Origin of the sequence: Furfurilactobacillus rossiae DSM 15814 (genome assembly GCF_000428925.1) — a bacterium.
Taxonomy (GTDB): domain Bacteria; phylum Bacillota; class Bacilli; order Lactobacillales; family Lactobacillaceae; genus Furfurilactobacillus; species Furfurilactobacillus rossiae.
In genome coordinates this window covers 1-115343 of sequence record NZ_AUAW01000007.1, presented here as the reverse complement: position 1 = coordinate 115343, position 115343 = coordinate 1, and the positions used below count along the sequence as shown (strand labels likewise).

General features: G+C 45.5%; 102 protein-coding genes, 1 rRNA gene and 1 pseudogene (1 of these 104 running past the window's edge). 90 read left to right on the top strand and 14 right to left on the bottom strand.

The window, feature by feature from the left end:
* From trxA to G400_RS0106275, 19 genes and pseudogenes are all read left to right on the top strand, one after another.
* Positions 1–236, top strand: partial view of a thioredoxin gene (gene trxA, locus G400_RS0106370; protein ID WP_017260584.1) — the 3' portion only. The gene continues 82 nt to the left of window position 1, outside the view; 236 of the gene's 318 nt are visible here — the last part of the coding sequence; its start codon lies off the left edge, out of view; it ends in the stop codon at positions 234–236.
* Positions 237–286: 50 nt separating this feature from the next.
* The gene (locus G400_RS0106365; RefSeq protein ID WP_017260583.1) at positions 287–949 is read left to right on the top strand and encodes a nitroreductase; all 663 of its coding nucleotides are present in this window, start codon (positions 287–289) and stop codon (positions 947–949) included.
* Positions 950–1037: 88 nt separating this feature from the next.
* Positions 1038–1331 (top strand): metal-sensing transcriptional repressor, encoded by a 294-nt coding sequence (locus G400_RS0106360; protein ID WP_017260582.1) that lies wholly within the window; start codon positions 1038–1040, stop codon positions 1329–1331.
* Between the two features lie 782 nt (positions 1332–2113).
* Positions 2114–2599 (top strand): ASCH domain-containing protein, encoded by a 486-nt coding sequence (locus tag G400_RS14620; RefSeq protein WP_017260580.1) that lies wholly within the window; start codon positions 2114–2116, stop codon positions 2597–2599.
* Positions 2596–3153 carry a GNAT family N-acetyltransferase gene (locus G400_RS0106345; protein WP_017260579.1) on the top strand — a complete coding sequence of 186 codons (558 nt, stop codon included), beginning with the start codon at positions 2596–2598 and terminating at the stop codon, positions 3151–3153. The genes G400_RS14620 and G400_RS0106345 overlap by 4 nt, the downstream gene beginning before the upstream one ends.
* Positions 3150–3707 (top strand): GNAT family N-acetyltransferase, encoded by a 558-nt coding sequence (locus G400_RS0106340; protein WP_017260578.1) that lies wholly within the window; start codon positions 3150–3152, stop codon positions 3705–3707. The genes G400_RS0106345 and G400_RS0106340 overlap by 4 nt, the downstream gene beginning before the upstream one ends.
* Before the next feature lie 36 nt (positions 3708–3743).
* Entirely contained in the window at positions 3744–4451 is a 708-nt protein-coding gene (locus tag G400_RS0106335; RefSeq protein WP_017260577.1) for an AzlC family ABC transporter permease, read from the top strand.
* Positions 4438–4764, top strand: a complete 327-nt coding sequence (locus G400_RS0106330) for an AzlD domain-containing protein (protein ID WP_017260576.1) — start codon at positions 4438–4440, stop codon at positions 4762–4764. Before G400_RS0106335 ends, G400_RS0106330 begins: the two co-directional genes overlap by 14 nt.
* A gap of 93 nt (positions 4765–4857) precedes the next feature.
* Complete coding sequence (locus G400_RS16550; RefSeq protein WP_017260575.1) at positions 4858–4983, top strand: hypothetical protein; 126 nt, start codon at positions 4858–4860, stop codon at positions 4981–4983.
* A 93-nt stretch (positions 4984–5076) separates the two neighbouring features.
* On the top strand, positions 5077–6366 hold the full coding sequence (locus G400_RS0106320; protein WP_017260574.1) for a hypothetical protein: 1290 nt from the start codon (positions 5077–5079) through the stop codon (positions 6364–6366).
* A gap of 286 nt (positions 6367–6652) precedes the next feature.
* A pseudogene (locus G400_RS0106315) lies at positions 6653–7372 on the top strand (DUF1003 domain-containing protein); the annotation flags it as partial.
* Positions 7373–7691: 319 nt separating this feature from the next.
* Positions 7692–8015, top strand: coding sequence for a DMT family transporter (locus tag G400_RS0106310; RefSeq protein WP_017260572.1), 324 nt, complete (start codon positions 7692–7694; stop codon positions 8013–8015).
* A 91-nt stretch (positions 8016–8106) separates the two neighbouring features.
* Complete coding sequence (locus G400_RS0106305) at positions 8107–8550, top strand: MerR family transcriptional regulator (protein ID WP_017260571.1); 444 nt, start codon at positions 8107–8109, stop codon at positions 8548–8550.
* A gap of 467 nt (positions 8551–9017) precedes the next feature.
* Positions 9018–9356: a carboxymuconolactone decarboxylase family protein gene (locus tag G400_RS0106300; protein ID WP_017260570.1), complete on the top strand. Its 339-nt coding sequence runs from the start codon at positions 9018–9020 to the stop codon at positions 9354–9356.
* The gene (locus G400_RS0106295) at positions 9356–9772 is read left to right on the top strand and encodes a cupin domain-containing protein (protein WP_017260569.1); all 417 of its coding nucleotides are present in this window, start codon (positions 9356–9358) and stop codon (positions 9770–9772) included. Before G400_RS0106300 ends, G400_RS0106295 begins: the two co-directional genes overlap by 1 nt.
* Before the next feature lie 25 nt (positions 9773–9797).
* The gene (locus G400_RS0106290) at positions 9798–10541 is read left to right on the top strand and encodes an SDR family oxidoreductase (RefSeq protein WP_017260568.1); all 744 of its coding nucleotides are present in this window, start codon (positions 9798–9800) and stop codon (positions 10539–10541) included.
* A 533-nt stretch (positions 10542–11074) separates the two neighbouring features.
* Positions 11075–11695 carry a hydrolase gene (locus G400_RS0106285; RefSeq protein WP_017260567.1) on the top strand — a complete coding sequence of 207 codons (621 nt, stop codon included), beginning with the start codon at positions 11075–11077 and terminating at the stop codon, positions 11693–11695.
* Positions 11696–11748: 53 nt separating this feature from the next.
* Positions 11749–12108 (top strand): hypothetical protein, encoded by a 360-nt coding sequence (locus G400_RS0106280; protein ID WP_017260566.1) that lies wholly within the window; start codon positions 11749–11751, stop codon positions 12106–12108.
* A 94-nt stretch (positions 12109–12202) separates the two neighbouring features.
* Positions 12203–13315, top strand: a complete 1113-nt coding sequence (locus G400_RS0106275) for a glycerol dehydrogenase (RefSeq protein WP_017260565.1) — start codon at positions 12203–12205, stop codon at positions 13313–13315.
* Between the two features lie 98 nt (positions 13316–13413).
* Here G400_RS0106275 and G400_RS0106270 read toward each other — a convergent pair whose 3' ends face one another.
* Positions 13414–15186 (bottom strand): ABC transporter ATP-binding protein, encoded by a 1773-nt coding sequence (locus tag G400_RS0106270; protein WP_017260564.1) that lies wholly within the window; start codon positions 15184–15186, stop codon positions 13414–13416.
* A gap of 520 nt (positions 15187–15706) precedes the next feature.
* A complete protein-coding gene (locus tag G400_RS0106265) occupies positions 15707–16135 on the bottom strand; it encodes a GNAT family N-acetyltransferase (protein WP_017260563.1) in 429 nt (142 codons plus the stop codon).
* Between the two features lie 200 nt (positions 16136–16335).
* Here G400_RS0106265 and G400_RS0106260 point away from each other — a divergent pair, with 200 nt between their 5' ends.
* The 12 genes from G400_RS0106260 to G400_RS0106200 all read left to right on the top strand — a co-directional run bounded on the left by G400_RS0106260 (position 16336) and on the right by G400_RS0106200 (position 35328).
* Positions 16336–16671, top strand: a complete 336-nt coding sequence (locus tag G400_RS0106260) for a toxin-antitoxin system HicB family antitoxin (RefSeq protein ID WP_017260562.1) — start codon at positions 16336–16338, stop codon at positions 16669–16671.
* Positions 16672–16776: 105 nt separating this feature from the next.
* On the top strand, positions 16777–17595 hold the full coding sequence (locus G400_RS0106255; RefSeq protein WP_017260561.1) for an SPFH domain-containing protein: 819 nt from the start codon (positions 16777–16779) through the stop codon (positions 17593–17595).
* 242 nt (positions 17596–17837) lie between these two features.
* Positions 17838–18437 carry a sugar O-acetyltransferase gene (locus G400_RS0106250; protein ID WP_042655252.1) on the top strand — a complete coding sequence of 200 codons (600 nt, stop codon included), beginning with the start codon at positions 17838–17840 and terminating at the stop codon, positions 18435–18437.
* A gap of 244 nt (positions 18438–18681) precedes the next feature.
* On the top strand, positions 18682–20262 hold the full coding sequence (locus G400_RS0106245) for a BCCT family transporter (RefSeq protein WP_263640338.1): 1581 nt from the start codon (positions 18682–18684) through the stop codon (positions 20260–20262).
* Between the two features lie 496 nt (positions 20263–20758).
* The gene (locus tag G400_RS0106235; protein ID WP_017260557.1) at positions 20759–22207 is read left to right on the top strand and encodes a helix-turn-helix domain-containing protein; all 1449 of its coding nucleotides are present in this window, start codon (positions 20759–20761) and stop codon (positions 22205–22207) included.
* 323 nt (positions 22208–22530) lie between these two features.
* The gene (locus tag G400_RS0106230; RefSeq protein ID WP_017260556.1) at positions 22531–23682 is read left to right on the top strand and encodes a WxL domain-containing protein; all 1152 of its coding nucleotides are present in this window, start codon (positions 22531–22533) and stop codon (positions 23680–23682) included.
* Positions 23683–23792: 110 nt separating this feature from the next.
* Positions 23793–25232 carry a helix-turn-helix domain-containing protein gene (locus G400_RS0106225; RefSeq protein WP_017260555.1) on the top strand — a complete coding sequence of 480 codons (1440 nt, stop codon included), beginning with the start codon at positions 23793–23795 and terminating at the stop codon, positions 25230–25232.
* Between the two features lie 315 nt (positions 25233–25547).
* A complete protein-coding gene (locus tag G400_RS0106220) occupies positions 25548–27140 on the top strand; it encodes a hypothetical protein (protein WP_017260554.1) in 1593 nt (530 codons plus the stop codon).
* A 48-nt stretch (positions 27141–27188) separates the two neighbouring features.
* Entirely contained in the window at positions 27189–27986 is a 798-nt protein-coding gene (locus G400_RS14615; protein ID WP_017260553.1) for a WxL domain-containing protein, read from the top strand.
* Positions 27987–28020: 34 nt separating this feature from the next.
* Positions 28021–29055, top strand: coding sequence for a DUF916 and DUF3324 domain-containing protein (locus G400_RS0106210; RefSeq protein WP_017260552.1), 1035 nt, complete (start codon positions 28021–28023; stop codon positions 29053–29055).
* 136 nt (positions 29056–29191) lie between these two features.
* The gene (locus G400_RS0106205; protein WP_017260551.1) at positions 29192–29413 is read left to right on the top strand and encodes a hypothetical protein; all 222 of its coding nucleotides are present in this window, start codon (positions 29192–29194) and stop codon (positions 29411–29413) included.
* A gap of 440 nt (positions 29414–29853) precedes the next feature.
* The gene (locus tag G400_RS0106200; RefSeq protein ID WP_017260550.1) at positions 29854–35328 is read left to right on the top strand and encodes a KxYKxGKxW signal peptide domain-containing protein; all 5475 of its coding nucleotides are present in this window, start codon (positions 29854–29856) and stop codon (positions 35326–35328) included.
* Positions 35329–35425: 97 nt separating this feature from the next.
* Here G400_RS0106200 and G400_RS0106195 read toward each other — a convergent pair whose 3' ends face one another.
* Positions 35426–35644 (bottom strand): hypothetical protein, encoded by a 219-nt coding sequence (locus G400_RS0106195; protein ID WP_017260549.1) that lies wholly within the window; start codon positions 35642–35644, stop codon positions 35426–35428.
* A 191-nt stretch (positions 35645–35835) separates the two neighbouring features.
* A complete protein-coding gene (locus tag G400_RS0106190) occupies positions 35836–36411 on the bottom strand; it encodes a nucleotidyltransferase family protein (protein WP_017260548.1) in 576 nt (191 codons plus the stop codon).
* A gap of 121 nt (positions 36412–36532) precedes the next feature.
* Between G400_RS0106190 and G400_RS0106185 the strand changes: the two genes are divergently transcribed.
* The 10 genes from G400_RS0106185 (at position 36533) to G400_RS0106140 (ending at position 47989) form a co-directional block, all read left to right on the top strand.
* Entirely contained in the window at positions 36533–37315 is a 783-nt protein-coding gene (locus G400_RS0106185) for a DUF4931 domain-containing protein (RefSeq protein ID WP_017260547.1), read from the top strand.
* On the top strand, positions 37293–38003 hold the full coding sequence (locus G400_RS15690; RefSeq protein ID WP_017260546.1) for a hypothetical protein: 711 nt from the start codon (positions 37293–37295) through the stop codon (positions 38001–38003). The genes G400_RS0106185 and G400_RS15690 overlap by 23 nt, the downstream gene beginning before the upstream one ends.
* A 43-nt stretch (positions 38004–38046) precedes the next feature.
* Entirely contained in the window at positions 38047–38541 is a 495-nt protein-coding gene (locus G400_RS0106175) for a hypothetical protein (protein WP_017260545.1), read from the top strand.
* A gap of 879 nt (positions 38542–39420) precedes the next feature.
* The gene (gene tyrS, locus G400_RS0106170; protein WP_017260544.1) at positions 39421–40674 is read left to right on the top strand and encodes a tyrosine--tRNA ligase; all 1254 of its coding nucleotides are present in this window, start codon (positions 39421–39423) and stop codon (positions 40672–40674) included.
* 204 nt (positions 40675–40878) lie between these two features.
* Positions 40879–42411: an ABC transporter permease/substrate-binding protein gene (locus G400_RS0106165; RefSeq protein WP_017260543.1), complete on the top strand. Its 1533-nt coding sequence runs from the start codon at positions 40879–40881 to the stop codon at positions 42409–42411.
* Positions 42411–43436 (top strand): ABC transporter ATP-binding protein, encoded by a 1026-nt coding sequence (locus tag G400_RS0106160; RefSeq protein WP_017260542.1) that lies wholly within the window; start codon positions 42411–42413, stop codon positions 43434–43436. Before G400_RS0106165 ends, G400_RS0106160 begins: the two co-directional genes overlap by 1 nt.
* 201 nt (positions 43437–43637) lie before the next feature.
* Positions 43638–43907 carry a hypothetical protein gene (locus G400_RS0106155; protein WP_017260541.1) on the top strand — a complete coding sequence of 90 codons (270 nt, stop codon included), beginning with the start codon at positions 43638–43640 and terminating at the stop codon, positions 43905–43907.
* A 755-nt stretch (positions 43908–44662) separates the two neighbouring features.
* Positions 44663–45325, top strand: a complete 663-nt coding sequence (locus G400_RS0106150; protein WP_152323494.1) for a TetR/AcrR family transcriptional regulator — start codon at positions 44663–44665, stop codon at positions 45323–45325.
* A 129-nt stretch (positions 45326–45454) separates the two neighbouring features.
* Positions 45455–46792, top strand: coding sequence for a dihydrolipoyl dehydrogenase family protein (locus G400_RS0106145; protein ID WP_455550747.1), 1338 nt, complete (start codon positions 45455–45457; stop codon positions 46790–46792).
* Positions 46793–46810: 18 nt separating this feature from the next.
* Entirely contained in the window at positions 46811–47989 is a 1179-nt protein-coding gene (locus G400_RS0106140; protein WP_017260538.1) for a cation:proton antiporter, read from the top strand.
* 565 nt (positions 47990–48554) lie between these two features.
* Here G400_RS0106140 and G400_RS0106135 read toward each other — a convergent pair.
* Together G400_RS0106135 and helD are read right to left on the bottom strand one after the other, a co-directional pair.
* A complete protein-coding gene (locus tag G400_RS0106135; RefSeq protein WP_017260537.1) occupies positions 48555–49028 on the bottom strand; it encodes an Rrf2 family transcriptional regulator in 474 nt (157 codons plus the stop codon).
* Positions 49029–49077: 49 nt separating this feature from the next.
* Positions 49078–51423, bottom strand: coding sequence for an RNA polymerase recycling motor HelD (gene helD / locus G400_RS0106130; RefSeq protein WP_017260536.1), 2346 nt, complete (start codon positions 51421–51423; stop codon positions 49078–49080).
* Between the two features lie 957 nt (positions 51424–52380).
* On the opposite strand from helD, the gene trpS reads away from it, so the two are divergent.
* From trpS to G400_RS0106060, 14 genes are all read left to right on the top strand, one after another.
* Positions 52381–53415: a tryptophan--tRNA ligase gene (gene trpS / locus G400_RS0106125; protein ID WP_017260535.1), complete on the top strand. Its 1035-nt coding sequence runs from the start codon at positions 52381–52383 to the stop codon at positions 53413–53415.
* A 64-nt stretch (positions 53416–53479) separates the two neighbouring features.
* Entirely contained in the window at positions 53480–54415 is a 936-nt protein-coding gene (locus G400_RS0106120; RefSeq protein ID WP_017260534.1) for a Ppx/GppA family phosphatase, read from the top strand.
* Positions 54416–54419: 4 nt separating this feature from the next.
* On the top strand, positions 54420–55700 hold the full coding sequence (locus tag G400_RS0106115) for a hydroxymethylglutaryl-CoA reductase, degradative (RefSeq protein ID WP_017260533.1): 1281 nt from the start codon (positions 54420–54422) through the stop codon (positions 55698–55700).
* A gap of 617 nt (positions 55701–56317) precedes the next feature.
* A complete protein-coding gene (locus tag G400_RS0106110; protein ID WP_017260532.1) occupies positions 56318–57286 on the top strand; it encodes a hypothetical protein in 969 nt (322 codons plus the stop codon).
* Positions 57287–57320: 34 nt separating this feature from the next.
* On the top strand, positions 57321–58028 hold the full coding sequence (locus G400_RS0106105; protein ID WP_017260531.1) for an NAD-dependent protein deacylase: 708 nt from the start codon (positions 57321–57323) through the stop codon (positions 58026–58028).
* 82 nt (positions 58029–58110) lie between these two features.
* Positions 58111–58431: a hypothetical protein gene (locus G400_RS0106100; protein WP_017260530.1), complete on the top strand. Its 321-nt coding sequence runs from the start codon at positions 58111–58113 to the stop codon at positions 58429–58431.
* Between the two features lie 106 nt (positions 58432–58537).
* Positions 58538–59386, top strand: a complete 849-nt coding sequence (locus tag G400_RS0106095; RefSeq protein WP_017260529.1) for a DUF72 domain-containing protein — start codon at positions 58538–58540, stop codon at positions 59384–59386.
* Between the two features lie 120 nt (positions 59387–59506).
* Positions 59507–61546: a methionine--tRNA ligase gene (gene metG, locus G400_RS0106090; RefSeq protein ID WP_026017014.1), complete on the top strand. Its 2040-nt coding sequence runs from the start codon at positions 59507–59509 to the stop codon at positions 61544–61546.
* Positions 61547–61571: 25 nt separating this feature from the next.
* A complete protein-coding gene (locus G400_RS0106085; RefSeq protein ID WP_017260527.1) occupies positions 61572–62351 on the top strand; it encodes a TatD family hydrolase in 780 nt (259 codons plus the stop codon).
* A complete protein-coding gene (gene rnmV, locus G400_RS0106080; protein WP_017260526.1) occupies positions 62351–62902 on the top strand; it encodes a ribonuclease M5 in 552 nt (183 codons plus the stop codon). The genes G400_RS0106085 and rnmV overlap by 1 nt, the downstream gene beginning before the upstream one ends.
* A 63-nt stretch (positions 62903–62965) precedes the next feature.
* Positions 62966–63868, top strand: coding sequence for a 16S rRNA (adenine(1518)-N(6)/adenine(1519)-N(6))-dimethyltransferase RsmA (gene rsmA / locus G400_RS0106075; protein ID WP_017260525.1), 903 nt, complete (start codon positions 62966–62968; stop codon positions 63866–63868).
* A gap of 90 nt (positions 63869–63958) precedes the next feature.
* Positions 63959–64198: a Veg family protein gene (locus G400_RS0106070; RefSeq protein ID WP_017260524.1), complete on the top strand. Its 240-nt coding sequence runs from the start codon at positions 63959–63961 to the stop codon at positions 64196–64198.
* Positions 64199–64933: 735 nt separating this feature from the next.
* On the top strand, positions 64934–65851 hold the full coding sequence (gene ispE, locus G400_RS0106065; protein ID WP_081495773.1) for a 4-(cytidine 5'-diphospho)-2-C-methyl-D-erythritol kinase: 918 nt from the start codon (positions 64934–64936) through the stop codon (positions 65849–65851).
* Positions 65852–65888: 37 nt separating this feature from the next.
* Positions 65889–66821 (top strand): alpha/beta hydrolase, encoded by a 933-nt coding sequence (locus tag G400_RS0106060; protein ID WP_017260522.1) that lies wholly within the window; start codon positions 65889–65891, stop codon positions 66819–66821.
* A gap of 212 nt (positions 66822–67033) precedes the next feature.
* Here the strand turns inward: G400_RS0106060 and abc-f are convergent, their stop codons facing one another.
* Positions 67034–68497, bottom strand: coding sequence for a ribosomal protection-like ABC-F family protein (gene abc-f / locus G400_RS14605; RefSeq protein WP_017260521.1), 1464 nt, complete (start codon positions 68495–68497; stop codon positions 67034–67036).
* A 665-nt stretch (positions 68498–69162) separates the two neighbouring features.
* On the opposite strand from abc-f, the gene G400_RS0106050 reads away from it, so the two are divergent.
* The 8 genes from G400_RS0106050 (at position 69163) to G400_RS0106015 (ending at position 76745) form a co-directional block, all read left to right on the top strand.
* A complete protein-coding gene (locus tag G400_RS0106050) occupies positions 69163–70017 on the top strand; it encodes a metal ABC transporter solute-binding protein, Zn/Mn family (protein WP_017260520.1) in 855 nt (284 codons plus the stop codon).
* The gene (locus G400_RS0106045; RefSeq protein WP_017260519.1) at positions 70007–70759 is read left to right on the top strand and encodes a metal ABC transporter ATP-binding protein; all 753 of its coding nucleotides are present in this window, start codon (positions 70007–70009) and stop codon (positions 70757–70759) included. Before G400_RS0106050 ends, G400_RS0106045 begins: the two co-directional genes overlap by 11 nt.
* Positions 70752–71549, top strand: coding sequence for a metal ABC transporter permease (locus G400_RS0106040; protein ID WP_017260518.1), 798 nt, complete (start codon positions 70752–70754; stop codon positions 71547–71549). Before G400_RS0106045 ends, G400_RS0106040 begins: the two co-directional genes overlap by 8 nt.
* 142 nt (positions 71550–71691) lie before the next feature.
* Positions 71692–72528 (top strand): pur operon repressor, encoded by an 837-nt coding sequence (gene purR / locus G400_RS0106035; protein ID WP_017260517.1) that lies wholly within the window; start codon positions 71692–71694, stop codon positions 72526–72528.
* 12 nt (positions 72529–72540) lie between these two features.
* On the top strand, positions 72541–73923 hold the full coding sequence (gene glmU / locus G400_RS0106030) for a bifunctional UDP-N-acetylglucosamine diphosphorylase/glucosamine-1-phosphate N-acetyltransferase GlmU (protein WP_026017010.1): 1383 nt from the start codon (positions 72541–72543) through the stop codon (positions 73921–73923).
* A 91-nt stretch (positions 73924–74014) separates the two neighbouring features.
* Complete coding sequence (locus tag G400_RS0106025; protein ID WP_017260515.1) at positions 74015–75001, top strand: ribose-phosphate diphosphokinase; 987 nt, start codon at positions 74015–74017, stop codon at positions 74999–75001.
* 348 nt (positions 75002–75349) lie between these two features.
* The gene (locus tag G400_RS0106020) at positions 75350–76276 is read left to right on the top strand and encodes a hypothetical protein (protein WP_017260514.1); all 927 of its coding nucleotides are present in this window, start codon (positions 75350–75352) and stop codon (positions 76274–76276) included.
* 100 nt (positions 76277–76376) lie between these two features.
* Positions 76377–76745, top strand: coding sequence for a DUF3899 domain-containing protein (locus G400_RS0106015; RefSeq protein ID WP_017260513.1), 369 nt, complete (start codon positions 76377–76379; stop codon positions 76743–76745).
* Between the two features lie 543 nt (positions 76746–77288).
* Here G400_RS0106015 and yidA read toward each other — a convergent pair.
* From yidA to G400_RS0106000, 3 genes are read right to left on the bottom strand one after another with little or no spacing between them, the layout of a single operon-like run.
* Positions 77289–78098, bottom strand: coding sequence for a sugar-phosphatase (gene yidA / locus G400_RS0106010; protein ID WP_017260512.1), 810 nt, complete (start codon positions 78096–78098; stop codon positions 77289–77291).
* On the bottom strand, positions 78088–79461 hold the full coding sequence (locus tag G400_RS0106005; RefSeq protein ID WP_017260511.1) for an HD domain-containing protein: 1374 nt from the start codon (positions 79459–79461) through the stop codon (positions 78088–78090). Before G400_RS0106005 ends, yidA begins: the two co-directional genes overlap by 11 nt.
* A gap of 57 nt (positions 79462–79518) precedes the next feature.
* Positions 79519–80343 carry a lipoate--protein ligase family protein gene (locus G400_RS0106000; RefSeq protein ID WP_017260510.1) on the bottom strand — a complete coding sequence of 275 codons (825 nt, stop codon included), beginning with the start codon at positions 80341–80343 and terminating at the stop codon, positions 79519–79521.
* 303 nt (positions 80344–80646) lie between these two features.
* Here G400_RS0106000 and G400_RS0105995 point away from each other — a divergent pair, with 303 nt between their 5' ends.
* The 6 genes from G400_RS0105995 (at position 80647) to G400_RS0105965 (ending at position 87256) form a co-directional block, all read left to right on the top strand.
* Positions 80647–81078: a DUF1934 domain-containing protein gene (locus G400_RS0105995; RefSeq protein WP_026017008.1), complete on the top strand. Its 432-nt coding sequence runs from the start codon at positions 80647–80649 to the stop codon at positions 81076–81078.
* Positions 81079–81122: 44 nt separating this feature from the next.
* Complete coding sequence (gene rpoE, locus G400_RS0105990; protein ID WP_017260508.1) at positions 81123–81719, top strand: DNA-directed RNA polymerase subunit delta; 597 nt, start codon at positions 81123–81125, stop codon at positions 81717–81719.
* 210 nt (positions 81720–81929) lie between these two features.
* Positions 81930–83543 carry a CTP synthase gene (locus G400_RS0105985; RefSeq protein ID WP_017260507.1) on the top strand — a complete coding sequence of 538 codons (1614 nt, stop codon included), beginning with the start codon at positions 81930–81932 and terminating at the stop codon, positions 83541–83543.
* Positions 83544–83929: 386 nt separating this feature from the next.
* Entirely contained in the window at positions 83930–85213 is a 1284-nt protein-coding gene (locus G400_RS0105980; RefSeq protein WP_017260506.1) for a UDP-N-acetylglucosamine 1-carboxyvinyltransferase, read from the top strand.
* Positions 85214–85464: 251 nt separating this feature from the next.
* On the top strand, positions 85465–85710 hold the full coding sequence (locus G400_RS0105970; protein WP_017260504.1) for a type B 50S ribosomal protein L31: 246 nt from the start codon (positions 85465–85467) through the stop codon (positions 85708–85710).
* Between the two features lie 136 nt (positions 85711–85846).
* A complete protein-coding gene (locus G400_RS0105965) occupies positions 85847–87256 on the top strand; it encodes a DHA2 family efflux MFS transporter permease subunit (protein ID WP_017260503.1) in 1410 nt (469 codons plus the stop codon).
* A gap of 98 nt (positions 87257–87354) precedes the next feature.
* Here the strand turns inward: G400_RS0105965 and G400_RS0105960 are convergent, their stop codons facing one another.
* Positions 87355–88578: a multidrug efflux MFS transporter gene (locus G400_RS0105960; protein ID WP_017260502.1), complete on the bottom strand. Its 1224-nt coding sequence runs from the start codon at positions 88576–88578 to the stop codon at positions 87355–87357.
* A gap of 163 nt (positions 88579–88741) precedes the next feature.
* Here G400_RS0105960 and G400_RS0105955 point away from each other — a divergent pair, with 163 nt between their 5' ends.
* A complete protein-coding gene (locus G400_RS0105955; RefSeq protein ID WP_017260501.1) occupies positions 88742–89464 on the top strand; it encodes a class A sortase in 723 nt (240 codons plus the stop codon).
* A 407-nt stretch (positions 89465–89871) separates the two neighbouring features.
* Here the strand turns inward: G400_RS0105955 and G400_RS0105950 are convergent, their stop codons facing one another.
* Positions 89872–90339, bottom strand: a complete 468-nt coding sequence (locus tag G400_RS0105950; RefSeq protein ID WP_017260500.1) for a low molecular weight protein-tyrosine-phosphatase — start codon at positions 90337–90339, stop codon at positions 89872–89874.
* 263 nt (positions 90340–90602) lie between these two features.
* On the opposite strand from G400_RS0105950, the gene G400_RS0105945 reads away from it, so the two are divergent.
* The 7 genes from G400_RS0105945 (at position 90603) to G400_RS0105915 (ending at position 96593) form a co-directional block, all read left to right on the top strand.
* The gene (locus G400_RS0105945) at positions 90603–92000 is read left to right on the top strand and encodes a UDP-N-acetylmuramoyl-tripeptide--D-alanyl-D-alanine ligase (protein ID WP_017260499.1); all 1398 of its coding nucleotides are present in this window, start codon (positions 90603–90605) and stop codon (positions 91998–92000) included.
* 229 nt (positions 92001–92229) lie between these two features.
* Positions 92230–93789: a DEAD/DEAH box helicase gene (locus G400_RS0105940; protein ID WP_017260498.1), complete on the top strand. Its 1560-nt coding sequence runs from the start codon at positions 92230–92232 to the stop codon at positions 93787–93789.
* 200 nt (positions 93790–93989) lie between these two features.
* Positions 93990–94358, top strand: a complete 369-nt coding sequence (gene acpS, locus G400_RS0105935) for a holo-ACP synthase (RefSeq protein ID WP_017260497.1) — start codon at positions 93990–93992, stop codon at positions 94356–94358.
* A 1-nt stretch (position 94359) separates the two neighbouring features.
* Complete coding sequence (gene alr / locus G400_RS0105930; RefSeq protein ID WP_017260496.1) at positions 94360–95514, top strand: alanine racemase; 1155 nt, start codon at positions 94360–94362, stop codon at positions 95512–95514.
* Between the two features lie 115 nt (positions 95515–95629).
* A complete protein-coding gene (locus G400_RS0105925) occupies positions 95630–95884 on the top strand; it encodes a hypothetical protein (RefSeq protein WP_017260495.1) in 255 nt (84 codons plus the stop codon).
* A gap of 68 nt (positions 95885–95952) precedes the next feature.
* Positions 95953–96315, top strand: a complete 363-nt coding sequence (locus G400_RS0105920; protein ID WP_017260494.1) for a type II toxin-antitoxin system PemK/MazF family toxin — start codon at positions 95953–95955, stop codon at positions 96313–96315.
* Positions 96316–96350: 35 nt separating this feature from the next.
* On the top strand, positions 96351–96593 hold the full coding sequence (locus G400_RS0105915) for a hypothetical protein (protein ID WP_017260493.1): 243 nt from the start codon (positions 96351–96353) through the stop codon (positions 96591–96593).
* A gap of 522 nt (positions 96594–97115) precedes the next feature.
* Here the strand turns inward: G400_RS0105915 and cbpA are convergent.
* Both cbpA and G400_RS0105905 read right to left on the bottom strand, forming a co-directional pair.
* Positions 97116–97754 (bottom strand): cyclic di-AMP binding protein CbpA, encoded by a 639-nt coding sequence (cbpA, locus tag G400_RS0105910; protein WP_017260492.1) that lies wholly within the window; start codon positions 97752–97754, stop codon positions 97116–97118.
* A 198-nt stretch (positions 97755–97952) separates the two neighbouring features.
* A complete protein-coding gene (locus G400_RS0105905) occupies positions 97953–98915 on the bottom strand; it encodes an L-lactate dehydrogenase (protein ID WP_017260491.1) in 963 nt (320 codons plus the stop codon).
* Positions 98916–99207: 292 nt separating this feature from the next.
* On the opposite strand from G400_RS0105905, the gene pth reads away from it, so the two are divergent.
* The 13 genes from pth to G400_RS0105840 all read left to right on the top strand — a co-directional run.
* Complete coding sequence (gene pth / locus G400_RS0105900; protein ID WP_017260490.1) at positions 99208–99765, top strand: aminoacyl-tRNA hydrolase; 558 nt, start codon at positions 99208–99210, stop codon at positions 99763–99765.
* Between the two features lie 29 nt (positions 99766–99794).
* The gene (mfd, locus tag G400_RS0105895) at positions 99795–103334 is read left to right on the top strand and encodes a transcription-repair coupling factor (RefSeq protein WP_017260489.1); all 3540 of its coding nucleotides are present in this window, start codon (positions 99795–99797) and stop codon (positions 103332–103334) included.
* A 2-nt stretch (positions 103335–103336) separates the two neighbouring features.
* On the top strand, positions 103337–104956 hold the full coding sequence (locus G400_RS0105890) for a putative polysaccharide biosynthesis protein (RefSeq protein ID WP_017260488.1): 1620 nt from the start codon (positions 103337–103339) through the stop codon (positions 104954–104956).
* Between the two features lie 52 nt (positions 104957–105008).
* Positions 105009–105284: an RNA-binding S4 domain-containing protein gene (locus tag G400_RS0105885; protein ID WP_017260487.1), complete on the top strand. Its 276-nt coding sequence runs from the start codon at positions 105009–105011 to the stop codon at positions 105282–105284.
* Between the two features lie 155 nt (positions 105285–105439).
* Positions 105440–105823, top strand: coding sequence for an FtsB family cell division protein (locus G400_RS0105880; protein ID WP_017260486.1), 384 nt, complete (start codon positions 105440–105442; stop codon positions 105821–105823).
* Positions 105824–105931: 108 nt separating this feature from the next.
* Positions 105932–106450 (top strand): S1 domain-containing RNA-binding protein, encoded by a 519-nt coding sequence (locus G400_RS0105875; protein ID WP_017260485.1) that lies wholly within the window; start codon positions 105932–105934, stop codon positions 106448–106450.
* Between the two features lie 231 nt (positions 106451–106681).
* Positions 106682–108067 (top strand): tRNA lysidine(34) synthetase TilS, encoded by a 1386-nt coding sequence (tilS, locus tag G400_RS14600; RefSeq protein WP_017260484.1) that lies wholly within the window; start codon positions 106682–106684, stop codon positions 108065–108067.
* The gene (hpt, locus tag G400_RS0105865) at positions 108060–108605 is read left to right on the top strand and encodes a hypoxanthine phosphoribosyltransferase (protein ID WP_017260483.1); all 546 of its coding nucleotides are present in this window, start codon (positions 108060–108062) and stop codon (positions 108603–108605) included. Before tilS ends, hpt begins: the two co-directional genes overlap by 8 nt.
* A 216-nt stretch (positions 108606–108821) precedes the next feature.
* Complete coding sequence (ftsH, locus tag G400_RS0105860) at positions 108822–110945, top strand: ATP-dependent zinc metalloprotease FtsH (protein ID WP_017260482.1); 2124 nt, start codon at positions 108822–108824, stop codon at positions 110943–110945.
* A gap of 140 nt (positions 110946–111085) precedes the next feature.
* A complete protein-coding gene (gene hslO / locus G400_RS0105855) occupies positions 111086–111970 on the top strand; it encodes an Hsp33 family molecular chaperone HslO (protein WP_017260481.1) in 885 nt (294 codons plus the stop codon).
* A gap of 12 nt (positions 111971–111982) precedes the next feature.
* Entirely contained in the window at positions 111983–112996 is a 1014-nt protein-coding gene (gene dusB / locus G400_RS0105850) for a tRNA dihydrouridine synthase DusB (RefSeq protein ID WP_017260480.1), read from the top strand.
* A gap of 77 nt (positions 112997–113073) precedes the next feature.
* Complete coding sequence (gene lysS / locus G400_RS0105845) at positions 113074–114561, top strand: lysine--tRNA ligase (RefSeq protein ID WP_178914918.1); 1488 nt, start codon at positions 113074–113076, stop codon at positions 114559–114561.
* Positions 114562–115172: 611 nt separating this feature from the next.
* Positions 115173–115343: ribosomal RNA gene (locus G400_RS0105840) — 16S ribosomal RNA — on the top strand; the annotation flags it as partial.

The following is a 115343-nucleotide window of genomic DNA, read 5'->3' as shown; positions in this document are numbered from 1 at the left end:
GCCCACCTTGTCAGATGTTGAAGCCAGTAATCAATAATCTGGCGGAACAATATGACGGCAAAGTGAAATTTACATCGATGGATGTTGACGAAAATCAGCAGGTTCCAGCCGCGTTTGGTATTCAAGGAATTCCTACGCTAGTTGTTAAGAAGGATGGCAAAGTTATCGCTCAGTTGGTCGGTTTCCGGCCAGAGCCACTGCTGAAAGCGCAGTTAGAAAAGTATTTGGCAGAATAATAACGAGTAATATAATTCGCTAATTTAAAGGTGACAAAGGAGTTTTAAAAATGGAAACACGTTCAGCAATCTATGGTCGTCACTCAGTTCGGGATTTTAGTGATCGGCCCATTGATTTAGCCACCGTTAAGGCAATTATTAAGGATGCCAGTCAGGCACCTTCGTGGGCTAACTCTCAGCCGTGGTCAGTTTACGTTGCGACTGGCGATACACTGGCCCAAATTCGTGCGGTTAATCAACAACGCGTACTGACCGGTCAGAATGGCACGCCTGACCTGGCAATTGCTCACCGAGAGCAATGGTCATCACGTAGTCAGCAAGCAATGGCCGATTGGAACGAAACAATGACAGAAACAATTGCGGACACGTCAACGGATGTTGAAGAGCAGACGACACAAGCAGCTGCTAACTTATTCAATGCGCCTGTGGTTGTGTATTTTACTGTTCAGAAAAACGCCACGGGGTATTCATTGTTTGACACGGGGTCGTTTGCGCAAACGTTGATGCTCAGTGCCACGGATCGTGGTGTGGACAGTATGCCAGCGTATGCGTTGATTGCATATCCTGATGTGTTACGGTCTGCATTAAGTATTCCAAGTGATCAAGAAATTGTCATGGGTGTCGCTTTAGGACACGCCAAAGTAGATGATAAAATTAATACGGTTGCGCCAGGACGGTTAGCGTTGGCTGATTTTGTTCACATTGCAGAGTAGCCGGTTTCATTGACCGGGAACCTTTTGATTAGCAAACATTATCCCTGCTGGGGTATAATAAACGAAATTAATTTGGAGGTTTTTGCTCATGATGAATGTGCCAGACGTGGCCCAAAAGACGGTGTCCAGCAAGCAAATTACCAATCGTTTAAAGCGTTCGCGTGGCCAAATGGACGGCGTGTTGCGCATGATGGATGAAGGCCGTGAATGTCAGGATATTTTGGTTCAGCTCGCTGCTGTTCGTTCCAGTGTGGATAAGGCGATGAAATTAGTGGTTGCTGAAAACATCCGCCAAACGGTTGAAAAGATGGGCGTTGCCGCTGATAGTGAGGAAGCTGCTTCACTGCAGAAGTCATTGGATCTGATGATGAAGACGCGTTAAAACAGAGATGAATATATTGTGCCTTAAGCCATTTCGTCAATGAAATGGCTTTTTTGCTGCCTTTAGAAATAAAAAACAACTTGCTTAGAAACTAATGAGAATGCTAAACTGTTTATAATTTAAGAGTGATGCCGAAGCTCGGGAAGGTCCGAGCAATAACGTAAAGGTGGTAGCGTGCAAGCGCACTTTGCTTGTAGGATGACAGCTTTGGGTTATGCACAGGACCTTGAGCGACAGGTGCACGTTTTAGAAGAGTGATGCCTTACTTCGGGTGAATCCGAGCAATAAGAAACAAGGTGAATGATTCGGTGGTTTTCCGAATGCTTTGGCTTGTAGCTTATGCACAGGATTTAGAAGTAAGGTGCACGTTTAGAATGATGCCGAAGCTCGAGAAGGTCCGAGAAATTTTCGGTAAATTATGTGAGGGAGGACATTGCAATGTCTGCATTAACGTTTGCTAATTGGTTCGCCAATGCATTTACAATTTCGTATGTATCTGCGTTTAAGGGGACCAGTGTGCACTTTTTTAAACGTTAACGTAGGACTGAATGTCGTCATGGTGGTTATGCACTCGGCAAGCAGCCGGGTGCTTTTTTTATAGAGTGATGCCAAAGCTCGGTAAAGTTCGAGCAATAACGTAAAGGTGGCAGCGTGCAAGCGCACTTTGCTTGTAGGATGACGGCTTTGGGTTATGCGCAGGCTTTTGGGAGAAGTTCAGTAAGAACCGAGCATCCCTTAAAAAGCATTCACCATATCGACATTCCAACAATGGAGGGCTCCACATGAAGCAAACTAGTACAACAGTGAAAAAATTCTGGCAAGCATACTGTCAGTCAATCGGTCGGCAATTACCACAACCGGATGCATGGTCGTTTGGGATGACAACGTCAATGGCAAACGAATTAGCCGACTTAGTGGTTAAAAGCAAAAAGACGGCGACGACATCCGCTTTTATTGAGGGTGAAGCAGTCACGCAAGTTGGTGACTATGACATCATTTTAAACGGTGACAATCAGCCGGTCGCGATTATTCAGAATGTCGTTTCGGAGATAATGCCGTATCAGCAGGTTTCTGCGGAGCATGCCTATCATGAAGGTGAGGGTGATCGGACATTAGCTTATTGGCGCCGGGTTCACGAAGCGTTCTTTCGTGAAGAAGGTGCTCAAGACCACTATCAGTTTAGTAATCAGTTATTAATGAGCTGTGAAGTGTTTGAACTAAGAGCAACGCAGGCAAGTTTGGCAGACAATCTGGAGGCAAACGAATGATGAGTAATTTTATGAGTGGAAAGTTGGTTCATTTAACCGAATTACGCCAGGGCGATACAGAATTATTCGCTCAAGAACAGTGGACTGATGGCTGGTTCAGACAACTGAGCATGGATATGTCGCGGGTATGGTTGCCAGAGGACTATAAAGAAGATCTGAAGGGTGAACACTGGGGCACTGATGAGTTCGTGTACGTGGTGCGGGCCAACGACACGGAAGCAACGGTTGGTTGGATCTCGCTTGGTGATGTTCAACTGAAGAATCGTGGTGCAGAAGTGGGCATCGCCATCGTGGAAAGTCAGCAGGGCAACGGTTATGGCACAGATGCGTTGCGGATTGTTTTGAAGTTTGCGTTTGACGAGTTGAACATGCACCGGGTTCATTTAGAAGTCAATGGTAATAACGCCGGGGCCATCCACATTTATGAACGGGTGGGCTTTAAACGTGAAGGGGTCAATGTTGGCGCATTATATCAAGATGGTCAACGAATTGACCGGTACAGTTACGGAATTTTGCAAACGGAATGGCGTGCGCTAACGGAGGCAACGAAATGAAAGATGTATTAAGAGGCAGGCTGGTCAGACTCTCTGAGGCGCAGGAGGGTGATGCAGATTACTTTCAGCAACATCAGTGGGCCGGCGCGTTTGCACGGAGTAGCGAGTGGGATTTGGCCACGGTTAGAACACACGAAAGTTTCGTTAAAATGTTGGCTAACAACGAACCGGATGGCATGATACTGATTGTTCGCAAACAGACCGATGACAGCCCAGTTGGCTGGGTCGAGTTAGACGAGATCCAACTGAAAAATCAGGTGTGTGGACTAGGAATCGGCATCGTTGACCCAGCCGAACGTGGGCACGGTTACGGAACTGACGCGATCAACTGTATGCTGGCCTACGCTTTCTTTGAAATGGGTTTGTATAAAGTTCGTTTGGGTGTGAACAGCAATAACGCGGCGGCCGTGCACACCTATGAACGTGTCGGATTCAAACGTGAAGTTGTGAATCGCGAGGGCCTTTATCAAGATGGCAAGTGGTTTGACCAATATGAATATGGCATTATGGGGTCAGCGTGGATGGCTGCTCACCAAGATTGGCCGGAGTTTTAAGCTTATAAATGAACGTAAAGGAATGTGATTAGCTTCATGACAGATGAGCTCGATATAAGAACAGCAATTAAGGATACGTTGCCAACTGTGTTTGGTTATATTGGCATTGGCTTAGCATTTGGCGTTGTTAGCCAGTCCGTGGGCCTGAGTGTGCTCATGGTAGTGTTGATGTCCGCCATTACATATGCTGGATCCGCCCAATTTATCATGGTTAGCATGCTGGTATCCCACAATCCAGTGGTGTCAATCATGGTTGCCGTCTTTTTGGTGAATGCGCGGATGATCTTAATGAGTACGGTAGTGGCTCCTTATTTTAAGAAAGACAGCATGTGGCGCAATATTTTCATTGGCGCGTTATTGACCGATGAAAGTTTCGCGTTGAGCATGAATAAGGTGAACTATACGGACCACAAAATGTCATTTGAGTGGTTTAATACTGCTAATTTAATTGCGTACTTTACATGGATGATTGCGTCAGGTGTCGGCGCGTTGCTGGGACAATTGGTTGCCCATCCAGAGCGACTCGGTCTTGATTTCGCATTAGTCGCCATGTTTATCGGGTTACTGTATTTGCAAGTTATCGCGGATCGTTCGTTGGCGAAGTCACTGCAACTGATCGTGATTCTGGCAGAAGCAGTCATTATTTATCTAGGGCTTATTTTCATTCCGGGAAATCTGTTACTTGTTGTGGGCACGCTGTTGGGCTGTGCGACGGGGGTGGTTATCAAACATGCTTTCTACTAGTTATGTACTTTTAACCATTGTCGGCTGTGGCATTGTGACCTTATTATCACGAACGTTGCCCTTTGTGCTCTTAAAAAATCATAGCTTGCCGCCGCTAGTGGTCGAATTATTGAGTTTTGTGCCCATCACGATTATGACTGCGCTGTGGGTGACAAATTTATTTACGCAACATCTGGGGCATTTACCGAGTGTGAACTATGAAAACTTGTTTGCATCGATTCCCACTGTAATTACGGCGGCTATCACTAAAATCCTGCTGTGGATTGTGCTTGTCGGAGTTGTGTCGTTAGCAATACTAAGAGCGGTCATGTAAACGGATTCAAAATGTTTGCGCAAAACATTAGGTGTTTGGTGCAAAGCATGATATACTCATACAAAATTACTGACAAAGCGAGGGTGATTATTTATGGAAACCTTGTTAGCAATTGGATTATTAGCTGTTACAACTGTTGGGTTAGTTGTTTGTGATGTGAAGCTTGCACGCCGCATGTCAAACAATGACACAACCGTTAAAGAAACAACCGAATTATAACCAATTATGATAAGTTTTAGAGCGCTCATTTCAAATTGGGATGAGCGTTTTTCTGTGTTTAAAATAGCGATTTTTTGAAAAGGAAGTGTCCGTGTGGGAGTTTGGCAGGTAATATGGTTAATTGTTTTAATGATTGTGGTGCTGAGCGTAGTCGCAGTGGCTACTGTCATTTGGCTAGTCAAACATCGCTTAGTTCGCTGGCACCAAACGGCGGATAAAATGGCGACACCGACTCAAATTGCCGGTGCACAACGCTTTTATGTTCGGACGATTTATCGCCGGCAACACATAATGTACCTTCGGCGGATCATGATTGGACTATTTGTACTGGCCGGTTTCATGACATTGTGGGCTTTATGTGAGCAGTTCAACCTGTATACGACGTTTCCAAACGGCCGGGCGGCAATGAACTGGTTTCTCAGTGACCACACGTCGACACGAAACGTGGCCTTAGTCTTGATGTTTTTTAGTGTCTTAGGCGCATCATTACTGCGCTTTTTGCTACTGAAACGAGTAGACGAAGTGCAAGTTGAAGAGGCAAACGAATCGGCTCATGATATCTACGCAATTCCTGCGGTCATGCGGCGCCAGTTGTTTGGTCTGCGTCGTTTGTTACTTAGTGGATTGCTAATTATTTCACTCTGGCTGGGTCTAGGCGCCGTCACGAAGGCAATTCCGCGTGCGACTAGTCCGTTTGAAACGAGTCATTCAATTGCACAACCGATCGAAACAAATTCAGCATCTAGTGGATCAAGCAGTGATGGGACAAGATATGACGACTCATCCGATAATTCTTCATCAACCTCGTCAAGTTCAGCAGCTAATAACACTGCAGAAAGTTCAAATAACAACGATGCTGGGGATGATGACTTGCCAATGCCATCCACACCAATTGCGGATGTGGTAAAGGCCAAGCCTGCCGACAACGCCACGATGACGCAATTATCGGAGGCAGATCAAGCCAGTCTGACCTTTATGGCGTATTGGGCTATGGAAGGGCAGGATCCGGAAACTTTATTTGCCACCAAGAATAGCACTGGCGGTGCCACATTTTATTATCATTGGATTGCTAACAATGGTCATCCAATCATTATGTTTAACAGTTATAGTCCAGTGGCTAAAGCCATGAATGACATGTTTATTGCCAATATTGTGGGCAACGATGTTAGTTTTTATTCATTACATGACGAGACCGCTCAAACCAGCAAATTGGCTAACATCATGGGGTTGACGATGACAAACGGATACGCAATCCCAAGTCAAAATAAATTAGATCAGCGTTCATATGACCTGCGGAAAATGGCAACTGTTTACTATCAGCAAACGGGTTATCGGGCTGTTCATGACACCTTGAAGCTAGGCTATGACATGACTGTAAAATAGTAAAAGTTAGGGAACTATAACATAATTATCGCAATTAATTAAAAAACGCTCAGAAATGGGTAGGTTCGCTTGAACTTTTTTGACTGTGTCCTTTATAATGAATTTGTAGCGATAACTCAGTTCAACTTAGGAAAGGCAGGTGGGTTTTATGTCAGACGCAGATTATCATATATGTTCAACAAGTGATGACGGTCCCGCGTGTTTGCAATTCATAATTGGATATTTAACCCATGCTGTGAACTTTGCCGCACGTGAAATTTAGCATTTACTGAGGTGTTTTAGTCTAATGCAAGAATTTAACGGCACGGTTTACTGTCTCGTTGATCATAAGGAATATGATCTCGTTGACGGTGTTTTCCTAGGAGATTTGGATGGTCCGTTGAGGGCGTTGATTCGTCTCGACTTTCCAAAGGCGACAAACCAAGATTTTATCTGTAGTGAGCATTTGGTCCACTACCGTTTATTAAAGATGGATCAGATGATTGCGAAGGATTACCGCCAGAATCATAAGCTGAACCAAAAGCTTACGCGGGTACTTCAAAAAGATACCTATCAGGTGGTTGATGTCCGTCAGCAATTGGAACACTCACTAACAGTTGGTCAGCGGGTTGCGGATGCTGTTGCCCACTTCGGGGGTAGCTGGCCTTTTATTATTTCCTTTGTTCTCATTATGTTATTGTGGATTACTGTTAATTCATTACATCTATTTGGTGTGCATTTCGATCCTTATCCTTTTATTCTTTTAAATTTGTTCTTGAGTATGGTTGCTGCAATTCAGGCACCACTCATTATGATGAGTCAAAACCGGTCAGCCGAGTATGACCGGATGGAGTCGGCTAACGATTATCACGTTAACCAAAAATCGGAAGAGGAAATTCGGGTACTGCACTCCAAGGTTGACCACATGATTCAACAGGATCAACCGAACATGTTACAGATTCAAAAGATTCAAACAGAGATGTTGGGTTCGATCGAATCGCAGGTTAATGAACTACGGCGGTTGCAAACTTACTTTGATGATCACATCAATGATCAAGAAGGTAAGCAACCGAAACAACAGAAATCGTCTCAACCGGCACGTCGGCAGACGGATTCGCCACAATCAGTCATGCATAATGAACAGAGTCACAAACAATCAGATAACGGTTCACTTCATGTGAATAAATAACGTGATGATTGGGAAGACAAAACCACAAATGATTAATGCTTAAATCGGACCAAAAATTTATCAGAAGGCCACCCTCGTTGCGGGTGGCTTTTTGCTTTACATAGGCTTTTTTTAGCGACATGATGAAGACCGAGAGAAATTTTATGGGGTGGTCACAATGGGGTATGTATATCTGGCTTTAGCCATTGTTGGTGAATTGATTGGCACGAATTTATTGAAGGCATCTTCTGGATTTACATTAGTATGGCCCAGTTTAGGAGCTTTAATTGCATATGGTACCTGCTTTTACTTTCTCGCAGTGTGCATGAAAACAGTCAATCTCAATATTGCTTACGCTTTGTGGGCCGGCATCGGCGTTGTGTTGTCAACGTTAGTGGCCGTTTTGTTCTGGAAGGAACCTGTCAATTTGGCCAATGTGATTGGGATTGGCTTCATTCTAGTTGGCGTCGTGATTTTGAACTTGTTTGGTGCCAACGGCTAATGGTTTTGACACAATAGTGGACAAGACTGTGGACTATGAGTTAAAGTCAGCTTTAACTAGTGTGAATCTCAGCCTCTAGGAGGGAAAGTTAATGGCGACAAAGACAGTTGCAACAGAAAAGCGCTATCGAATCGGTGAATTTGCAGCTAAAACCGGGTTGTCGGGTCCAACGCTTCGTTATTATGAAAAGGAAGGTTTGGTCAAACCACATCGGTCGGACAACGGGTTACGTTATTATACGGATGCAGATGCTAGCTGGATCAAATTCTTGTTGCATTTAAAGGGAACGGGAATGACTATCGAACAGTTGAAACAGTATGTGGCTTGGCGCGCCGAAGGTGATGCGACGATTACTAAACGGTTGCAATTATTGAAGAATGTGCGGCGTGGTTTCCTTCAGAAGTTTGAGGAATTACAGCACAGTATGACAATTTTAAACGACAAGATAGATTGGTATCAGGGAAAAGTTGACGGGCATATTAGCGATAGCGAAGGTTTTGCCAACTATCTTGCCAGTTTGAATCACGAAGAATAAATGATAGCGGTGAATGCCGCTTGCGGTTGTCCCAATTGACACGCTTGCCGTGGGGTCACTTCATAACAGCCTCCTGAGGTTCGGAGTCTTTCACCTCGTCGCAAAGCCTCGTGGGAAACCGATTTTTTTCGACCGTCCGTATTGTAAATCCGGCAAGATGCATTCCGGATTAACAATACTTTCACGGTTCGGTATCAATGGGGACGCCCTCCAGCTAATATAGTCGGGACTTCATAATCAACGGAACAACGATTAATTCGGGTGATACCGCAACGAGTGTTTCAGGCAGTGTAGACATTTTGAATTTCTATAATTTTGATTTAAAGCGACTTAGCAGGTTATGTACCTGTTAGGCCGCTCTTTTTTTATTTTTATAAAATTTAGGGCTTTACTTAAAGTGTACTTTAAGTGTTTTAATGAATTCAATCGCGTTAATCATTATGTTTTTAATCGAGGAGGAACTTAACATGGCTAAAAAACAAACTGCAGGTCGCAAACAGTTGGGTGATTTTGCCCCACAATTTGCTGCTTTAAATGATGATGTTTTATTTGGCGAGGTCTGGTCCAAAGAAGACGCTTTATCTGCTCATGACCGTTCCTTAATTACGATTGCTAGCATTATTTCGGCCGGCAATACAGAACAATTGGAAGCTCATTTACGAATTGGCAAACAAAACGGCATTACAAAAGATGAGATTGTTGCTGAAATTACCCACCTCGCCTTTTACGCGGGGTGGCCTAAGGCATGGTCGGCATTTAACCGCGCTAAGGAAATTTGGTCAGATGAAGAGGAGACACATAAGTAATGGCAAACGAAAAATTTGATACACAAAATGTTTTTGGCCAAGGTGATAAAAACGACGCCTATGCACAGTATTTTATCGGTCAAAGCTATTTAAAAAATTTGGTTAGTGCAGACGATAATGTCAATGTGAATGTTGGCAATGTGACATTTGAACCAGGATGCCGCAATGATTGGCATATTCATCACAATGGTTATCAGATTTTACTTGTTACCGGTGGTGAAGGTTGGTATCAGGAGGATGGCAAACCAGCACAACTACTGCACCCTGGCGATGTGGTTACCATTCACGATGGTGTTAAGCATTGGCACGGTGCGACAAAAGACAGCTGGTTTAGTCATGTCGCAATCACCACGGGGACGTCTGAATGGTTGGAACCGATCAGTGACGCAGCGTATGATGCATTGTCAAAAGATTAGTTAGTCAGTTTAAAGGAGAATTCGAGTGACAGTTAAAAATAAAGTTGTTGTTATTACAGGTGCTTCATCTGGGATTGGTGAAGCAACCGCTAAGCTTTTGGCCAAAAATGGTGCAAAAGTTGTTCTTGGTGCTCGTCGTAAAGACCGTTTGGAAAAACTCGTTGCTGATATCAAAGCCGATGGCGGGCAAGCAGCGTATCAAACGGTTGATGTGCGGGATGCCGAACAGGTAGCAGCGTTAGTCGCATATGCTAAAACCACGTTTGGTGGTGTTGATGTCATTTTCAATAATGCCGGAATTATGCCAACGTCGCCCATCAGTGCCTTGCACACGCAAGAATGGAATGACATGGTCGACATTAACATCAAAGGCGTGCTGAATGGTGTTGCCGCTGTAATGCCAGACTTTGTAGCAAATAAAAGCGGTCACATCATTACGACCTCATCCGTTGCCGGATTGAAGAGTTTCCCTGGATCTGGTGTGTATGGTGCAACTAAGTTTGCTGTTCGAAACTTAATGGAAGTGATTCGGACGGAAAGTGCTAGTGAAGGCACCAACATTCGCACGACAACCTTGTACCCAGCGGCGATTAATACGGAGTTGTTGAACACGATTTCCGATAAAGCGGCACGCAAGGGGATGGACGCTTTATACGATGCCGTGGGGATTAACCCTGATGCCATCGCCCGGGTTGTGAACTTCGCCATTGACCAGCCAGAAGACGTTAACGTCAACGAATTTACGATATATCCAACGAAGCAGGCGTAGAGCGTGAACACCGCCGGGTAAAGTTGAGCAACAACGTAAAATGAATATCGTGCAAGCGATTTGTGCTTGTGCGATATTCATTTTTTGTTGTGCGCAGACTTTAGGTGGTGTGAGCGCGTTTGCGACAATGTAAAAGGACAAGAAGGTTATGCACAGACTTCTGGGCGGCAGGATCGCGTTTTCGCTATGTAAAAGTAAAAAGCGCCAATAACGAACAGACTTTAGGTGGTGTGAGCGCGTTTGCGACAATATAAAAGGACAAGAAGGTTATGCACAGACTTCTGGGCGGCAGGATCGCGTTTTCGCTATAAAGAAGGGTCCACAAAATTCAGTTTGCCACTCATTTCCACCGCTCAACGCCGCATTTTGACCATTTCCAGACCTATTTAATTAAGTTAGCCAACTTGCCAAAGCAACCAAGCAGTTATGTTCGCTGATCCGCATTAAATGGCTTATTTTTTAAATCAGTTAGTAGTTATAATTTTAGGCTACTGATCGATTGCAAACATAGGAATGAAAGGAAGAATGTCGATATGACAAGCATGGCAAAGCGTTCTGCAACTGACGATGAATTACTTAATCCAGAAAACAGTGTTTTTGCGTTGATTGATTTTCAGCCAACGCAAATTAATTCAGTCAATTCGATGGCTCGCGCTCAGCTGATTCGTAATATTGTTGCGACACAATCGTTGATTAACGCCTTCAAAATTCCAACAATCTTGTCCACTGTTAACGTTAAAACCGGACGCAACCAAGATACAATTCCGCAATTGAAGGCATTGCTATCAAACGTGCCCAGTTATGACCGAACGTCAATTAACGCTTGGGAAGATGTGGATTTTAACCGGGCAATTAAGGCAACGGGCAAACATCAGATAATTATCGCGGCACTGTGGACAGAAGCGTGTTTGACCTTTCCAGTATTGGACGCACTAAAGGAAGGCTATGATGTGTTTCCAGTTGTTGATGCGGTTGGTGGAACATCAACTGTGGCTCATGAAACGGCAATTGCTCGGATGACTGCCAAGGGTGCTCAACCCGTGACAATTGCCCAATTAGCCTGTGAACTGCAACGTGACTGGAACCGACCAGATACGGTTCCGGGATTTACGCAAAGTCTGGTTGATATTGGTGCATTTTTAAAATTAAGTTAGTGATGGTTTAGTTAGAGTGGTGAAAATCACTCATAGTAAGGAGAGCGACAAACATGGTAGATGTTCAGGATTCAGCCAATCGTTTAATGGCGACGGCGAACGATCATTTTACTTATATTCAGGCAGGCCACGATTTCATTCGGGCGTGGGCTATTCAGTTCGAACTGGCTTACACCGACTACAGAACGATTGATTTGGCACTACAATTTGATGGGACTGACAGTGACAAACTGAGGAGGGACTTTGTTAGCGCTTATCAGGCCGTTTACCGATTCGAATATCCGTTTGCGGTCGGCGGTTTGAAACAATTCGACGAGCAGTGTGAAAACCAAATGCCAGATTATGAAGTCGCGGTTAATCAGCTTGATGAGGTGCTAGAGAAGGTTCGACAGGTCGACAATCCAGTCGCTTAGGTCATTTGGGAGTTTGTTTTAGACAAAGTTGCAGGGCTCAACAGATTAAGTGTATTCTGATTTTGTAAGTAAATCGCAAAGGAGTATACACATTATGATGAGTGTTTTTGGTAGTCCTGCAACGTATGTTCAGGGCAAAAATGTGTTATTTGATAGTGCTTCATACATTACCCGTTTGGGCCGCAAAGCGTTGTTATTGGCCGGCTCGACGGCGTACAAAATTGCCGGTCAGAAATATGTTGATTACCTGAAAGACAATGACGTCAACGTGGAATATGTACCGTTTAACGGTGAATCGTCAGTTGGCGAAATTGACCGAGTAACCGAAATTGGCAAAGAATTTGGTGCCGACCTAGTTATCGGTCTTGGTGGCGGGAAGGCATTGGACAGCGCTAAGGCAATTGCTGATAATCTCCGCGTTAAAGTTGCCATCTTGCCGACGTTGGCTTCGACCGATGCACCTTGTTCACGACTCTCCGTGTTGTATACCGATGAGGGCACCTTTTCCGCCTACCGGTTTTATGCGCAGAATCCTGATTTAGTGCTCGTCGATACCAAAATTATCGCCAATGCACCGGTACGGATGCTGACGTCTGGTATTGCTGATGCACTGGCAACTAATGTCGAAGCACAGGCGGTAGCGCGTGGCGCTGGTAGCACGATGTTGGGTGCCAAACAAACAATGGTCGGTAACGCGATTGCATCCAAGTGTGAGGAAACACTGTTTGCCTATGGCACGCAGGCTGTTGCCTCAGTTGATAATCATGCGGCTTCCAAAGCACTAGAAAAAATCGTTGAGGCCAACACACTGATGAGTGGCGTCGGTTTTGAAAGTGGCGGTTTGGCAGCGGCACACGCCATTCACAATGGTTTGACTGCCTTAAATGGTCCAATTCATGATTTAACTCACGGCGAAAAGGTTGCGTTTGGGACATTAACGCAACTTTATCTCGAAGGTGCCAATCAGGAACGGTTTGATAAATTCTTGAAGTTTGACCTTGAATTGGGTCTGCCAACCACGTTTGCCGATTTGAAGATTCCAGATGTCAGTGACGAGGAATTGATGCAGGTTGGTCAACTCTCTACGGCACCAAACGATACCATGGTGCAGATGCCATTTACCGTTGAAGCGGCCGATGTTGTCGAGGCGATGAAGGGTGTCGACGCATACAGTCGTTACTATCAGGAACATCACGCTAGCAAATAAAGTTTTATCCAAATAAAAAGACTCAGATAGAATTTCTCATGGCGTTGAGGAATTCTTATCGGAGTCTTTTTTGCTGTCGTTTGACATAACTAACAGAATCAATTGAACTGTGCATTGTAAAGCTTGGCGTAAGGACCGTTTGCTACCAGTAGCTCGGTATGTGTGCCTCGTTCCACCACCTGACCATGATCCATCACGATAATCTGGTCCGCGTTGTGGATGGTTGAAAGTCGGTGGGCGATAACGAGAGAAGTTCGTGATTGCATCAAATTTTCAAGCGCATGTTGAATCGTCTTTTCAGATTCGTTGTCCAAACTGGCTGTGGCTTCGTCCAAAATGACGAGTTGCGCATTTTTCAACAAAGCGCGGGCAATCGACAAACGCTGCTTTTGACCGCCAGACAATTTGACACCACGTTCGCCAATCTGTGTGTCCAGTCCCTGTGGGAGACCATGAACGAAGTCTGCAATGTCGGCCATTTCAATCACTTGCCAAATTTCATCATCGGTGGCATTGCTGCGGCCGTAGCGGACGTTATCGCGAATGCTGCCATCCAGCATGTAGATGTCTTGGGAAACGATGGCAATATTTTCGCGCAGTGACTGTAACTGAATTTGGCTAATAGGACGGCCATCGAATAAAATGTCACCAGCATCAAGGTTGTATAGATGGTCAATCAACTTTGTCAGGGTCGTTTTTCCCGAACCAGAGTGGCCAACAAGCGCCGTCGTTTTGCCAAACGGAATATTGAAACTGACATGACTGACGGCGGCCGGTATCGTACCAGTGCTTGGTCGGTCTGACTCTGGATAGGTAAATGAAACATCTTTCAGTTGCACGCCTGTAGACATTGTTGGGAACGGCACCGCGTTTGGCTGATCGACAATGATTGGCCGCAACGCCATGATGTCCATCACACGACCATAAGAAACTAACGATTGCTGTAGTTGATTCAGGATTTGGGTGAAAGCGCGAATCGGGCCCTGAAGCATGCCAATGTATGCTAAGTAAGCAACAAGTTGTCCCACTGTTAATTGATGATGAATAACAAAGTAAGCACCAAATGCGAGGATGATGGCGGTGCCCAGATAATTCACAAAATCAATGAGCGGTGAAAAGAGGGCTTGGTTTTGCGTCGCCCGAATCATGTCTTGCTTGTTTTGGTTCGCAAACATGCCAAACCGTTGCTCCTCAAATTCTTCATTGGTGTAGCTTTTGATGAGATCGATTTGCGTCAACGTATTCTGCATTTGATTCGACATCTGCGCTTGTGAAGCACGGGCAGCCCGAAACGCGTTGTGGATGCGATTACGAAAAATACGGTAGATCAAAAACATAAAGGGAAAGGTTATTGTGATGGCAATTGCCATTTGCCAATTGAGAATAAAAATATAAATCCAAACGAAAATAAAGGTGATAATGCTGCCAATCATCGACAACATGTTTGCTGAAATTAAGCTTTGCAGATTGTTAATGTCGCTAGTCAAACGCACCATTAGATCACCGGTTTTACTAGATTCAAAAAATTGGGTGTCTAGCTGGAGGGTGGACTGATAAAGTTCGGTACGCAAGTTTGTGATTGCGCCTTGGCTCATGACACCCATGTAATACGTTGATACATACGACAATACCCCAAGGACGATTGCTGTTGCCAATAAGCCGAGAACCACTTTGGTCAGGAGGCCAATGTCATGCTTGGGGATCACGTGGTCAATGATGTATTGCGTGTATTGGGGGATGACGAATTCCAATAATGAAATAACTGTCAGCGCGACGATGTTTAGGATCAACAGCCATTTTCGGTTGAGAACCTGGCCGAAGACGAACCTGAACATGTTGCTGAGTGTGACTTTTTCCGTTGACTGTGCCATGTGGACACCTCCAGAATGATCATCAACTAAAGGCTGTCAGTGTGCCAAACATTGTCTGTGATGGATATTGTTTTAGATATGCCGATTGTATGCCGCTTGCGGTTGTCAACATTGACACGCTCGCCGTGGGACCGGTTCAAACCTCCTGAAAACCGGAGTTTCTCACCTCGCCGCAAAGCCTCGTGAGGAGCCGAGTCTTTGCGCTCGTCCGTGGTGTAAATTCGAATAGTTCTCTCGAATTAACACCACTTTCACGGTTCGGTATCAATGTTGACGCCCTCCAGCTGATGTAGCTTTTTTTGCTTCATCAGCTGGTTCTGTAAGCTACCAGTAAACAGCTAAATGTTACAGAGTGCAGCCGAACAGAGACAGAGTTCGGCGTAGCGGCAGGTGTCACTTCAATAGCAATACTAGAGCCTTTAGTTATGAATAAACTAATCGTAATCAACTGAAACTGCCAACAAATTGCTCCATCCATTTATGATAATTAACAAACGTAACGAGCAACGTACCAAATGCATTAATTTAAGATCTTAAAGAAGCGTTTTTGCGTTTTGTTGCTGATGTAACCAAGGTGCTCATAAAATTGATGGGCATCGATTCGCTTAGTACTTGAATTTAAACGAATGCCAGCATACCCATTCTGTTTGCCTAGTTGTTCAAGATGCTGCATGAGCTCTTGACCGATGCCTTGATGTTGAGTTTCGGGTAACACGGCTAAGCCAAGGATATTTAGTAATGGTGCGAAATAAAGTGTTTGGTAAGCGGTGGCATGTACATAGCCGACAACGTGCTGGTGGTCTTCAGCCACCAACAAAATGTCGTGTTGTTTGAGAACGCGTTTTAAGGCCTGTCCGGTGGTTGCCTTATCAGTTGAATAACCTAAGGCACGTGAATTAAGTGACATTAAGGCGGTAACATCTCCTAAATTTGCTGAACGAATATCCATAGTGAAAGACTCCTTGTAAAAACCGATTTTTTGAAGCCTTTAATATAGGCGTTTCAGTGCCGATCGACTAAGGAGCCTGATAATCTCTAACATTTTGTAACTATTTATAGGTGTATTAGCTTGAACTTTTATTTGAATGGCATTACAATATCACCATGATATCAAATCAATATTGAATCGATATCGAAAGGGGCGAAACGATGGCGGATAAACCGAAGGAAAAACGGTTCTTGCTAAGACTCGACGAAGATTTGTATGACCGTTTGGCCGCAGCGGCTGATCGTGAAAATCGGAGTGTGAATGCCCACATTGTGACCATCCTTGCAGCTAGTGCAAAACAGACCACGTTTGAACATCGTCAAATTATTGGCCAAGCAATTGCGGGTAAACAGTTGAATCAAAAGAATGGGTTAGTAGAGTTGTCGGGGATTTACTATCGCTTTTTGATTGAGAACAACGATCCAGTGGATGCTAAGGCAAGCTACACCGTATTGGAAAGCAATGGCAATATTTTAACGTTAAAAAAGATCACGTAGGTTGCCATTCTTTTCAGGATTACAGCTTTAGATTTTTGAAAATAGTGAGATGTCGAAACTACGACAATACTGACTAAACTCAGCACATTGAAGGGGGAAATTATTATGCTTGGATTTAAAATTGTACCTCAAAATAATCAGGGATTAGTTGAAACGTTGGGCCGTTACCGCCACAGCGTAGAGTCAGGACTGCATTTTTACCTACCTTTTTTCCAAAAGATTCGCAACGTCAGCTTGGCGATGGAACCGTTAGCACTGCCTAACTACTCCATTATCACAAAGGATAATGCGGACGTGTCAGCCAGCCTGACGCTTAACTTCCACGTCACTGACGCAGTTAAATACCAATATGAAAACACGGATTCTGTAGAATCGATGGCACAACTCGTGCGTGGTCATTTGCGTGACATTATTGGCCGCATGGATTTGAATGAGGCGCTGGGTTCCACCGCTAAAATCAACCAGGAATTGACACTGGCTATTGGCGATTTAACCAACACTTACGGCATTAACGTCGATCGGATCAACATTGATGAGCTGACACCATCTAAAGCCATTCAAGCCGCGATGGACAAGCAGCTGACTGCTGACCGTGAAAAAGTGGCCGCCATTGCTCAGGCTGAAGGGGAAGCCCGCTCGATTCAATTGACGAATAAGGCTAAAAATGATGCATTAATGGCCACTGCTTCTGCGGAGGCTACTGCCACGCGGACTCGCGCTGATGCTGAACGTTACCGTATTGATACTGTTCAGGCTGGGTTAGCAAACGCCGATGACAAGTACTTCCAGAACCAGTCAATCAACGCCTTTTCACAGTTAGCTAATTCCAACGCCAACACGATTGTGGTGCCAAACGACGGTGCTGATCAGTTCGGCAAATTGCCGATTGTGGGCAAACTGTTAGAAAAAGGTGCGAATAATTAGCTTGAACTGTACAAAGTACGGTCCGATCAATGAGGTTACGCTGGTTAAAAATGGCACTAATTCATAAACAAAAGTCAGCATATTCGATAATCGAAATGTGCTAATTCGAATGAAAAAGTTAGGATTTCAAAACAAATTTAATTGCCTGCTAGCCGCTTACTAATGCGGTTAGACGGGCATTTTTAGATTATCGGCTTTTGCATGAAAGCAGAATTAGTGATAGCGTTATACACATGAAAGCAATGAAAACGCAACGTGAAATCATGATGGCCGGCGAGAATTACAATCAGTTTGATCCCGAACTGATTGCACGCCGGGTCGAAATTCGTCAGCAATTACAGAAGTTAAATGCAGAACCTGACAATGACAAACGTAACCACGGTTTTCAGGATTTGTTGGCAGACAGTGGCCCGCATTTTTTTGTGGAAAGTAACTTCCGTTTTGATTACGGCTGGAACATTCACATTGGGGATCATTTCTACGCCAATTATGACAATACCTTTTTAGATACGTGTCCCATTACCATTGGGAGTCATTGTTATTTTGGTCCGGATGTTGGGCTTTACACCCCAATCCATCCGTTAACGCCTAAAGAGCGGAATGCGGATGTCGAACTTGGTGCGCCGATTACTATTGGTGATAGTGCTTGGTTTGGCGGTCACGTGACCGTGTTGCCAGGTGTTACGCTGGGAAACAATGTGGTCGTTGGTGCCGGATCAGTTGTCACGAAGAGTTTCGGTGACAATGTTGTCATTGCTGGGAACCCAGCAAGAATTATCAAACGTGTGCCTGAGGCTAAATCTTCAGTTGAAGCGGCAGAATTAAACACACAAAAAGTTTAGAGTGATCAATCCTAACAGGTGACTGTGAGGACTGACGTTCATTTGTATATTCGGCGTTAGCCAATTTTTAACGCTGTGCAGGTGGTTCACTTCGGTGTCGGTGCACAGCGTTTTTGTGTGGAAAAGAATTTTAGATTTGTAAAAATAGGCGAGTGTTGTGGTGGGTCACTGCCACACAGCCATAATGCGCTCGCAGGTGCTACAAGTGCCTACTCACGCTCACCCAAAACTTAGGAGGATTATTATTTTAAAGCGTCAGAATGTCGATCGAGCTGTCTTTGTACCAACCATGATTCTGTTTGGAATCGTGTCCCTGGTGTTAATCATTGGTGGCTCAGCCGTTCAGCAAACGATGAACGCGGTCTTGTCATTTCTCACGACGAAAACAGAATGGTTATACGTCCTGATTTACGTTATTAACTTCATTTTCTTTATGGCGTTAGTGATGTCTAAATACGGGCGAATCAAGTTGGGTAAGCCTGGTGTTAAGGCTGACTACAACGGCTTCCAATGGGGGAGCATGGTGTTTGCAACAGGGATTGACGCCAGCATTTTAATGTTGAGTGCTACCGACCCGTTACAGTACCTGCAACACCCCGCATTTGGTGCCAAACCATTCTCATCTGCAGCTTATGTTTACGCAAACGTTGTTGGTGAATTTAACTGGGGTCCCATGGCCTGGATGATTTTCGCCACTGCTACCATTGCGATTGCCTACACGATGCACGTTAAGGGCAAGCATGTTCAACGTTTGAGTGCTGCGATTCCGTTGTTACAGGGACCAGGCCGGACACGTCACGTCTTGCGTCAACTGATCGACTTTCTGGTTGTCTTTGGGATTATGGGTGGGATTGGCTCATCCATTGGGATGGAAATTCCTGTCATCGCCAAAGTTTTGAGCACCATCACCGGTGTGCCAGATAACATTTATTTGAAATTAGCTTTATTCGTTGTTTTATTCATTTTATTTGCGCTGACAGTTTACGCAGGTTTGAATAAAGGGATTAAGAAGTTATCTGCTTGGCATATTTACCTGGCAATTGGATTCTTAGTTATCGTTTTACTGGTCGGACCAACCATGAAGTTGATCGGCGGTGAGGGACAAACGTTGGCCCTGATGGTTCAACACTTTACCGCAATGTCATTTAACAAAGCTAATCCTGGTGTTAACAGTTTTGCACAACACCAAACCATGTTTTACTGGGGCTGGTGGTTGTCTTACATGCCTGTTATGGGTTTGTTTATCGCGCGGATTTCTCGCGGTAAAACCATCCGTCAGGTCATCGTCGGCATGTTAACGTATGGTGTCGGTGGTTGTTTAAGCTTCTACGCAGTCTTAGGTGGCTACGCATTATGGTTACAACAAACCGGCACAGTTAACTTAGTTCACATCTTGAACACGCAAGGTCAAGCATCAGTATTGGCAGCGTTGATTCAAACGTTACCGATGAAGATGATTATGTTAGTAATGTTCTGTCTTTCATGTTTTGTCTTCTTGGCAACGACCATTTCATCTTCCGCCTTTATCGTGTCTTCGTTCACCAGTTTGAAACTTTCTGGTACTGAACAGCCAACACGTTGGAACCGGATGGCTTGGGTGATTATCTTCATCGTCTTCTCACTGGGAATTGTGCTAGTGGGTGGTTTTGAAACCGTGCAAGCTATTTGTACGATTGCGGGATTCCCGTTGATCTTTGTGGCATTACTATTGCTGCATTCCATTTATCAGTCCGTCATGACGGATCCTTCCGTTCAACGTGCAAACTTGGTTGCACCGGCCAATGAGCGGCGTGAATGGATGCGTCAACGTTTATCTGAACAATAATATTGATATTTTCCTAGTCACTTACCTACATTAATGTTGGTGAGTGACTTTTTATTTAAGAGCAATGCTCCCCGCTTACGGTTGCCCGCTTTTGAACCCTCCTGTGGGACCGGTTCAAGCCTCCGTAAACCGGAGTCTTTCACCTCGTCACCGAGCCTCATGAACCCCTGAGTCTCGTCGACCGTCCTAGGTTGTAAATTCGGATAAACCACCGAATTAACAACCTTTTCACAGTCGGGTTCAACGCGGACGCCCTTCGGCTCACATCCAATTAGCTCATTTTTAGTAAAAATAGATAAGTTCATCAATCAGCTTTTTCCAAAAAGCTTTCGTAACCATTTTGTAGGGACAAATTCTTTAAAAGGAGAAAACCGGTTAGTTGAGTTGACGAACAGGAAAGCTTTAAGAAAGTGCTCCACTATTGATGACGGTAGCTACTTGTTTCCGTTTGAAAACGCCTGGCTGTGATAAGCTGGGCGCACTTGGAGGGAGCAGGATGTATAAAGAAGATTTACTGAACAAACGTGATCGACTGGCGTACCGGATTATTTTGGATGTTTACCTGCAGAATGGGGTGACCACGTTGGCAGGCATCAGTCAGCGACTTCAGATACCACTGTCCAGCGTCAAACGTTATTTGGCGGACTTAGTACATAATCTGTCGCCGTGGACGAGTAGCCAAAAAGTTCGTTTTGAGGTTAATGGTACTAAAGTGATTTTCCAGTTATTGGGAGCAGTCACAATTGATGACTTGCTTGTTAAACAGCAACTGCAGACGGCTGATAACGTGGTATTACTCAAGTTTTTATATCAACACGGACTGCGTTTCCGAGCGCCTCAATTGATGAACGTTATGCATGTGAGTGAGGCATCACTGTATCGTAAGTTAAAAACGCTTAACGCGTTGCTGGCGCCTTTTGATTTGCACGTAACAAACGGGCAACTAGTTGGTGACTTAAATCAGTTGCATTTTTTCTACTTTAATTTCTGGCGAACAATTGGTGAACGCCTCCCTGTTAGCAACGATTTCGACGTAATGAAGCAGTGGCTTATTAATGAAGGTTTTCGTTTAGATGACCACATGGTTGATCGACTTCAAGACTGGTTAGCCATCATGCAACAAAGTGTGACCAATCAGTGGTCATATCGACGTGAAGCTTCATTAAATAGTCAGCGATTGATGCGGCAAACACCAATCTTTGAACGTTTGCAAAGAGAGTCTGAATGGTCAATAGCAAAACGGCAGGCAATATTATTGTTCATCTTGTTACACAGTGAGTTTATGTTTACAGACCAGATGTGGCAGTCGCTATTTTTATCTAAAGAGACGGCAATCGCCAGGTTAGTGCGATTGGTAATTACCTGTAAACAGGCATTACGTGAAGCGTGGTCGGGCGTGCCATTGCCGGAAATGCTCACAGGGCAGCGACTTGCCGGTATTTTCATTGTTCCAATGGTGACTGTTGGTGACGTGCAAATCTTTGATGACATTAGCTTCCATTATTTCACGAGAGCCTTTTTCCGAAATACGGACCGGCAAGCTTTTGACTGTGTACAGTACCAATTGACACACACGGCAAGTTCTTGGATCAATCAATTTGCGCGACGTCATTGGCCGTATATTGAACGTCGTTTGTGGCCTTATCTAGTGATTCAATCACGGCGAGTGGCACTTCATGTTGGTCTGGCACTAGGATTTTCAACGACGGTGACACAGTTTGCCAAACGGGCGTTAATGGATGTCCTGACACAAACGTTGGCCGTAACAATCAGTGATTATCAGGTTGGGACAGCATTCGATTTCATTGTTGTAAACAATCGGACTGCTTCGATAATTTCGGAGCTAACCGACACGCCAACTGAAAAGATTACGGAGTTGGGCACGGAACGGGATTATCAGCGAATCGCGCATCGGTTAAGAACTTTATTAGAAAAACGTGATTGACCGATAGCGGCCTCGTGAGTCGAAATGTTTGCTCAATTAGTGAACGATGTTATGGACGATAACGATCGATTAAAATGCCATTTATCCCGGTATAACAGTGTTTACTGACATTAAATCACTAATGGAAGACAGACCTTTGTGGCCTGTTTTTTGACTGAAAGACTGACCGAGAAGAGACTGATGATCGCCGGAAAAATACGCTTTTTCACTCATTAATGGCCATTTTAAGAACCAAAAATGAGCGCTAAAAAGAACGCCTTTCCGATAAAATAAACAACGTGAATAACGTTTGCCGAAGTTTCGCGTTAGGAGGAGAGGGTAGCATGACCAGTAAGAAATGGCGGCTGGCGATAGCGTTAGCAAGCTTTATCACCGGTTTAACGTTGCTGGCCAATCCAGGTCTAGCGGCACCGGTTGCCGATTCTCAGAGAAGTGATCAACAGCCCAGCATGCAACAAATGCAAGTCTCACAATCTGCAATTGGATCACGTTTGCCCGCTAGCGTCATCAGCCAGACGTCCAGCGAGGACTCGGTAGCGAGCAGCTCGGCTCTTGACGGTCGAAGTATGTCGACAGCTAATCAGGACCGATCAGCTGTCAATGACAAAAAGGTGGCAGCGAGTCGTGCTGTTGCGAGCACTGGACTGCCGATTTCGTTTGATATGAAGCCGGTGTCCCGCAATCCAATTACGTTTAACGGCAATGATGTCACGGTGCCGATGCTCATAGATATTCCTAGAACCGGGACGGTTAACTTTTATGTAATGTTCTGGTGGGGAATCAACCAGTGGGTGGGGCGGCAAACGTTTACCAAGACGGGCGAGCAGCAGCCAGTTAATTTTGTTATCCCCGAAAACGTCATTCCGCGTGATAACTCGGTTCATACAGTATCTTTATTTGCGACGGATGAATCTGGTCACCAAACTGGGTTAATTAATTTAATTCTGTTATCAAACGTTTCCGGCGAGCAGAATGGTGCGCTGAAAGTGGTGGCACCTGGCAATGTCAATTTTAATCAGGGCCAGGATAAATTGACCATTGAGGAGGCATGGGGCCATCAATTACCAGCCACGATTGAAGGGCCACAAGGGATGAATCAAAACGGCGTTGGCGACAATCGTTTGGCGGTGCTGGATACGTATGCAAAAAAGCAAAAATGGACGTTGACCGCAATGGCGACGCAACCATTAACTGGACCGGATCGTGAGCCACTGACAAATGCATTGTTCTATGCGCGTAATGGCCAGCATCAACCGATTGAAGGTACTTCAGCATTGGTGGCGACGAGCAATGACTACACTAGCGAAGCCGTTAATGATGCCAACAATGTGGCGCGTGGTCGGCAAACCAACATTTCGGGACACTGGGGTCGTAATAACGGTCTTTTTCTGGAAGTGCCATATGGCATTGGCGGTGGCGAGACATATAGCACCACCATTACATGGACATTGACAGCCGGCGTGCCGAATCAATAACCCCCATTTTTAGCCTAGACACACTCGCGCATTCGTGTGGGTGTGTCTTTTATGTTGTATGGACTGGTATTGAGCTGATGTGAATTGATTGAGTTAAGGAAGTGAACAAGATGGATCGAACTGAATTATTGAATCAGGGTGACCGTCAGGCTTATCGAATCCTTGAGAGCATTTATTTAGCAGATGGTCAGACAAATCGAGCGGCTCTCATGAAAACGCTAGGTTTGTCACCGGCGACATTGAGCCGCCACTTACAAAAGATTGTGGATACTCTCCAACCATCGATTGACGAAGGCGCCCTGACCTTAACGTTTGATCAGACACAGGTATCGTTTGCAATGCAGGGCAAGGTGACGCTAGATGGACTGATGTTTGATGAGCAGGTGTTGCGGGCGGATACGTATCAGATTTATTTATATCTCTATCAGCATGAATTTCATTTTCAAACTTGGCAGTTGGCCAATACACTACATTTAAGTGAGAAAACGACAGCACGAAAAGTAGCTAAAGCCAATGCCTTGATTAAGGAGTTTGGCTTGAGCATTTATCGCGGTGAACTAAGGGGCTCATTGTTTCAGGTCACTTGGTTCTATTACAAGTTGTTTCGTGAGCTTCATGTCAAACAATTGGGAACGGCGAATCACGATCTGTTGATCAGGCGACTGGCAAATAGCGGCCTTGAGATAGATGAATCAATGACCGATCGATTGACTCAATGGTTAGCTGTTATGGATCATGTCCACGTCAGTTTTGCCCAGTTTAGTAGCCAAGTGTCCGCGTTGGATGAACAACTTACCAATGGGATAAAATTGAAGGCGGTGGTTGATCGGACTGCGTTACAAATGACGGAGAGCGAACGGGAAAACTTAACGCTGTTCCTAATCCTTCATAGTGGGACGGTGATTGCAGATACGCAGTTAGACGACTGGATTGGGATAACCAGACCGGAAAATCGCGACTTATATGATAACTTACGGCGAATCCAACTGCATTTTGCTCACGTCAAAGATATTCAGCAAATTGTTCATATTAGTGTGGCGCAATTATTTAGCTTATTAGTGGTCCCAATGATTGGGATTGGCAGTATTGATCATTTTGATGACTTGAGTTTTGAGCATGCGTTGACGGTGAATATGCCTTGCAGCGGTGCGGCCGCGATGGCGCGTTTAAAAACGACCCTACTTGGTACAACGACGGGAACAGTTCACCAAATCATTGATGATCACTGGCGTTATTTGTCGCAGTATTTATTGCCATTTTATGCGTTGCTGACTTCGACTACCCGACCGACGCGGCATATCGGGTTGGCTCTCGGCACGAGTCGGGAATTGACGACGTTGTTTGCCAAACGACTGATGAGTGTGCTGGAACCGGTTGTTCATGTTTCCTGGGAACTGTACGATGAGCACAATCATTATGACCTGATTGTTGTTAACGAGCAGAACCGACAGTCGATTCAAGAAGGACAAGCATGCTATGAAATCTCCGCGTTAGGAAATGAAGGCGATCTAAAAGCCATTCTGGAACAAATGGTGGCAACAGCAAGTTAACTGCAATCGGCTAGCTAGTGTTCAACGAGATGAGTGACTAATCTAAAATGTTTCAATTCCCATATACGGGAATTGAAACATTTTTTGTCTGTGAAATTCTGCCTGAGGGTGTGACATAGGTTTATTTGAAAAGAACAATGGTCGTTGTCAAACCGTCTTGTGTCACAGTTTACTGCCCCTAGCGATAATAAGTTTGTTAGCTGACTAAAATTAAATTGCCCATTTTTGAAATCGTGTTGATCAAACTTGACGGTTTGTTAATGGCGTTAACCAGTACAATTTAGTCATTCAGTAATCGAGAAGGGAGTGAGAGAGATGATACGTTGGCGCCGCTTCAGTTTGGTAAGCATATTGTTCGTTATCATCGCACTATTCATTAGTCCTAACCACCAGATTAGTGCCGCCAGCGGACCGGTCGTGACTTTTACCACGCAAGTTCAAAATGATCCGAACAAGCTTCAGTTCACTACGGAGAACGACAGTGACCAAGAGGCAACGGTAACACTGATGTTGCCGGCTCAACTGGTCGCGGACGCGACTGGTCAAGGCAGCCCCAAAATTGCTTGGAATGCACAGAAGACACAAGCAACATTGCGGCTGGCTGCTCACCAAACACAACGCTGGGTGGTTCCTGTTGATTCTCAGATAGCGGGGACAGGAATCGTTCAGATAGTGGATGAACAACACCATCAACTAGACCTGCAAACAGTGACGGTATCCCCACCACAGAGTGCTAGCGATTTGATTTCCAGCGATAGTCAGAGCAGCAGTAGTTTACAGTCAAATGCCGGTAATAGTAATAACGTTGATCGTTCGAGTGTTCAGACAGATGCCACTGGTTCAAAGGCGGCATCAGATAGTAGCCAACAGGCTGGAACAAGTGTGCCCAGTGGCCAACCAGGTCAGAAACAACGTGACTCAGCACAAGATAAAGTTAACCAGTCGAGTAGCAAAGTTGCTGAATCGGCCTCGACGGTATCTCAAACGGAATCGTCCGCCAGTGCTTCTGAGAAAACGATAACGTCTGGTCGGCAGGCCAAGCCATCCCCAACAGAGCGTGCGGGTACGAGCACGACTGCGCCGGTGATTGATTATGGCGATCCAATCAGTGGGAACTACATTAATTACACGGGTGGCTCATTGTCATTGCCGGTTTACCTAACTGCGCCTAAAGCAGGCCGTTACTTAGTTTATTTGGAATTGTGGTCGAACCGGTATCAGGCATTCGCTGAAATTACGGTGACAGGGGCCACGAATCGACAAAAATTCACTGTAACGATTCCGGCAGAGTACATGCCACAATACAGTGATCAAATTTCCGGTTTTAATTTATATGCTAGCGACGAAAGCAATAACTTTAGTGACCCGCTCCATTACGTGTTGACACTGGACGTACCAGACCGGCCGGCTGACGGATTGACCGTCACAGCACCTAATGCGATCACGTTTAACCCGACAGACGAGCCAATTGATGCTGAAACGATCTGGAATCAGAAACTGCCTGCCCGAATTATACCTACAGACAGCGATGCGCTTGGCGCGAATACCCTGAGTGTGATTGACGGTCGTGAAGATACGCAACCATGGACGTTAACCGTTTCAGCGGATCAGTCACAACAATTGACGGGATCAGACCACGATGTGTTACAAGATGCGATGCATTATCTGCACAACGGACGAGATTTACCGATTAATAACAACCAGGTATTGGTGACCACGCAGGGTGAGTATCCCAGCGAGTCCATTCATGATGTGGATTATCACCTATATACAACGGTTACGAATGTTTCTCGAAATTGGAACGCCAACACCGGCCTGTTTTTGGAAGCCGCAATTGGCACCGGGGGAGGTGAGGCCTATTCAGGAAGTTTGACATGGCACGTAACAGATGGTGTCGCAAATAATTAAATTACTTGAACCAAATAAAAATCATTAATGAAAAGAAGGAGCATTAATATGTCATTATCAACAAAAATTAAACTCTTTTCCGCTCTTGGCCTGGCTGTAGCTGGTCTTGGCATGTCAGTGCCGACCGTTGCGATGGCCGCACAAACATCAACAGCGACGACGCACGCAACCGTGGCGTTCACACAGGATGATCAAACACCTGAAACGCCTGTTGATCCAGAAAATCCGTCTAAGCCCGGGGATGGTAACAATCCGGGGACTGGTAATACTGGTCCTTTGACGCTGGACTATGTTTCAAACTTTGATTTTGGTGCGCATAAAATCTCACCATCAAAGCAAACATATATTGCGTCGATGGATAATGCCAATAAGACGGCTAACTTTGCTCAGGTGACGGACAAACGTGCCGGTGATCCAAAGGGTTGGACCCTCAAAGTGACTGAAAAAGGTCAATTACAGAGCGCCAAAGCCCAGAAGGCGCTGACGGGCGCGCAAATTAGTCTGACTGACTCACGTGCCGGCAGTGGACTTGGATTGCCAGCTAACCAAGTGAATGTTACTGACCAAACATTGACGCCCGACAATCAGGCCGTTGTGATGAATGCACTCGCTGGCAGTGGTTATGGTCTCTGGACTGACGCCTGGGGGAGTAAGACAAATCCGGGAGTTAAGCTGACCGTCCCAACCGGTGCCTACCCTGAAGAAGACACTTATACAACAAGCTTGAATTGGTCACTGGAAGATATTCCAACTAATGGCGGTGGCAATCAAAACCCAAATTCCCCAACCCCGACGACGGTTCCGGGTGGGGCTCAGGGGGCAGTTAATGCCGACCAAGGTGACTAGTAACGGTGTAGGTTAATATTTAGGAGTGAATGAAATGACGCAAAAGAGAATCGATATTCGCTGGCGATGGCTGTTAGGCCTGTTCGTCGCGGTAACGACCCTGTTGTTCGGCATTCACGCTTCGGCAGACGGGCTGGCCTTTTCGGTACAGCCCGTTTTACCGACTCAACAGGTAAATCAAAAAGTGACATACTTTGATCTCAAAATGAACCCCAGCGAAAAAACAACGTTGATCGTCAACGTTCATAATAATAAGAAAACGCCCCTCCACTTAAGTGCTGGATTGGCGCAGGCGACCACGAATTTAAACGGCGTTGTGGAGTATGGGCAAAACAAACAGCAGTTGGATAAGCGGGTGCCAGCCAAGTTTGCCAAGGTGGTGGCGTTACCAAAGAAACCGATTACGATTGATCCTAACGGGGATGGTCAAGTTCGGATGCAGGTGACCATGCCAAAACAGCGTTTTAATGGCCAACTGGCTGGTGGTCTGACACTGAGCGATGCCGATGCAAATGCTAACACAGCATCACCAAACAAACGGCAGGCAGTGGCCATTCAAAACCAGTATCAGTTCGTCGTGGCGATTGTGCTACGCAACAACATCGCCAAAGTGACGCCCAAACTGTCATTAGGGACTGTTAAGCCGGGGCAAGTAAATGCGCGCAATGTTGTGAATGGTGCGATTCATAATGAAACGGCAACCTTTATTAATCAGCTAAAGGTAACCGGTGAGGTGAGCAGAGTTGGCAGTAAAACGGCTCTTTATACCACTAAACAAGTGGGCTATCAGCTATCTCCCAATGCCATCATGCAATTTCCTGTATGGCTGAAAGACCGATCTTTAAGCGCAGGTCACTACAAGTTGACGGTGACGGCCGTTTCACAAAAACGACGATGGCAGTTTAGCAAAACGTTCAAGGTGACTGGCCAAAAGGCCCAGCAGTTGAATCAATCTTCCGTGGAAGTGAAGCCAGATAATACCTGGCGAAACATTGCCATCGGTGCAGGTAGTGGTGCTACTATATTGGCCGGATTACTGGCCTGGGCCGTTATTCGGCGGCGTCACTAATAGGTTGTCGTTAGTCACTTTACGAATTAACCCAGCAATAACAAAGAATTAATAATTTAATTTTAGTGAAAGCGTTCACACACTCGCCCTTATTTGTTACACTATTGGTACATTAAGAGATGGGGAGTGACGCGTCATGATAACGAATGTAGAAGATTTTTTACCAGTACTAAAAGGAGTACTCAGAGGATCATTTAGTGATGATCGAGAGCTGGTTGGTGGCGTTGTATCCCGTTTGCAAGATTCTGACACCGTTCACTATGGCGTGACTCGTTGGCGAGCCAAAGATACACAAGACCATGAGTTTACTTTTAAGAAAAATGAAGACGGAACGTTTACGTATTTGTACAAACATTAAACAAATTAGACAGATGGTAACAGGGCGTGTGCCAATGGATTTTTCCATAGTGGTACGCCCTTTTTTTGTGCTTTGGCGTGTTTAAACAGAATTGTTAGTAACTAAATGTTAAGGAAATGTTAAGAATATAATTGACAAAAACGAATGTCAATTTGCTGGATATTTTACTGACTAAAATTTGTTAATCGGTAAAGCATTCCAAAATCGCAACAAAAGCCATTATATAGACGTTTATTAAGGACGTTAATTAATTAAATTGTGCGCAACTGTAATTTGCCCAAATCCGCTAGCAAACGGGGCAAACACAATCGCTTTACAATAATATTCTGGAGTGATTATAATCGATAGATAGATATAACTGAATTACAATTTAAGACTTAAAAAATTTTGTATATTAGGTTGTTAAGGTAGTCAAAAAAGAGTGGGAGGTTGTTGCTAAAATGACTGAAAATCGCCTAGGTCGTATTCCCGACACACAGAAGCAACATTATAAAATGTATAAGGCTGGTAAGCAGTGGCTTTTTGCTGGCTTAACTTTGCTGACCTTTGGGCTAGTCGAGGCAATGACTCAGGATGATGTACATGCCGATCAGACACCGGCGACTGTTCAAACCCAAGCTGGTTCTGCGACTGCAGCTAATACTTTGTCAGCTGGCTCTGCCGTGCTTTCAACTGCCGGTAACCAAGCGAAGACAACCAGTCAGGCAAGCGCTCAAAGTGAACAAAGTGGCAGTCAAACATCGGCAGCAACCTCTGCTTCCTCAGAGACTGTCAAAAGTGACACAACGGCTAGTCAATCGAGTAAAACGACCGACTCAGAATTGACTTCCCGGGCCACGCTTAGCAACGTTTCCAGTGAGAGCGTCCCTGCATCTGCACCAGCGCAAACTCCTGGGACGGTGACAAATACGTTGATTAACCCTGCCACATTAGGCTCTCGGGCAACGTTAAGTGATGCCACCAGTGCGGCTTCTACAGCTAGCTCAACCGTTAGCCCAAAGCCTGCTAGTGCTGCCAGTCAAACAGAAACAACGTCTGTTAAAACCAATGCGGTAGCACCAACAACGACTGCCAGCGCAACTGGTAAAACAGTCGCTGCATCGACAGAAACTAAGCAAACCACGGTAGCCGCCGCAACCAGTGATCAAACGAGTACGGCGTCACAAAGTTTGACAGTGGTCAGCGTTGCTGCCGCAACAACTAATGAAGAATTAAATACAATTAAGGCGTCTTTGGCCGCTACAAGTCAACCAGCTGAAATTGTTCGGATGGACGCGACGACAGGCACAACCGCGGGTACTACTGGGACAACTCCCGACACTACAGGTACAACAGGTACCACCAATGCAACAACTGCGACACCATCTAGTGAATACACGGCGGCTGCAAATGCGGCGGCTACAGCTGCCAGTAATGCGGCTACGACTGCCAACGATAATTTGACAACGGCTAATGCTACACTAGCCGACATTCAAGCGGCAGCGGCAACCGATGTTAATCAGAATAATATGACAGGATTGTTGGCATCCGCCACCGCAGCTCAGACAGCAGCAAAAACTGCAGCAGATGATGCTGCCGCCGCTTTTAAGTCAGCTCAAGACTTAGCAGCTTCAGCGGCTTCAGCAGAAGTAGCAGGTAATGATACTTCTGCCCAGGGTTTTGCTAACCAAGCACAGGCGCAACAAACTGCCGCAGAAGCAGCTCAGGCTAAAACTGCCGCTCAGTTATCAACATTGAATACTTTAAAGACACAGGCGAGTCAGAAGGCAGTTGATGATAATTATGCTGCTACAGGTGCGTACGCGGCAGCTGCCAAGAATGCGGCTACTCAACAAAACACCGCTCAGACCAACCTTACAGATGTCGCGCAGAGTGCTGGCAATTTAAGTGGTAAAGATTTACAAAATGGCAGTGTTACAGCGGCTAATAATTCAATTCAAGCTGAGGTTGCAACAGCTGCGACAGATAGTACCAACGCTGCTGCAGCGGCTACCAGCGCAGCATTGGCTGAAACTTTCGCTAATCTCGCTAGTGGACTTGGAGATGCCACTGGTTTGGCAAAGTGGGCAGGTGTAGCCTCAACAGAGGCCGCAAAAGCTACAGCATTGGCAGATAAAACAGCATTAGCCCTGGCAAATGCGAAACAAGGTTTGAGCAACATTCAGAGCTGGGTTGATGCCGACAGTACGGCTGCTCAAATTGCAGCCAACAGTGCGGCTGGTGAGGCGAACAATGCAGCCGGCGAAATTCCAAAGGTTACAGCCGCTAACACACAAACTCAAAGCAATGTTTCTATGACTGAAGGAATTGCGAATACAGATGTGCATAATAGTGACGTTGTAGCCGATAAGAATGCTGCTACTGCTAACGGTGCCCAGGCCAGCAACCTTATTTCACAAGCCCAAGCAGCGAGTGAGGCCGCTTCAAAGTACGCCAGTCAAGCCGCTAGTGCTGCGGTACTGTATGATCAAGCTGCTGCCAAAGGTTTTGCGGATCAGGCAGCTGCGCAAAACAAGCTTGCCTTAGGGTATACCAGTCAGGCTAATTCATTAGCCAGTGCTACCACGTCAGCGTATGCCAATGTAAAGAGTGTTGTTACTTCTGACAGTACTGCGGCCAAGCAGGCAGCTGATTCTGTCATTAATACGCATCAATACGCATCTGGTGCGGTAAATACAATTAGTGACCAAGCAACGGCTGTTAACGATTACGTTTCACAAACGAATGCATTGATTAGCGCTGAACCTGCTCTGGCATCTAATGCAGCAATTATTAAGGCGCTCAGTCAAATGAACAGTGCTCAGGTGAAGGCAAATGCTCAGTATTCACAGGCACAACAACAGTACTCAGACATTTACCCATACATGATAAATAACGCAGTTTCCGCGGCGGCAGAAAATGATGCCACCTCGGCATACTATTTTGGTCATGATGGTGGAACGGTACTCAACTCTATGTTTACCGAATTTTTGTCGAATGCAAATGCAATGGAATCATTAGCTAATTCTGTCACTGGACTGGTGTCCAATCAAGCTATTATTGACAGTACGGCCGCATCACAACAGGTGAGTTCTGTCGCGATTGCCAACCAAGATATTAGCAATCGTGTCTCATCAATGTCTTCGAATGTCAATAGTATTCATTCATATGCTAGTGACGGAGGGTCATTGGCCGCTACTGACCTTAAAAATAGTGCTGTCCAAAATTACAACAAAAAGATGAATGACTATTCACAGACTGCTTCCGAAGTTGCTAATGGTATGGTTAGCGCTGAGTCAACTGTTAAAAAATTGGAATCTGCAGCGTCTAATGCTGCACTTAGTAACGATAAAGTAGGCGCGGCAAGTTATGCTAATAAAGCCTTACTACTAGCTAGCAATGTGACAGTGATGCAGAACACACTAGATAATATTCGTGACCAAGCTTCATCTGCATACACGTCAATTTCAAATGCGGTTAAAACGGACTCAATTGCGGCGGCAAATTACGCTGCGTCTGCGGCTAGTGCGTATAGTGCCGTCAACAGTGTTGCCAACACTGTTGATCCGACAGCGAGTGCAAATGCTAATTCTGCGGCTCAAAGTAGTTTAGCAAATCTAGGTGCTTCTGACACGAGGAATGATAAAGTTCAGGCAAGTATGAAGAGTTTGCAGTCGTTGCAAGCGTCATTAGCGATTGCAAATTCAACGATGCAAAGTTTAAATGCGGCAGCTTCGAACTACTCTGCCGCCGCAAGTAACGCGGCATTAAGCAATGATGTAAGTTTGGCCAGTTCGTATGCAGCGAGCGCAGAGGATATGCAATCTTCGGCGAGCTCTGTTGCTACAAGTGTTGCCAACCTTGCTTCGAGTGTTGCCGCTGGTTTGGCGGCCTTAACTGCGACAGTGAAGGCGGATAGTGAAGCTGCCGCCGCTTCGGCTAAAACCGCCAGCAACGCTGCAGACAACGCATCAGGGTATAACAAGACGGCTTCCGATGCATCTAAGACTGCCAGTGATGCGAATACGTCAGCGCAGAATGCGGCATCCACTGATAAATCTGATACAACTGTTCAAAACTGGGCGACATCAGCAGCTGCTGCACAGTCAACGGCTGCTTCAGCGGCGGCAGTGGCTAGTGGCGCAAGTTACTATGCCAGTGAAGCAATTTCGGATGCTGCGTTGAATGACGCTAAGGGAGCTTCGGAAGCTGCCGCCTCTGCAGTTTCAGCTGAAAAAGTTGCTTCTAAAGCAGCAAGTACTGCTGCGTCTGCTGAAAAGGTTTTGCAGGATTTGAACGGTTCAATTGCCGCTAAAGTAAAAGCCGATTCTTTGGCGGCTTCCGAAGCCGCTGCAAGTGCCAGCGCTGCCGCTTCCACTGCCAATTCCAACGCGAGTGCCACGAATTCGTCAACGACGAGTGCAAGTAACGCTGCTACTAGTGCAACAAGCGCTGCTAAAACAGATTTGACGAACAGTGCAGTTCAGTCAATGGACAAGCAGAACCAGGATTCATTGGCAGCATTAAGCACTCAGAACTCCACGGCATTATCTGCTGCGTCAATTGCTAAGAGCTATGCGGATGCTGCTTCAACGGCAGCAACCACAAATGACAGTGTGACTGCAGCATCTGACAAGGCATCGGCCGAAAGTGCTGAAAAAGTTGCTGCTAATGCCACAGCTTCTGCAAACACTTTATTGGGACAGGTTAACCAAACGAACTCTGCCATCAACAAAGCAGTTAGCATCGATTCCACGGCTGCTAGTTCATACGGTAGTACTGCTACCAGCGCAGCTACGTCTGCTGATCAGGCTAAGAGTGCTGTTACCAGCGCAACTCAGTCGACACAGCAAAGTGCGACGGTAGCTGCCAGTCAGGCGGCAACGGATCAACAAAATAGCACCGTTCAATCACTTGCCAATGAAGCTAATTCATTGATGAACCAGTTGAACAGTACTGAATCGGCTGCTACTTCTGCAAATCTGTTGGCCAGTGCCGCTGAGTCTAGCGCGCTAAGTGCTGCTAAACTGAATGACCCGAAGACGGCTAGTCAGTTTGCCTCAGAAGCTCAAAGTGCACAATCAGTGCTTGCTGGTTTGAGTGCAGCTGCGGCTCGGTTCAGGAGCCGGGTTGATGCAACGTTTGAAGATATTAACAAGGCAGTCAACAAGGACCACCATGATGCAAGTGTTGCAGCCAGTGAGGCCGCTTCTGCCGCATCGAAGGCCGCTAGTGAAGCATCTGCTGCTCAAAGCGATGCTGAACGGTTAGCAAGTTTAGCTAACCAGGCACACAGTCAGGGTCAGTCATCACTTGAAAACAGGGCCCAGTCCTTAGTTGACCAAGCTAATAGTGCTGCTAGTGCAGCTGACTCATTAGCCAAACAGGCTGCTGAAAATGAGGAACTAGCTAAGCAAGCGCTGGCTGCTAATGATCCGGCACTCGCTAAGAAGTATGCTGACGCTGCTAGCCAAGCATTGGAACAGTCCAACAAGCTACGTGAGTTTGCGGACAGTCTGATTGCTCAGGCTGCTGACATTGAGGCTCAGTTAAAGGCATTGCTGCCACCGAAGACAGCTGGTGATCCAACTGGGAACGATGGTAGTTCAGATCCAGCTACAATGGGTGGTTCTTCATCCACAAATGGTGGTTTGAGTAACGGTCAGTCGTCGGTCAACGGTGGCACGAGTAATGGTCAAGCATCAACTACTGGTACTGGTGTGGCTACAACTGGAGCCAACGGTGCACGTGGTTACAATGGTCAGCTGACTAATGGTAACCAGACGTCATCACCTGATGATCCACAGTATGTTGGGCGGCACTTACCAGATACCAACGAAGCGAGTGAACTTGAAGCGCTGTTAGGTATTCTTGGTTTAACAACGTTGATCGGTTGGTTTGGTCTTCGTCGTAAGCACGATTCACTGAAACACTAAAATAGTATTACCGAACATCAAAAGACCCATCATCGTTGGCGTGTAACGCATTGTTGCAGCTACGATGATGGGTCTTTTAGTGTGTAGTGTGGCCGTGCTAATCGTGCCGAATTTCCCACTGACTGGTCTTAAAGGTGCACGGTTCCTGCCGTGTTCGGGTGAGCACAAACGCAACGGCACCAAGTTGCTGCCGTGCATTTGGCACATAGTATTGGGGGAGATGCGTTTGTTGATCAGCATCTATCAGGGCAATGGATTCACAGTCATTGATAATCTTTTTAACTTTTGTTTGACGATTAACGAGTACGAGTTGCATGTGAAATCACCTCACGTTCACTGTAAGCATAGAACGACACGCCATGAAACGGCATCAAAGCCTGTTTCGAAACGCAAACTTTGCCCGTTTTTAGACGTTTGGTTGGTAAACCTGTTAAACGAGCTCGATTATCGTCAATGTAGCATGGTTACAAACGGAGATAAAATAAAGTGCTTGCTATTGTTGTTTTCCTAGTGGGTTGAAATGACAAGTTGGGACCATTTTTGCTGCCACTGCTTTTCTGCCATTCGTTGTTTGAAAATCGCCAGGTGAGCGGCGTCTTGTTGATATGCTGGGACAGGACGGCAGACAAAGCTTAGCAAGTCCGCCACGCCGTGTGGTGCAATCAAACGAAGCTGACTTGAGTCATCTAGGTAGGCACCGACACAGGTAGGCGTTTCAACAAAATGACCGATTGCATCTGTGACTGAAGTGAATGGTGGCATGTCGGTGAAGTTGTGAGTGTTCATGTACACCTCATTTTTAACTTGCCACTCGTATTGGGGCAACTGTTTTGTCAATTGGGCCTGAATTGTAAAGTTATCTTCATAGGGGCGTTTGGGATCGAAAAAGACGACGTCGATATCAGATGACAGTTGAACGGGTTGATGGCTCAGCACCTGCCACACCGTGTTACGGATACTTCCGGCAGCCAGCGCACCTTGCTTCAGATGTTGATCGGTAATGGCGTGTAGAATGACCATCAATTCTGGAGTACATTGAATAATATTTAAGACTTGTTGAGCTTGTTCATTTTTATTTTTCATCATCTCAGTGTAGCATGTTTGAACGGTTATGCCGAAATGCCAAACTGGAGTAATACTGGATGAGGCGATCCGCGGTATAATTACTGGAAAATACACTGTTAGGTTGATGCGGAGGAAACACATGACACAGGAACAACTTTCGTTTATCACACATGTTGCCCAGGGAAAACCAGAAAACATTGTTCATCAGAATGCGGCGTGCCCATTTTGTGATGTTGCACATCTGACCAACATTTTGGATCAGGAAACGGATCGGATATGGCTCGTGAACAAGTTTCGGGTGTTAGCTGATACGCTGCAGACAATCATCATCGAATCCAGCAATCATCGGGGCGATTGGTCAAACTACGATCCGCAGACAGCCGCCGCAATTATGAATTTCTCGTTACGTAAATGGTCAGAAATGCAACAAGATCCACAGTACAAATCCGTAATCATGTACAAAAACTATGGACCACACTCTGGCGGGTCGTTGGCCCATCCCCACATGCAGATTATTGGCCTCGATAAAGTGGATGGTTACGCTCACGTAACGCCAGCTAATCTTGCCGGTGAACCATTTTTGAACTTGGGCGACGCTGAACTAGCTGTCGCCAACGAACCGTTGTTAGGGTTCCTCGAATTTAACGTGCGGATTCCTGGGATAAAGGCCGCTGCGGATTTGGCTAAAGCGGTACGTGTACTGACTCACTATATTCTGACGGATTACTTTCATGGCCGTTGTGATAGTTATAACTTGTTTTTCTATAACGTTCAGGATGGTGCGATTATTTGTAAAGTAGTGCCGCGCTTTAATGCCTCACCACTGAGCGTGGGGTATTTGGTGCCACAGGTTTTTCAGGAAGATCGTATTGCTGCAATTGGTCAGGAGGTAACAGCACATGCCCGCACCTATCTTGGATGATTATGCAGTGACGATGCTACAACACGATTATCAAGCAAATCTGCCGGACACATTTATGGGTGACTTTGATTTGTCGCCAGCGGACAGTGAGTGGTTACTGACAGATAAATTTGCCTTGCTATGTGGCGTCATTGTCGATCAATCTGTGCCTGCAAACCGAGCTTGGCAACTGCCCAAACGGTTGCGAGAACGGATCGGTAAACAGAATTGGACGGCCGCATGGTTTGCTACCCATCAATCCGAATTATTGACGGCGATTGAAACAAAGCCAGCATTACACCGCTTTCCAAAAACCATGGCGCAGAACCTAACCAGTTTGGCTCAAACCTTGAATAGTGAGGCGAACGGCGACGCTGAACAATTTATTTCAACCGCTAGTTATGAAGAGCTGGAGGCCCGTTTGTCACCCATTCATGGCATGGGGCCTAAAAAGGTGAATGCATTAGCACTGATTATCGTGCTAGACTTAAGGCAGTCACTAACGGGGATGGATAAAAGCAAGGCACTTTTTGACGTCCATTTAGCGCGTATTTTGAGCGATTATTTGCACCGACCAGCGACGGCTGCGATTGCCAATGTCGTTTGTCAACAGATAGATCCGGCAATGCCGGCCCGCGCAGCCACTTATTTATGGCGGTTGGATCGTCAACACAGAACGTTGGCTTCGATCATTATGCAGTCCCGCTAGTAAAAAAGGACGATAAACGAAATTTATTACTGGAGGCACTAACATGAAAGTTACACATCGTAATTTAGTCACAGAACCAGCTCGTCAATTATTTGGACTCCCATACAAGAAGCAGGAACATGGTTCATACAATTATGCCTGGTTAGACTGGGAAACAACCGATAAGTTCAAACAACTCGAAACTATCAACAAACCCTTAGATCCTGCCAAAATCGGCCTATTAGTTATTGATGGTGATGAAACAACTTACTGGATCGGCAAATGGTTCCGTAAGGGTCAGAAGGTGCCAGAAGGATTTCAAGCCATTGCAGTACCAGAAAGTTCTGCTGCTGTTGCGTGGGTTAACGGTAATCCGGACACCGGTGACTTGTTTGGTCAACGGGCAATGGAGACGGCGCACCAAGAACTCGTGACCCGTCACATGATGACGGAGGACGACTGGACTAACTTGAAGTACGTTTATGAACGTTACGATCCACAACGTTTCCAGCCTGAAGAGAATCCGACGACACTGGACTATATTTTCTATGTGAAATAGGTTTCGCATAGTCTTAACTGCCGCTTATGGTTGTTAGCATTGGAACACCGCCGTGGGACCGGTTCAAGCCTCCGTAAACCGGAGTCTTTGCGCCTGTCCGTGGTGTAAATTCGAGAAAACCATTCGAATTAACACTACATTCGCGGCTTGGTTCCAATGCTGATGCCCTGCAGCTCTGTTTATTTCGTTGCTAAAACAAAAGTGAGTTCCGATTCTGGCCAGCTATCACACGGATTGTTGTGTTTGCCCGCAGTCTAATGATTACTGGATAATGTGTATTTAATTTGGTACCTAGAGTTTGTTTGTTATTGCGTGAATGTAGCTGGCGGGCGCTGATATTGAAACGGAGTTGTGAAAGTGGCGTTAACCCAGTGGGCTTGCTGGGTTTAGGCCACGGACGAGCTTGAAGACTCGGGTTTGGAGGCTTCAAGTCGAGGTCGAAGACCGCAACGCGGGCTAAGACCGGTCTACACAACGGAGTTTCAATATCAGCAACCAGAAGCGGAAGCATCAACAATCCAGGTCAAACTTTTGAAATCCATGGTTGACATCAACGTCAATCAGTCAGTACAATGACAACAATATTTGATAACGAAAACGTGGCCGTTAGTGTTGAAACTGACAACCAAGTAGTGCCTTCAATCCCTCCCCAGAGAGCCGGTGGTCGTGTGAACCGGCGATATTGAAGCCATGAAGTACAGCGTTTGTGATCGTTATCTCGGCGCGCCCCGGTATCGGTGAAGAGTGATTGCAGTAATGCAATAACTTGGGTGGTACCGCGGAATAAATTCGTCCCTTGTCAACTTGGCTAATGTTAGCCAGTGACGGGGACTTTTTTTGTGCCTTAAAAAACTGAAAAAATGAGAAGGAGAATGCAAAATGAATATTATTGATGAACTAAAGTGGCGTGGTGCGATTAACCAAACCAGTGATGAAGAAGGCTTACGTGAATTAACTGACAAGAAGTCAATCGGTTTGTACTGTGGGATTGACCCAACTGGCGATTCGATGCATATCGGACATTTGATTCCGTTTATGATTTTGAAACGGTTCCAATTGGCTGGTCATAAACCAGTGATCGTTATCGGTGGGGCGACTGGTTCAATTGGTGACCCATCCGGTAAGAAATCTGAGCGGGTTCTACAAACAATGGATCAAGTGCACCACAACCAAGAGGCCTTGCGTGGTCAAATGGTTAAGCTATTTGGTGAGGATCAGTTCCGGTTAGTGAATAACTACGATTGGCTGTCCAAACTGTCATTGTTGGATTTCCTGCGCGATTACGGTAAGTTATTCAATGTTAAGACAATGCTCAACAAAGAAGTTGTGGCTTCCCGTTTGGAAGTCGGGATTTCCTTTACCGAATTTACTTACCAAATCCTGCAATCCATTGATTACTTAACTTTGTACCGTGAACAAGATGTACAGTTGCAAATCGGTGGTGGTGACCAATGGGGCAACATCACGGCTGGTTTGGACTTGATTCGTCGTGTGGAAGGACCAGAAACACCAGTCTTTGCACTAACGATTCCACTGTTGCTGAAGGCTGACGGCACGAAGTTTGGTAAGTCTGAAGGCGGCAACGTTTGGCTTGATCCTGAAAAAACAACGCCTTACGAATTTTACCAATTCTGGTTAAACCAGGACGACAATGATGTTGTGAAATTCCTGGAGTACTTCACGTTCTTGGATGAAGACGAAATTAATGATCTGGCTGAACAAGTGAAGAAGGAACCTTGGAAGCGGGCGGCACAACGTCGTTTGGCTGAAGAAGTGACTAAGTTTGTCCACGGTGACGCAGCTCTGAAGCAGGCCGAAAAGATTACACAAGCACTATTCTCAGGCGATGTGAAGGAATTAAGCGCTGACGAGATCGAACAGGGATTCAAGGCTTTCCCAAGCGTTGAAACGACTGGCGCAACTCAAAATATTGTCGACTTTTTGGCAGATAGCGGCATTGAAAAATCGCGGCGGCAAGCTCGTGAAGATGTGACAAATGGCGCCATTACTATTAACGGTGACAAACAAACATCTGTTGATGCCGACGTAGATCCAAAGGCAATGTTCGACGGCAAGTTTGTTATCGTACGTCGTGGTAAGAAGCGCTATTTCCTTGCTCGCGTAAGTGATTAAAAACAAATCGTCAATCTCACAAGCCTTTTGTTTGGGTCTTGAAAATAAGTAAGTTTATAATTAAGCACGCTATAAATAGTGTGCTTTTTTCTTATTGTTTGACAAACGTATGTTCGACTTGTAAAGTAAATATTGCGTTTATCAGAACGAGCTGTGAAGTTTTAAAGCACAGAATTTCACATCGGAAAACGAGGACTTATACTTATGGATGCTTTTTTTCAAACGCTGGTTGATCGGCGGTCGGCACTGTTAACTGCGTTGTGGCAACACATTGAGATTTCACTGGTGTCACTGCTGATTGCGATGGCCATTGCCATTCCATTGGCCATCTGGGCAACGCATCACAAACGATTTGCGGCATTTATGTTGCAAATTGCCGGTGTGTTGCAAACCATCCCGTCACTAGCCTTATTGGGATTATTGATTCCCATTGTTGGGATTGGTACCGTCCCAGCGGTCATTGCGTTGGTCATTTACGCGTTGCTCCCGATTTTTCAGAATACATACATCGGGATTGATGACATTGATCCTTCTATTGAAGAGGCTGCTGATGCATTTGGCATGGGGCAAACGCGCAAACTATTTAAGGTTGAATTGCCAATTGCTGCTCCGGTGATTATTTCCGGGGTTCGTCAAGCGTTAGTCATGATTATCGGGACTGCAACGTTAGCTGCCTTGATTGGTGCAGGTGGTTTAGGGACCTTTATCCTATTAGGGATTGACCGCAATGATACCGCGCTGACGTTAATTGGAGCCATTAGTTCGGCGTTGTTGGCGATTATTTTGAGCTGGCTCATTAATCGTTTGCAACACATGCGTCCACGCTATCTAATTGGTGGACTGGTTGTCTTGCTGCTCGGTATCGGTGGTGTCGGTGTTGCTAACGCCGTTCGTCAACCAGCCGACAACATTACGATTGCTGGTAAGCTGGGCTCTGAACCAGACATTTTAATTAATATGTATAAAGACTTGATTGAACAGGACAACAAACATGTTCATGTCACGTTAAAGCCCAATTTCGGGAAAACGAGCTTTCTATTTAACGCCTTGAACCACAATCAAATCGATATTTATCCGGAATTTTCGGGCACTATTTTGGAAAGTTTGGTCAAAACGCCACAATCTGATAAGGGATTAACGGCCAATCAAACGTATCAATTGGCACAAAAGGACATGCAACAACAATTTAAGCTCAGTTATTTGAAGCCTATGTCCTACAATAATACGTTTGCCTTAGCTATTCGTGAACAGGATGCAAAAGCTTGGAATGTTCACACAATTAGTGACTTGCAGACGGTAGAAAATAAATTAAAGCCGGGGATGACGCTTGAATTCATTGATCGCCCAGATGGCCTGCCAGGTGTAAATAAGACATATGGTTTGAATTTGAAGGCTCAGTCCATGGAGCCCAAATTGCGTTACGAAGCCATTCATAATGGCAACATCAATGTTGTTGACGCTTACTCGACGGATAGCGAATTACGACAGTATCATCTGACAACGTTGAAGGATAACAAACATTTCTTCCCGTCCTATCAGGGTGCGCCGTTAATGAAAACTTCCTTAGCCAAGAAGTATCCAGGCGTTGTAAAGAGTTTGAACAAGCTCGCTGGTCATATTTCTGAAAAAGATATGCAGGAAATGAACTATGAAGTTAATGTCGAAAAGAAGTCCGCAAAAACGGTGGCGCGACAATACTTGGTTAGCCACCACTTGCTGAAGGGAGATGCTAAATAATGGCAACTACGGTTGATGAAAACAGCATCAATGAGCTGAAAGACGGCGAACCTATCATTCGGTTTGAACATGTTCAGCAGTCTTTTAACGATAATGTTGTGATTCCAGACTTGAATTTAACCATCAACGCTGGCGAACTATTTGTCCTTGTTGGCACTTCTGGTAGTGGGAAAACGACGACTTTGAAAATGGTCAATCAGCTACAGCCGCAGAGTGGTGGCAAGATTTTTATCAAGGATGAAAACATTACAGACATCGGATTGCAGGAGTTACGGTGGAACATTGGTTACGTGTTACAACAAATTGCGTTGTTCCCAACCATGACTGTCGCTCAAAATATTGCGGTCATTCCCGAAATGAAAGGTGTCAAACGTGAGGAGATTGACGCCACGATTGATCGATTGCTGAATCAAGTCGGTTTAGACCCGAAAAAATATCGGGACCGGATGCCTAGCGAATTATCCGGTGGTGAGCAACAACGGATTGGCATTTGTCGGGCGATTGCATCTGAACCGCCAGTTGTCTTGATGGATGAACCGTTCTCAGCATTGGATCCTATTTCACGGACGCAATTGCAGGATCTGGTATTGGATCTTCATGCAAAGCGGCACGACACGATTATCTTTGTGACCCACGATATGGATGAAGCCCTTAAACTAGGTGACCGCATTGCGGTGATGAGTGAGGGAAAAATCTTGCAAGTGGACACGCCGACTAACATCGCGCAGCATCCGGCCAACCAATTTGTCGAGGCTTTCTTCTCTCAGAGTGTCGCGCACAATGTGTATGACGTGTACGTAGGTAAGATGGTCATGATGGGCTTTTCAGTAGCAACGTTGCCTGACGGGCACACAGCGCCAATTGACATCTCATCTGATAAAACGTTGGGTGAAGCATTTGACGATTTAGCCCACTGCGAGTATTTACGCGTAGTAGATGGTGACCGTCAATTAGGGTTCATCAATGCGCAAAACATCGTCAATTATCTGAGTCAGCGTAAACGTGATGAGGATGAAAATAATTAAATAACTAGTTTGAAATGAAGCGACTTCATGTGTGTCAATTGCCGGTGGCAAGCGCATAGAGAGTCGCTTTTTGAATGTGAAAAATAAATGCAAAAATATCTTTCAAAACGGTTGTATCCGGATTGAAAGGTGCTACAATGATGTTGTTAAGAAAGGCGAGTAATCACTCGCTCGACAATTAAAATCAAAGAAGGGATTATCATGTTTGCAACATCATTTTGGATTTTAGCTGTTTGGTTCGTCATTAACTGCATCTGGACATTCTTTGCAACAAGCAATCAGTCATTGATGAAGACATTTGCCTGGATCAATGTCGTCGCGGTTGTCTGGGGGTTCTGGGCTTATTATGGCGCAGCCAGTGTGGCAAGCTTGTCCGGTTGGTTTGCAGCTGTTAACTGGTTGGCGGTTATCTTGGCCATTGTTCAATTCTACTTTGGCTATCGATCCGTTCACTCAGCTAAGCAAGCATAGGTGTTTCACGATTGATTTTTAATGGGTTTATCTAACTGAATAAAAGACAGATGACACGTTTGCGGCGTGTCATTTTTTGTAACAATTCGACAAATTCTCTTAAGTGATGAAAGACCGTTGCGCCGATAAGAGACGCCGTTCCGTGGGGACCGGTTTCAAACCGCAAAGGACGCGGTTTTCGACCTCGATTCTGAGCCACAAACCGTCTCAGAAGTCGTCCCACAACACTAAATGGCCAACTTCATGCCATTAAGTGTTGTCGACACGGAACTCTGTCTCTTACCGTCTCCGCTAGGCATGTTTTTTTGTGCTTGGGTATGTTCAGTAGATAACGAGACAATATTGCAAATTAGCTACATCAGTTGTGAACTTTTTTTCTTAGCAATTGAGGCACAAATGTCATGAATCAAAATTTTGTGTCTTTTAGTCTATAGTGCGATTGTTATTCAGTGTCTTTGAGGTATGAGCGGGAGGGCGCCCGTGTTGAAATCGACGGTGATAGTGTTGTTAATTCGGTGGGTTTGCGAATTTACAACACGGGACGGTCTGGAAGACACGGTTTAGGTGGCTTCCAGGCGAGGCGAAAGACCGTGAACTGCGGGCTTGAGCCGGTCCCACAGGCGATTTCAAAAACGGGCAACCGGGAGCGGCAGATTTCCGTTCACAATGAATTGCAAATACAAAATGACATTTTCGGAGCTCATGAGGTCTGCTATGATAGCAGTAGTGAATTTGGGAAAGTGATGGAAGAAATAATGGCAGATAAAAAAATCCTTGATGAATTTCCTGATTTAGTGAACGCAAATAAAAACTTAACGCAGAAGCAAAAGGATGTCCTGATTGTTAGCATCCAATTATTCGCAAAACAGGGCTACGCTAACACGAGTACGCGTCAAATTGCTGAGGCGGCACATCAGTCTGAGGGTACAATGTTCAAACACTTTAAGTCCAAGGCTAACATTTTACGCGAGGCCTTGGATCCAATTGTGCGTGAGGTTGTGCCGGATTTGTTAAACGAATTGGCTAGTGAAGCTATTCGTGAACAAACGGACAATATCCACGACTTTTTCGTTTTCTTTGTCCGCAACCGAATGAAGTTTGCCTCAGACAACGAAGATGCATTGAAAGTATTCCTCAGCGAAATTTTATACAATGCAGATCTACGCGAACAGTACTTATCTATCGCACCAGAACGTTTTTTGAACTCGTTTAAAACGATTATCAAAGCGGCTCAGGATCGGGGACAACTCGTCGACTGGCCGTTCCGAATTATTTTCCGTTATTTGTTGTCTATTTTAGGGAGTTACTTCTTTGACCGCTATATCTTATTTCCGGAGCGAGACTGGGATGATGCGATCGAAGAAAAGTATATGGTCAGTGAACTGGACAAAACCTTGGCCGTTCATCCGGACGATTAGGTTAATTCACACAACGTTGGTATGAGGTTGTTTTGGCCCACAATTAGAATTAAGACAGAGCATAATACTTTAGTCTCGACGTAAAAATCGGTACACTTTGGTTGCGAATGTTTGAAAGACTGGAGGTAGATTATGACACACGTTGAAACATTAATTATTGGTGGTGGCCCTGGTGGCTTAGCTTTGGCCTACGCTCTTAAAGGGGCTGGTCAAACGGTCGCAGTTGCCGAAGAAAATCTTTGGGGCGGTACATGTCCCAATCGTGGTTGCGACCCGAAAAAGATTTTATTGGCTGCTGTTGAGGCGAAACGTAATGCTGAACACATGGATGGACAGGGCTTGAATGGCGAGCCAACCATTAACTGGTCAGATCTCATGCGAAATAAGTTTGCTTATACGGATGGTATTCCCAGCGGGACGTTAGCCGGTCTAAAGCAGTCCGCCATTACGGCACTCACGGGCCATGCACAGTTTACTGACGATGGTCACGTGATGGTTGGTAGTGAAGAAGTTGTGGCAGATAAAGTCGTGTTAGCAACGGGAGAACGGCCACGCCGGTTGGATATCCCTGGCGCACAGCACGTTGGTACGAGTACCGATTTTCTCAATATGCGTGAGTTGCCGCGCCGAATAACGTTTATCGGTGGCGGCTACATTGCGTTTGAACTGGCCGACATTGCCAACGCCGCCGGTGCTGAAGTTTCACTCGTATTGCATAATGACAAACCGTTGCGTGCTTTTCCTACAAACATGGTGACCGATTTAGTCGCTCAGTTAAAGGCTGCTGGCGTTCATATTTATGAGAACGTTGATGTTGCCGAGGTTAACAAAACTGATGCCGAACTAGTGTTGACGGATGGTCATGATTTTCAATTAACGACAGATGCCGTGATTGGTGCAACGGGTCGGATTGCTAACGTTGATACGCTAAATTTGGCAGCTGTTGGGGTAAAAGCAGACGCTCACGGTGTGCAAGTGAATGATCATTTGCAGACTGCTAATCCGGATATTTATGCGCTCGGGGATGTCGTTGCTAAAAAAACGGTGCCCAAGTTAACGCCAGTTGCTGGATATGATGCCCGCTATCTTGCCGGTCAATTGACAGGGCAACAATCGGATGCGCCAATTAGTTATCCGGCCATCCCAACGCTGGTCTTTGGGATGCCTAAGTTAGCTAAAGTTGGCGTGGATGTCACAGCTGCGGCAAATGAGTCGTCATTGACGGTCAAAACGATCGACATGACGCATTGGTACACGTATAACCGAATTCATGACGCAGTTGCTAAAGTCACGGTTGTTTTGAATGACAAACGGCAATTGGTAGGTGCCGCTGTTTTAAGTGGTATTGCAGATGAAATGATTAACTATCTGACATTTTTAATTAACCAACACGCCACGACCAAAACATTTGAGAATCAAATTATGGCTTACCCGTCACCGGCCTCTGACATTGATTACCTCTTGTAAAGTAAAGGAGTACAGTCTATGGCGTTTATTGGAACGCTGATTTTAATACTTGTTGCCACAACGATTGCCGGTCACTTTTCTGCACGGGTCGGCATTCCGGCCGTCATTGGCGAACTCCTCATCGGGATCATTATTGGTCCCGGTGTTTTGAATTGGGTCCATAATAGCAGTGCGTTATCTGTATTTGCTAACATTGGGGTCATCTTACTGATGTTTATGGCTGGGCTTGAAAGTAATCTTGCGCAGTTAAGGAAGGTACTGCGCCCAGCGCTGGCGGTGGCAGTATGTGGTGTCATCTTGCCGGTCGTCTTAATGGGTGGCGTTAGCCTTGCGTTTGGCTATCACTTTACGGAGGCACTGTTTATTGGTGTGGTTTTCTCGGCCACCTCAGTCAGCATTTCCGTAGTGGTCCTACGTGAATTTCACGCATTGGACACACGTGCCGGGGCGACTATCCTTGGCGCAGCGGTCGCTGACGATATTATCGGGGTGCTGTTGCTAAGTTTGATGGTTGCCCTGATTGGGGGCGGCGCAGGTGAACACGGCAACACTAATATGGGACTTCAATTCTTGTTCCAAGTTGGTTTCTTTGTTGCGGCGTACTTGCTCGTCAAATGGATTGCGCCGATGCTGATGCGCATTAGTGAACGCTTATTGATTCCAACCGCCCGTACCGTAACGGCTGTGGTTATCTGTTTGGGAATGGCTTACTTAGCAGAAGTCGTCGGTTTATCCGGTGCAATCGGCGCATTTTTTGCCGGCATTGCGGTGGCCCAAACGCATGTTAAGCAAGTTATTGACGACCACATTGAACCAATCAGCAATGCATTCTTTGTACCGGTATTTTTCGTTAGTATTGGCTTGAACGTGACGTTTGCACACTTCGTTACATCGCTACCGTTTATTGTCTTGATGACAATTTTAGCTGTTGTCACTAAATGGTGGGGCGGCGAGATTGGTGCGCGGTTGACTGGCTTCTCAAAAAGTGGCAGCCGGGTTGTTGGCACGGGGATGGTTGCCCGTGGTGAAATGGCTTTAATTACGGCACAGATTGGCTTTGATGCCCACTTGTTAGCAAACGGACTTTACGTTGACATGATCTTTGTGATCGTCTTTTCAACATTGGCTGCACCGCTATTGTTGCGGTGGGCGTTGAGTAAGGACGATGCAACAGCAGTTTCCACATCAGATAAATAACCGTGTATACGCTGAGAATTTCGCTTACGGTTGTCAACAGTGATACCGAGCCGTGGGACCGGTTCAAGCCTGCAAACCGTAGTCTTTTACCTCGCCAGAGAGCCTCGTGAAACTCTGAGTCTCTCTGACCGTCCGTGCTATAAATTCGAGTAAGCCATTCGAATTAACAGCACTTTCACGGCTCGGTATCACTGTTGACGCCCTTCAGCTGACATAGAAGCTTAGTAGCATGAAGTAATCGTTGATGATTCGACAAAGACTTTTGATTGTTATATGAGTGGAGCTGACTTGAAATAGAGTTCCGTGTCGACACCACTTAATGGCATGGTTTTGGCCATTTAGTGGTGTGGGACGACTTCTGAGACGGTTTGTGGCTCAGAATCGAGGTAGAAAACCGCGTTTTGGGCGGGTTGAGACCGGCCCCAGGGAACGGCGTTTCAAGGCAGTGTAACGAGTACGACGTGGTACTGCTGATGTTGAGGTCAGTGCAACGCACTAAAATTGATATGAATACAAAAGCAGCGCCACTAAACAAAGATTGAAAGTTTAGTGGCGCCGCTTTTGTTTAATTCTGTTTGTTAACTAGATTGATGAAATAACCATGGCCATGCATATCGTTCTTTAGATCGGTCATGGTAAATCGATGGTAGAACTTCCGATAATCGGTATCCGCCAAGGTAAACAAATCCGTGAGGGTCTCGCCAATATTTGCTGAAATATCCGTCGCATCCGTGTCACTTTTGGTTAATCCCTTAGAATCGCCGGTAATAAAACGGGCATAACTGATGGTCGGCGGAATGGTGAGGTCGTACAATTCGCCGACATTCATGTCGGACAGTGGTCGCTGAAGAAGGTAACCACCGTTTTTTCCAACAGATCCTTCAATGTACCCCTGCTTATGCAAGACGGATAGGATGTTACGGATCATCACCGGATTCAGTTGAAGTGACTTGGCGAGCTCAGCACTCGTGATTTTACGTGGCCGGCTTTCGTCCAAGTAAAGCAGGCTATGGACGGCAACGGAAAAGTCTAATTTCATGGGAGACCTCTTTCTGGAACGACAATTTCATCAATAGTTAAAACGGATTTTATAACTCATGTTCAATGGACAGTAATTCGGGAGAAACATGACTAATGACAGGACTTGCTTCACCAATGGTGACTAACGATAAGTGGTGCATCGCCCGTGACGCAATCGTATAAAGAATTCCAATTGCATCGTCGGTTGGGTAATTGCTGATTGAAACATCGTAGGCAATGACGGAATCGAATTCGAGTCCCTTTGCTAAATAAACGGGTAGCACAATAACTCCCTTGGGTAATGTGCGGTCCATATCATTTAACAAGGTGATGGGAAAGTCACGGTGAAGCTCACGGTAGACTTGCTGAGCGGTGGTAACGTCCTTCGTTAAAATTGCGACGGTGCCATACGTATCAAGTTCTGTCTGCACCAGTTCCTTAGTGGCACTGATGGCGTCTTGTTCATTATACCGCAATAAAATCCGCGGCAAGTCGCCGGGGCGGTTGAACGCTTGAATTTGGTCACCATCCGGCAATAATCCTTTGGCAAAATTGGTGATTGGTAGGGTGGAACGATAGCTTCTGCTCAACGTGATTAAGTTTGGCCGTTTGGCATTAAACGCTTGGGCGAGATTATCTAATAGTTCCTGTGGCCGCTGCATGCGGTTGAACAAGGCCTGCTCGCTATCCCCGAGAAGGGTGAACTTAGCTTTTGGAAATGCGTGACGGAAGTAACACATTTGGGTCATTGAATAGTCTTGCATTTCATCAATGAATAAATAGGCGATGCTACGGTTCTGACCGCCGCCGGTAATGAGATCTCGCAAATAAAGCAGTGGCACTGCGTCATCTAAACTGATGCGGTGATATTCGATGTTTGTGTCGAAATCTTGTTCATGCATGTCCCAATGATCGGGGTCAACGTGTGCGGGTGTTACCGTTTGTAGAAAATGATCATATTGGCGGTAAACATCGAGAAAGTAATTATTGAATAGCGCGTCATACACTGGCTCGTAACGTTTGCGAACGATTTCTCGCGACGCAAACGCGACTTCATCATCGAGCTCCTTGAATCGGCCAACCCGTTCACCTAGCAAATCGTGATAGTGCTCGGTATCCAAATTATCGAGCTCTTCGGCAACCCAATCGTCTTTTGCGTCCGTGCGGATTCGCCGTTTGAGCTTTTTAATCAGCCTGTTCTTAGTGGCGAGAATTTTACCAGTCGTGCTCATTGTCTCTGGTTGTTCTGCATAAATGGCAGCAATCGCTTCCTTGGTGAAGAAGAGTGAACCATCAAGGAGGATGTCGTTGAACCGAATGTCCTGGGTTGGCACATGTTTACAATAAGCCGTGACAGCTTTAACAAACGCGGTGCTTTCAAGATAGTCACGGACATCTCGGAACATTGGGTTGGTGTCATCAGCGTCTGATTCATAGCGTTCAAATAATGTTTGTACGTTGAGACCTTGTAAACGTTGGGTGAGAAAATCGTCCAACGTGACCTGACGCATGTTGCGTTCCCCTAAACTTGGAAGCACTTCTGAAATGTAGTGACTGAACAAACGGTTAGGGGAGAATAGAATCATTTGGTCGGCTTGCAGTTCACTTTCACCACCGTTACGGCTGTGATAGAGCAAAAAGGCAATCCGCTGAAGAATGGCAGATGTCTTACCTGATCCGGCTACCCCTTGAACGACCAATAAATCAGAGCGAGTGTCACGAATAATATCGTTTTGCTCTTTTTGAATGGTAGCAACGATGTTTTGCATCACTTCGTCGTTTTGCTGTCCTAAAACAGCCTGCAGCATTTCATCACCAACCGTTTCGTTGGTATCAAACATGTTTTTGATTTCACCATCTTTAATGGTGAACTGGCGTTTCTTCTTCAAATCCGTCGTTTGTTTGCCAGCAGGTGTCGTGTAGGCGACTTTGCCGAGTGTGCCGTTGTAATAGATACTGGAAATGGGCGCCCGCCAATCGTAGACAACAAAGTCCTGAGCTTCGTTGGTGAGCGAAAATGTCCCAATGTATAAAGATTCTGGTTTGGATTCGCCGGCATCCTGAATGTCGATGCGTCCGAAATAAGGTGATTCTTTGAGTTGCTTTAAATTGTCGAGTTGCTGACGAATGGTCGCTTCGTTAGTCACGGCCAGATAAACTAATTGTCGTTGCTGTTGCAGCTGCGCATTGGTTTCCATCGCATCATCGACTTCAAACGTGTTGACTGATGCGTTTTCAGCATAGTTTTTCTGAATGGCGCTAGTTTCGTGGTGTGCCCGTTCGAATTGTTGCTGATTGTCGACCAACTGGCGGTTGATCTCGTCCATGACTTGATCTACACGCTGCTGTTCATGCTGTCGTTCTTCGTTATTCAAATAATTAGCCTCCGTGTGATCAGTGACAAGTCTGTTCATGAAGCCCTGAGACCTCATGTGAATTACTAAAAGTCCGCTTCTGCTTCCGGTTGGCGGTGGTGAAAACCGCTGTGGGACCGGATCAAGCCTCCTGAAAATCGGAGTCTTTCACCTCGCCTTGAAGCCGAAAACCGCGTCTTCAAGCGCGTCCGTGTTGTAAATCCGGCCCAAACCGCCGCACTAACAACACTTTCACAGCAGGTTTTCACCACCACCAACCTCCAGCTACCACTATGTTGCCCTAATACACTGACCCGATGCCTGATCATTGATTTTTGGAATCATAGTGAGCATTTATAACAGTGTGTTGAACTTGGGCAACTGTAACAGTAGTGGAGTCGGTCAGGGACAGAGTTTCGTGAAGGCAATCCTTGGTGGCGGGGTGGGCCACTTAGGATTGCAGGACGAGCTTGAAGACTCGGGTTTGTGAGGCTTCAAGTCGAGGGCTTAGACCGTTCTAGGGGCTAAGTCCGGTCCCATGAAACGGCGTCCCTGACAGACGGAACGCAGACATTTTATCTAGGGTTTGAATTAAATGTCTAAGTGCATCTAAATTTGTTGGTAACTAAACGCAAACCATTTTATGCGCGAAAAAGGTTTGTGTCAATCATGTTGAATTACAGTTTGTGTGGCTGTGAGACTGGGCTTTGACAGGCTTCACGAAAGCCGTTATAATTAATTTATTGACCATGTTTTACCAGCTAATCGTAGAGTAGGTCTAACTACAGCGAGACTGAGATGTTGAGAGCCAGTCATCACGACCGAAGTGGGCAGTTAGCTATCAGGGTCAATCAACTAAATGACATTAATAAAGCGGGATGTCGTGTGCGTTTGCGCGCCACACATCCAAAATAGGTGGCACCGCGGGTAACCGTCCTATGATGACAATACAGTATTTGTGTTGGCGTCAGGGGACGGTTTTTTGTTTCTAACGTTAACACGAAAAAGGAGACCAATATGGCAAATGCAAATGAGAAAAAAATAATTTTAACGGGTGACCGGCCAACGGGTAAGTTGCACATTGGTCACTACGTAGGCTCTTTGAGAAACCGGGTTGCTTTGCAAAATTCTGGTGACTACGAGACGTTTATTATGATTGCTGACATGCAGGCGTTGACAGATAACGCGCGTGATCCAGAAAAGATTCGTAAGAGTTTGACAGAAGTGACGCTGGATTACTTGGCCGTTGGGATCGACCCGAAGAAGTCGACGATTTTAGTTCAGTCGCAAATTCCCGCCCTCAACGAATTGACCATGATCTACTTAAACTTAGTCACCTTAGCCCGTTTGGAACGAAACCCAACCGTCAAGTCAGAAATCAGCCAAAAAGGTTTCGGCCAAAGTATTCCCGCTGGTTTTTTGACGTATCCAGTGAGTCAAACGGCTGATATCACAGCGTTCAAGGCGACAACGGTGCCAGTCGGAGATGACCAAGAACCAATGCTGGAACAGGCGCGGGAACTCGTTCGTTCATTCAATAGTGCTTACAACAAAGATATTTTAGTGGAACCAGAAGGGGTATTCCCGCCAAAGGGCGAAGGCCGGATCCCTGGTTTAGATGGCAACGCGAAGATGAGTAAGTCACTCGGTAACGCGATCTATCTGTCAGATGACGCCGACACGGTCACAAAGAAAGTCATGTCGATGTATACCGATCCTGAACATATTAAAGTGAGTGATCCTGGTCACGTAGAAGGTAACACTGTCTTTACCTACCTCGATATCTTTGACCCAGACAAGGAACATGTTGCTGATTTAAAAGCGCAATACCAAGCTGGTGGTCTCGGTGACGTTAAAATCAAACGTTACTTAAATGAAGTTTTGGAAGCAACGTTAGCACCGATTCGCAAACGGCGTGCTGAATATGCGGCCAACATGGACTACGTTTACAAAGTTCTTGAAGATGGTTCAGCTCATGCCAATGAAGTCGCTAACAAAACGCTTCAAGAAGTTCGCGACGCGATGGGCATCAACTACTTTACACAACGCTAGTCAGCCGTTAGCTAGGCTCGTATAATGGTGACAGCAAGTTTGATGAAGAACGAGGTAACCAAGGATGGAAAATTTAGCGATTGTCGATTTGGGCTCTAATTCTGTCCGAATGGGTGTCACTCAGATTGAAGATGACGGCTCCTTTAAGGAAGTTCGCCGGATTAAAGAAGACACCCGTATTTCCGAGGGCATGGGTGCTGAAAAACGGTTGACTAAAGTGGCAATGGATCGGACTATTGCCGCATTGGTTAACTTTAAAAAAGTTTATGAAAACCTCCCTAATCTGACCGTCCGGGCGATTACTACGGCGGCAGTTCGCCAAGCGGTCAACCAAAAAGAATTCCTTGACCGGGTAAAGCACGAGGTTGGACTGTCCCTTCAAGTGCTGTCGGGGGACGACGAAGCCTATTACGATTTCTTAGGCGCCATCAATGCGTTGCCATTAGATGACTGCCTCATTTTGGATACTGGTGGTGCTAGTTGCGAGCTGATTCATGTCGCTAAACGGCGAGCAAAGAACTTAATTAGCGTGCCATTTGGCGCCGTTAATTTGTCAGAACAATTTCATTTTGGGGACGTCATTACCGCTGGTCATTTATTCTCCGGTCAAGTATTTGTTCGCAAACGCCTACAAGATGTTTGGTGGTTGAACGAGGCGATGCATTTACCAATCGTGTTACTTGGCGGGGCTAACCGAACGTTGGCACGAATCAACCGCAAGGCTCAGAAGATGGCCCGTGTCGAAGACATTCACGGATACCGTTTGAAAACAGAAACGGTGTTCAACACGTTTGACCGCTTGATTTCGAAGAATAACAAACAGCGACAAGCAATCGATGGCCTTGAATATGATCGCGCTGACATTATTGTTGGCGGCATGTTGCCATTGGTTGAATTATTACAATTGTTGGATTCTGACCGGGTCATTTTTTCAGAAAGTGGTGTGCGCGAGGGCATCGTGTCTGAGTATGTCAGCAAGCACCCACGGTATAACGGGTGATCACATGACAGATGATGAGAAACGGGCCATGAAAGAACAGTTTGCTCAATTTCGCCGATTGACGTGGCAGCAACGTCTGACAGTTGCCAGTCAGTTAGGCGACCTAACGACGATTCAACGGCAAATGCTGGCCGATAATGCCAGCGAGGATGATGCCCTGCTGACAGAAAACTACTTGACGAGTTATCATTTGCCAGAAGGATTGGCTGCGACTATTCGCATGAATGGTCATGACTATCTGGTGCCAATGGTAACGGAAGAACCCTCTGTCATTGCGGCCGCTAGTTATGGTGGTAAAATGGCCGCCAGCGGTGACGGCATCGTAACGCGGACGGATACCAACTTACTGATGGGGCAGATTGTCTTTCAAACGGTGACGGTGGCTGAAATTAGTCGTTTTGTGACACCCAATGAAGCAAAATTGCTGTCACTGGCTAATCAAGCGCATCCAAGCATCGTTAAGTACGGTGGCGGTGCTCGCAAACTGCGCGTACGCGCGCTGGGAGAGGGCTTTGTCAGCGTTGATTTGTTTGTCGATACTGGTGAGGCCATGGGTGCCAACATTATGAATAGCATGTTGGAGGCTCTCGGCCATCATTTACAGGATGTCCTTGAACAACATCCGGTGATGAGCATTTTAGCAAACGATGGTCAACAGACTTTGGTCACGGCAGCGGTAAATGTGCCAGTTGCTAATTTAGCAAAGCGTAATGCGGCAGTTGGGCTAACGGTTGCTAAACGGATTGTTGCAGCTAGCCAGATTGCTCAGCTGGATGTCAGTCGGGCAACAACGCACAACAAAGGCATCATGAACGGTGTCGATGCCGTCGTGATGGCGACCGGTAATGACTGGCGGGCCGTTGAAGCCAGTGCGCATGCGTACGCAGCCAGAGACGGTCAGTATCGTGGCTTATCTCGTTGGCAATTGGCGGGTGATCGGTTGGTTGGCGCGCTAACGATGCCGATGCATTTGGGTGTTGTTGGTGGTGCGACGGCGTCATTGCCATTGGCCAAACTGAATCAGCAGATTCTACAAGTCAAGGATGTTGCTACGCTAAACCAACTGACAGTTGCTTTGGGATTGGCCCAAAATCTGGCAGCGTTGCGAGCACTGGTCAGCGAAGGCATCCAACAGGGGCATATGCAACTGCAGTACCGCAACTTAGCAGTCGCAGCAGGTGCGACACCGGAGCAGGTGCCAACGGTGGTCGAAGCGCTCAAAACGCACGCCCATCCATCCGCTACTTTAGCCAAAGCAATCGTCACCAAGCTCAATCAGCAATAACTTTTATTGTCAGTGTTTTAAAGTTTGTTTCCGCTTCCGGTTGGCGACATTGGAACGCCGTCGTGGGACCGGTTCAAGCCTTCTGAAAATCGAAGTCTTTCACCTCGCCGCCGAGCCTCGTGAGAAGCCGAGTCTCCGCGACCGTCCATGCTGTAAATTCGGAACCTCGCCGAATTAACACCATTTTCACGACTTGGTTCCAATGTCGCCGCCCTTCAGCTGATGTAACAGTGTTCAGGCTATGTATATGTATATGTATATGTATACGTTAACTGGCGTTAGATGACAGACAGACGCCGACTTACTGATAGGAAGAACAGTGTGTGGTTTTACTGAGCTGTAACAATGTTCGAAATTTGTTGAGTACAGCTAATGGGCACTTGCAAGCAAGTTGCGCACTGTAGCTGGAGGTTGGCAGCGTTGAAAAAACTGTGAAAGTGATGTTAATGAAGCGGTCTTTGCTGAATTTACATCACGGACAAACTTGCGGGCTCAAACCGGTCCACACAGTGGCTTCAACGCGGACAACCGGAGGCGGAAGCTTAAAGTAACCAATCGTAACTTGGTATTAAATGTGAAATCAATAATGAAGTTTATGCAGAAATAAAGGAGTAAACATGGCAGACATTAAATTAGCGCCAGCGGTCCAAACATTGTTGGACCAAGTCAACGAGTTGTTTCCTGGCACAGTAATGGTCCAGTTCGGTGACAAACACGCCGGCTACGTTCGTGATGATCAGGTTGAACAGCATGTGTTAAAAGACCGTTTGTTGATCTGGGTTGACGATATTACTGCACCCCAGTATTCAGCGGCTCACGAACTGAGTCACTTATTGATGCTGTTGCAAGGCTTTCCTCAGATCGAGTTTAACCTCACGTTTGGTGACGACGAATTGGATGAACAGCTGATGGCCATGTCGACCCAGTTGTTTAATGTCGTGAACCATGTGGTGATTTTTCCAGCCTTGGCGGGTCATGGCTTGATTGACGACAAAGTCAGTGATGAATTTTATAACGGGATTTTTGCGACAATTGATCCTGAACCTGAAACAGGCGCTGAGGATGACGCACAAAATGCGTTACGTTTGCTCGTGTTACTGGATGCGCTCGTGTTTTATGGCGAGGGCATCAGCAAGCATGAAAAAGAATTAAGCACCAACTTCCCGAAGACTTATGCAGCTGCCAAAAAGCTGTGCGATGTGATGATGGCTAAAAAAATCAATACACCATTTGATGTTCGTCGGGCACTGGTTCGTTTGTACAAGGCATTTGATGCACAATTAACCGACTGGGGTTTGCCAGCGTTGAATAGTGCAGCATTTACAACGGTTACAAGTGTGTTGAGTGAACGTCAGTTGCGATTGGAAATGCGTCAGATGTTTGAAATTTTCCATTCTGATTTGAAAGATAAAGAGTCTGGGGAACGGGCTTATGTTGCATTGAATCGTTCTGATCGTCAAAATGCATTTGTGATGACGCCGCCTAAGGAAGACGCGGATAGTTCTTCGTTTTTCAAAGAAGTGTATGATACGCCGGTTAAGGATTTTCTTGAGGCGCATAACATTAGTTATATCGTGCGGGATTAGTTTGACGTGATTGGCAAATGGAGGGTGGTTCGTGATGACAGAGAATTTGCAAACATTGTTCGATCAAGCACAACACATTACGTTTATGACTGGTGCGGGTGTTTCGACTGCTTCAGGTATTCCTGACTACAGGTCTAAGTCCGGGTTGTATTCGGCCAAGTTCAAGGGCTTGCCACCAGAGTATTTGTTGAGTCATGACTGCTTTGTTCAGCAGCCTGAAATGTTCTATGATTTTGTGAAAGAGAATTTGTACTTTCCAGATGCCAAGCCAAACGTCATTCATGAAAAAATTGCAGCCTTGTGTCAATCAGGTCGGGCCTCGTTGATTACACAAAACATTGATAATCTGGACCGAACAGCTGGTAATGATCAGGTTGTTGAGTTCCATGGTAATTTGTATCGCTGTTATTGTAGTAAGGACGGCGAGCAGGTTGATTGGCACGACTATATGAAATCCATGTATCATGACACTGACCACGGAATCATTCGCCCAGACATTGTGTTGTATGGTGAGTCTATCTCGGAGTCTGCACTACAGCGGTCAATGGCCGCTATTGAAGCGGCCGACCTATTAGTGATTGTTGGTACTTCGTTTAAGGTATATCCATTTGCCGGGTTGATTAATTATCGTCAGCCCAATGCTAAGCTGGTTGTGGTAAACAATGAACCAATTCCAGCAGGTAGCGTAACGGCTCAATATTCCGGCGACGCAGAAACGTTTTTTGCCGGTCTAAAAGGTTAAATCAATTGCGTTTTGGGCCGGACTTTCTTACAATTAATGTATTATTAAATGCAGGTGCCATGAAGAAAGTGGGTGACAGAAGATGAATCGTGATGATATTTTTGCCCGGCTTGGGAGTTTACTGTCACAGATGAAGTGGGTCAATCGACTACAACTATTATTTGATTTCTTAATGTTTTACGGTGCTTGGCAAGTGTTCTTTGGCGCCCAACCAGCAATGCTGTTTGGTGTCGCCATGCCACGAACGAATGCCGCAATGGTGACCTTCCTGTTTGCGATGATCAGTTGGTCATTTTCTGCCATTCGCAGCAATTACCGGCGTCAGGGACTGATGCTGATCAGCACATTGAAGGGCAAGACCTTGTCTGAAGAAGAGACCAACGTTATTCGTCAGTTTAAGTAACGCTAACCATATTTAAAGATTACGCAACGGTGCCCATAATGGTGGCACCGTTTTTGTTAGAAATTAGTGCAAAACACGAGGAACTGGCTAAAAGGGGGACAACGAATTGATTACGATTGGATTATCGACATGGACGCGGCATCCACACTTAATTCACGATGAACAGCGTGATGTGCTGTTTTCTGAGTACGCTGGCGTGTTTCCACTGGTTGAATTGGATACGTCTTTTTATGGCGTGCCCAGTGTTAAGACCGTCACCAATTGGCGTAATCAAGCGCCGGATGGCTTTCAGTATATTTTGAAGGCACATCAGGTGATGACACGTCATGATGATGCAAAGTCTGAACAAGTTAGTGATGATGAGCGCTGGCAAACGTTTAATCAATTCCGTCGCGCAGTGGTTCCGTTAGTCAAGGCGGGGATGTTGGCAACGGTGTTATTTCAGTTTCCGCCATACTTTACCCGAAATTTAGACCATATTCGTTACCTACGTGACGTGCGGGTTCACATGGGCGATTTGCCGGTTGCGGTAGAATTCCGTGATCCCAGTTGGTATGAGGGTAGCTTGAGCAAGGACGTGTTTGATTACTTAACCAGTCTTAACATGACTTACGTAATTGCTGACGAACCGAATGATGGCAATCGCGGCGTGCCATTTACACCGGTCGTAACAACGCCAACAGCAGCGTACTTCCGATTTCACGGTCAGAATCGCCGCGGCTGGTTAGATCACCAAGGTGACTGGCGTAAGGATCGAACCAATTATCGGTATTCGGATGATGAGTTGGCTCGTTTAGGTGAAGCTGTTAAAACAGTGAGCCAACAAGTTGACCAAACATATGTGATCTTCAACAATAACGGGCATCGAGACGCCGCCGCTAATGCGGAAAGCCTGCGTGATCAGCTGGGATTAACGTTTAATGGATTGGGTCCGACCCAATTAGATTTATTTTGAGAAATTCTGTTTGATAAACTCCGTAGCCGTGCAAAGTGCTATGGTATACTTATTCAGACTAACGAGGTGTTCGTGATGCCAAACATTGCGGGCTCGCGAACTAAAGGAGAAGATTTGTTCATGGCAGAAAAAAAGCCGACTTACTACATTACTACGCCAATTTATTACCCGTCTGGCAAGTTACATATCGGGAATTCATATACGACCATCGCAGTCGATGCCGAGGCGCGTTACCGGCGGTTAATGGGTAACGACGTCTTCTTCCTGACTGGAACAGATGAGCACGGTCAAAAAATCGAAGAAAAAGCCGAATCTTTGGGTAAACAGCCGAAGGAATATGTCGATGGCATGGCTGCCCAGATTAAAGAACTGTGGAAGTTGCTGGAAATCAGTAACGACAAGTTTATTCGAACAACCGATGATTATCATGAAGCCGCTGTTCAGAAAATTTTTGATCAGTTATTGGCACAAGGCGATATTTACAAGGGTCACTATGAAGGCTGGTATTCTGTGGACGATGAGGAATTCTTTACGGAATCCCAGTTAGCAGAAGTCTTCCGTGATGAAAACGGCAAAGTGACCGGTGGGAAAGCGCCATCTGGTCACGAGGTCGTGTGGACTGATGAAGAATCTTACTTCTTCAAGATGAGTAAGTACGCCGACTGGCTGATGAACTATTACAAAGAACACCCAGATTTCATTATTCCAAACACGCGAATGAATGAAATGGTGAAGAACTTCTTGGAACCTGGCTTGGAAGACCTGTCCGTTTCTCGGACGAGTTACAAGTGGGGTGTGCCAGTTAAAACTGACCCGAAGCACGTGATTTATGTGTGGGTTGATGCACTGTCCAACTATATTACAGCGCTGGGTTACGGGACTGATGACGACAGCAACTTCAAGAAGTACTGGCCAGCTAACGTTCAAATGGTTGGTAAAGAAATTGTCCGTTTCCACACCATTTACTGGCCAATTATTTTGCACGCACTTGGCTTACCATTGCCAAAGCACGTGGTTGGTCACGGCTGGTTGTTGATGAAGAATGGCAAGATGAGTAAGTCAAAGGGAAACGTCATTTACCCAGAGACCCTGGTTCACCGGTACGGACTGGATGCTTTACGGTACTACTTGTTGAAGGCAATGCCGTTTGGTAACGATGGTGTATTCACGCCGGAAGACTTTGTCGATAAGATTAATTATGATCTAGCCAATGATTTGGGGAACTTGCTGAATCGGACTGTTGCCATGGTTAATAAGTATTACGACGGGGTCGTGCCAGCCTTTGAAAGCAATGTCAATGAACCCGACGCCGATTTGGAACAAACGGCTGTAGACACGATTGCCGAATACCACCAGCTGATGGAAAGCCTGCACTTTGCGGATGCTTTGTCAGCGGTTTGGAAGCTCGTTTCACGCACAAATAAATACATTGATGAAACAGAACCATGGACGTTAGCTAAAAAGGCTAATGATGGTGATGACAAACGTTTGGCAGCTGCCATGAGTCATTTAGTGGCCAGCCTGCGGGTGATTGCATTACTGATTCAGCCAATCATGACACACGCACCAAAAGAAATTTTGACGCAGTTGGGGTTGCCAACGGATGCTGATAGTATGCAGATTGAAGGCTTAAAGATGGCCGATCTGCCGGTTAACAGTCAAGTTGTTGCGAAAGGAACCCCAATCTTCCCACGTTTGGATGCACAGGAAGAAGTCGACTTTATCCAATCACAAATGACTAAGACGGATAAGCAAAAAGGCCGTTCTGCAATGGCAGCGGCTGCTGATTCTCAATGGGAACCAGAAAACGTCACCCTGAACTTGACGAAACCTGAAATCAAGTTTGATGAATTTGATAAAACGGAGATTAAGGTTGCCGAAATCAAGTCGGTTAAACCAGTTGAGGGTGCAGATAAGCTGCTACAATTCCGTTTGGACGCTGGCGATCAACAAAATCGGCAGATTCTCTCAGGTATTCACGAATGGTATCCTGATTATGAAAAGTTAACCGGTAAGAAAGTACTGGCCGTGACAAACTTGAAGCCACGTAAGATGCGTGGCCAAATCAGTCAAGGAATGTTGTTGTCGACTGAACGTGACGGAAAAGTGACGCTGGTTATTGTGCCAGACAGCCTGAATAACGGGGATGTTCTGGGATAAATCAATCTCACTAACGGAGATAAAGATGGAAATTTTTGATTCACACACTCATTTAAATGACGACACCTTTTATGAGGAAGCCGCATCATATAATCAACACGCCGCTGCTGCTCATGTTACGCGGATCATGAACGTAGGTTCGGATGCCAAACTGAATGAACGTGGGATTGAACTAGCACATCGTTATTCAAATATGTGGGCCGCAGTTGGTTGGCATCCGGAAGAGGTTGCCACTTATAACAATGCGGTTGAGGAGACCATGATTGGTCAACTGCAGGATAGTCGGGTGATGGCACTCGGCGAAATTGGTTTAGATTATCATGTGGATAATCTCGATGCTGTCGTGGACGACCAAAAGCGCATTTTTGCTCGCCAAGTTGATATTGCTAAATCACTGGGTAAGCCGGTCATTATTCATAATCGTGATGCGTTTGCGGATACGTACGCTATTTTAAAAGCGGCGGATATTCGTGACATCGGTGGGGTGATGCACAGCTTTAACGGTGATCCAGAGTGGCTCAAGCGCTTTTTGGATCTCGGAATGGTCGTGTCTTACTCTGGCGTTGCCAGCTTTAAAAATGCGCATGAGGTTCATGATTCTGTTAAACAAACGCCGTTAGATCGGATGTTAGTGGAAACCGACGCGCCGTACCTGACGCCGGAACCACATCGCGGTGAACAGAACGAACCGGCAAACGTGGCCTTCACGGTACAAGCCATTGCCAAATTGCGTGAGCAGACAGAGCTGGAAATTGCGGATGCGACATTTGCTAACGCGAACCAATTTTTTGGGATTGAAGATTAATGGACAAGTTAAAAGAAGTGTTGGTTGTTGAAGGCAAGGATGATACCAAACGCATTCAGCAGGCTGTAAACGCCGATACGTTTGAAACGAACGGGTCGGCACTTAACAAAACAAAGCTGGCTCAAATTAAACAATTGCAGGCGACGCGTGGCGTTATTGTGTTGACTGATCCCGATTTCAATGGTGAACGATTGCGTAAACTAATTAGTGCTGCGGTCCCTGATGCTAAGCATGCGTTTATTACGCGCAAGCAAGGTGTGCCAGAGAATGCGGGCGGTAGTCTGGGTGTCGAGCACGCAGACCCTGCTGTCATTAAGTCAGCTTTGCAGCATTTGTCTGCCGGTTCGTTAGACGATAAGCCGCTGATCTTTCAGCAGGATTTGTTGGCGGCTGGCCTAGTTGGGCAAGCAGAGTCGCGGCAACGTCGGGAGAAACTCGGTGAAGTGTTGAATTTGGGTTACGTCAATGGCAAGCAACTGCTTAAACGACTTCAACTTTTTCAAGTAAGCCGTGAAGATTTTAAAAAAGCAGTCCAACAATTAGATCAGTAACGTTGATAAATCACGTTGTTGAGTTCATAAGCTAAAAAACATCGAATTGTTCAAGGAGACTAGATGACAGAATCAAAACGGGCTGACCGCCCCGATATTGCTAATCCCGTTCGTACGCGGGCAATTATGAATACGTATGGGATCGCAGTAAAGAAGAGTTTAGGTCAAAACTTCCTGTCAGACGTTAACATTTTGCACAACATTGTGAGTGCAGCTGACATCACAGATGACGATGATGTCATCGAAGTTGGACCTGGGATTGGCGCACTGACAGAGCAATTAGCTCGGTCTGCCAATCGCGTGCTGGCATTTGAAATTGACCAGAATTTAATTCCCGTATTGGCGGAGACGTTAGCACCATATAAAAATGTCGACGTCGTCAATGCTGACATTTTAAAAGTTGATTTGGCAGACGAAATTGCCAAACACTTACCGGATGCCAAAACTGTCAAGGTAGTGGCTAACTTGCCTTATTACATCACGACGCCCATTTTAATGGGACTCGTGAGTGCACCGATCGACTTTGCTGCGATTGTTGTTATGATGCAGAAGGAAGTGGCGGAACGGTTGAGCGCTGAACCTGGAACCAAGGCGTACGGCGCGTTAACGTTAGCGGTTCAATATAAGATGCAAGCACGCCTGGCGTTTACCGTCTCACGGACGGCGTTCATTCCTCAGCCAAACGTGGATTCTGCCATCGTGACGTTGACACCGCGTGAACCGCTAACTGAAAAGCCATTCAGTGATGATGCATTGTTTCGGTTGATTCGTGGTTGTTTTGCTCACCGCCGCAAGAGTCTTTGGAATAATTTACAAAGTATCTTCGGTAAGGCACCAGCTACAAAAGTTGAATTGCAAGCGAGTTTGGACGAAATGGAATTGGCCCAGTCCATTCGTGCCGAAAGGTTATCATTAGAGGGGTTCATCGCGCTAACAAACGTTTTACACACGCACAATCTGTTTTAACTGCTTGGGAGATGTACGGAGTTTCCTCATTGGAACAATTGCAAAAAGTACTTGACCATGATATACTGTTATGCATGTGAGGTGAATTGCATGCCAGTAACATTACAAAGTATCAAGGCTAAACTGGACGCTAAATTGGGTCAAAAGTTGATGGTTGTAGCTCAGGCAGGTCGCAAAAAGGTGACCAAGCGCCGCGGCACACTTAAGGAAACGTATCCGGCTGTTTTTGTGGTTGACCTCGACCAAGAGGAGAACTCATTTGAACGAGTCTCTTACAGTTACACTGATGTGTTAACTAAAAATATTGAAATTGCGTTCGACGAAGAATAATCGTCAGCTTAATTTTACGAATGGAGCTCATTTCCTGTGTGGAAATTGGGGCTTTTTTTGTTTGCGTTAGATTTCACACTACAATTCAGATGTGTGCGGGGTGTCCGGTTGTCAACATTGATACACTCGCCGTGGGACCGGTTCAAGCCTGTAGACCGCAGTCTTTCACCTCGCCGTCGAGCCTCGTGGGAATCCGAGTCTTGACGACCGTCCGTGGTGTAAATTCGAGAGAACCTTTCGAATTAACACCACCTTCACGGCTCGGTATCAATGTTGACGCCCTCCCAGCCAGCGCGCATAAGTAATTGACAATGTAAATTACACAAAGTGGTGCAGTTACAGCTGTGAATAGATTTAAGTTGATAGACGGCATTTCATACTTGGTGAAATGTAAAAGATAACTTCCTTTCCAGAAATAACATCGTGCTCTGATCTATGCAGTGACGTGTACTGACTATTTTGAAATATGAGCTGGAGGCAGTGCGCGTTGAAATCGCCAGTGAAGGTGTTGTTAATTGGGTGGGCTTCCGAATTTACAACACGGGACGATCTGAAAGACACGGGTGTGTGTGGCTTTCAGTCGAGGTGAGAGACTCCGAATTTTGGAGGCTTGAACCGGTCCGCACAGGCGAATTTCAAAAGCAAACGACCGTAAGCGGACGGATACGGTGCCCTCGCTGGATTTTACCGCGAGCTGGTGGCGATTATGGGGGGACTGTAATATACTTACGTTATATATTTCGTGGTAGCGGAGGTGATTTTACGGAGACACTGGAAAAGGCGCCGGCCAAGCTGAATTTGAGCCTCGATACACCCTTTCATCACCATGATGGCAGTGAAGAATGGGATATGGTTTTAACGTCCGTCGATTTGGCGGATTATGTCGCCGTTAAAACACTGGGCCGCAATGGCCGCATTAAAGTCACCACAGATAGTGGCTTTTTACCAAATGACCATCGTAACCTTGCTTACCAGGCTGCTCACTTGTTGGCAACCACGTATGGTCGTAAAGAAGCGATGAATATCCACATTGAAAAGCATATTCCGGTTGCGGCTGGAATGGGCGGTGGCTCATCGGATGCAGCGGCGGTATTGCGGGCACTCAACCGACTCTGGGAGCTCAATTTAGATCAAGCAACTTTGTGCCAATTAGGATTACAGATTGATGCGGATGTACCATATTGTGTTTGTAGTCAAACGGCGCACGTGACGGGGCGCGGTGAGATTATCACGCAATTACCTAAACTACCCCCGATGTGGGTAGTGATTGCTAAACCTAAAATCAGCGTGTCAACACCGTCGATTTTGCGTCGCATCAACTATGACGAGGTTCGGCACGCGGATACGCAGTCACTAGTCGCTGCAATTCAGCGAGGTGACTATGATGAAATTTGTGATTCCGTGGAAAACGTGTTAACGCCGATTACGTCACGGCTTTATCCAACGGTTAATCATCTTAAGGAGCAGATGGTTCGTTTTGGCGCAGATGTGGCCGAAATGAGTGGCACAGGCCCAACGGTGTTTGGCATCTGCCGTAAACAATCACGGGCTCAGCACGTAGCTAACGGTTTGTCAGGTTTTTGTCGGGAAGTCCATGTTGTGCGTCCCGTTAGTTTGCACACTGATTTTGCGCAACCATCGGCATCCGTTTGAAGGTAGCTTAAAGAAGAATCAGGTTTGGAGTGACTGAATGAATAAAAAAACGTTAATCAAACGTACTGCGTTGGCTGTTGCCACGAGTTACATGACTTTGATTGGTGCTGGTTACACAGTTTATTTGCTCGCAACGGGTTGGTCCAACAAGCAAAAGCTAGCCGGTCGACAGGCTTCACTTGAGGCTAACACAGACATTGAAAATGAGGGGTTTAAACACCAAGAACAGGTACCGTGGGCGATTAAAACGGCTGACGGGCTGACCTTACGGGCGACGTTTATGCCAAACGTCAAGGCTACCAATAAAGTTGCTATTTTGGCCCACGGTTTGCATCACTCACGGGAACAAATGATTCCTTACGCCCGGTTGTTCATGGACGCCGGGTACAGTGTGTTAATGCCAGACGCACGTGCACATGGGCGTAGTGATGGTAATGTGATTGGTTTTGGTTGGCTGGATCGAAATGATTACCAGCAGTGGATCGACACGGTTATTGCTAACCAAGGAGAGCAAGTTAACATCGTGTTAATGGGGATTAGTATGGGCGCCACAACGGTAATGGCTACAAGTGGTCAGACGTTGCCGCATAACGTGCGCGCCATTGTTGAAGATAGCGGTTTTCGAAACGTTTTTCAGGAAGGCAAGTTTCGGCTGTGGCATAAGTATCATGTGCCCAGCAGCGTGTTGATGCCAATCGCTGATGATTTCGCCAAACGTCAGGCTGGCTATGCCTTTAAAGATGGTGACATTTTAGCAGAGGTGGCTAAAAATCATTTACCAATCTTGGTGTTTCATGGTGCTAAAGATCAAACGGTGCCAGTTGGGGATGCGTACGAGCTGTATGCCCGGGCAAATGAACCTAAGCAACTGGTTATTGATGACGAGGCTGCGCATATCTCAAGCATTCGAACGCAACCGAGCAAATATCGTCAAACGCTAACGGATTTTTTAAATCGTTATGTGAAATAAAACGTGTGGCTAAAAAGGAGCTGTGATACAAGTTTATTGGGGACGAATAATATGAGCAATATCGCGCTCCAAAGTCCTGAGAATTCCGCTTAACCCAAAACTGACCCATTCCCCAAGTTCGGGAATAGGTCAGTTTTGGGTTAATGCTCGTTCTCAAACCAGACTTGTGTTACAGCTCCTTGTTGGATGGGTGAATGAGCTTGAAAAGACGACTACAAATTACGAAACTGAGCGAGCAATGCCTCATCAGCAGCTTGACGTTGCGCCGCCGTAATCCGTTTGGTAGCCACCTGATTGGGGTCAACTAGACCGTGATTAGAAAGCTTTAAGACGCGAGTCGCGACGTGTGTCACAAATGTTTCATCATGTGAGACAAACAAAACGGTGCCAGGATAGGTGGTTAAAAATTGTTCGAGTGCTGTGAGTGTTGGTAAATCAAGGTAGTTCGTTGGCTCATCAAGGATAAGCACATTGGCGTCGCTGAGCAGAACTTTAACCAGTGAAACCTTAACACGTTGGCCGCCGCTTAGGTTTTGGGCAGGAATATCTAGGGCAGTTGCTTTAAAACCAAATTCAGCCAAGATTGTACGGACAATAGCGTTGTCCTGACGCGTATGTTCAGTCACGTTTTGCCAAATGGTGGCAGTTAGATCCAAGCGGCTCATATTCTGAGCAAAGTAGCCAAATTTGACCGCCGGATTGACGCTAATGGCCTGATTTTGGTTAGCTAAAACGGCGCGAAGCAGTGTCGTTTTACCGACCTGATTTGGTCCGGTGATAGCGACACGGTCACCAGTGTGGAGGACAAAGTTGACATCGTTTGCCAGTGTTCGTTTGCCAGCTTTCAAGGCTAGATGCTGAATGTTGATCGGCGTATGCCGGCCTAAAGTGGCGAACTGTTCCGCTCGTAAGGTAACTGAGGGCTGCTCAGTGGGTTTGGCAACTGGTGTCAAATGTTCAGCGTGATCCTTCATAACACGCGCTGCTTTGGTCATTTTGCCTTGATTACGGCGTAGTGAGCTTTTCATATCCTGGAGCTCGTTACGACTGTGATTGTGGGGGTTAGGCTTTGTTGTTTTGGCAGCCCGTTCAGTGCGTTTGATAGCGGCGACCTCCAGCTTATGCTTCTGCTGCTGGTAATTTCGGAATGCGGCCGCTTGATTATTGCGTTGGGCCGTCTCATTGGCCGTAAAGGCATCATAATTGCCGGCAAACATCGTCAGGGTATGATCAGCGAGCGACCAAGTTGTGGTCGTGACAGCATTGAGCAATGTTCGATCATGCGAAATCAGTAGCAAGGTGCCTTTGAATCGATTGAGCTGGTCAATCAACCACTGCTGGTTTGTCTCGTCTAAATTAGCGCTGGGCTCATCCAGAATTAACCATTCAGGTTGTTGACGTAAAGCTGTCAAAATGGCGTTTTTAACCTGTTCACCACCGCTTTGCGTGGAAATATCGTGCAGTTGATGGACAACAACGGGGGTCGTTTGACGATCAATCGTGCCAGCATCGGGTGTTAGGGCGCCGGTCAGAATATCAATCAGCGTTGTTTTACCAGCACCATTAGCACCGATGAGACCGATGCGGTCACCAGGATTAATGACGAGTTGCTCAATATTAAATAATTGTTGTTGATGCCGTGTTATGGCAATATTTTGTGCTTGGATAACAAACATGAAATCACTCCTTACAAGTTAACTAGATAGGTGTTAAGCGAGAAGAAAATATTTCATTTTATAACCTCCCCAGAACGTGCCAAGGCAGTCCAGACATGCGGGGAAGCGCACAAAAAAAGAGTCCACCCCCGCAACGTGTAACTGCTGGCACTGAATGAATTCATAACCATCTATTGAAATTTCTTCGCAGAGGGCAAACTAGCCCAATTTTGTTAATGTTCTGAGAATTTCGCAGATGAAATTATGAGTTCACTTAGTTCCAAAACAGTTATTAGTTGCGCATCGGCGGATCTCCTTAAAAATTTTAGTATTGATAAATCATTTCGATAATAATGTAACGGTTTTTGAAGTGACTGTCAAGACAGCGGGTAATAAATACTGAATTTGAACCGGAGATCTGACGAAGAGGCGACACAGACACATATTTTCAAAATATGACGTTTCGATTTAATAGATAACAAGAATTTAAGCCGTTTAAGAACAAGTTACGTTGGCACATCTACTAATTGCATTTTGGGGAAACATTCGGTAAACTGTTAAAACGTAATCATTACTTTTTACATATTGATTTCAGAAAGGACGTTCCTTTGCGAAGCCATAAAAGAGTTTTACATATTCTAAGCATTATAGCATTGCTGTTGGTAACAGTGACGGTGAGTATAGCAGTGGATCAACGACGGACTGTTGCTCGAACCACGTCGACCACCAAAATTCGCGTAGTCAGTTCGCTGGATTTCTACGCTCAAGCTGCCAGCGCGGTGCTTGGACAATACGGTCAAGTAACGGCTGTTATTAACAGTCCTAGCGTTGACGCGGAAAGTTTTGAACCAACGACTCACACTGCTAAGCAGGTCGCTAAGGCTGATGTGATCATTGAAAATGGCTTGGGCTATGATGACTGGTTGGGAAAAGTTGTGGCGGCGAATGGTCAGGAGCAGCGCACCATTAATGTCGGTACAGATTTGATGCACCGACGGGTCGGCGAGAATCCGCACATTTGGTACAATCCGCAGGCGATGCCACGCTTAGTTGCACAGATGGTAACCCGCTTTTCGAGTTTACAACCTGAGCATAAAGCGACTTTTAAACGGAATGCCAATCGGTATCTTAAGACACTGGCGCCGTGGAAAAAGACGATTAAACAGTTGAAACGCACAGGTCATCACCAAGCGGTTGCTGTTAGTGAGCCGGTGTTCAATGACACATTGACGGCGGTTAATCTAAAGATTTCAGATAATCACTTTGCGCGCGCTGTTGAAGAGGGAACGGATCCATCACCAGCAGACATTGCCAAACTAACGCGTGATTTTAAACAACACAGGGTTGCCTTGTGGGTTGTGAACACACAAAACTCACAGCCAATTGTGAACTCAATGACCAAACAAGCACGGCGCTACCACATCCCAGTGGTTCAAGTGACAGAAACGTTGCCGTCCAATCAGTCGTACGTACGTTGGATGACAAACGAATTGAACCAAGTCAAAACTGCGTTAGAGGAGGACAATCAGCATGGCAAGTAATGAGACGCATCAAACGATTTATTCCAATGATCAACCTGATAGCCAACTAACCGAAGATACCATTATGACCGTGGATAAATTGGGGATGAAGTTTGGCCAAAAAACGGTGTTTCAAGGACTTACGTTTACGTTAAAGCGTGGCGAATTTCTTAGCGTGCTTGGCGAAAATGGGATTGGTAAAACAACCCTTATTCGAATTTTACTCCAACAGCTACGGCCCACGGCTGGCGAAGTTTCGTTTTTGCCAAGTCGCTCTCAGGTCACGATTGGTTACGTACCGCAATTTAGAAACGTTGATAACGAATACCCACTGACTGTGAGGGATTTTGTTGGTTTGGCGCTACATGATCATTTGACGCCATGGTGGTCAAAACATGAAAAGCAGCGTTTGAACCAAGTATTGCGCGAAACGGATTTGACGCGGATCGCGCACACACCACTTGGTCGTGTTTCTGGTGGCGAACTACAGAAAGCTTATTTGGCCCAGGCTTTGATTCGGCAGCCACAGTTGCTGATTTTGGATGAATCGACTGCCAGTTTGGACAACAACATGAAGTTTGAATTGCTGGACTTGGTTAAACAATATCAGCAGCAAACACAAGCAGCCGTTATCTTCGTGACACATGATTTGCCGCTAACAAAGAAGTATTCGACCAACTTTTTGTTGATGCAACCGGGTCCATATCAGCTGGGGACGATTGACGAATTGAACGAAACGGTACTGGAGGCGGCTCATGCTTAGTTATCCATTTATGCAAAATGCCTTTGCAGCGGGCACATTGATCGCAATTGTTAGTGGTATCGTTGGCGTTTTTGTGGTCGCTCGCAACATGTCTTTCTTAACGCACACGTTATCTGAAATAGGGTTTGCCGGGGCAGCTTTCGGATTGTTTGTTGGTTGGACGCCGCTGGCGGGGATGCTATTGTTTACCAGCGTCAGTTCTGTTGCGGTGGGTCAATTAAGTAGCAAGGCATCCCGTCGCGAAGCTGCCATCACCTCGATTTCGGCGCTAGCGATTGGGTTAGGAATTCTGTTCCTATCGCTCTCAAACCAAAATGCCAGTTCAGCTACAAATATTTTGTTTGGCTCGGTCATTGGGATCAGCCGGACATCGGTACTGCAAGTTGCTATTTTAGCTTTGGCCGTGATTGTGGTAATTATTGCGGTGTACCGGAGTTTGAAGTTCGATTCGTTTGACGCGGTTGGAGCGCGGGTTGCCGGTATTCACGGCACCACATTGGCCATCATCTTTCTTGTTGCGTTAGCATTTTCAGTCAGTGTAGCTGCTCAAATCGTGGGTTCTCTGTTAATCTTTATTTTGCTCACTTTGCCTGCTTCGGCGGCGAAATATTTTGCACACGGCGTTGGTAGCATGATCGGGCTAGCCATTCTGTTTGCTTTGATTGGTGTGTGGCTAGGCTTAGCGCTGAGTTACTGGACGAATTGGCCGGTATCGTTTTTCATTGCTGTCATTGAGGTCCTGTTTTACTTTATTGGCCTGATTTTTAATCGCTTCACAGCACGAAATTAAAGTGGTATGAGAACGGCGTCGGAAACGGCGCTTTTTTTGTGAGAAGCGCCCAGTAATTACGAACATTGTGCTATTATTAACCAAGGAAAGAACGCTTTTTGTCGTTCATTGTGAAATTAAAAATGAGTTGAGGTAGCTAAACGTGAAAGTTAGACGATCAGATCGATTGATTGACATGACGCGCTTCTTACTGGAACGACCACGGACACTAGTTTCGTTGTCCTTTTTTGCGGAGCGTTACGAGTCAGCCAAGTCATCGATTAGTGAAGATTTAACCATTTTGAAACGTACTTTTCAGGAACGCGGGACTGGCCTATTAGAGACCTTGCCCGGTGCTGCTGGTGGGGCCCGTTTCATTCCATATATTTTGAAGGAAGACGCTTCTGAATACATCGATTACTTATGTAAAGAAGTTTCGGATTCCCATCGGGTGATGCCAGGTGGCTATGTCTACTTATCTGATTTATTAGGCAAACCAGAAGTCCTTCGCCAGATCGGTCGTTTGATTGCGACTCAATACATGAACCAAACTATTGATATGGTATTGACGGTTTCTGTGAAGGGGATTCCGATAGCTCAGGCTGTTGCGGAGCAATTGAACGTGCCGTTTGTCATTGCTCGTCAAGACGGTGCCATCACAGATGGTGCTACGGTCAGCGTGAACTATGTATCTGGCTCATCGACGGCCATCGAAAAAATGCAAATTTCCAAACGTGCCCTGCCAGCTGGTTCACGGGTATTGATTGTGGATGACTTTGTTAAGGGTGGCGGCACCATTTCTGGTCTTGCTAGCTTAGTTCGTGAGCTGGACTGTGAGGTTGCCGGCATTACCGTGTTTGGTGAAGGCCGCTTTAACGGCGAACGCCAATCTGAAAACTTCACATCATTACTGCACGTCGAAACATTACAAAGTGAATCGGAACCAATTCGGGCCACACCGGGGAACTATATGCACCGTGTGTTTGGCAATGAAAGGTAGGTAAGTTTTTAAATGAGTTCGAGAAATACCATTATTCTTGCGGCCGGTAAAGGAACCCGCATGAAATCGAAGCTGTACAAGGTTTTACACCGGGTTTGTGGTAAAACAATGGTCGATCACGTGTTGACTCAGGTTGAATCGACAAACATGGACCGGATCGTGACAATTGTTGGCTATGGGGCAGATGATGTTCGCAAACAATTGGGTGATCGCACACAATATGCAATGCAGAAAGAACAATTGGGTACTGGCCATGCCGTGTTACAAACAGAACCGTTACTAGGCGATGTCGATGGTGTCACACTGATTGTTAGTGGTGATACACCGTTATTTCGAGCTGAAACACTTCAAAAACTGTTTGACTACCACGAAGCAAAGGGCGATGTTGGGACGATTCTGACATCGATTGCGCCCAATCCAACTGGTTACGGCCGGATTATCCGAAATGATATTGGGCTTGTAGAAAAAATTGTGGAACAAAAGGACGCTACATCAGAAGAACAGGCTGTTAAGGAAATTAATACCGGTGTGTACGTTTTCGACAACAAAGCCTTATTCAATGCACTTCACCAAGTTAAAAATGACAACGCCCAAGGTGAGTATTACTTAACCGATGTCATCGAAATTTTAAAGGCGGCTGGTCAACGGGTCGGTGCCTACCGGATGAGCGATTTCAGTGAATCAATGGGTGTCAACGACCGTAAAGCTCTGGCGACGGCGACAAAAGTTATGCAACGCCGTATCAATGAGGAACACATGGCAAATGGTGTGACCTTTATCGATCCAGATCATACGTACGTTGATGTGGACGTTAAAATTGGTGCTGACACTATTATTGAGCCTAATGTTCAGTTAAAGGGACACACGGTCATCGGCGAGGATTGCATGATTGGTGCCAACTCAGAAATTCGTAATAGTGTCATTCACGATGGTGTCACAATTACCTCTTCGTTCATTGAAGATAGTGACATGGCTGATGGCTCTGATATTGGACCAATGAGTCACTTGCGGCCAGATGCTCATATTGGTGAAAACGTTCACCTCGGTAACTTTGTTGAGATTAAGAAAGCGACTATTGGTGCACGGACTAAAGTGGGCCACTTGACCTATGTTGGGAATGCTCAATTAGGAACGGATATTAATGTCGGCTGTGGGGTTGTGTTTGTTAACTACGATGGTGTCGGCAAACATGAATCCATTGTGGGTGACCACAGCTTCATTGGTAGCAATTCTAATTTGGTTGCGCCGCTTAACGTCGCGGATCACTCGTTTATTGCCGCTGGTTCAACGATTACAAAGGACGTTGCGCGTCATGACATGGCGATTGCCCGTGAACGTCAAACTAACAAACCGGATTATTGGTCCAAATTACCGCATAAACCGGAAGACAAATAGTGTAGATAGTTGCGTCAATGATCGTTAATGAGTACCATTGAGCTATAACAAACGAGTATGAAAAAATTAAATTATCCTTTGTGGAGGGAACATGTCAACTCAATATTTTGACCCCAAACTGAAGATTTTTGCGCTGAATTCAAACCGACCACTGGCAGAAAAGATTGCTAATGAAGTCGGTGTTGAATTAGGTAAAACTTCTGTGGATCGTTTCAGTGATGGTGAAATTCGCATTAATATCGAAGAAAGTGTGCGTGGGGACAACGTTTATTTGATTCAGTCCACATCAGCACCTGTTAACGATAATTTAATGGAATTGTTGATTATGATTGATGCACTACGTCGTGCCAGTGCTAATACAATCAACTTGGTTGTTCCTTACTACGGCTATGCCCGTCAGGATCGTAAAGCGCGTTCACGTGAACCTATCACCGCTAAACTGGTCGCAGATATGCTTGAAAAAGCTGGTGCGACCCGGCTACTGGCATTAGACCTACACGCTGCTCAAATTCAGGGATTCTTTGATATTCCGGTTGATCACATGATGGCAGCACCATTGTTAGCTGACTATTTCATTACGAATCACATTGCTGAACATGCAGTGGTGGTTTCACCGGATCACGGTGGAGTGACGCGCGCGCGTGCCTTGGCAGAGTTCCTTAAAGCACCAATTGCGATTATTGACAAACGTCGTCCTCGTGCCAACGTGGCTGAGATTATGAACATCATTGGTGATGTCAAGGGTAAGAAATGTATCATGATTGATGACATGATTGATACGGCCGGTACGATTACTTTGGGAGCCAAGGCATTGATGGATGCAGGTGCAGAAGAAGTTTACGCTTGTTGTTCACATGCTGTGTTGTCTGGACCAGCGGTTGACCGTTTGAAAGCATCGCCATTTAAACAAGTGGTTGTGACTGATTCAATTAACTTGCCTGAAGAAAAACATTTCGACAAGTTAGTGCAAGTGTCCATTGCTCCGCTGGTTGGGGATGCAATTCGTCGGATCAATGAAAACAAGGCTGTTAGTCCTTTGTTCCGGACTCGTTTTCACCGGGATGGCCGTAACAACTAGTCTTCGGTTAATTAGCGTTGAGTAAACGAGAACATGTCGTTATAGGTCGGCTTGCTCACTAAAAAAAACGACGTTCGTGGATTTTTCCATGAACGTCGTTTTTGTGTTGGGCGGTAAAAGACGGTGTTCTGGCTCACGATTGCACCTTTTTTTACTAGGAGTTAAATTGGCAGTTATGTGTCAATCTCGTTGTTTCACCGTCCATATCATAAAATGCTGAAGTTATTAAGCTTTTCTTTCGATATGTAACAATAATGACATAATCACGTAATTTTTGTTACAAGTGATATAATTTAAGTATCAAAAGGCACAGGAGATTTGAAACGTGTCAGAGCGGGGGTACATAAAATGAGCATTCAAACATTTAAGAAAATGATGACAGGTAGCGTAATTTTGGTCAGTACGGTTCTGTTGACTGCTTGTGCAAGTACTTCTGCGACGACAGTCAGCGAGGGGCATCATTCAGATAGTGTTCGTAGCAGCCGTAAGAGTGACGTAAAGGTTCCTACACGTACGTCGAATGTCACAATGGTCTCACCTGCTACGACGAGTTCTTCTAGTGATCAGTCTTCATTAGCCGTCACGGGGACAAGTTCATCTGCTTCCGACACTAGTGCTGTTTCTGATTCGAACACAACATCATCTAATGTAAGCGTCGCGTCGACTAGTTCGGCGCAGACTAGTAGCGTTCAAAGCGGTGTAGTGCCAAGTAGTTCTGTTCAAAACAGTTCAGTTCAAAGCAATTCAACACAGAGTAGCTCCGTTAAGGGTAACGCAACTCAAACTAGTTTGAGCAAAGTCGCTTCGGGAACTGTTGCTACGAGCGGTCAACAAGACAGCAGTAGCCAACAGGTTAGTCAAGTTACAGGCAATGTAAATGGGCAGAGTAGCGTTTCTTCAACATCTAAGACAAACAGTGAAACAACACAACAGTCCATTTCAAGCAGTAACAGTTCGACGAAGAGTAGCAGCACAAATGTAACCTCTACGAACGGGATTCTGTCGAACTTTAGAAGTCAGATGGGCTACAACGAGACAAACGGCAGTCGTCAATATACCGTTATTAGCAACGGGAATGGCACTTACCAAATCGACGTTCGAACCCAGGCTCCTGATGCCAACATCAGCAATCTGTCCGGTGTTTACACTTACACACCAGCAAATAAAGAAGTCACCACTGTCTTTTCTGGTGCCGATGCTGGCAACGGTGAGGCTAACACGGTTAACACACCAACAACTGACAACAGTACTTCAGCGACGCAGTCAAACCATTAGTGATTAGCTAAATATAATTTGGACTTTAATACCGCAGACATTTGCGGTATTTTTAGTTACAACAGAATTTATCACAAAGATTAGTTTGGAGACGTAAAAGATGCGACAAAAACAACGACCGGCAATATGGTCAGCGATTGGCTTAATCGTTTGTGCCATTATTGGTGGCATCGCCTGGGCAAGTGGCGTTTCATTAGTTAAACTGTCCGATATATTTTTTATGATTGGGTTGGCGCTAATTGTTATTGGTGTGGTGATGCAATTGAGTCATGCGCATTTGTTTGCCGGATTTCGCAGACGCCGTAAACAAACATATAAGGAAAAGGCGGATAAAGAGCCTGAGCCTAAGATGAACACGCGTGATATTGCCGTTAAAAAGAATGAACCACTTCGATTTTCCGATTGGAATCGGTGGCTCTGGATCGACGGAGCCATTCTCATTATCATCGCCGTTGTAGTCACGCTCTGAGCGGTCCACTTTAGCAATCTTTTTCCAGTTGTCAACAGTGACACGCTCACCGTGGGACCGGTTCAAGCCTCCCAAGTTCGGAGTCTTTCACCTCGCCGCAAAGCCTCGTGAGGAGCCGAGTCTTTACGGACCGTCCGTAACCTAAATTCGAGAAAACCACTCGAATTAACGTTACCTTCACGGCTCGGTATCACTGTTGACGCCTTCCAGATGATATTGTGGCAACGTTTTTGACAGCTTTACCGTGAGCAAAAAAGACTGATTGTGAGAAGAGTGGAGCGGATCAGAAACAGAGTTTCGTGTCGGCAACATTTAGCGGCAGGAATTTGGCCGCTTAGTGTTGCGGGATGACTTATGAGACGTGTTTTTCGGCTCATAATCAAGGTTAAAGACTCCGGGTTTAGGAGGCTGAGACCGGTCCCATGGAACGGCGTTTCTGGTCCGCGGAACGGTACAAAAATAACAAAACGCACTGCATTCCACGTTTATCGAGGAATTACAGTGCGTTTTGTTTTTGAAACAGTTTAAATTAAATTGATCTGATTAATTTAGTGCGTATTTGTTGATTGCGGCGGCGACACCGTCTTCTTTGTTGGTCAGTGTAACAGCCTGGGCAGCTTCCTTAACTTCGTCAATGGCATTGCCCATTGCAACGCCCCAACCGGCAGCCTTGATCATTGAAAGATCATTACCTTGGTCGCCCAAAGCCATAACTTCGTCCATTGAAAAGCCCAAATCGCTGGCTAATCCGGTGATTGCGTTGCCCTTTGAAGCCGCCTTGTTCATGGCTTCAAGGAAGTAGGGTTCACTGCGGACAAAGTAAAAGTCTTGTTTGACATCATCAGGAAGTTTTTCGACCGCGCTACTGATAATCTTTGGATCATCAATAAACATTGCCTTAGATAATGTGATGTCAGTTGGCATTTCTTCAACGGCACGATAACGGATCGGCATTTTTACTAAGAAGGCTTCACCGATAGTGTAAGGGCTGATGTTCTTGTTTGCCGTATAAATGTGAGATTCAGTTTCTACGTGAAAGTGTGTTTCAAGCGTTTCACTTAGAGTTTGTAACTGACGGTACTGATCGTAATTCAACGTGTGGCGAACAAGAATTTTGCCACTGATTGTTTGTGCTAATGCACCGTTGAAAGTAATGACGTATTGGTCATCACCGCTGAGTCCCAATTGGCCTAAGTAATCTTGAACACCCGTTAATGGGCGGCCAGTGCATAGGACAACTTTGATGCCAGCATCGCGAGCCGCCTGAACGGCCTTGATTGTAGCGGGGTTCAGTGAACTTTTTTCATTTAGTAACGTGCCATCAATGTCGATGGCAATCATTTTAATTGTCATGGGATTCTCCTTGAGGGTGAATAAGTTGGTCATTATGAATGTAATTTTGAAACTCAATGTAAATTGGGCTAAATAAGTCATTTTCTGCGTCTTTAGTCAACATTTCCCGAGGAAAAAAGAAACGCTGATCTCCCAATTCACGACCAGTAATGGCGGCAACTAGCGGGCTCAGTGATGATAGTTCAATGGTGGAACCGTCACTTTTCATCAGTTGAATTTCGGCAGCTGGTTTGCGGGTCTGGCGACTGTTTGCATTGTATGGCAGGTCGTAACTGTCGTTTGTGGCAGTGTAATACTTGACGTTATAACCGGCTGTTTCAATTTTGGCACGCAGAATCGTCAACAAATCTTCCGTTTCACTCGTATATTCCACAGATTTAAATGGCCGTCGATTTAGGAAGCGGTTGGCTAAGTCCGATAACACGGCGTCGTCGCTGTCAGCCCAGTGTAAGAAATAAGTGTTAAGCACACCATCATCTAATTTTAAGTAGTCCGCTAGCGTCCAATCGTGGTTAAAGAAAGGTTCAAGCAATAGGGGACGAAATCCGTCTTCACGGACTGGCTGATTGTCATAACGGTCCTTAGCACGTAACAGTAGGTGATCCAAAATGACTTCCATCGCACGAGAAACAGGGTGGAAGTATACTTGTTGATACATTTGAAAACGGCTGAGAATGTAATCCTCGACAGCGTGCATCCCGTCAATATCAAACGCAATCCCGTCTTTGTAGGGCCGCATCACGCGCAGTACACGAGTGAGGTCGAAACGGCCGTAGTCGGCGCCGGTATAGTAGGCGTCACGTAACAGATAATCCATTCGGTCTGCGTCCAATTGACTGGAAATGATCTGGACAACTTGCGGGTTGGGATACGTATGTTGAATGACGCTGGCAACTTGCTGTGGGAATTCTGGCGACACCCGTTTGAGTACTGCATTGACCTCAGTAGTGGGGGAAGTTAGAATTTGCGCAGTAATCGCTTCGTGGTCCGTGTGAAAAATGTGTTCAAACGTATGTGAGTAAGCACCGTGCCCGATATCGTGCAGGAGTGCAGCACACAACGTGACGAGTCGCTCATGGTCATCCCACAGGCCATCTCCAGGTGTTTGCGACGGATAGTCGTGTTCAAAGTTATCGCAGATTCGACGCGCAATTTCATACACACCTAGGGAATGCCCAAAGCGGCTGTGTTCTGCTCCGTGAAAAACTTCTTCCGTCACACCCAATTGTTTGACACGTCGCAAACGCTGAAATTCTTTAGTGTCAATCAAATCCAAAATCACCTGGTAGGAAACGGCGATATAATTGTGAACGGGATCGCGGAATACTTTTTCACGTGGTAATAACTGATGACGATAATCCATTAAATCCTCCTTAAAATATGTGACGGAGCTCAATTTTCTTAGGATATTAGCGACAGCTTAAAAGCTTGGCTGATGCTGACTTAAACGTTTGGCTTCAAAGTCCAAGTGAGCACCAAATTCGGGTTCCTGCATCAGCGTGGCCAAGTGCTGTTTGGCAAGTTGCGTGCCACTCTGCTGTGCCGCATCAATAAAGCGTTGACGGGCCGCTTCAATAGTTAACGATTGTGGTAACAAGTCGCCGACGTTCATCATGGTGCCAGGATCGACATCAGGGAAGTCCCATTTGTTTTCTTCGTGGCCTAATCCAACAGTGTAGAAATCGTGAATTAATTGAGCGCGGGCATTTTGGTTACCGTTTACGCTCAGATATAACATGATGACGGTGCCACCATTCCGGCGTCGTTGAGACATGCCGGCAATCTTATGACCATTTACGCTCAGGTCGTAGGTGCCAGGACAGTAAGAACGAGCAACTTCGCCAGCATCAATTGGGAGTTCAGGGAATGCTCGGTCAACAAGCAACTTCATTTGTTCATAGGCATCATCGACACCAAGTTTGACCAAACTCGGTGGGAAAAAGAGGCTGATGTTGAGAACGCCGGCGTCAGCTACGACAGCTAATCCACCTGAGTTGCGAATAAAACCACTGTATCCGTGATCTGTAAGCACTTTATGAGCAGCAGACAGATGGGGCACATCAGCATCGCGAAGACCCATGATTACTGTATTGTCTAATAACCAAAAGTGGAGCAAGGGCTGATTTTCATGTTCAATAAGACTAAGTAGCGCATTCATGTTTGAAAATGTCGCTAAACCGTCAGCTCGTTTGAAATGCTGCGACAGTAACATTGTTGTCGGCGCGAGAGCAAGTGCGTCAATCATGTAATCACCTAATTTCTTAACGTTTTATGGATGACAAACGAAATGAATGGGCTCATATTAGTGTGTCCGTTTGTCAATTTATTATCGATACTGGTTTCATTTATAATGAATAGCTAAAAGCAACTGCTTTCATTATACCGAATCGCGCTGGGGTCTGCATTAGTGAAAGACATTGAGCCCAATTTTCAAAATGAAAAGGACCAAGGTTTCATTAATGGTAATTTATCTAAAAAGCGTTATAATTTCTTACTGACATTCAATGCGTTTTATGGAAAATTTCAAATAACACTGGGAGGTAGATTTGTGGCACAACAATTTGAACAGGCTGTCACCGTTCATTTATTGACCAACATTACACAAGATGATGACACCGAGCAATTTGACTTTGATTTGCCAGGCCGCTTGGTGATTGTGAATGACAACATTTATTTACGTTATGTTGAAGATGATAATGGTCAGTCGACGCCAGTGACGTTTAAGCTGAATGGTGAAGATGATGTCGTCTTGACGCGTTCTGGTGAAAATGGTCTTAAATTTCATTTTCTAACCGGAAAGGCAGTTACGACTCAATATCGGACGCCTTATGGGATTATGGCCGTCGAAGTTGCAACAACTGATCTTAGTGTCAGGTTGAGTGATGATTTATCGGCAGGCCGAATTGCCATCGACTACCAGTTGTTGGCCGGCGAACAATTAATCGGTGATTATCAAATTAGATTGCATTTTACAGCTTAAGACCTTATGATAAGATGTACACTCTCGAAAGGACGGGCCTGATTTTGGAACTTAAAATTTTCGAAGGTCAAAATAAGAAAGAATTGTCGATGATTGAGGTTGCGCACGCAATTCTCTCACAACACGGGGAAGCCATGGGCTTTGCCGATTTAACTAACCAGGTACAACAGTACTTGGGCAAAAGTGACGAAGAAATTCGTGATCGTTTTGCACAATTCTATACGGACCTAAATGTCGACGGTAGTTTCATTTCACTTGGTGACAATACGTGGGGACTCCGTACTTGGTACGCGTTTGATTCCATCGACGAAGCCACTATTAATGGTGAAGAAGACGAGGATCAGCCAAAGCGTAAGAAACGCCGTAAGGTTAATGCCTTTCTGGCTGACGCTGCTGACGACGATGATGTTATCGATTACGATGACGACGATCCTGAAGATGATGACTTCGGTCAAGATTCTGATGACGATGTTGATGGTGCTGACACTCAAGATAATGATGAGGACAGCGATGATGACGATACTGAAAATCAGGCTACTGAAGAAGAATTGCCAGATGGTATCGAGGGTCAATTGGCAGAGTTAAGTGATGAAGATGATGACGACGATGAGGATGAAGAAAATGACGATGACGACGAATAACTAACGCGTCGCTTGTTCGTTTGACCGAGTAATAAAATTACCGGATAAAATCCTTGACGTTATGACTTGAAGTCGGTATTATATTTTTTGGGCACCGTTCAGAAGAACGGGCACGTTAATGAAGACTTTAGTTGCTCCCAATTCAGATGAATTGGGGGCTTTTTCTTTGTTTAAGGCTTCCCCGAAAAAACAAAAGGAGCGTTTATTTAGATGACCAAATACATTTTTGTCACCGGTGGTGTGGTTTCGTCAATTGGGAAAGGGATCGTTGCTGCGTCCTTAGGCCGTTTGTTAAAGAACCGTGGGCTCAAGGTTACGATTCAAAAGTTTGATCCTTACATCAATGTTGACCCAGGAACGATGAGCCCATACCAACACGGTGAAGTGTTTGTGACAAATGATGGGACCGAAACGGACCTTGATTTAGGCCACTACGAACGATTTATCGACATTAACCTGAATAAATACTCAAACGTCACGACGGGGAAAATTTATCAAGAAGTTCTACAAAAGGAACGTCATGGAGACTACCTTGGCGCGACGGTTCAAGTTATTCCACATATCACTAACGCAATTAAGGAAAAGATCATGCGTGCTGGTCAAACGACTGACGCGGACGTGGTGATCACAGAAATTGGTGGTACGGTGGGTGATATTGAGTCCTTACCATTTATTGAAGCATTACGTCAGATGAAAACTGATGTTGGTAGTGACAATGTTTTCTACATTCACACAACCTTGATTCCTTATCTGCGGGCTGCTGGTGAAATGAAGACCAAGCCAACACAACACAGTGTTAAGGAACTACGTGGTTTAGGCATTCAGCCAAACATGCTAGTTGTCCGGACGGAAAAGCACATCACCCAAACGATGCGTAACAAGATTGCGTCATTCTGTGACGTTGACCCTGAAGCGGTTGTTGAATCGATGGACGTGCCAACGGTTTACACGGTGCCATTGGCTTTACAAGACCAACACATGGACGACATTGTCTTAAACCACTTTAAGTTGTCCGCTCCGGAAGCAGACATGAGTGAATGGCGTAAGCTTGAACAACATGTTCAAAACTTACACAAGACCATCACCATTGATTTGGTTGGTAAGTACACTGATCTGCAAGATGCTTATATCTCTGTCAACGAAGCCTTAAAGTCAGCCGGCTATGTTGTTGATGCTGATGTTAAAATTAATCATTTCAACTCAGAAGAAATTAACGCAGATAACGTTGATTCGGTTTTGGCTGAAGCAGATGGCATTCTAGTTCCTGGCGGTTTCGGTAATCGTGGAATTGAAGGTAAGATTTTGGCCATCAAGTATGCACGTGAGCATGACATTCCTTACTTGGGCATTTGTCTGGGGATGCAGATGGCTTGTGTTGAATTTGCACGTGACGTGGTTGGCTTGAAAGATGCTAACTCAACGGAAATTAATGTTGACACACCATACCCAGTCATTGATTTAATGCCTGATCAAGAAAACATCGATGATCTTGGTGGTACACAACGGTTAGGTGCTTACCCATGTAAGTTGAAGCCAGGTACTTTGGCCGCCTCAGCTTATAACAATGAAGAAGTGATTTCCGAACGTCACCGTCATCGTTATGAATTCAATAACAAGTTCCGCGACCAGTTAGCTGCCAAGGGGCTGGTATTCTCTGGGACGTCACCTGATAACCGGTTGGTAGAAGTGGTTGAATTACCAAGCAACAAGTTCTTCGTTGCGGCACAATATCACCCAGAATTCTTGTCACGGCCAAACCGTCCCGAAGGTTTGTTCAAGGCGTTTGTGAAGGCTGCTGATGATGAGCACATTGCCCGTCAGTAAACGGTAGGCAGCTAAAAGTGCAGGCAATCTGACAATGTAAATTGCGAAAAACTAACAGTGTCAGATAAACACAGTATTTCAAGGAAGTTTGTTGATGGACAGCTACGTCCTCAACAAACTTTTTATTTTGCACAATTTTTCTAACTATTTCTATATGAGTCAACAGTGAGGCCAAAAGGCTGTTAAACAGGCAATTATTAAACGATTTGACCGGTAAATGATTAAGCAGTGATAAAAAAGTTTCTAAAAATATACTGAGAAGCCAGAAACAGTGTTGTCTTTTTGCCATTCGTTCATTAGTATGGAAGATAATTGTGCTCCCTTTATGGTTGAGCCATGGTAAATCTCAATACGAATTAGTTGCATGAATGAAAGAGGAATAACGCATGAAATCGATGATCATCCAAGGGGGCAACCCACTGTCAGGCGAAGTCACTATTGGCGGCGCCAAAAACAGTACGGTTGCACTAATTCCCGCTGCTATCCTGGCTGATACCCCGGTTCAATTTGATTCTGTTCCGGACATTTTGGATGTACATAACTTGATGGCCATCCTCGAATCAATGAACGTCTCATCACACTTTGAAAATGGTGTGCTGGATATTGATCCAACGCATATCGAAGAAAATGTTTTACCAGGTAAGGCAATTAAGAGTTTACGTGCGTCATATTACTTTATGGGAGCTTTGCTAGGTCGTTTCAGACGGGCAACTGTATCGTTTCCTGGTGGTGACAATATTGGCCCACGTCCAATCGATCAACACATCAAGGGCTTTAAGGCCTTAGGTGCAGAAGTTACGGAGATAGACGACTCTGTTCATATTGATGCTAGCAAGGGTCTTCACGGTGCGCGTGTCTTCTTAGATATTGTGTCTGTCGGTGCCACCATGAACATCATTTTGGCTGCCGTAAAAGCTGATGGCTTAACGGTGATCGAAAACGCCGCTAAGGAACCGGAAATTATCGACTTGGCAACGTTCTTAAATAACATGGGCGCTAAGGTGCGCGGTGCTGGGACAGATGTTATTCGAATCGAGGGTGTGTCTCAATTAAAAGCGACTAACACGCACACGATTATTCCTGACCGTATCGAAGCAGGCACGTACTTATCGATGGCGGCGGCCGTTGGCGCAGGTGTTAACATTCAAAACGTCATTCCTGAACACTTGGAGGCTTTCACCGCTAAGTTAATTGAAATGGGCGTCAAGATGGACATCAGTGAAGACAGTATTTATGTGCATAAATCCGAAAAGCTTAAGCCAATTCAGGTTAAAACCATGCCCTATCCTGGTTTTGCGACTGACTTGCAGCAACCAATCACACCGCTGATGGGTCGGGCAGATGGCGCTAGTATCATTATCGACACTATCTATCCTGAGCGAACAAAGCACATTCCTGAACTTAACCGGATGGGCGAAAACATTCGGCTGGAAAACAACATGATTGTTGTCAACCACTGTGATGACTTAACTGGAACCATTGTCGCTGCTGGCGAAATTCGTGCAGGTGCTTCATTGGTAATTGCGGCCTTAATGGCAGAGGGACGTACAACCATTACCAATGCCGAAAACATTTTGCGTGGTTATGATCGTATTTCCGATAAGCTTAAGGCACTGGGCGGTCATATACAGATTATTGAAGATACAGACGCGGGTGTTTTTGAATACTAGGCTGACATGTGTTTCGGTTTCGTTAAAGACGTTCAAGCGCTGATTTTAAAAGCTGGTCCTAGTAATTTTGCACAACGATTGCATCGTTCAAGCGCGAATTTGTTTGGTACAATTATGAATGATTGAGTTAAATTAACTCACGATTATTATTGTCGCCGACTTGCGCGTAAGCCTAATCCATGCTATATTACTAAAGTTGATTATATGTAACTATGACTCAGCAAATGACTCATGGCAAAGGAGATATTACAATGAAACAAGGCATTCATCCAGATTACCACCAGGTTGTGTTCATGGACTCAACCACTGGCTACAAATTTATTTCTGGTTCTACTGCTACTTCTCAAGAAACAACTGATTGGGAAGACGGCAACACTTACCCATTGATCCGTGTTGAAATCACTTCTGATTCACACCCATTCTACACTGGTAAGCAGAAGTTCACTCAAGCCGACGGTGCTGTTGACAAGTTCAACAAGAAGTATGGTTTGAAGTAAGCAAAATTGAATCAATCTTAAGCTCTTGTCTGCGACTTTACGCTGATAAGGGCTTTTTTTATTTTTCCATGTGCAAATTAAAATTTGTAGGGATAAGATAAAAAGGCACTAATATTTAATTCAGAAAGAGGTATTTATGGATTCAACGGCAACTAAAGTACCACGCTTCGTGTTGTTCTCAATTTTAGGAACAGCGTTACTTTCATTTTGTGGGATTTTAACAGAAACATCGATGAACGTCACTTTTCCAACACTCATGCGGCAGTTTCACATTTCTATTGGTGCTGTTCAATGGCTCACAACTGGGTACCTGCTTATTGCATCATTGGTGATGATTATGGCGTCATATATCCACAAACGGTTTACGTTTAAAGCGACATTCGTCACGGCACTTGTATTGTTTGTCATTGGTTTGGTGGTTTGTGCGGTGGCCACGTCTTTTCCAGTTTTGTTGATTGGACGGTTAATTGGCGGAATTGCGACCGGTTTATGTACGCCGGTGATGTTCGGTATTATTACGCAGTTTGTTCCCAGCGCTAAGATGGGCCGTTACATGTCGATTGGTGGCATGATTTTGGGCTTTGCGCCAACTGTGGGACCTACATATGGCGGTTTGGTGCTGTACTATATGGGTTGGCGAATGATTTTCTGGATTGTGTTACCGATTGTGGCCGTTTCGTTCCTGTTTGGATACTTCAATATTCGCCAACGTGTCGGCACTCAACAGGCGCACTTTGATACGCTAGGATTTACGTTGATTGCGGTGGCGTTTGTTACCATTTCCTTGGGTTTCAACGATGCATCCAAACATGGTTGGAGTAGTCTTGGATTCTGGGGGCTAGTCCTGGTTGGAATAGTTGCTCTGGTTGGTTATGGCTGGTGGGCGACAAGGACGGCTCAGCCGCTGATCAATATTGCGATTTTCAAACGGCGAACCTTCGTGCTCAGCTTTTTAACGTATTTGAGTCTGCAATTGAGCAACATTGGCTTGGGCTTTCTTTTGCCAAACTACGCACAGCTGGTCATTGGGGCAAACGCGATGAAGGCCGGGTTACTCTTACTGCCAGGTAGTGTTTTACGAACGATATTGATGCCACTCGGTGGTTCCTTGCTGGATCGTCGCGGACCGCGCGTGCCTATTTTAACAGGACTCGTATGTTTGATAATTGCGATGGCTGGTTTTGTGTTGAACGCTGACCATCTGTCCGTGGGCTGGATTATCGGCATTTACATTATTTATAGTGTCGGGTTCTCCATGACCTTTAGTAATACGTTGGCAAACGGCATGCAGCAGTTGTCGCCTAAACTTATTGGGGACGGTAACGCGGCATTTAATGCCATTCAGCAGTACGCTGGTTCTATTGGAACCGCCGTGATGGCGACGGTTGTGGCAATCAGTCAAAATCAGGCGGGCAAACTGTCTTCGGTTGAGGCCACAGCACGTGGTGGCCTGCACGATTTCATCATTTTGTTAGTGCTCACGATTATCATGATTGTACTAGCTAGTTTTAATTTCAAATTTCAACAGCAGGATAAAAAAGCTTAATCTGTTCGACAATTTCGTTATTTGTTCGGTTTAATCAAAAATCCCGGCAGCCGTGAAAACATGGCTGTCGGGATTTTTAAGATTATTAAGTTAATGGTTTAATCTCGTAACGAGCGGGTGTTAAACCTGAACAAAACTAGATTTAATGCAACAATCACGCCGGTTGACAGGAACACGGCCCCGTAACCAAACGCGCCAGACACAGTTGAGCCAATCATGGGGCCAACGATGCTTCCCATTGCCATGAATGATTGATTCCATGAAAATACTCGACCGGTGGTGGAAACAGGGGAGTTTTTTGCCAATAACGTTTGGACGGCCGGCATCATCGTGGCGTCGGAAATACCAATCAGAAAACGGAGCCCGCCTAGCTCCCAAACGTTTCGAACAAACGCCATCGGAATGAATACACAGATGGCAAAGACGAAACCGATGGTTAAAATACGTTCCGTGCCGATGCGGTCACCTAACACGCCTAAACGTGGTGCGGCAATGATGGTTGCAATTCCTGGAATAGCGGCTACAAGTCCGGCTACTAAGGAAACAGAGCCTTGACCGTGGAGCAGTTGCCGAACGTACAAACTAAGAATTGGACTGATAGACTGGTTGGCAACTTGAATGATCATGGTGGTAATCAGCATGCCCAAAATGATTTGGGGATGTTTGAAGGAATGAATAACGTCCTTTGTTGAATTTGCTGCGCCTTTTTCAACGGGTGTGAAGTGTTCATGTACAAACAACCAGCTTAGGAAAAAGACGATCAGTAACAAACCGCCTGTAATGAAGAAAGTTAAACGATAACCGAAACTGGCTGCTAATGTCCCACCGAGCAATGGGCCCAGTAGGTTGCCGGCGGTGAAGCCGGTAACTAGTGTTCCCAACGCTTGACCGGAGTGTTCTTTTGGCGATTCTGTAGCTACTAAGGCATTAGCGTTTGAAATGTAACCAGAAAAGACACCTTGAATAAAGCGAAGGCCAATCAGTTGCCAAACATTGGTTACAAGTCCCATAGCACCAAGGACAATAGCCATTCCCAGTGATGCTCGCAAAATCATCAGTTTGCGACCCTTACGATCAGCGAGTCGGCCCCATAATGGGGAAACAATAGCAGTAACTAAATATGTAGCGGAAAAGGTGATCCCTGAATAGAAATTAAGCTGAGCTGTTGAAAAATGGCCGAGCGTATCAATATACAGAGACATAAATGGCATGATTTCGCTAAATGCCATGCCGGCAATAAATGTGCCAAACCAGAGGACAAAGATATTTTGTTCCCACGGTAGGCGTTTACGGAAAAGCTGCTGTTTAAGATGTTTGATCAATCGATTTCCTCCTTGAGTAGCACTTTACTTTAACTTAGATGGGTAATGTGGTATTTTTTCGTTAGCAAATAAATAACAAGATAATATTCTACACCTATTTTGTTAGGCATGATGACAAACGTTTAGGTGGTAAATACAGATGTTACGTTGAAGGGAAAATTTAATGGCTCAAAAAAAGCATCGAAAAGGATCATCTGTTTGGCGGTGGCTTCGCGGCATACTATTTGTTCTTCTAGTCGCGGTGTCGCTGGTTCTGATTTTTAATGGTCCCATCACCAACTGGTTGGTCAAAACATACCGGCCAACGATCACGCGTACGGATGTCAAAAAGAATGAAAAGACTAAGGGCAATTATGATTTTCGCAGTGTGAACTCATTAGATTTGAAGACCGCTGCCCAGGCGCGTGCTAACCATAAAATTAGGGCGATTGGCTTAGTTGCCATTCCGTCGATCAAATTAAATTTGCAAATTGTTAATGGTGTGTCAGATGCTGATCTGGCATTAGCTACTGGGACCCTGAAACCAGATCAAGTAATGGGTCAGGGCAACTATGCCATCGCTGGTCATCGCATGGATCAAAAGGATGCCATGTTTAGTCCGTTATTTTGGAAGAGTCGAGTGGGTCAAAAGATTTATTTGACGGACTTAACCCATGTTTATGAATACAAGACTACGGAGCGAAAGTTTATTAAAGCGACCCGTGTTGATGTTGTGAATGATGTGCCTGGTCAAAAGCTCGTCACGTTGATTACCTGTGATGCGACGGGGGCCAATCGTTTAATGGTCCGCGGTTCGCTAGTTCGTAGCTATGCTTGGAAGGACGCTCCTGAGGCGGCACTAAAAGGGTTCAGTTACAAACAAAAGGTCGAAACGATTGCATCATAATTCCTGTTTAGACATTGTGATGCTGCCGTTGCGTCAGTGAGAAGCGTCATTCCGGGGGACCGGTCTCAGCCCGCGTTGCGGTCTTCGACCTCGTCTTTGAACCCAAGCCCAGTTTTCAAAGCGCGGTCAGCATTGAAATCAAGGTATGAAAGTGCTGTTGATTCGGTGGGCTTTGCCGAATTTACAGCACGGACGGTCGCGAAGATTCGGGGGTAGCGAGGCTTCGCGGCGAGGTGAGAGACCGTGAACTTCGGGTTCGAACCGGTCCCATGCCAGAATTTCAGTGCTGACCAACCGTAGGCGCAAGGTTCATATCCATCCCTCAAAAAACATGCAAACGAAAAATGACGCTGATTCTCGACTTAGAGAGTCAGCGTCATTTCTGCCAGTAATAAAACGATGTTGAGTTAGTGATTGGCAGCGACAACCTTGTCCAGCCAGTAAGGAAGGACCTCGCTGAGCTGTCGGTAAGTCAACGCGAAATTATGGGAGTACCAAGGGTCCGGAATCTCTTGGCCAGTCTTACCAGGAACAATCTCGTAGGCCATGTGGACCTTTGACAGGTCTTCAGCAGGCGTTAGTTGTTTTAAGTTGGCCAGGTTTGAACGATCCATTGTAATAATCCAGTCGGCCCAAGCCAAATCTTTGGCGGTGATTGGCCGCGAATGAAGTCCATCCGCACTCAAGCCATGTTCGGCTAACATATGGACGGCTCCAGGATGCGGGGGATTACCTTCTTCCCAGCTACTTGTTGCCACAGAATCAACATTGATCTTCTCAGCTTGTCCGGCTTCCGCCACTAAATGGCGAAAAATCACTTCTGCCATCGGTGAGCGGCAGATATTTCCTAAACAGACAAATAATACATTTTGCATAGGTTCCTCCAAATAAATGACGTGCTTAAAAGGCTTGTTTATAGTAGTTCCTGCGTTTATTTTGCCGTGATTGATCGACTAATGCAAGCTTAGTGAATTTTTGATTATGTCGCTCACATGGTATAATCTGTTTCGACTGCAATAGTAGTTTGCAGAAACAAGTTGATGATTAGCGCAATTTAATAAATTAAGTAATTATGGATTCCATAACATCAACACTAGTATCCAGAGATGCGCATAGTGTGCGCAACGAGAGGTAAAAGATGAAAATGCAATTAGCTGAAATCGCAGCAGCGGTGGATGCACAAAATGATTTGGGCGATTGGGCATCAGTAACGGTGACATCCGTTCACTTTGACAGTCGTCAATTAACGGCAGGGGCCTTGTTTGTGCCACTTCCTGGCGAACACGATGGTCACGAATTCATTGCTGGAGCACGTGCACACGGCGCTGTTGCCAGTTTATGGGCAGTTAGTCGGGCTGCTGAAGCACCGGCTGACTTTCCAGTATTGCTGGTTGATGATCCGTTAACTGCAATGCAGGCGTTAGCCAAACATTGGTTGTCGAAAATCAATCCACAAGTAGTGGCGATTACGGGTAGTAATGGTAAAACAACGACAAAGGATATGACTGCTAGCGTTTTAGGAACGGAATTTAATGTCGTCAAAACGTATGCTAATTATAATAATGAGGTTGGTGTGCCATTTACTGTGTTATCGATGGATGCCAACACTGAAGTGTTAGTCGTTGAAATGGGTATGGACCGGTTTGGTCAGCTCGACTTTTTGAGCAAGCTGGTTCAACCAGATGTAGCTGTAATCACAATGATCGGTGAAGCGCACATTGAATTCTTTGGTACCCGTGACAAAATTGCCGATGCCAAGTTAGAAATTACGCACGGTCTTAAGGATGACGGTCGGTTTGTGTTTAATGGTGACGAACCATTGTTGACGGACCGGGCAGAGAATGTGCCAAACGAACATGTGACGTTTGGTCAACAGAGTTCCAATCACTTATATCCGACGAGTATTGAACAGGACAACGAGTTCCACCAAACGACGTTCAAGGTCAATGCCTGGCCAGACGAAACGTTTAAGATTCCGTTGTTGGGTGATTATAACGTCAACAACGCATTGGCTGCCTTAACAGTGGGTCAGTTGTTTCACATTCGGACGGCTAATTTAGTTAAAGGACTGGCCGAAGTTAACTTAACGTCTAACAGAACAGAATGGTTGACGGGTTTAGCTGGCGAAGCTATCTTAAGCGACATCTACAACGCTAATCCAACGGCGATGAAGGACGTTTTGACGATGTTTGGCGATACACCTGCAGCGGGTCGGCATGTTGCCGTTCTAGGTGATATGTTGGAGCTCGGTGATAATGCTGATGAATTACACGCATCGGTTGCTGAGGCTTTGGATCCGACAAAAATTCAAATATTGTACCTGATTGGACCACACATGAAGGCACTGGCGGACACGGTGGCAGATCGCTATACACCTGATCAACTGCATTATTATGAGAATGATCAGAAAGCGCAGCTAACGACCGATTTAATGGCCGATTTAACTGAGAGTGATGAAGTGATGCTTAAAGCAAGTCATGGCGAGCATTTAGAGACTGTTCTCAATGCGTTGCAAAACGGCGTGACACAGGCTTAGGTGGGCGGATCTGCCAGGTTTGTTAATTAAGTTTAATGGCTGAGTTAATACTCTTAGTTGCCAAACGAGCGCTCACGCGTTAAACTATTACAGTTGCGTTTTTTAGCGTATATGAACGAAAATTGAATAACACACACAAGAATAACAAATCAAAACGGGCATCCCCACGCTTTAGCAGACGGATTTTTGCTAGTGTCGATGAAACCTTTTGATTTGAGGAGGAACTAATTTGAAGTTTGCAGAACTAGGCCTTAACAAGGCGCTATTAAAAGCCATTGATGACAGTGGCTATGAAGAAGCTACGCCAATTCAGGCAGAAACCATTCCGTTGGTTATGCAGGGATTGGATGTCATTGGTCAGGCCCAAACAGGGACTGGTAAAACGGCTGCGTTTGGGTTACCAATCTTGGATAAGATTGATACTGAAAATCCAAACGTCCAGGCATTGATTGTGTCACCAACGCGTGAGTTGGCGATTCAAACTCAAGAAGAACTTTACCGCTTGGGTAAGCACGAACATGCCCGTGTTCAAGTTGTTTATGGTGGCGCAGATATTCGCCGTCAAATTAACAGCTTGAAGAACCACCCACAGATTGTTGTGGGGACTCCAGGCCGGTTACTGGATCATATTAACCGGAAAACGGTTCGTTTGGATCACGTTCAGACATTAGTGTTGGATGAAGCCGACGAAATGCTTGATATGGGTTTTGTGGATGATATTGAAAGTATCATCAAGCAAGTTCCGGAACAACGTCAAACATTGCTGTTCTCAGCTACCATGCCTGATAAGATCAAACGGATTGGGGTTCAGTTCATGAAGGAACCTCATGAAGTACGGATTAAGGCAAAGGAACTGACCACTGATTTAGTTGATCAGTTCTATGTGAAATCAAAGGAATACGAAAAGTTTGATTTGATGACACATCTGTTTGATGTGCAGGATCCGGACTTAACCATTGTCTTTGGTCGCACGAAGCGTCGAGTTGACGAATTGTCTAAGGGATTAGAAGCCCGTGGCTACAATGCCGCTGGGATTCATGGTGATTTGACACAACAGCGTCGTTCACAAATTCTTAAACAATTCCGTGATGGTAAGCTAGACATTCTGGTTGCAACCGATGTTGCGGCCCGTGGTCTGGATATCTCCGGTGTGACTCACGTTTATAACTATGATATTCCACAAGATCCAGAAAGCTATGTTCACCGGATTGGCCGTACTGGTCGTGCCGGTCACCATGGAACAAGTTTGACGTTTGTTACGCCAAACGAAATGGATTACTTACGTGAGATTGAAAAACTCACCAAGGTGCGGATGCTGCCCCTAAAGCCACCGTCAGTTGCCGAAGCTTTTGCTGGTCAATTATCAGCTGCTGAAAACAAGGTTGCGGACCTGGTTAAAGAGACAGATACATCCAAGTTCGATAAAGAGGCTACCGAGTTACTGGATCGTTATGATGCAGAAGAATTGGTTGCTGCTTTATTGAGTAACTTGACGCCTGGTGATGAACACGATACGCCAGTTCACATTACGCCAGAACGCCCATTGCCTAGTCGTCATGGTGGCGGCCGGGGCAATGGCCGTGGTGGCCGTGGTCACGGTGGTTATCGTGGTAATAACCGTAATGGTCGTAACAACCGGAACTCACGTGAACGTGAAAATGGTAACCGTGGTCGTTTTGATCACAAGTCAGGTTCCCGTAACAACAGCTCACGTAGTAACAGTTCCCGGAATGGCGGGAGCAGCAATCATGGCGGCAACAAACATGGTTACTCAATCAACCATAAATAAGGTAATAGTTGCATGAGTTAGTCTGAATGACTAATGCATTGCAGGGTGAGGATTCAGCGACACGTCAGGTGGAGCTGAATCCTTTTTTCATAGGTCGTTTTTTCACTGTGTCAGTATGCTATAATTTCCGTTAGACGTTCATGAACAGTGAATTTGCTTAACCACGCGTTGTGGTGTGATTAAGTTTTGCGGAGGTTCGGATGATTTACGGAACGGGCATTGATTTAACAGAAATTAATCGGATTCAAACACTACGGCAACGTTTTGCTGCATTTGTTCCCAAGGTTTTGACACCTGCGGAGCAAGACGTTATGAATAAGTTGAAAGGTCAGCGTCAAAATGAATTTTTGGCTGGCCGTTTTTCTGCTAAGGAAGCTTATAGTAAGGCTTATGGGACAGGGCTAGGCAGTGCCGTTGGTTTTCAAGATGTTGAAATTCTGGATGACGATGAGGGCAAACCGCATCTTACCAAACAGCCGTTTGACGGACCAGCTCATATTTCTATTTCGCATACTGAAACACTGGTCATGACAGAAGTTATTTTAGAAACTGTGGATTCGACACGGTAATATGAAAGAAGCGATTAATACGGTACCTGCACAGATTATTGGTTTACACCGACCAACGGTGGCCCACGTCAATTTAGCGGCCATCCGGCATAATGTAGAAGCAGAGTTAAAACGGACTAAGCCAGGTACGGAAATGTTTGCGGTTGTAAAAGCGAACGGGTACGGACATGGCCTTATCGAAGCCGGTCAGGCATGTTTGGAAGCAGGCGCAACAGGTTTGTGTGTGGCGATTTTGGACGAGGCACTGACGTTACGGGCGGCAGGCATTACCGTACCGATTTTGGTGCTCGGCATCACTCAGCCACAATGGGCTGGTCTTGCTGCTGAGCAGGAAATTTCATTAACAGTGGGTGATTTAGATTGGTTGGCGACAGCCTTGCCGCTACTAGAGGATGCCCAGGCTGCACCATTGAAGATTCATCTCGGTTTGGATACGGGAATGGGCCGCATTGGTTTCCAAGAACCGGCTGCTTTAAAAACGGCTGTCGACTTCTTGAGGAACCATGAAGATGCGTTTATTTTTGAAGGGATTTTCACACACTTTGCAACGGCTGATGAACAGGATACAACGTATTTCAATACGCAGTGTCAACGGTGGCAAGCGTTTATGGCAGTTCTACCAGAAAAGCCCCGCTATGTTCATGTTTCGAACACAGCGACGTCATTATGGCACGATGCTTGTAATGGGAATATGATTCGCTTTGGTGTCGGCATCTATGGATTGAACCCGTCTGGCGGCTCAATCACATCACCTTATCCATTAGAGCCAGCGTTGTCGTTAACGACTCAGTTTGCGTTTGTCAAACATCTAGCGGCGGGCAAATCAGTCAGTTATGGTGCGACTTATACGGCTAAGGAAGATGAATGGGTCGGCACTTTGCCAATTGGCTACGCTGACGGGTATCCACGGCGAATGCAAGGATTTCACGTGCTTGTTGACGGGCAATATTGTGAAATTATTGGACGTGTTTGTATGGATCAGTTGATGGTTCGTCTGCCACATGAATATCCAGTTGACACACGTGTAACGTTAATTGGTCAGGATGGTGAACAAACGATTACAATGCAGGACGTTGCTGATTACGCTGGGACGATTCATTATGAAATCGCCACCACCTTAGGCATGCGGGTTCCGCGGGTGTATGAAAACCGGTAAGCATCGGTAAAACGGAATATTACATTTCTGAATTGCAAACGACATTCTGTGGGCTTCATGATAGAATGGGTTTACAAAGTTGATTGGTAGTTGTAAAAATGCGGGGGAGTTAGCCATGGCAAGTGATGCACATCAGGTCCCAGTGAGTTTTAACGATACAACACTGACGGACCTTAAAGCATATTGTGAATTTTTTAGTGTTGATCAGGACCAGCTAATTAACACTGTCTTGTGCCATTTTTTAGAAAACCATGAGTCTGCTGATTTAAACAAGTTAGCTCAGGGCTACTTAGCTATGGGTCAACTGAATGAAGAAATCGCAGATGAGTTTTCTGCGTCTGAGGCAGAGGCCTCCAGACTTGACCAATAACCGTAACGGGTTAACATTGGTTTAGGAGCTGAATGCTCCGACTACATATTTTGAAGAGGGTGTCCCAATTGGCAGCAGTTGAAGTTAAACGGGGCGACATATTTTACGCAGATTTATCCCCAGTCGTGGGATCTGAACAGGGCGGCATGCGCCCTGTTTTAATTGTGCAAAACAACATTGGGAATCATTACAGTCCAACGGTGATTGTCGCCGCTATTACAGCAAGAATAAGTAAACCAAAAATGCCGACACATATCGGTATTCCGGCGGATCAAAACGGAGTGGGCAAGGATTCAGTTATCTTGCTTGAACAAATTCGCACGATTGACAAGCAACGTTTACGCGATCGTGTGACGCACCTCGATAATGGCGCCATGAAGCGTGTTGATCATGCGCTTGGTATCAGCGTTGGTTTAGTTGAACGAAATTAAATTTAAAAACGAGCATTCATGAGTTTCCAATTCTCATGGATGCTCGTTTTGTGTTCGGGGCAATTTTTCGTGGTATTGCTTTCGCCTTCGGTTGGCCGCTTTCGAAACCGATTGTGGGACCGGTTCAAGCCGAAAGTGCACCGTCTTTCACCTCGCCGCAGAACCTCGTGAAAGGCCGAGTTTTTGCGACCGTCCGTGATGTAAACCCGAAAAAATGCATTCGGATTAACATCACCTTCACAATCGGTTTCAACGCGGCCGCCCTACGGCTGATGTAACAGTAGGTTGCCACTAAAGCGACAAATGCTGTACGCAAATACGAATTACAAGCTGTGCATCGACGACCAGACCGTTACTGCATTCCCAACGCTGAGTGAGAATAGCGAACGTTTATCAAATAACGTTCTAAAAATGGCGCTCTTTCTTAATGGCGCTTTGAAATTGTTGCCGGTTCTTTATGATTGCAAAAGGGGTAGTGAAGTTACTTAACTTTAGTAGCTGGAAGGCGTCAGTGTTGAAACCGACTGTGAAGGCGGCGTTAATTCGGTGAACTGTCCGAATTTAGGCCGCGGACGAGCTTTGAGACTTCGGGTTATGAAGGCTTAAAGTCGAGGTGGAAGACTGCGGAGCAGGCTGAGACCGGTCCCCACAGGAGGTTTCAAAAACTGACAACTGGAAGCGGACGGGTAAAACACTGCAATTAAATTTTTAGGAGTAGCATCCAACAAAAAATCAGGTAACAGACTGACGCTTTCGTCAATTTGTTACCTGATTTTATTGAATAGTCATCCAACGGGCGGCTATTCTGTTTTTAAGTTTTCAACTTCCGACACACGGAACTGTTTGCGATTTAGCGCCTTGATGATTTTCTCGCAACGTTCTTCGTCCACATCGGCAGGAAGGGTAAACAACGTCCGGTGAACTAGTTCGCCAGCCTGCACGTCCAAAGTCATACATGAAGCGATAGACGTGTATTTAGTAATGATCTTCGACATGTTTGTCAAATCACCGCGTTCACCTTGTGATACGACGGTTAAAACATAACTCCCAACGTTGAAGTTCCAGCTTTGTGACAGCATGTCCAGCAGTCGAGTATGGGTTAAAATACCGTAAAAGTAATTGTTTTCATCCAAGACAGCGATGTAAGGCAAATCTTTGATTGAGAAGAACACCTTGAAAAAGGCATCGTTGATGGAAATAAACTTAGTCGCATTTTTTAATAGTGTTGTTACAGGGAGACTCATGTCACCACCACGAGACTTATGACGGTAAATGTGCATCTTATAGATGTTACCGCGGAAAATTTTGCCAGTTTCGTCTAGAATGGGCACACAACGAAAACCTGAATCTTCAAGAACCTTAAGTGCTTCTTCCAGTGACACATCTTCGCGGACGGTCGTGATGCTCTCGTAGGGTTTAACGAGTGTTTTTAATAACATAGATGTTCCTCCAAAAAATTAAAAAATGATAAGAATAGTTGCAATCATCATACCACATTCGGGGCATAAAAAGGGGACTCGTAGATTTATAATTCGTTTGCAATGACCTGACCGTTAACGGCACAACCCTTTAGAATAAAAAACGTCGATGCCCGGATATCCAAGCGTCGACGCCTTAAATGTTTCAAAGAATGTTAATTACAAACCAGTTTCCTTAAAGCCGTTTTCACGAACTTCTTTTAAGGTTGCTGCGGATTTGCGCATCTTGTCCATTTCACTGTCAGACAAAGGTACTTCCACAACGTGGTCTAAACCTTCACCGTTAATAACGGCTGGGGTACCAATAAAGGTATCAGTCAAACCGTATTGGCCATCTAGTGCTGCACCAACAGGTAAGATAGCATTTTCATCACGTAAGATGGCACGTGAGATTCGCATCAAAGCAGTGGCAACACCGTAGAAAGTGGCGCCCTTGCGGTTGATGATTTCGTAAGCCTTGTTACGAGTTTCGTCTTCGATTTTTTCAAGTTCTTCACGAGAAACGCCTTGGTCTTTAGCAATCATTGATAATGGCTTACCAGCGATTGTAGCTTCGTCCAAGTTAGCAAATTCAGAGTCACCATGTTCACCCATGATAAAGGCGCTGACGTCACGTGCGTCAACGTTAAACTTCTTACCCAAAGCAACACGTAAACGAGATGTATCCAAAGAAGTACCTGAACCGATGACACGGCTCTTGTCGAAACCGGAGAACTTCCAAGTAGCATAAGTCAAAATGTCGACAGGGTTTGCAGCAACTAAGAAGATGCCCTTGAAACCTGAGTCAACGATTGGCTTAACGATGGTTGATAAAATCTTGAGGTTCTTGTTAACCAGGTCCAAACGTGTCTCGCCTGGTTTTTGTGGTGCGCCAGCTGTGATAACAACTAGGTCGGCATCCTTAGCATCGCTATATTCACCAGAGTAGATCTTCTTTGGTGAAACCCAAGCGAGTGCATCTTCAAGATCGAGTGCGTCCCCTTCAGTGTGGTCTTTAAGGATATCAACAATGACAAATTCTTCTGCGAGTCCTTGTTGTGCCATGGCAAATGCGTAACTAGAACCAACAGCGCCATCGCCGACTAGTACAACTTTTTGATGATTTGCAGCCAAAATAATCATCCCTTCACTTAATAAATTTTTATTTGAAACCACTGTCATTATATCATAGGGGACTTTGTGAAATACAGGATTAAGTCGTTTGTCATGAGGTTCTAATGAGTGTGGTACGACAACGTTTGTGCTATAATTGACGCCTAGATAAGAGTAGGGCGTTCGCCGCACAAGGCAGGCGCTAATGGCAGCTAACCAATTCGCAAAAGTGGCTGGTAGATCACGTGATTGTGATTTACCAGCACTTTTGCATGTTTTCAAACGTTGGTTAAGTTTACAAATAAATTGAGGTTATCAAATAATGAAAATGATTGTTGGTTTGGGAAATATTGGGCCGCAGTATGACCGTACGCGACACAATGTTGGTTTTATGGTAATCGACCATGTCGCGGAAGAATATGGTGTGACGTTCAAACGTGCTAAACAAGAAGCGCTGATCGGTAGCACTTTGATTAGTGGTGAAAAGGTCCTACTGGTAAAACCGACGACATACATGAATGATTCAGGGCGTGCGGTCCGTCCGTTAATGGACTACTACGACATTCCGTTGGAAGATGTCATGATTGTCCATGATGATATGGATTTACCGATTGGCAAAATTCGTTTGCGCCAAAAAGGATCTGCGGGTGGACACAATGGCATCAAGAGCATCATTGCTTACCTTGGCACCCAGGCATTTAAACGAGTACGTGTCGGCATCGATCACCCAACGCGAATGAGCGTCGTTGACTATGTACTTGGACGCTTCACTGCTACTCAAACGATTGGTATTCGTAGTGGTATGGACGAAGCTCAAGCAGCAATTGAGAAGTGGGTTGAAGGAACAAAGTTTGACGAAGTAATGAACGAATTTAATTAATTTATCGAGTACTACTAGAAAGGTTATTTATGGAAATTCAGGATTTTATGCGCCGTGCGCCCGAATATCAGCAAATTGTTGCCGCGACCAACATGGGACGACAATTAGTAACTGGTATTAACGGCTCAGCGCGGACACTGCTGATGGCGACCATGTTCATGGACCAGCAACAGACACAACTAATGGTGACAGACACGGCATTTCATGCTGGTCAGCTTGTGAATGATTTGCAAAATTTATTGCCGGACAACCAGGTTTTTAATTTTCCTGCAGAAGAAATGTTGGCTACAGAAATTGCGACCAGTTCACCAGAATCACGGGCTGAACGTGTGCAGGCACTGCATGCGTTGCAATCTGATCAACCGGTTATGGTAGTAACGGATCTAGCTGGACTACGCCGTTTCTTACCACAACCTGCTGATTTTAAGCAGGCCAGTTTGGTAATCGAAACCGGCAAAAACTATGACATGGCTAACTTGCAAACGCAGTTACACCAAATGGGTTACGGTCATGAGCAATTAGTGGCACGACCTGGTGATTATGCGATTCGTGGTTCGATTATGGATATTTACCCGTTGGACGCGGATTATCCGGTGCGGATTGATTTCTTTGATACTGAAGTGGATTCTTTGCGGACGTTTGATCCAGAAAACCAACGTAGTATTGATACGATTGATAACGTGACGGTTTTGCCGGCAACTGAATTCTTGGTAAGTGATGCGCAATTAGCTGCTGGTAAGAAAGCATTGCAAAAGCAAGTTAACAAACAGGCCGAATCGTTGACTGGCGAAGATAAGAAAGCTTTGCTAGCTCATTTTAGTGTGCTACTAGCTGATGATGCGACCCCGAGTGCCACGCCTGAATTAGGCTTGTACGCAAATTTATTCTACGATCAAACTGCTGGGCTAATGGATTACTTGCCCAAAGATGCACTAGTATTGGTTGATGACTATGGTCGTTTACTAGACACTGATCGACGTATCGATGAGGATGAGGCCAACTGGATCACCGACCGTTTGCGAACGCACGAAATGTTACCTGACCAAGACTTGAGTTTAGATTTCCGAACCGTAATGCGGGAGGTTAAACGGCCACAAGTCTTCTTCTCACTGTTCCAGAAGGGGATGGGCAATGTTCGTTTCAACAAGCTGACTAATTTTGTCAGCCGTGAAATGCAAAAGTTTTTCGGTCAGCTGCCCGTGTTAAAGGGCGAAGTTGAACGTTGGCAAAAGCAGAAGCAGACGGTTGTCATTATGGTCAACAATGAGGATCGGATCAGCAAGGTCAACGATACGCTTCACGACTTTGGTATTTCCGCTTCGTTGGATAAGGCAACTAACTTGACACCGGAAAGTGTTCAGGTCGTGCCTGCTACATTGCAAAGTGGGTTTGAATTGCCAAGTGCTAACTTGGTGGTCATTACGGAAACTGAAATGTTTGCCAAGGTGACCAAAAAACGTGCGCGTCGGCAGACTTTAGCTAACGCTGAGCGGTTGCGCAGTTACACGGAATTGAAGCCTGGTGACTACGTGGTTCACGTCAACCACGGAATTGGTCGTTTTGAGGGCATGCAGACCATGGAAGTGGATGGTGTGCACCAGGATTACATTACGATTGATTATCAAAACAATGCGAAGATATTTATTCCGGTCACCCAGTTAAATCTGATTCAGAAATATGTTTCATCTGAAGACAAAACTCCCCGCATCAATAAACTTGGCGGAACCGAGTGGGCCAAGACTAAAAGCAGTGTGGCTCGCAAGATTGAGGACATTGCTGATGAACTGGTGGATCTTTACGCCGCTCGTGAAGCGCAAAAAGGCCATGCTTTCCCGAAGGACGATGCCTATCAAGAGGAGTTTGAAGCGGCCTTCCCTTATGTGGAAACACCGGACCAGCTTAGAAGTACGGATGAAATTAAGCATGATATGGAACGTAACAAGCCAATGGATCGTCTGTTAGTTGGGGATGTTGGTTTTGGTAAAACGGAGGTTGCACTCCGGGCTGCGTTTAAAGCCATTGAAGATGGACGTCAGGTAGCCTTTTTGGTACCAACCACCATTTTGGCTCAGCAGCATTACGATACCATGGTGTCACGATTTGAAGGTTTTCCGATTAAAATTGGCATTCTGTCACGGTTTGATACGCCAAGCCAGATGCGGGCAACCTTGGCTGAGTTAAAAGCCGGCGATATTGATATCGTTGTCGGGACGCACCGTTTGTTATCAAAAGACGTTGAATTCAAGGATCTTGGCTTATTACTAGTCGATGAAGAGCAGCGCTTTGGGGTCAAACATAAGGAACGAATCAAGCAAATGCGTTCTTCAGTGGACGTCTTGACACTGACGGCCACACCAATTCCACGAACTCTGAATATGTCAATGATTGGTGTGCGAGACTTATCAGTTATCGAAACACCGCCAGCCAATCGTTACCCGATCCAAACGTACGTGATGGAATCTAGTCCGGCTGCGTTGCAGGATGGCATTGCCCGTGAAATGGCTCGTGGTGGTCAGGTGTTTTATCTGCATAATCGTGTTGACGACATCGAGCGGGTGGTTGAACAAATTCGCCAGCTGGTGCCCGAAGCGCGGGTCGCTTATATTCATGGTAAGATGAGTGAAAACCAGCTGGAAAGTGTGCTCTACGACTTCATTCGTGGTGAATATGATGTGCTGGTAACGACAACAATCATCGAAACTGGTGTGGATATTCCTAACGTTAATACGTTGTTTGTGGAAAACGCCGACAGAATGGGCTTATCTCAACTTTATCAGTTGCGTGGTCGGATTGGTCGGAGTAATCGTGTGGCATATGCGTATTTCACTTATCAACCGAATAAGGTACTGACAGAAGAAAGTGAAAAACGGCTTGAGGCGATTCGAGATTTCACTGAGTTAGGTTCTGGATTTAAGATTGCCATGCGGGATCTTTCGATTCGTGGTGCCGGTAATTTACTTGGTCAGCAGCAACATGGGTTTATTGACTCCGTCGGTTATGATCTGTACACCCAGATGTTGTCGCAGGCAGTTGCTAAGAAGCGCGGTAAAGAAGTGAAGGTTCGTTCTGATACCGAGATCGAACTAGGTGTTGAGGCTTACTTGCCAGCAACTTACATTGAAGATCAACGTCAGAAAATTGAAATTTACAAACGAATTCGTGAATTGGAAAATGAAGACCAGTACGTGGAAGTTGATGAAGATTTGATCGATCGGTTTGGTGATTACCCAACCGAGGTTGCCAATCTCTTAGCTATCGGGCACCTTAAGATGGTGGCTGATCAAGCTCTAATTAGTAAAATTCGGCGTGTGGATGACAACATCAATGTGACTTTGTCCAAACAAGGGTCTGTGTTGTTCAATGGTGAAGATATCTTTAAGGCGTTGGCTAGCACTAAATTACGGGCGACAGTCAGTGATGAAGATGGTAAGATGATGGTCAAACTTGTGATTCAACCGAAAATGACCGAAGCTCAGTGGTTAGCATCTTTGTCCGCATTTGTCAGTGCTCTGGCGGATAGGGCAGAAGAATTAGCTACTACGGCATCAAAGGCTGAACGAAAGGAGTAACCATGCGCAAGCAAGCAGCCACATCGTCGCACCCTAAACGGCATCGGCAATCACGCGGTCTGGTAAACGGCGCTTTACTGTTATCTTTTGCTGCGCTGATTGCAAAGGTGTTGAGTGCATTTTACCGGATTCCGTTGCAAAACCTGGTCGGCAATACTGGTTTTTATGTCTACCAGCAAGTGTACCCACTTTATGGAATCGCGATGACGTTTGCCCTGAGTGGGTTACCGGTATTTATTTCAAAGCTCATTGCCGAAATCGATGAGGTGGCGGTTCGTCGTCAGGTTGCCAAACGGGTTTTGAGTATTTTAGCTGTCTTTAGTGGTTGTTTGTTTGGACTCCTATTCTTCGGTGCTCCCGTAATTGCGACTGCGATGGGTGATCGAGGGTTAATTCCGTTGATTCAAGTAGTGTCGGGAATGGCTTTATTTATGCCAGGTTTAGCGGTGGGACGTGGCTTCGCACAGGGACTTTTCGACATGAGGCCGACAGCGATCTCTCAGGTCGTTGAACAAGTGCTACGGGTTGCCATTATTATTGTAGTTGCCTGGTTAGCCGCTTCTCAGCATTGGATTGTGTATCGCATGGGTGCTTGGGCAATGAGTGGTGCACTGTTTGGTGCAGTTGCGGCATTGATCGTGTTTGTGCCATTTTATCAACAATTATTTGGCCAGCAGGATCAGGCTGTCCTATCAAAAGACTATGATTGGTTAGTTTTGGCTCGCAGATTATTGCGTGAAGGCGGCACAATCTGCTTGTTTGCAGCAGTCGTCTTGTTACTTCAGTTGGTTGATTCATTCACGGTCAAACGTGGTTTGGTTAGCGCGGGGATGACGCAGGCTGGGGCCAAATCACTTAAGGGTGTGTACGACAGGGCTCAGCCATTGATTCAATTGGGGCTGGTCGTGGCAACCAGCTTTTCTGCCACATTGTTGCCAACCTTGAGTGCGGCACTTAATGGGCGACGTGAAAAAGCGGTACAAACAACGTTGACGACGTTGATTCATGTCAGTGTAGCGTTGTCGGTAACGGCAACTGCGGGGTTGATAGTGTTAATGCCAATGATCAACTTGGTGTTGTTTGGCAGTATGACCGGCAGTATGGCGCTTGCCATTTATTGTTTAAGTATTGTTTTTGCAAGTCTAATCAGCACGTATAATAGTATTTTGCAAAGTATGAACCAGTATCGGCTGTCATTAACGGCCTTATTAGCTGGAGTGCTGGCTAAAGCACTATTTAACTATCAGGCGGTTGTTTCGTTTGGTATCAATGGTGCCAGTTGGATGACAGTCATTAGTTTGTTTGTCATGCTGGTGGTGATCTGGCTTGGCAGTCCAGCAGAAATGCGTGAAGCATTAACAGGCGGTCGATTTGTCCGCAAACTAGGTTTGGCAACCATGGTAATGGCTGTTATCACCGGTTTTATTGCCAATCAACTGCAGGTGTCGTTGGGACCAGGCCGAATAGCCGCCATTTTGGTTACTCTAGTTGGTGTTATCGTTGGTGTCATAACTTTTGTCGGCATGGCTTTGTGGACCCGGCTCTTCTCGACGCGTGAGTGGCTGACACTACCGGGTGGCAAACGGTTATTGAAAATCATGGTGCAGTTTGAAAATAATTAATTCTTGTGAGAGATAAAAATAAATTGAAATAAAGAAAAGTGAGGAACTAACGATGCGGTTAGATAAATTTTTGAAAATTTCCCGAATCATCAAACGGCGTCCAGTAGCAAAAGAAATTGCCGATAAGGGACGAATTACGATTAACGGTAACCAAGCAAAGTCATCCAGTAACGTGAATGTTAATGATGAACTGGTGATTGCATTTGGTAACAAAACATTAACGGTAAAAGTAGAACAATTACTAGAAACAACAAAAAAAGAGGACGCAGAAAAAATGTACAAGATTGTGTCTGAAACTTATGCCAAGGATTACCGCACTCAGGAGTAGGGCCGCCGCTTGCATAACGAAAGTACGTTCGTATTAAGAAGGACTTAAACCCTTGATGTGTAACGGAATTGTCATTTACATTCAATTTTTCCGTTGCTATACTTTAAACAGTTGCTTAGAAAAAAGTGAATCTGTGACAAGGTGGCCAAAAAACGATGGAAAACGGACAATCTGTTCATCAATTAAATAACGATTATGTTAAACGGTTACGTGAGAGCGAACGTCAACATAATCAGCAACAACATGATTTGTCCCACCGTCGTCGGCGACGTGCTTTAAGAATCATCGCAGTGTTTGCTGTGATTGCTGTGCTTAGTTTTTGGGCATATGAAAAAAATGTCGCTAATCTTAACCAGATTAATGCGGAAAATGCCAAGACAAGCCGCCAACTCAAAACAGCAACTGAAAAAAATGGTCAACTTAACCAACAGGTAAAACAATTGCATAACGATACTTATCTAACACAATTGATTCGTGATAAGTATCTTTATTCGAAGAATGGTGAGATTGTTTACAATCTACCGAAGAATTCCAAATAGTTATTTGTTGAATAACAGCCGCAGTGACTTTGTCCGCGACTGTTTTATGTTACAATCATGGTAATTTTACGATATGCATCATACTAATGCAGGAGGATATATTTTTTTATGGCAGTGGAAGTCGGTAACAAGGTTTCTGGCAAGGTAACAGGTATCACGAACTTTGGTGCGTTTGTCGATTTAGGCGAACATCAAAGTGGTTTAGTTCACATCAGCCAGATTTCGAATGAGTACATCAAAGATATTCATGATGTTCTGAATGTCGGCGATGAAGTAACGGTAAAGGTGTTATCGATGGAAAAGGGAAAAATTGCCCTTTCCATGAAAGCTGCTGAAGACCGTCCTGCAACAACTCAATCTCATGGCGAACATGGTCGTGGTGGGAATCATGAACATCACGAAAGCCATGAGGGGCACGAGTTTCATAACGGTGGTCACGACAACCACAGCAATAATCGTGGACGCAATGAGCACGGTAATAGTCGCGGAGGTAACCGAAGCCATCAACCTGATAACAGCTTTGATGGCATGATGGCTAGCTTCCTAAAAGATAGTGAGCAGCGACTTGCGACTCTTAAACACAATACTGAAGGAAAGCGTGGCGGCCGTGGTGGTCGTCGCAGCTAATAATTTAGAGCGAGTCACTTGTGATAAAGGCCATTTGGTTGATTGACGTTAAATGTCAAAATCACAGGGACTTGTTTTGATGTAAATGATCCCATTCCCAAATCCGGGAACGGGATCATTTTTATTATTTAGTGAAAAAACTTGACCGGTATGTTGATCAAGTGGGAATGTTGGTTAAGTAACTGTTTACTGAATGGAAATTTTGCTGACCGGTCAAAAAGGAGTCAATCGATGGATCGAGTTTTACAGCAGTTTTTGACTGCGAACCAGACACATCATTTGTGGCAATCAGATGATACAGTGGTCGTTGCTGTATCCACAGGTGTAGATTCAATGACATTACTGGACCTTTTTTTAAACTTGCCAACTTTGCAACGACCTGCCGTGGTTGTCGCCCATGTGAATCATCAACTACGACAGCAAAGTGATGTGGAAGAAACCTTTTTAAGGGATTATTGCAACCAGCTCAATTTACCCCTGGTCGTTGCCCACTGGCTGCCAAAGGATCATCCGAAGGTGGGTATTGAAGCTGCGGCTCGCCGTTTTCGCTACCATTTTTTTGAACAGGTGATGACAGAGCATCGTGCGACGTTGCTGGCAACGGCACATCAAGAAGATGAAATGGCAGAAACTGGGCTTATGCGACTCGTTGAAGGTCGTAGCATGATGGAACCGTTAGGGATTGCTTGGAAACGTTCATTTGGCAAGGGCGACCTGATTCGACCATTACTTGGCATTAGTAAGGCATCCATTCGCGATTATGCGCGTCGACAAGACCTGCAGACGTTTGAAGACGAAACAAATACGCAGCTGACAACCAAAAGAAATCGGTTTCGCCATCAAATCCTACCGTTGTTAGCGTCGGAAAATCCATCGTTCAAACACGATTTTGCAAATAATTTGAATGATCAAGCCGCTGTTAATACATATTTGCAACAGCAAGCCTCATTAGCACTTGTCGGTATTGACCATTCTGTTGATGCTTTATTACGGCACCCGATGCCGACTCTGTTGCTACTACGTCAGGCGTTTTCGGAACGAGTAACTGATGCGCTGATTGCGCCAATCGAATTAGCTGCCTGGCACAACGCCGTTAATGCGCTAATGTCTGCTAAGTCTGAGTTTAACGTTGACTTGGGATCAGGTTGGCAACTGTGTAGACGGTATGATGAATTCACTTTTAAACGATCCGATAATAATCGACAAAAAAACGCGTCCCGGCAACAACCAGTACGGGAAACTATGGTAACATTGAACAAATGGACGGCTGTGACAGGGACGTGTCAAGTGGGACTGTTTGACGCAAGACAAGTAGTCACCATGCAACCCAATTTTCTGAGCGTACATTTGCATGTTGACGCAAGTGAATTACCATTGCTGATTCGACAGGCTAAAGCCACGGATCAGTTGGCATTGAAAGACGGTCAACATCAATCAGTTAGACGAGTATTGATCAACCAAAAAGTGCCATTGGAGGAGCGTTCACATCAGTTGATTGTGACGACAGTCAACAATGAGCCATTATGGTTAGTTGGTCGTCGCGTAGCTGTCACGAAGCCGGACCATCAGTTAGTCGAAATTTGCGTGAGATTGAGGCAAGGAGTGGAACATGAATAACGACATTGAAAAAACGCTCTATAGTGCGGCAGAAATTAAGGCTGCCGCACACCGATTAGGGATGCAGTTGACAGAGGATTACCGGGACAAACGGCCCATTTTGATTTCAGTTCTTAAGGGCGCTATTCTCTGGACGGTCGACGTGATGAAGGAAATGGACATTATGGCAGAGGTAGATTTCATTGATGTGTCCAGTTATCACGGCGGTCTGGCTTCAACTGGTGAGATTCAGCTCATTCATGATTTAAGTGCGGATGTCGCGGGCCGTAACGTTATTATCATGGAAGATATTATTGACACCGGGCGCACGCTTAAGTTCTTGATCGATTTGCTGAATGAACGTCACGCTAAGGACATCAAAGTATGTACTTTACTGGACAAACCAGAAGGGCGTGTCGTTGAGGCAAAAGCTGACTATGTCGGTTTCCAACTGCCGAAAGAATTTGTGGTCGGTTATGGGCTGGACTATAAAGAATTTTATCGGAATTTACCGTACGTCGGTGTTCTTAAACCGGAAGTCTACGAGAACGATAATTAATAGTTATAAGGAATAGTGTGTTAACCGAAATGACCGTGGAACTGAGAGTCAGCGAGAGCGTTCTCAAGAAACTTTGGGAAAAGCGAAAATAAGCGTTAATTTTGTTTGGTCAAGATAGGTCAATTGTGCTATGATATGATTCATCAACGGGGATAAACCCGTTCAGTTCAGTTTTCTGGACAAAAAATACTGAATTATGCTGTCAGGAGGCACTGTATGAACTCACGCCGAAACGGACCAGTCCGCAACAGCCTGTTCTGGATCGTGATCTTCTTGTCATTTATGGGAATCTTGTATTTCTTCTTTGGCAATAGTTCCGGATCACAGACTCAGAATATTCGCTCTAGTGAATTTGTTCGTAATTTAAAGGATAACAAAATTAAGAACTTTCAGGTGCAACCTGCTGGTGGTGTTTACAAGATTACCGGTGAGTATCGGAAAGCTCAAAAAGTTTCCAATAACAGTAATTCAGCACTTGGACTAGGTAACAATCAATCCAGTAAGGCAAAGAGCTTTACCAGTTCTATTCTTGAAAATAACGCAAGTGTAAAACAGGTAACGGATGCCGCTGCTAAACATAACGTAAAGATGGACACTAAGGCAGAAGAATCTAGTGGTTTTTGGATTAATCTGATTAGTTTAATCTTACCGATTGTCTTGATTGGTTTCTTCTTCTACATGATGATGGGTCAGGCAGGCCAAGGCGGTGCTGGTGGTCGTGGCGGTGTCACGAGCTTCGGAAAGTCCCGTGCTAAACCTGCAGATCCTAAGAGCAACACCGTTCGTTTTAGTGATGTTGCCGGCGAAGAAGAAGAGAAACAAGAATTGGTCGAAGTTGTTGAATTCTTGAAGGATCCTCATAAGTTCACCACGCTGGGTGCTCATATTCCAGCGGGTGTGTTACTTGAGGGCCCGCCTGGTACTGGTAAAACATTGTTAGCGAAGGCCGTCGCCGGTGAAGCTGGCGTACCATTCTTCTCTATGTCTGGTTCAGACTTCGTTGAAATGTTTGTCGGTGTTGGTGCCAGTCGTGTTCGTGACCTGTTTGATCAGGCCAAAAAGAGCGCACCATCGATTATCTTTATTGATGAAATTGATGCCGTTGGGCGTCAACGTGGCACCGGCATGGGCGGTGGTCATGATGAACGTGAACAAACATTGAACCAATTGTTGGTTGAAATGGATGGATTCACCGGTAACGAAGGTGTTATCGTCATGGCAGCCACTAACCGTTCTGACGTTTTGGACCCAGCTTTGTTACGTCCGGGTCGTTTCGACCGGAAGATCCTGGTTGGTCGTCCTGACGTTAAAGGTCGTGAAGCAATTCTGAAGGTTCACTCAAAAGGCAAGCCTTTGGCAGCTAATGTGGATCTAAAAGAAATTGCGAAACAGACGCCAGGGTTTGTTGGTGCAGATTTGGCTAACTTACTAAATGAAGCTGCTTTGTTAGCAGCTCGTCGTGGTAAGACTCAAATCGATGCGGCTGATTTAGATGAGGCTGAAGATCGAGTTATTGCTGGGCCGGCTAAACATGACCGGGTTATCTCTGACCAAGAGCGTCGAACCGTTGCTTTCCATGAAGCTGGTCATACAATCGTTGGGTTGGTACTCAATGATGCACGGGTGGTTCATAAAGTAACGATTGTTCCTCGTGGGCGCGCTGGTGGTTATGCCATCATGTTGCCACGTGAAGATCAAATGTTGATGAGTAAAAAGGATGCTAACGAACAGATTGCCGGTTTAATGGGTGGTCGTGCCGCTGAACAAATCATCTTTAACTCAGAATCATCTGGTGCTTCAAACGACTTTGAACAAGCAACCCAGATTGCCCGTTCAATGGTTACTCAGTACGGGATGAGTGACAAATTGGGGATGGTCGCTCTTGAAGGCGAAAACCAAGCTGCGATGGCTCAATATGGTCAACAGCCAAATTATTCACAAGAAACGGCTTCACTGATTGATGAAGAAGTTCGCCGTTTGACTACAGAAGGTTACACGGAAGCTGTTAACATCATTCAGAGTCATCGTGAACAGCACAAGCTGATTGCGGAAGCCTTGTTGAAGTATGAAACGTTGGATGAAAAGCAAATCCTTAGTTTGTTCAAGACAGGTAAAATGCCTGAGACGCAGCCTGCAGATGAAAATCCGCAAGCGGCAACATTTGAACAGGCCAAGAGTGCCTTGCAACAACGTGAACAGGAACGTGCGGCAGAACACGAAGTGTCAACTTCAGACTCTGCTCAACCTGATCAATCTGCAAGTGAAAGTGCAAACAGCCAAGCTAATAGTGCTGCAAGTGCGGATCACAATGATGATTCTTCAGACTCCAACCAGTTATAATAATGAAGCACATTATCGGAAATTAGGTTGTTTTCGATAATGTGCTTTTTGTTTTTAGAAAATGGAAGACTGGCGTTTGACTAACGTTTTTAGCGTAATTGCGGTATACTAACTTTCAGAATTTTTTCAAGGAGTAAACTATGGCTAACTATTTAGTTAAAAGTATTATTGACGACGGTAATTTTCGTGCTTATGCCGTCAATTCAACCAATGTTGTTGCGGAAGCACAGCAGCGACACGACACGCGGAGTGCATCTTCGGCAGCTCTAGGGCGCACATTAACAGCAACATTATTGCTCTCCACTTCGTTGATGAAGGGGCAGGAAAGCATGACTGTCAAGGTTCAGGGAGATGGACCAGCAAAGGGGATTGTGGTTGATGCAGATGCCAATGGCCACGTTAAGGGCTACATTGTAAATCCCCGTGTTCACTTACCATTAAATGATAAGGGACATATTGATGTTGGTGCCGCTGTTGGTAAGAACGGTGCGTTGTCGGTTACCAAAAACTTGGGTTTGGATAAACCATACACTGGTCAAGTTGCTTTGGTCAGCGGTGAAATAGGCGATGACTTCACATATTACTTAGCACAATCTGAACAGATTCCATCAGCGGTTGGTGTGTCCGTCTTTGTTGAGAAGGACAATAGCATCGGGGTTGCCGGCGGATTCATGATTCAGGTGTTGCCAGGTGCGTCTGATAAAGCGATTTCAGAGCTTGAAGCAAGTCTAAAGGACTTACCTCAAGTGTCACAGTTACTCCGTGACGGCAAAACGCCGGAAGACATCTTAAATGATCTGTTTGGCAAGGAGCGGGTCAAAGTTTTGGAACGTGTACCCGTCAGTTTTCAATGTGATTGTTCAAAGGATAAATTTGCCAAAGACCTGGCCAGTTTACCAGACAAGGACCTTAAAGATATGATCACTGAAGATCACGGTGCTGAAGCAGTTTGCCGTTTTTGTGGTAACAAATATCAGTTTAGTGAACAGGAACTACAAACGATTTTAAGCGAAAAGAACGCTTAACGGAGGAAAACGATGAAGTGGAAAATTGGCGATATTGAGATTCCGAATCAAATTGTGGTGGCACCGATGGCAGGTGTGACTAATTCGGCGTTTCGACTTATCTGTAAAGAATTCGGTGCTGGACTCGTCGTTTGCGAGATGATTTCTGACCGCGGCATTATGTATAAGAATAAGAAAACCCTATCCATGATGAAGGTTGAAGAGGCCGAACACCCGATGAGTATTCAAATTTTTGGTGGCACTAAGGAAACATTGGTCCAAGCAGCAGAATATGTTGATCAACACACTGAAGCAGACATCATTGACATCAACATGGGGTGTCCAGTTAACAAGGTGGTCAAAACGGATGCTGGTGCTCGTTGGCTGCTTGACCCTAACAAGGTGTATGAAATGGTCTCGTACGTGACTGATGCGGTTAAAAAGCCAGTTACCGTTAAAATGCGGACAGGCTGGGATCCTGATCATATTTATGCGGTGGAGAATGCCTTAGCAGCTGAACGTGGTGGTGCTTCGGCTTTGGCCATGCATGGCCGAACACGGTATCAGTTCTATGAAGGTCACTCAGATTGGAATGTCCTTCATGAAGTGGCCAAGGAGATTCATATTCCATTTATGGGGAATGGTGATATTCAAACACCTCAAGACGCCAAGAAGATGATTGAAGAGGTTGGCGCAGATGCAGCAATGGTTGGCCGCGCTGCAGAAGGTAATCCATGGGTATTGGGTCAAATGGCGCACTATCTTGAAACTGGCGAAATCTTGCCAGAACCAACGCCAGCCGAAAAAGTGGCGACTGCCAAAGAACATTTGCAGCGGCTGGTCGATCTAAAGGGTGAACATGTTGGCCCCCGCGAGTTCAGAGGACAGGCGACATACTATCTGAAGGGCATTTCTCACTCGGCGCGAACTAAGGTAGCATTGAATAATGCTGACACGCAGGAAGAAATGAATGACATTTTCGATCGTTTTTTGGATAAGCTAGCAGTACGGGATGCCCGTGAAAGTTCACAAATTGCCGGTAGCTAAAGGTTATTTAGTGTAGAATGGTGTTTGTGAGAAATTGACAGAAGTGAGGGATTAATTTGGCAAAGCAAGAAGCAAGCATGAATGACCAGATGAAGGTTCGTCGTGAAAAACTACAAGAATTGCGCGACGAAGGCATTGAACCATTTGGGCATCGTTTTGATCGGACACATTTAGCTCAACAGTTGCATGATCAGTTTGGCGAGGAAGACAAAGAAACGTTGGAGTCTCAAGCTAACGTAGTGACTATTGCTGGGCGAATGGTATCTAAGCGAGGTAAAGGTAAAGTTGGTTTTGCGGATTTAAAGGATCGTACGGGCAAAATCCAAATTTACGTTCGTAAAGATGTGATTGGCGAAGACATGTACCATGTTTTCAAACGTTCCGATATTGGTGACTTTATTGGCGTTAAAGGTGATGTCATCAAAACGGATATGGGCGAATTGACGGTTCGTGCACAGGAAGTTACCTTCTTGAGTAAGTCGTTACGGCCATTGCCGGATAAATTCCACGGTTTAACGAATCAAGAACAGATTTACCGTCAACGTTATTTGGATTTGATTGCCAACGATGACAGCTTTGCTCGCTTCCAAAAGCGGACAAAGATTATTACTGCCATTCGCCACTATTTAGATGGCTTAGACTTCCAAGAAGTTGAAACACCAGTGTTACACAATATTGCTGGTGGTGCGGCTGCTCGTCCGTTTGTCACGCACCATAATGCGTTAAATATTGAATTGTACTTACGGATTGCTTTGGAACTGCATTTAAAGCGCCTTATTGTCGGTGGTATGGAACGTGTCTACGAAATTGGCCGTGTTTTCCGTAATGAAGGTATCGATACGCGTCATAATCCTGAGTTTACAATGTTGGAGTCATATGTTGCTTACTGGGACTTTCATGATGTCATGGACGAAACAGAGGGCATTTTTAAGGCGGCTGCACATGCAGTAACCCCTGACGCTGTTGTGACTTACCAGGATCAAACGCTTGATTTGAATAAGCCTTTTAAACGTGTTCACATGGTAGATGCCATTAAAGAAGTGACAGGCATTGATTTCTGGAAGCCAATGTCACTTGATGAAGCAAAGGCGTTGGCCGATAAAAACGGCATTCACTATGAGAAGTTCTGGACTGTTGGTCATATCATTAACCAGTTCTTTGAAGACAAAGTCCAAGACACGTTAGTTCAACCAACGTTTATTTATGGACACCCAGTGGAAATTTCACCATTGGCAAAGAAGAATCCAGATGATCCACGGTTTACGGATCGTTTTGAACTGTACATCATGGGGAACGAGTTTGCGAATGCGTTCTCTGAATTAAATGATCCAATTGACCAGCGTGAACGTTTCGAGCAACAAGCTAAGGAACGGGATGCTGGGGATGACGAAGCTCAATTGATCGACGAAGATTTCGTCGAGGCCTTAGAGTACGGCATGCCACCAACCGGCGGTCTAGGTATCGGTGTCGATCGTTTGGTTATGTTATTAACAGATGCACCGTCGATTCGTGATGTTCTGTTGTTCCCAACGATGCGCGCTGAGGATAATAGTGAGAATGAATAGTCTTAGTCATCTACATGATCTTCTGTATTTGTGAGCAGCTAAGTCTATAGATGAACGATGAGCTAAAAAGTGATGATCGCATTTATTGTGATCGTCACTTTTTTTGTAGGAAAACATAGCGGTGTAGTGGTAAGATGTTAAATGCGGTTTAAGCTATCTAGTTTTTCAACAGGATCGAATCACAGGCGGTTTTGTGGTCTATCCGTTTGAGGCAAATGGTGTATTCGAATGCTTTTATGATTTTAAATGAGAAAAAAATGATAATTGATGTTTGTGCTTGACGATAAAAGCTGAAACTGATAATCTAGATAACGTTGTCAAAAGAGATCACTCAAATGTGAGTCGCAAAATGGCAGCTATACCAATTTAAAAAATGTCAATAATTAATTCAAATTAATCGTTGACAACAAAGAGTTAAATTGATATGATTACTAAGTCGTCTGATATGTACCAATTACATGAGATGATGTAGATCTTTGAAAACTGAACAACGTTTCGACGAATCAAATGTGTAGGGTCTTTGAACGAAAGTTCGAAGCAATTACAATTGTGAAGTCAATTCACTTTATAACCAAGTAACAACAAAACAAGAGCTATTTCAAATAACTCATTAATTTGAGAGTTTGATCCTGGCTCAGGATGAACGCTGGCGGCGTGCCTAATACATGCAAGTCGAACGCACTTCGGTTTTTGATTGACGGTGCTTGCACCAGATTGACGAGACATTGAAGTGAGTGGCGAACGGGTGAGTAACACGTGGGTAACCTGCCCTAAAGTGGGGG

Bases quoted from the DNA above. Each gene is read 5' to 3' on its own strand.
- G400_RS14615 (WP_017260553.1), top strand. From the start codon at position 27,189: ATGTCATTATCAACAAAAATTAAACTCTTTTCCGCTCTTGGCCTGGCT.
- G400_RS0106190 (WP_017260548.1), bottom strand. From the start codon at position 36,411: ATGAAAAATAAAAATGAACAAGCTCAACAAGTCTTAAATATTATTCAA.
- G400_RS0106025 (WP_017260515.1), top strand. From the start codon at position 74,015: ATGTCAACTCAATATTTTGACCCCAAACTGAAGATTTTTGCGCTGAAT.
- G400_RS0105980 (WP_017260506.1), top strand. From the start codon at position 83,930: ATGAAATCGATGATCATCCAAGGGGGCAACCCACTGTCAGGCGAAGTC.
- G400_RS0105970 (WP_017260504.1), top strand. From the start codon at position 85,465: ATGAAACAAGGCATTCATCCAGATTACCACCAGGTTGTGTTCATGGAC.
- G400_RS0106275 (WP_017260565.1), top strand. From the start codon at position 12,203: ATGATGAGTGTTTTTGGTAGTCCTGCAACGTATGTTCAGGGCAAAAAT.
- cbpA (WP_017260492.1), bottom strand. From the start codon at position 97,754: ATGTTATTAAAAACACTCGTTAAACCCTACGAGAGCATCACGACCGTC.
- G400_RS0105885 (WP_017260487.1), top strand. From the start codon at position 105,009: ATGCGGTTAGATAAATTTTTGAAAATTTCCCGAATCATCAAACGGCGT.
- G400_RS0106220 (WP_017260554.1), top strand. From the start codon at position 25,548: ATGATACGTTGGCGCCGCTTCAGTTTGGTAAGCATATTGTTCGTTATC.
- G400_RS0106020 (WP_017260514.1), top strand. From the start codon at position 75,350: ATGAGCATTCAAACATTTAAGAAAATGATGACAGGTAGCGTAATTTTG.
- G400_RS0106260 (WP_017260562.1), top strand. From the start codon at position 16,336: ATGGCGGATAAACCGAAGGAAAAACGGTTCTTGCTAAGACTCGACGAA.
- tyrS (WP_017260544.1), top strand. From the start codon at position 39,421: ATGAATATTATTGATGAACTAAAGTGGCGTGGTGCGATTAACCAAACC.
- G400_RS0106250 (WP_042655252.1), top strand. From the start codon at position 17,838: ATGAAAACGCAACGTGAAATCATGATGGCCGGCGAGAATTACAATCAG.
- yidA (WP_017260512.1), bottom strand. From the start codon at position 78,098: ATGACAATTAAAATGATTGCCATCGACATTGATGGCACGTTACTAAAT.
- G400_RS0106115 (WP_017260533.1), top strand. From the start codon at position 54,420: ATGACAGATGATGAGAAACGGGCCATGAAAGAACAGTTTGCTCAATTT.
- helD (WP_017260536.1), bottom strand. From the start codon at position 51,423: ATGAACAGACTTGTCACTGATCACACGGAGGCTAATTATTTGAATAAC.
- G400_RS0105915 (WP_017260493.1), top strand. From the start codon at position 96,351: ATGGATGCTCGTTTTGTGTTCGGGGCAATTTTTCGTGGTATTGCTTTC.
- G400_RS0106265 (WP_017260563.1), bottom strand. From the start codon at position 16,135: ATGGATATTCGTTCAGCAAATTTAGGAGATGTTACCGCCTTAATGTCA.
- hpt (WP_017260483.1), top strand. From the start codon at position 108,060: ATGAATAACGACATTGAAAAAACGCTCTATAGTGCGGCAGAAATTAAG.
- G400_RS0105965 (WP_017260503.1), top strand. From the start codon at position 85,847: ATGGATTCAACGGCAACTAAAGTACCACGCTTCGTGTTGTTCTCAATT.
- G400_RS0106060 (WP_017260522.1), top strand. From the start codon at position 65,889: ATGAATAAAAAAACGTTAATCAAACGTACTGCGTTGGCTGTTGCCACG.
- G400_RS0106085 (WP_017260527.1), top strand. From the start codon at position 61,572: ATGGAAATTTTTGATTCACACACTCATTTAAATGACGACACCTTTTAT.
- G400_RS0106155 (WP_017260541.1), top strand. From the start codon at position 43,638: ATGTTTGCAACATCATTTTGGATTTTAGCTGTTTGGTTCGTCATTAAC.
- G400_RS0106305 (WP_017260571.1), top strand. From the start codon at position 8,107: ATGGCGACAAAGACAGTTGCAACAGAAAAGCGCTATCGAATCGGTGAA.
- G400_RS0106235 (WP_017260557.1), top strand. From the start codon at position 20,759: ATGTATAAAGAAGATTTACTGAACAAACGTGATCGACTGGCGTACCGG.
- G400_RS0106335 (WP_017260577.1), top strand. From the start codon at position 3,744: ATGACAGATGAGCTCGATATAAGAACAGCAATTAAGGATACGTTGCCA.
- G400_RS0106360 (WP_017260582.1), top strand. From the start codon at position 1,038: ATGATGAATGTGCCAGACGTGGCCCAAAAGACGGTGTCCAGCAAGCAA.
- lysS (WP_178914918.1), top strand. From the start codon at position 113,074: ATGAATGACCAGATGAAGGTTCGTCGTGAAAAACTACAAGAATTGCGC.
- G400_RS0105875 (WP_017260485.1), top strand. From the start codon at position 105,932: ATGGCAGTGGAAGTCGGTAACAAGGTTTCTGGCAAGGTAACAGGTATC.
- G400_RS0105950 (WP_017260500.1), bottom strand. From the start codon at position 90,339: ATGCAAAATGTATTATTTGTCTGTTTAGGAAATATCTGCCGCTCACCG.
- hslO (WP_017260481.1), top strand. From the start codon at position 111,086: ATGGCTAACTATTTAGTTAAAAGTATTATTGACGACGGTAATTTTCGT.
- G400_RS0105925 (WP_017260495.1), top strand. From the start codon at position 95,630: ATGGCAAGTGATGCACATCAGGTCCCAGTGAGTTTTAACGATACAACA.
- ftsH (WP_017260482.1), top strand. From the start codon at position 108,822: ATGAACTCACGCCGAAACGGACCAGTCCGCAACAGCCTGTTCTGGATC.
- G400_RS0106255 (WP_017260561.1), top strand. From the start codon at position 16,777: ATGCTTGGATTTAAAATTGTACCTCAAAATAATCAGGGATTAGTTGAA.
- tilS (WP_017260484.1), top strand. From the start codon at position 106,682: ATGGATCGAGTTTTACAGCAGTTTTTGACTGCGAACCAGACACATCAT.
- G400_RS0106175 (WP_017260545.1), top strand. From the start codon at position 38,047: ATGAAAGTTACACATCGTAATTTAGTCACAGAACCAGCTCGTCAATTA.
- G400_RS0106230 (WP_017260556.1), top strand. From the start codon at position 22,531: ATGACCAGTAAGAAATGGCGGCTGGCGATAGCGTTAGCAAGCTTTATC.
- G400_RS0106285 (WP_017260567.1), top strand. From the start codon at position 11,075: ATGACAAGCATGGCAAAGCGTTCTGCAACTGACGATGAATTACTTAAT.
- G400_RS0105985 (WP_017260507.1), top strand. From the start codon at position 81,930: ATGACCAAATACATTTTTGTCACCGGTGGTGTGGTTTCGTCAATTGGG.
- G400_RS0105890 (WP_017260488.1), top strand. From the start codon at position 103,337: ATGCGCAAGCAAGCAGCCACATCGTCGCACCCTAAACGGCATCGGCAA.
- mfd (WP_017260489.1), top strand. From the start codon at position 99,795: ATGGAAATTCAGGATTTTATGCGCCGTGCGCCCGAATATCAGCAAATT.
- G400_RS0106000 (WP_017260510.1), bottom strand. From the start codon at position 80,343: ATGATTGACGCACTTGCTCTCGCGCCGACAACAATGTTACTGTCGCAG.
- G400_RS16550 (WP_017260575.1), top strand. From the start codon at position 4,858: ATGGAAACCTTGTTAGCAATTGGATTATTAGCTGTTACAACTGTTGGG.
- glmU (WP_026017010.1), top strand. From the start codon at position 72,541: ATGAGTTCGAGAAATACCATTATTCTTGCGGCCGGTAAAGGAACCCGC.
- alr (WP_017260496.1), top strand. From the start codon at position 94,360: ATGAAAGAAGCGATTAATACGGTACCTGCACAGATTATTGGTTTACAC.
- G400_RS0106120 (WP_017260534.1), top strand. From the start codon at position 53,480: ATGGAAAATTTAGCGATTGTCGATTTGGGCTCTAATTCTGTCCGAATG.
- acpS (WP_017260497.1), top strand. From the start codon at position 93,990: ATGATTTACGGAACGGGCATTGATTTAACAGAAATTAATCGGATTCAA.
- G400_RS0106100 (WP_017260530.1), top strand. From the start codon at position 58,111: ATGAATCGTGATGATATTTTTGCCCGGCTTGGGAGTTTACTGTCACAG.
- G400_RS0106105 (WP_017260531.1), top strand. From the start codon at position 57,321: ATGACAGAGAATTTGCAAACATTGTTCGATCAAGCACAACACATTACG.
- G400_RS0106225 (WP_017260555.1), top strand. From the start codon at position 23,793: ATGGATCGAACTGAATTATTGAATCAGGGTGACCGTCAGGCTTATCGA.
- G400_RS0106365 (WP_017260583.1), top strand. From the start codon at position 287: ATGGAAACACGTTCAGCAATCTATGGTCGTCACTCAGTTCGGGATTTT.
- G400_RS0106330 (WP_017260576.1), top strand. From the start codon at position 4,438: ATGCTTTCTACTAGTTATGTACTTTTAACCATTGTCGGCTGTGGCATT.
- G400_RS0106280 (WP_017260566.1), top strand. From the start codon at position 11,749: ATGGTAGATGTTCAGGATTCAGCCAATCGTTTAATGGCGACGGCGAAC.
- G400_RS0106200 (WP_017260550.1), top strand. From the start codon at position 29,854: ATGACTGAAAATCGCCTAGGTCGTATTCCCGACACACAGAAGCAACAT.
- G400_RS0106070 (WP_017260524.1), top strand. From the start codon at position 63,959: ATGCCAGTAACATTACAAAGTATCAAGGCTAAACTGGACGCTAAATTG.
- G400_RS0106015 (WP_017260513.1), top strand. From the start codon at position 76,377: ATGCGACAAAAACAACGACCGGCAATATGGTCAGCGATTGGCTTAATC.
- rnmV (WP_017260526.1), top strand. From the start codon at position 62,351: ATGGACAAGTTAAAAGAAGTGTTGGTTGTTGAAGGCAAGGATGATACC.
- G400_RS14620 (WP_017260580.1), top strand. From the start codon at position 2,114: ATGAAGCAAACTAGTACAACAGTGAAAAAATTCTGGCAAGCATACTGT.
- rsmA (WP_017260525.1), top strand. From the start codon at position 62,966: ATGACAGAATCAAAACGGGCTGACCGCCCCGATATTGCTAATCCCGTT.
- G400_RS0106150 (WP_152323494.1), top strand. From the start codon at position 44,663: ATGGCAGATAAAAAAATCCTTGATGAATTTCCTGATTTAGTGAACGCA.
- metG (WP_026017014.1), top strand. From the start codon at position 59,507: ATGGCAGAAAAAAAGCCGACTTACTACATTACTACGCCAATTTATTAC.
- G400_RS0106195 (WP_017260549.1), bottom strand. From the start codon at position 35,644: ATGCAACTCGTACTCGTTAATCGTCAAACAAAAGTTAAAAAGATTATC.
- abc-f (WP_017260521.1), bottom strand. From the start codon at position 68,497: ATGTTTGTTATCCAAGCACAAAATATTGCCATAACACGGCATCAACAA.
- G400_RS0106345 (WP_017260579.1), top strand. From the start codon at position 2,596: ATGATGAGTAATTTTATGAGTGGAAAGTTGGTTCATTTAACCGAATTA.
- G400_RS0106295 (WP_017260569.1), top strand. From the start codon at position 9,356: ATGGCAAACGAAAAATTTGATACACAAAATGTTTTTGGCCAAGGTGAT.
- pth (WP_017260490.1), top strand. From the start codon at position 99,208: ATGAAAATGATTGTTGGTTTGGGAAATATTGGGCCGCAGTATGACCGT.
- G400_RS0106165 (WP_017260543.1), top strand. From the start codon at position 40,879: ATGGATGCTTTTTTTCAAACGCTGGTTGATCGGCGGTCGGCACTGTTA.
- G400_RS15690 (WP_017260546.1), top strand. From the start codon at position 37,293: ATGCCCGCACCTATCTTGGATGATTATGCAGTGACGATGCTACAACAC.
- G400_RS0106110 (WP_017260532.1), top strand. From the start codon at position 56,318: ATGGCAGACATTAAATTAGCGCCAGCGGTCCAAACATTGTTGGACCAA.
- G400_RS0105905 (WP_017260491.1), bottom strand. From the start codon at position 98,915: ATGATTATTTTGGCTGCAAATCATCAAAAAGTTGTACTAGTCGGCGAT.
- G400_RS0105880 (WP_017260486.1), top strand. From the start codon at position 105,440: ATGGAAAACGGACAATCTGTTCATCAATTAAATAACGATTATGTTAAA.
- G400_RS0106270 (WP_017260564.1), bottom strand. From the start codon at position 15,186: ATGGCACAGTCAACGGAAAAAGTCACACTCAGCAACATGTTCAGGTTC.
- G400_RS0106340 (WP_017260578.1), top strand. From the start codon at position 3,150: ATGAAAGATGTATTAAGAGGCAGGCTGGTCAGACTCTCTGAGGCGCAG.
- G400_RS0106040 (WP_017260518.1), top strand. From the start codon at position 70,752: ATGCTTAGTTATCCATTTATGCAAAATGCCTTTGCAGCGGGCACATTG.
- dusB (WP_017260480.1), top strand. From the start codon at position 111,983: ATGAAGTGGAAAATTGGCGATATTGAGATTCCGAATCAAATTGTGGTG.
- G400_RS0106160 (WP_017260542.1), top strand. From the start codon at position 42,411: ATGGCAACTACGGTTGATGAAAACAGCATCAATGAGCTGAAAGACGGC.
- G400_RS0105945 (WP_017260499.1), top strand. From the start codon at position 90,603: ATGAAAATGCAATTAGCTGAAATCGCAGCAGCGGTGGATGCACAAAAT.
- G400_RS0106135 (WP_017260537.1), bottom strand. From the start codon at position 49,028: ATGAAATTAGACTTTTCCGTTGCCGTCCATAGCCTGCTTTACTTGGAC.
- G400_RS0106210 (WP_017260552.1), top strand. From the start codon at position 28,021: ATGACGCAAAAGAGAATCGATATTCGCTGGCGATGGCTGTTAGGCCTG.
- G400_RS0106045 (WP_017260519.1), top strand. From the start codon at position 70,007: ATGGCAAGTAATGAGACGCATCAAACGATTTATTCCAATGATCAACCT.
- G400_RS0106310 (WP_017260572.1), top strand. From the start codon at position 7,692: ATGGGGTATGTATATCTGGCTTTAGCCATTGTTGGTGAATTGATTGGC.
- G400_RS0106300 (WP_017260570.1), top strand. From the start codon at position 9,018: ATGGCTAAAAAACAAACTGCAGGTCGCAAACAGTTGGGTGATTTTGCC.
- G400_RS0105955 (WP_017260501.1), top strand. From the start codon at position 88,742: ATGGCTCAAAAAAAGCATCGAAAAGGATCATCTGTTTGGCGGTGGCTT.
- G400_RS0106185 (WP_017260547.1), top strand. From the start codon at position 36,533: ATGACACAGGAACAACTTTCGTTTATCACACATGTTGCCCAGGGAAAA.
- trpS (WP_017260535.1), top strand. From the start codon at position 52,381: ATGGCAAATGCAAATGAGAAAAAAATAATTTTAACGGGTGACCGGCCA.
- G400_RS0106205 (WP_017260551.1), top strand. From the start codon at position 29,192: ATGATAACGAATGTAGAAGATTTTTTACCAGTACTAAAAGGAGTACTC.
- G400_RS0106005 (WP_017260511.1), bottom strand. From the start codon at position 79,461: ATGGATTATCGTCATCAGTTATTACCACGTGAAAAAGTATTCCGCGAT.
- G400_RS0106140 (WP_017260538.1), top strand. From the start codon at position 46,811: ATGGCGTTTATTGGAACGCTGATTTTAATACTTGTTGCCACAACGATT.